General features: G+C 70.9%; 97 protein-coding genes (1 of these 97 running past the window's edge). 45 read left to right on the forward strand and 52 right to left on the reverse strand.

Annotated elements, in window-relative coordinates:
* Positions 1-1,017: 1,017 nt before the first annotated feature.
* The 3 genes from AP234_RS19160 to AP234_RS19170 are packed head-to-tail and all read left to right on the forward strand — an operon-like array spanning position 1,018 to position 3,847.
* Positions 1,018-2,949, forward strand: coding sequence for a DUF6571 family protein (locus tag AP234_RS19160; RefSeq protein ID WP_055481065.1), 1,932 nt, complete (start codon positions 1,018-1,020; stop codon positions 2,947-2,949).
* A gap of 5 nt (positions 2,950-2,954) precedes the next feature.
* Positions 2,955-3,536, forward strand: coding sequence for a hypothetical protein (locus AP234_RS19165; protein ID WP_152990508.1), 582 nt, complete (start codon positions 2,955-2,957; stop codon positions 3,534-3,536).
* An 8-nt stretch (positions 3,537-3,544) separates the two neighbouring features.
* Positions 3,545-3,847 (forward strand): hypothetical protein, encoded by a 303-nt coding sequence (locus AP234_RS19170; RefSeq protein WP_055481067.1) that lies wholly within the window; start codon positions 3,545-3,547, stop codon positions 3,845-3,847.
* Between the two features lie 368 nt (positions 3,848-4,215).
* On the opposite strand, the gene AP234_RS19175 is transcribed toward AP234_RS19170, so the two are convergent.
* Positions 4,216-5,388, reverse strand: coding sequence for an FAD-dependent monooxygenase (locus AP234_RS19175; protein ID WP_055481068.1), 1,173 nt, complete (start codon positions 5,386-5,388; stop codon positions 4,216-4,218).
* A gap of 92 nt (positions 5,389-5,480) precedes the next feature.
* On the opposite strand from AP234_RS19175, the gene AP234_RS19180 reads away from it, so the two are divergent.
* The 5 genes from AP234_RS19180 (at position 5,481) to AP234_RS19200 (ending at position 12,153) form a co-directional block, all read left to right on the forward strand.
* Entirely contained in the window at positions 5,481-6,146 is a 666-nt protein-coding gene (locus AP234_RS19180; protein WP_055481069.1) for a TetR/AcrR family transcriptional regulator, read from the forward strand.
* A gap of 95 nt (positions 6,147-6,241) precedes the next feature.
* A complete protein-coding gene (locus tag AP234_RS19185) occupies positions 6,242-6,913 on the forward strand; it encodes a DNA alkylation repair protein (protein WP_055481272.1) in 672 nt (223 codons plus the stop codon).
* Between the two features lie 125 nt (positions 6,914-7,038).
* Positions 7,039-8,055, forward strand: coding sequence for a class I SAM-dependent methyltransferase (locus AP234_RS35125; protein WP_055481070.1), 1,017 nt, complete (start codon positions 7,039-7,041; stop codon positions 8,053-8,055).
* Positions 8,056-8,149: 94 nt separating this feature from the next.
* On the forward strand, positions 8,150-11,278 hold the full coding sequence (locus AP234_RS19195) for an SNF2-related protein (RefSeq protein WP_055481071.1): 3,129 nt from the start codon (positions 8,150-8,152) through the stop codon (positions 11,276-11,278).
* The gene (locus AP234_RS19200) at positions 11,278-12,153 is read left to right on the forward strand and encodes an SWIM zinc finger family protein (protein WP_055481072.1); all 876 of its coding nucleotides are present in this window, start codon (positions 11,278-11,280) and stop codon (positions 12,151-12,153) included. Before AP234_RS19195 ends, AP234_RS19200 begins: the two co-directional genes overlap by 1 nt.
* 3 nt (positions 12,154-12,156) lie before the next feature.
* On the opposite strand, the gene AP234_RS19205 is transcribed toward AP234_RS19200, so the two are convergent.
* Both AP234_RS19205 and AP234_RS19210 read right to left on the reverse strand, forming a co-directional pair.
* The gene (locus AP234_RS19205) at positions 12,157-13,086 is read right to left on the reverse strand and encodes a diacylglycerol/lipid kinase family protein (RefSeq protein WP_055481273.1); all 930 of its coding nucleotides are present in this window, start codon (positions 13,084-13,086) and stop codon (positions 12,157-12,159) included.
* 46 nt (positions 13,087-13,132) lie between these two features.
* Positions 13,133-15,907, reverse strand: a complete 2,775-nt coding sequence (locus AP234_RS19210; protein ID WP_235558250.1) for an immune inhibitor A domain-containing protein — start codon at positions 15,905-15,907, stop codon at positions 13,133-13,135.
* A 184-nt stretch (positions 15,908-16,091) separates the two neighbouring features.
* Here AP234_RS19210 and AP234_RS19215 point away from each other — a divergent pair, with 184 nt between their 5' ends.
* Genes AP234_RS19215 through AP234_RS19225 form a run of 3 tightly spaced genes read left to right on the forward strand, consistent with a single transcriptional unit; the run spans position 16,092 to position 19,916 of the window.
* Complete coding sequence (locus AP234_RS19215) at positions 16,092-17,420, forward strand: FAD-linked oxidase C-terminal domain-containing protein (protein ID WP_055481074.1); 1,329 nt, start codon at positions 16,092-16,094, stop codon at positions 17,418-17,420.
* Positions 17,421-17,478: 58 nt separating this feature from the next.
* The gene (locus AP234_RS19220; protein ID WP_235558251.1) at positions 17,479-19,128 is read left to right on the forward strand and encodes a serine/threonine-protein kinase; all 1,650 of its coding nucleotides are present in this window, start codon (positions 17,479-17,481) and stop codon (positions 19,126-19,128) included.
* A gap of 26 nt (positions 19,129-19,154) precedes the next feature.
* Positions 19,155-19,916 (forward strand): enoyl-CoA hydratase family protein, encoded by a 762-nt coding sequence (locus AP234_RS19225; protein WP_055481274.1) that lies wholly within the window; start codon positions 19,155-19,157, stop codon positions 19,914-19,916.
* 26 nt (positions 19,917-19,942) lie between these two features.
* Here the strand turns inward: AP234_RS19225 and AP234_RS19230 are convergent, their stop codons facing one another.
* Complete coding sequence (locus AP234_RS19230) at positions 19,943-20,860, reverse strand: hypothetical protein (protein WP_055481076.1); 918 nt, start codon at positions 20,858-20,860, stop codon at positions 19,943-19,945.
* Positions 20,861-21,050: 190 nt separating this feature from the next.
* On the opposite strand from AP234_RS19230, the gene AP234_RS19235 reads away from it, so the two are divergent.
* Genes AP234_RS19235 through AP234_RS39235 form a run of 3 tightly spaced genes read left to right on the forward strand, consistent with a single transcriptional unit; the run spans position 21,051 to position 24,732 of the window.
* Positions 21,051-21,956 (forward strand): pseudouridine-5'-phosphate glycosidase, encoded by a 906-nt coding sequence (locus tag AP234_RS19235; RefSeq protein ID WP_055481077.1) that lies wholly within the window; start codon positions 21,051-21,053, stop codon positions 21,954-21,956.
* Between the two features lie 16 nt (positions 21,957-21,972).
* Positions 21,973-22,884: a PfkB family carbohydrate kinase gene (locus tag AP234_RS19240; RefSeq protein WP_063842999.1), complete on the forward strand. Its 912-nt coding sequence runs from the start codon at positions 21,973-21,975 to the stop codon at positions 22,882-22,884.
* 42 nt (positions 22,885-22,926) lie between these two features.
* The gene (locus AP234_RS39235; RefSeq protein WP_152990510.1) at positions 22,927-24,732 is read left to right on the forward strand and encodes a hypothetical protein; all 1,806 of its coding nucleotides are present in this window, start codon (positions 22,927-22,929) and stop codon (positions 24,730-24,732) included.
* Between the two features lie 263 nt (positions 24,733-24,995).
* On the opposite strand, the gene AP234_RS19250 is transcribed toward AP234_RS39235, so the two are convergent.
* The 5 genes from AP234_RS19250 to AP234_RS19270 all read right to left on the reverse strand — a co-directional run bounded on the left by AP234_RS19250 (position 24,996) and on the right by AP234_RS19270 (position 31,183).
* A complete protein-coding gene (locus tag AP234_RS19250; RefSeq protein ID WP_055481079.1) occupies positions 24,996-25,430 on the reverse strand; it encodes a GNAT family N-acetyltransferase in 435 nt (144 codons plus the stop codon).
* Positions 25,431-25,536: 106 nt separating this feature from the next.
* On the reverse strand, positions 25,537-26,682 hold the full coding sequence (locus AP234_RS19255) for an acyl-CoA dehydrogenase family protein (protein ID WP_055481080.1): 1,146 nt from the start codon (positions 26,680-26,682) through the stop codon (positions 25,537-25,539).
* Positions 26,683-26,685: 3 nt separating this feature from the next.
* Positions 26,686-27,594 carry a hydroxymethylglutaryl-CoA lyase gene (locus tag AP234_RS19260; RefSeq protein WP_055481081.1) on the reverse strand — a complete coding sequence of 303 codons (909 nt, stop codon included), beginning with the start codon at positions 27,592-27,594 and terminating at the stop codon, positions 26,686-26,688.
* Positions 27,591-29,597, reverse strand: coding sequence for a biotin carboxylase N-terminal domain-containing protein (locus AP234_RS19265; protein WP_055481082.1), 2,007 nt, complete (start codon positions 29,595-29,597; stop codon positions 27,591-27,593). Before AP234_RS19265 ends, AP234_RS19260 begins: the two co-directional genes overlap by 4 nt.
* A gap of 11 nt (positions 29,598-29,608) precedes the next feature.
* Positions 29,609-31,183, reverse strand: a complete 1,575-nt coding sequence (locus AP234_RS19270) for a carboxyl transferase domain-containing protein (protein WP_055481083.1) — start codon at positions 31,181-31,183, stop codon at positions 29,609-29,611.
* A 48-nt stretch (positions 31,184-31,231) separates the two neighbouring features.
* Between AP234_RS19270 and AP234_RS19275 the strand changes: the two genes are divergently transcribed.
* Both AP234_RS19275 and AP234_RS19280 read left to right on the forward strand, forming a co-directional pair.
* Complete coding sequence (locus tag AP234_RS19275; RefSeq protein ID WP_055481084.1) at positions 31,232-31,807, forward strand: SACE_7040 family transcriptional regulator; 576 nt, start codon at positions 31,232-31,234, stop codon at positions 31,805-31,807.
* Positions 31,808-32,146: 339 nt separating this feature from the next.
* Positions 32,147-33,196 (forward strand): endo-1,4-beta-xylanase, encoded by a 1,050-nt coding sequence (locus AP234_RS19280; RefSeq protein ID WP_055481085.1) that lies wholly within the window; start codon positions 32,147-32,149, stop codon positions 33,194-33,196.
* A gap of 96 nt (positions 33,197-33,292) precedes the next feature.
* Here AP234_RS19280 and AP234_RS19285 read toward each other — a convergent pair whose 3' ends face one another.
* The 3 genes from AP234_RS19285 to AP234_RS19295 all read right to left on the reverse strand — a co-directional run bounded on the left by AP234_RS19285 (position 33,293) and on the right by AP234_RS19295 (position 37,613).
* Positions 33,293-34,450, reverse strand: coding sequence for an FAD-dependent oxidoreductase (locus AP234_RS19285; RefSeq protein WP_055481086.1), 1,158 nt, complete (start codon positions 34,448-34,450; stop codon positions 33,293-33,295).
* Between the two features lie 63 nt (positions 34,451-34,513).
* Entirely contained in the window at positions 34,514-35,386 is an 873-nt protein-coding gene (gene sigJ, locus AP234_RS19290; RefSeq protein WP_055481275.1) for an RNA polymerase sigma factor SigJ, read from the reverse strand.
* Between the two features lie 16 nt (positions 35,387-35,402).
* Positions 35,403-37,613 carry a thiamine pyrophosphate-dependent enzyme gene (locus AP234_RS19295; RefSeq protein WP_055481087.1) on the reverse strand — a complete coding sequence of 737 codons (2,211 nt, stop codon included), beginning with the start codon at positions 37,611-37,613 and terminating at the stop codon, positions 35,403-35,405.
* Positions 37,614-37,767: 154 nt separating this feature from the next.
* On the opposite strand from AP234_RS19295, the gene AP234_RS19300 reads away from it, so the two are divergent.
* The 4 genes from AP234_RS19300 (at position 37,768) to AP234_RS19315 (ending at position 42,933) form a co-directional block, all read left to right on the forward strand.
* The gene (locus AP234_RS19300; protein ID WP_055481088.1) at positions 37,768-39,138 is read left to right on the forward strand and encodes a hypothetical protein; all 1,371 of its coding nucleotides are present in this window, start codon (positions 37,768-37,770) and stop codon (positions 39,136-39,138) included.
* Between the two features lie 70 nt (positions 39,139-39,208).
* Positions 39,209-39,931: a M50 family metallopeptidase gene (locus tag AP234_RS19305; protein ID WP_055481089.1), complete on the forward strand. Its 723-nt coding sequence runs from the start codon at positions 39,209-39,211 to the stop codon at positions 39,929-39,931.
* A gap of 38 nt (positions 39,932-39,969) precedes the next feature.
* Positions 39,970-41,460 carry a prolyl oligopeptidase family serine peptidase gene (locus tag AP234_RS19310; protein WP_055481090.1) on the forward strand — a complete coding sequence of 497 codons (1,491 nt, stop codon included), beginning with the start codon at positions 39,970-39,972 and terminating at the stop codon, positions 41,458-41,460.
* A gap of 87 nt (positions 41,461-41,547) precedes the next feature.
* Entirely contained in the window at positions 41,548-42,933 is a 1,386-nt protein-coding gene (locus AP234_RS19315) for an LCP family protein (protein ID WP_063843001.1), read from the forward strand.
* On the opposite strand, the gene AP234_RS19320 is transcribed toward AP234_RS19315, so the two are convergent.
* Entirely contained in the window at positions 42,930-44,303 is a 1,374-nt protein-coding gene (locus AP234_RS19320; protein ID WP_235558252.1) for an MFS transporter, read from the reverse strand. The two genes, AP234_RS19315 and AP234_RS19320, sit on opposite strands and share 4 nt — an antisense overlap.
* 86 nt (positions 44,304-44,389) lie before the next feature.
* Between AP234_RS19320 and soxR the strand changes: the two genes are divergently transcribed.
* Entirely contained in the window at positions 44,390-44,848 is a 459-nt protein-coding gene (soxR, locus tag AP234_RS19325) for a redox-sensitive transcriptional activator SoxR (protein ID WP_055481091.1), read from the forward strand.
* Positions 44,849-44,851: 3 nt separating this feature from the next.
* Here the strand turns inward: soxR and AP234_RS19330 are convergent, their stop codons facing one another.
* Complete coding sequence (locus tag AP234_RS19330; protein ID WP_055481092.1) at positions 44,852-45,763, reverse strand: NADP-dependent oxidoreductase; 912 nt, start codon at positions 45,761-45,763, stop codon at positions 44,852-44,854.
* Between the two features lie 339 nt (positions 45,764-46,102).
* Positions 46,103-47,092 carry an enolase C-terminal domain-like protein gene (locus AP234_RS19335; protein WP_055481093.1) on the reverse strand — a complete coding sequence of 330 codons (990 nt, stop codon included), beginning with the start codon at positions 47,090-47,092 and terminating at the stop codon, positions 46,103-46,105.
* Between the two features lie 248 nt (positions 47,093-47,340).
* Here AP234_RS19335 and AP234_RS19340 point away from each other — a divergent pair, with 248 nt between their 5' ends.
* The 5 genes from AP234_RS19340 to AP234_RS19360 are packed head-to-tail and all read left to right on the forward strand — an operon-like array spanning position 47,341 to position 52,734.
* On the forward strand, positions 47,341-48,561 hold the full coding sequence (locus AP234_RS19340) for a branched-chain amino acid ABC transporter substrate-binding protein (protein WP_055481094.1): 1,221 nt from the start codon (positions 47,341-47,343) through the stop codon (positions 48,559-48,561).
* Positions 48,562-48,597: 36 nt separating this feature from the next.
* Entirely contained in the window at positions 48,598-49,524 is a 927-nt protein-coding gene (locus AP234_RS19345; RefSeq protein ID WP_235558253.1) for a branched-chain amino acid ABC transporter permease, read from the forward strand.
* Positions 49,521-51,221, forward strand: coding sequence for a branched-chain amino acid ABC transporter permease (locus AP234_RS19350; protein ID WP_055481095.1), 1,701 nt, complete (start codon positions 49,521-49,523; stop codon positions 51,219-51,221). The genes AP234_RS19345 and AP234_RS19350 overlap by 4 nt, the downstream gene beginning before the upstream one ends.
* Positions 51,218-52,021, forward strand: coding sequence for an ABC transporter ATP-binding protein (locus AP234_RS19355; protein ID WP_055481096.1), 804 nt, complete (start codon positions 51,218-51,220; stop codon positions 52,019-52,021). The genes AP234_RS19350 and AP234_RS19355 overlap by 4 nt, the downstream gene beginning before the upstream one ends.
* Entirely contained in the window at positions 52,018-52,734 is a 717-nt protein-coding gene (locus AP234_RS19360) for an ABC transporter ATP-binding protein (RefSeq protein WP_055481097.1), read from the forward strand. The genes AP234_RS19355 and AP234_RS19360 overlap by 4 nt, the downstream gene beginning before the upstream one ends.
* 160 nt (positions 52,735-52,894) lie before the next feature.
* Here AP234_RS19360 and AP234_RS19365 read toward each other — a convergent pair whose 3' ends face one another.
* Positions 52,895-53,350 carry a VOC family protein gene (locus AP234_RS19365; RefSeq protein WP_055481098.1) on the reverse strand — a complete coding sequence of 152 codons (456 nt, stop codon included), beginning with the start codon at positions 53,348-53,350 and terminating at the stop codon, positions 52,895-52,897.
* 191 nt (positions 53,351-53,541) lie between these two features.
* Here AP234_RS19365 and AP234_RS19370 point away from each other — a divergent pair, with 191 nt between their 5' ends.
* The gene (locus tag AP234_RS19370; protein WP_055481099.1) at positions 53,542-55,047 is read left to right on the forward strand and encodes an aldehyde dehydrogenase family protein; all 1,506 of its coding nucleotides are present in this window, start codon (positions 53,542-53,544) and stop codon (positions 55,045-55,047) included.
* 141 nt (positions 55,048-55,188) lie between these two features.
* Here AP234_RS19370 and AP234_RS19375 read toward each other — a convergent pair whose 3' ends face one another.
* Both AP234_RS19375 and AP234_RS19380 read right to left on the reverse strand, forming a co-directional pair.
* The gene (locus AP234_RS19375; protein ID WP_055481100.1) at positions 55,189-58,095 is read right to left on the reverse strand and encodes an AAA family ATPase; all 2,907 of its coding nucleotides are present in this window, start codon (positions 58,093-58,095) and stop codon (positions 55,189-55,191) included.
* Between the two features lie 13 nt (positions 58,096-58,108).
* Positions 58,109-58,804: a hypothetical protein gene (locus tag AP234_RS19380; RefSeq protein WP_152990511.1), complete on the reverse strand. Its 696-nt coding sequence runs from the start codon at positions 58,802-58,804 to the stop codon at positions 58,109-58,111.
* 227 nt (positions 58,805-59,031) lie between these two features.
* On the opposite strand from AP234_RS19380, the gene AP234_RS19385 reads away from it, so the two are divergent.
* From AP234_RS19385 to AP234_RS19395, 3 genes are all read left to right on the forward strand, one after another.
* Entirely contained in the window at positions 59,032-59,319 is a 288-nt protein-coding gene (locus AP234_RS19385) for a carboxymuconolactone decarboxylase family protein (protein WP_055481102.1), read from the forward strand.
* 146 nt (positions 59,320-59,465) lie between these two features.
* Complete coding sequence (locus AP234_RS19390; protein WP_055481103.1) at positions 59,466-60,614, forward strand: glycosyltransferase family 4 protein; 1,149 nt, start codon at positions 59,466-59,468, stop codon at positions 60,612-60,614.
* An 11-nt stretch (positions 60,615-60,625) separates the two neighbouring features.
* Positions 60,626-61,291 carry a hypothetical protein gene (locus AP234_RS19395; RefSeq protein WP_055481104.1) on the forward strand — a complete coding sequence of 222 codons (666 nt, stop codon included), beginning with the start codon at positions 60,626-60,628 and terminating at the stop codon, positions 61,289-61,291.
* A 233-nt stretch (positions 61,292-61,524) separates the two neighbouring features.
* On the opposite strand, the gene rfbB is transcribed toward AP234_RS19395, so the two are convergent.
* The 3 genes from rfbB to AP234_RS19410 form a co-directional block, all read right to left on the reverse strand.
* Positions 61,525-62,490 (reverse strand): dTDP-glucose 4,6-dehydratase, encoded by a 966-nt coding sequence (gene rfbB, locus AP234_RS19400; RefSeq protein ID WP_055481105.1) that lies wholly within the window; start codon positions 62,488-62,490, stop codon positions 61,525-61,527.
* Positions 62,487-63,554 carry a glucose-1-phosphate thymidylyltransferase gene (locus AP234_RS19405; protein ID WP_055481106.1) on the reverse strand — a complete coding sequence of 356 codons (1,068 nt, stop codon included), beginning with the start codon at positions 63,552-63,554 and terminating at the stop codon, positions 62,487-62,489. The genes rfbB and AP234_RS19405 overlap by 4 nt, the downstream gene beginning before the upstream one ends.
* 116 nt (positions 63,555-63,670) lie before the next feature.
* Complete coding sequence (locus AP234_RS19410) at positions 63,671-64,177, reverse strand: GtrA family protein (RefSeq protein WP_083502245.1); 507 nt, start codon at positions 64,175-64,177, stop codon at positions 63,671-63,673.
* A 43-nt stretch (positions 64,178-64,220) separates the two neighbouring features.
* Between AP234_RS19410 and AP234_RS19415 the strand changes: the two genes are divergently transcribed.
* Positions 64,221-65,195: a glycosyltransferase family 2 protein gene (locus AP234_RS19415; protein ID WP_055481108.1), complete on the forward strand. Its 975-nt coding sequence runs from the start codon at positions 64,221-64,223 to the stop codon at positions 65,193-65,195.
* On the opposite strand, the gene AP234_RS37340 is transcribed toward AP234_RS19415, so the two are convergent.
* The 3 genes from AP234_RS37340 to AP234_RS19430 form a co-directional block, all read right to left on the reverse strand.
* A complete protein-coding gene (locus AP234_RS37340) occupies positions 65,158-65,931 on the reverse strand; it encodes a GNAT family N-acetyltransferase (RefSeq protein ID WP_055481109.1) in 774 nt (257 codons plus the stop codon). The two genes, AP234_RS19415 and AP234_RS37340, sit on opposite strands and share 38 nt — an antisense overlap.
* Positions 65,931-67,085, reverse strand: a complete 1,155-nt coding sequence (gene rffA / locus AP234_RS19425) for a dTDP-4-amino-4,6-dideoxygalactose transaminase (RefSeq protein WP_235558254.1) — start codon at positions 67,083-67,085, stop codon at positions 65,931-65,933. The genes AP234_RS37340 and rffA overlap by 1 nt, the downstream gene beginning before the upstream one ends.
* Before the next feature lie 91 nt (positions 67,086-67,176).
* Positions 67,177-69,258 (reverse strand): DUF4082 domain-containing protein, encoded by a 2,082-nt coding sequence (locus tag AP234_RS19430; protein ID WP_055481110.1) that lies wholly within the window; start codon positions 69,256-69,258, stop codon positions 67,177-67,179.
* A gap of 556 nt (positions 69,259-69,814) precedes the next feature.
* Between AP234_RS19430 and AP234_RS19440 the strand changes: the two genes are divergently transcribed.
* Positions 69,815-73,108 (forward strand): N,N-dimethylformamidase beta subunit family domain-containing protein, encoded by a 3,294-nt coding sequence (locus AP234_RS19440; protein ID WP_235558255.1) that lies wholly within the window; start codon positions 69,815-69,817, stop codon positions 73,106-73,108.
* On the opposite strand, the gene AP234_RS19445 is transcribed toward AP234_RS19440, so the two are convergent.
* The 7 genes from AP234_RS19445 to AP234_RS19475 all read right to left on the reverse strand — a co-directional run bounded on the left by AP234_RS19445 (position 73,083) and on the right by AP234_RS19475 (position 83,682).
* Entirely contained in the window at positions 73,083-74,216 is a 1,134-nt protein-coding gene (locus tag AP234_RS19445; protein WP_055481113.1) for a glycosyltransferase family 4 protein, read from the reverse strand. The genes AP234_RS19440 and AP234_RS19445 overlap by 26 nt on opposite strands.
* Entirely contained in the window at positions 74,213-76,657 is a 2,445-nt protein-coding gene (locus AP234_RS19450; RefSeq protein ID WP_152990512.1) for a hypothetical protein, read from the reverse strand. Before AP234_RS19450 ends, AP234_RS19445 begins: the two co-directional genes overlap by 4 nt.
* A gap of 26 nt (positions 76,658-76,683) precedes the next feature.
* Positions 76,684-78,033, reverse strand: a complete 1,350-nt coding sequence (locus tag AP234_RS19455) for a polysaccharide biosynthesis C-terminal domain-containing protein (RefSeq protein WP_055481115.1) — start codon at positions 78,031-78,033, stop codon at positions 76,684-76,686.
* A 9-nt stretch (positions 78,034-78,042) separates the two neighbouring features.
* On the reverse strand, positions 78,043-79,311 hold the full coding sequence (locus tag AP234_RS19460; protein WP_235558256.1) for a hypothetical protein: 1,269 nt from the start codon (positions 79,309-79,311) through the stop codon (positions 78,043-78,045).
* A 5-nt stretch (positions 79,312-79,316) separates the two neighbouring features.
* Complete coding sequence (locus tag AP234_RS19465) at positions 79,317-80,420, reverse strand: glycosyltransferase (RefSeq protein ID WP_160330471.1); 1,104 nt, start codon at positions 80,418-80,420, stop codon at positions 79,317-79,319.
* Between the two features lie 37 nt (positions 80,421-80,457).
* Positions 80,458-81,243, reverse strand: a complete 786-nt coding sequence (locus tag AP234_RS19470; RefSeq protein ID WP_152990514.1) for a class I SAM-dependent methyltransferase — start codon at positions 81,241-81,243, stop codon at positions 80,458-80,460.
* Between the two features lie 78 nt (positions 81,244-81,321).
* The gene (locus AP234_RS19475) at positions 81,322-83,682 is read right to left on the reverse strand and encodes a hypothetical protein (protein ID WP_152990515.1); all 2,361 of its coding nucleotides are present in this window, start codon (positions 83,680-83,682) and stop codon (positions 81,322-81,324) included.
* A gap of 339 nt (positions 83,683-84,021) precedes the next feature.
* Between AP234_RS19475 and AP234_RS19480 the strand changes: the two genes are divergently transcribed.
* Genes AP234_RS19480 through AP234_RS36405 form a run of 5 tightly spaced genes read left to right on the forward strand, consistent with a single transcriptional unit; the run spans position 84,022 to position 89,691 of the window.
* Positions 84,022-85,221, forward strand: a complete 1,200-nt coding sequence (locus tag AP234_RS19480; protein ID WP_235558257.1) for a glycosyltransferase — start codon at positions 84,022-84,024, stop codon at positions 85,219-85,221.
* Entirely contained in the window at positions 85,218-86,237 is a 1,020-nt protein-coding gene (locus tag AP234_RS19485) for an NAD-dependent epimerase/dehydratase family protein (RefSeq protein ID WP_083502248.1), read from the forward strand. Before AP234_RS19480 ends, AP234_RS19485 begins: the two co-directional genes overlap by 4 nt.
* Before the next feature lie 48 nt (positions 86,238-86,285).
* On the forward strand, positions 86,286-87,272 hold the full coding sequence (locus AP234_RS19490) for an NAD-dependent epimerase/dehydratase family protein (RefSeq protein ID WP_083502249.1): 987 nt from the start codon (positions 86,286-86,288) through the stop codon (positions 87,270-87,272).
* On the forward strand, positions 87,272-88,300 hold the full coding sequence (locus AP234_RS19495) for a glycosyltransferase family 4 protein (RefSeq protein WP_055481120.1): 1,029 nt from the start codon (positions 87,272-87,274) through the stop codon (positions 88,298-88,300). Before AP234_RS19490 ends, AP234_RS19495 begins: the two co-directional genes overlap by 1 nt.
* A gap of 5 nt (positions 88,301-88,305) precedes the next feature.
* Positions 88,306-89,691: a polysaccharide biosynthesis tyrosine autokinase gene (locus AP234_RS36405; RefSeq protein WP_055481121.1), complete on the forward strand. Its 1,386-nt coding sequence runs from the start codon at positions 88,306-88,308 to the stop codon at positions 89,689-89,691.
* On the opposite strand, the gene AP234_RS19505 is transcribed toward AP234_RS36405, so the two are convergent.
* The 4 genes from AP234_RS19505 to AP234_RS19520 form a co-directional block, all read right to left on the reverse strand.
* The gene (locus AP234_RS19505) at positions 89,669-90,271 is read right to left on the reverse strand and encodes a low molecular weight phosphatase family protein (RefSeq protein WP_055481122.1); all 603 of its coding nucleotides are present in this window, start codon (positions 90,269-90,271) and stop codon (positions 89,669-89,671) included. The two genes, AP234_RS36405 and AP234_RS19505, sit on opposite strands and share 23 nt — an antisense overlap.
* Positions 90,272-90,323: 52 nt before the next feature.
* Positions 90,324-92,105 (reverse strand): DUF4012 domain-containing protein, encoded by a 1,782-nt coding sequence (locus tag AP234_RS19510; RefSeq protein WP_152990517.1) that lies wholly within the window; start codon positions 92,103-92,105, stop codon positions 90,324-90,326.
* A complete protein-coding gene (locus tag AP234_RS19515) occupies positions 92,095-92,949 on the reverse strand; it encodes a hypothetical protein (RefSeq protein ID WP_055481124.1) in 855 nt (284 codons plus the stop codon). Before AP234_RS19515 ends, AP234_RS19510 begins: the two co-directional genes overlap by 11 nt.
* Positions 92,950-93,267: 318 nt before the next feature.
* Positions 93,268-94,332, reverse strand: coding sequence for a hypothetical protein (locus AP234_RS19520; protein WP_055481125.1), 1,065 nt, complete (start codon positions 94,330-94,332; stop codon positions 93,268-93,270).
* Between the two features lie 306 nt (positions 94,333-94,638).
* On the opposite strand from AP234_RS19520, the gene AP234_RS19525 reads away from it, so the two are divergent.
* Entirely contained in the window at positions 94,639-95,286 is a 648-nt protein-coding gene (locus AP234_RS19525) for a class E sortase (protein ID WP_055481126.1), read from the forward strand.
* A 9-nt stretch (positions 95,287-95,295) separates the two neighbouring features.
* The gene (locus AP234_RS37680; RefSeq protein ID WP_162842208.1) at positions 95,296-95,442 is read left to right on the forward strand and encodes a hypothetical protein; all 147 of its coding nucleotides are present in this window, start codon (positions 95,296-95,298) and stop codon (positions 95,440-95,442) included.
* A gap of 60 nt (positions 95,443-95,502) precedes the next feature.
* Here AP234_RS37680 and AP234_RS19530 read toward each other — a convergent pair whose 3' ends face one another.
* Positions 95,503-96,723: an ABC transporter ATP-binding protein gene (locus AP234_RS19530; protein WP_055481127.1), complete on the reverse strand. Its 1,221-nt coding sequence runs from the start codon at positions 96,721-96,723 to the stop codon at positions 95,503-95,505.
* A 115-nt stretch (positions 96,724-96,838) separates the two neighbouring features.
* Here AP234_RS19530 and AP234_RS19535 point away from each other — a divergent pair, with 115 nt between their 5' ends.
* The gene (locus AP234_RS19535) at positions 96,839-97,843 is read left to right on the forward strand and encodes a LacI family DNA-binding transcriptional regulator (RefSeq protein ID WP_055481128.1); all 1,005 of its coding nucleotides are present in this window, start codon (positions 96,839-96,841) and stop codon (positions 97,841-97,843) included.
* A 171-nt stretch (positions 97,844-98,014) separates the two neighbouring features.
* Here AP234_RS19535 and AP234_RS19540 read toward each other — a convergent pair whose 3' ends face one another.
* Positions 98,015-98,503, reverse strand: a complete 489-nt coding sequence (locus tag AP234_RS19540; RefSeq protein WP_055481129.1) for a glutathione peroxidase — start codon at positions 98,501-98,503, stop codon at positions 98,015-98,017.
* A 271-nt stretch (positions 98,504-98,774) separates the two neighbouring features.
* Here AP234_RS19540 and AP234_RS39590 point away from each other — a divergent pair, with 271 nt between their 5' ends.
* Positions 98,775-99,296: a transglycosylase SLT domain-containing protein gene (locus tag AP234_RS39590; RefSeq protein ID WP_431998830.1), complete on the forward strand. Its 522-nt coding sequence runs from the start codon at positions 98,775-98,777 to the stop codon at positions 99,294-99,296.
* Positions 99,297-99,313: 17 nt separating this feature from the next.
* On the opposite strand, the gene AP234_RS19550 is transcribed toward AP234_RS39590, so the two are convergent.
* Positions 99,314-100,009, reverse strand: coding sequence for a TetR/AcrR family transcriptional regulator C-terminal domain-containing protein (locus AP234_RS19550; protein ID WP_235558258.1), 696 nt, complete (start codon positions 100,007-100,009; stop codon positions 99,314-99,316).
* Between the two features lie 40 nt (positions 100,010-100,049).
* Here AP234_RS19550 and AP234_RS19555 point away from each other — a divergent pair, with 40 nt between their 5' ends.
* A complete protein-coding gene (locus tag AP234_RS19555) occupies positions 100,050-101,165 on the forward strand; it encodes a ferritin-like domain-containing protein (RefSeq protein WP_055481130.1) in 1,116 nt (371 codons plus the stop codon).
* Between the two features lie 297 nt (positions 101,166-101,462).
* On the opposite strand, the gene AP234_RS19560 is transcribed toward AP234_RS19555, so the two are convergent.
* From AP234_RS19560 to AP234_RS19570, 3 genes are read right to left on the reverse strand one after another with little or no spacing between them, the layout of a single operon-like run.
* Positions 101,463-101,783 (reverse strand): DUF202 domain-containing protein, encoded by a 321-nt coding sequence (locus AP234_RS19560; RefSeq protein ID WP_055481131.1) that lies wholly within the window; start codon positions 101,781-101,783, stop codon positions 101,463-101,465.
* A 7-nt stretch (positions 101,784-101,790) separates the two neighbouring features.
* Positions 101,791-102,126, reverse strand: a complete 336-nt coding sequence (locus AP234_RS19565) for a DUF202 domain-containing protein (RefSeq protein WP_055481132.1) — start codon at positions 102,124-102,126, stop codon at positions 101,791-101,793.
* A gap of 45 nt (positions 102,127-102,171) precedes the next feature.
* Positions 102,172-103,044 (reverse strand): hypothetical protein, encoded by an 873-nt coding sequence (locus AP234_RS19570; protein ID WP_055481133.1) that lies wholly within the window; start codon positions 103,042-103,044, stop codon positions 102,172-102,174.
* A 124-nt stretch (positions 103,045-103,168) separates the two neighbouring features.
* On the opposite strand from AP234_RS19570, the gene AP234_RS19575 reads away from it, so the two are divergent.
* Positions 103,169-105,247, forward strand: coding sequence for an ATP-dependent DNA helicase (locus AP234_RS19575; RefSeq protein WP_083502251.1), 2,079 nt, complete (start codon positions 103,169-103,171; stop codon positions 105,245-105,247).
* Here the strand turns inward: AP234_RS19575 and AP234_RS19580 are convergent.
* From AP234_RS19580 to AP234_RS19615, 8 genes are all read right to left on the reverse strand, one after another.
* Positions 105,225-106,055, reverse strand: coding sequence for an MOSC domain-containing protein (locus tag AP234_RS19580; protein WP_055481135.1), 831 nt, complete (start codon positions 106,053-106,055; stop codon positions 105,225-105,227). The two genes, AP234_RS19575 and AP234_RS19580, sit on opposite strands and share 23 nt — an antisense overlap.
* A gap of 134 nt (positions 106,056-106,189) precedes the next feature.
* On the reverse strand, positions 106,190-106,966 hold the full coding sequence (locus tag AP234_RS19585) for an SGNH/GDSL hydrolase family protein (RefSeq protein ID WP_083502252.1): 777 nt from the start codon (positions 106,964-106,966) through the stop codon (positions 106,190-106,192).
* Between the two features lie 33 nt (positions 106,967-106,999).
* Positions 107,000-107,434: a type II 3-dehydroquinate dehydratase gene (aroQ, locus tag AP234_RS19590; RefSeq protein WP_055481137.1), complete on the reverse strand. Its 435-nt coding sequence runs from the start codon at positions 107,432-107,434 to the stop codon at positions 107,000-107,002.
* A gap of 60 nt (positions 107,435-107,494) precedes the next feature.
* Positions 107,495-108,571: a 3-dehydroquinate synthase gene (gene aroB, locus AP234_RS19595; protein ID WP_055481138.1), complete on the reverse strand. Its 1,077-nt coding sequence runs from the start codon at positions 108,569-108,571 to the stop codon at positions 107,495-107,497.
* On the reverse strand, positions 108,568-109,107 hold the full coding sequence (locus tag AP234_RS19600) for a shikimate kinase (RefSeq protein WP_431998867.1): 540 nt from the start codon (positions 109,105-109,107) through the stop codon (positions 108,568-108,570). The genes aroB and AP234_RS19600 overlap by 4 nt, the downstream gene beginning before the upstream one ends.
* 11 nt (positions 109,108-109,118) lie before the next feature.
* Entirely contained in the window at positions 109,119-110,297 is a 1,179-nt protein-coding gene (gene aroC, locus AP234_RS19605; RefSeq protein ID WP_063843002.1) for a chorismate synthase, read from the reverse strand.
* 48 nt (positions 110,298-110,345) lie between these two features.
* On the reverse strand, positions 110,346-111,011 hold the full coding sequence (locus AP234_RS19610) for a prepilin peptidase (protein WP_055481140.1): 666 nt from the start codon (positions 111,009-111,011) through the stop codon (positions 110,346-110,348).
* A 10-nt stretch (positions 111,012-111,021) separates the two neighbouring features.
* Positions 111,022-111,600 (reverse strand): SseB family protein, encoded by a 579-nt coding sequence (locus tag AP234_RS19615; RefSeq protein ID WP_055481141.1) that lies wholly within the window; start codon positions 111,598-111,600, stop codon positions 111,022-111,024.
* Positions 111,601-111,722: 122 nt separating this feature from the next.
* Here AP234_RS19615 and AP234_RS19620 point away from each other — a divergent pair, with 122 nt between their 5' ends.
* Positions 111,723-112,613, forward strand: coding sequence for an NAD(P)-dependent oxidoreductase (locus AP234_RS19620; protein WP_235558259.1), 891 nt, complete (start codon positions 111,723-111,725; stop codon positions 112,611-112,613).
* A gap of 137 nt (positions 112,614-112,750) precedes the next feature.
* On the forward strand, positions 112,751-113,197 hold the full coding sequence (locus tag AP234_RS19625; protein WP_055481142.1) for an ATP-binding protein: 447 nt from the start codon (positions 112,751-112,753) through the stop codon (positions 113,195-113,197).
* Here the strand turns inward: AP234_RS19625 and AP234_RS19630 are convergent.
* The 3 genes from AP234_RS19630 to AP234_RS19640 all read right to left on the reverse strand — a co-directional run.
* Positions 113,166-114,053 carry an AraC family transcriptional regulator gene (locus AP234_RS19630; protein WP_083502269.1) on the reverse strand — a complete coding sequence of 296 codons (888 nt, stop codon included), beginning with the start codon at positions 114,051-114,053 and terminating at the stop codon, positions 113,166-113,168. The genes AP234_RS19625 and AP234_RS19630 overlap by 32 nt on opposite strands.
* Before the next feature lie 119 nt (positions 114,054-114,172).
* Positions 114,173-115,279, reverse strand: coding sequence for a ring-opening amidohydrolase (locus AP234_RS19635; RefSeq protein ID WP_055481143.1), 1,107 nt, complete (start codon positions 115,277-115,279; stop codon positions 114,173-114,175).
* Positions 115,280-115,343 carry the final stretch of a carbamate kinase gene (locus AP234_RS19640; RefSeq protein WP_235558260.1) on the reverse strand. Its footprint extends 920 nt past the window's final position, so 64 of the gene's 984 nt are visible here — the last part of the coding sequence; its start codon lies beyond the right edge, outside the window; it ends in the stop codon at positions 115,280-115,282.

Here is a 115,343-nt window from a genome sequence, read left to right on the forward strand (position 1 = left end):
GGCGATCCAGCGCCGGCATTGCCGATCGACGACCGGCGACGAGGCCCGCGACCCGATCGACGCCCGGCCGACCCCCGCGAAGCGAGACCGACACCGGCTGGGCCGTACTCGGAGCGGACCTTATCGTTGAACAGATCAGCCTGCGCCGGGTCGTCCTCGCCGAGAGACTCGCAGAGGTGCAGAGGTGCAGAGGTGCAGAGGTGCAGAGGTGCCGTACCGGGTGTTACTCGACACACGGGGTCGTCGTGTCGCCGCCCGAGCCCTGTCCGCGATGTCCGCACAGGCCGTCGAAACACTCATCCGGCCGCACCGCACCGCCTAGCCTCACCTCGCCCTTCACGAGGTCTTCCTGAAGACCTCCGGGACGGCCCGCCTTGAGGTCTTCCGTACGGCCGCCGGCTTGCAGGCCCCTGCCGTGGTGCTGACGCTCGAACGGGCCGTGAACCGGCCGGACAGCCGATTCCACGAGCACCCGCGCCGGTCGGCGAGCTGAGAGTACGGCACAGGCCGGGGCCGCACCGACGATCGCGTCAGTGGCGAGCAAGCATGGCCAGCCGCATGTGTCGTCAACTCCGTTGGAGCAGCAGGTCGGGAAGATTCTTCCCCGGTGACCGGCTGAGCCGGACACTATGAAAGAGTCGGCGGCGGCTGATCCGGTCATACCGGATCTGACGGATATGTTTACGAGACGAGGCGATCGTAAATAATCTTGCCGCCGGAGTTGTCGCGTTCAACCGACATCGTGGGAGCCCGGCCCATATGACCGATCTGACGCCTACGCCTCAGCCGTCACCCACCCCTCAGCCGTCACCCACCCCTCAGCCGGTGCCGACGTCTCCGCCACCGTCATCCGGGTCGATTCAGAACGGCCGGTCCACCCCGGACGACGTCCCTTCGCCGAGCCCTCAGCCCTCGGTCACTCCGCCGCCCTCACCCCAGCCGTCGACGTCAGATTCGCGGCCTTCCCCGACGCCCTCCCCACTCCCCCAAGCCACCCCGACCGCCCCGGATCGAGGGGTGGGCGGCGGCTTCTCCGGGATCGATCCCGCCGCGATGGACGACTTCGAGCGAGGCCTCGGCCAGGCGCAGGACGCACTCGGCCGCAACGAGCCACAGCTCCGCCGCATCCTGCAGCGGCTCGACCTGGACACCTCACGCCTGGGCGCCCTGCGCGAGGTCCAGAGCTGGATCGGCACCATCCGCCCCGACCTGCGGCGCCGCAGCGAGACGATCCGCTCCGAGCACACCGAGTGGGCGGCATCCTCCGGAGTGCCCAGCGGACTGACCGCCTTCGACGAGGAGCTGTACGGCAAGGCCGCCCACGATCCCGACGTCTACGCGGCGGTCAGCAAGCTGACCGCCGCGGTCGAGAACGGCGACGTCGACGAGAAGACCGTGGCCGCGCTGGAGAAGCGGGCAGGGGACTCGACATTCGCCGTGGCGCTGATGAACGCGCTGGGCGCGGCGGGATTCCGCAATCTGATGACCAAGACGGTGAATCGTCAGCAGGATGAGAACGTGGCACGGCTGCAGACCGCGCTCGGCAAGACCCTTGGCACGGCGAGCTCCAGGCTGAGCACGTCCTGGCGTGACGAGCTCACCGACGACCTCGGCCACTCCACCGTCGAGTGGCGTTCGGGCTATGGGCTGGCACTGGCGCTCAAGCACGGCACCTTCGACTCCGCCTTCCTGCTGGCGGTCGCCAAGAAGATCGACACATGGAAGTGGACGGCGTACAACGGGCCGACCACCGGCATGCATCTCATGGAGGCGCTCAGCCGAAATCCCGCGGCGGCTCAGGACTTCTTCGCGAGCGATCCCAACATGATGAAGCGCTACCTGACCTGGCAGACCATGCCCGACGGCGGTGCGGCGCTGGGCACGGCGCTGGAGGCCGCCATGCTCACCTTCCGCGACCATGACGGCTCACCGCAGCAGCCATCCCGCGGCTACCTGTCCGCCAAACTGGCCTCGGAGTTCATCCACCTGGAGGCCCAACGCATCTCCGAGGGATCTCCTCCCGATTCACGCGTGCCGCCCACCACCACCGGCCACATCCTCGCCGGCTACATCGCCGACGTGAACCGCATCGCCACGGATGCCGGCAACACCAAGGTTCCCGATGTGACAGACGTCGACAATCCCAACCTCTCTGGTCAGGACCCTTGGGGGCCACAGTTCAAGAGGGAAGAACTACATGAGGTGATGAAAGAGACATTCGAGGATTCCAAGGCGTTCACCGCCGTCATGGGAGCCCAGACGGCATTCGCCGGGCGTCTCCTTGACCATGGTGCTGCGCAGATGGCCACCGGACAAGGTGACAGGGCACTCGTGGCCAATGCGGGATGGATCGGTGCAGGGTTCGGTTTCATAGCCGACGCGGCGGGACTCGCCAAAATCGAGCAGGGCAAGGAACTCGACGAAGCACAGCAGCGGAACATGAAGATTCTGACCGCGACGCTGAACACCGGGCTCGCCATCCCTCAGACAGGAACTTGGCCGATCACTGCAGGCATCATCGGCGCCTGGACCGGCCTGATCGAGGACAGTGTAAAAGGAGACGCAGAAGACAAGGCCCGCGCCGAAGCCAACAACGCCGTGCTTCAATCCCGAGACCTCATTCACGATCTCACCGCTCAGGCCATGCTCAAGCACGGTCTGTTCGGCTCGAGCGCCCCGCCTGCCCCAACCCACCCCTGGGCCTCGCTTCAGGATTTGAAGAAGGGCGACGATCCCCGCGACAACCCCAGAAATTTCCTCAATGACGATGGCCGGACACTTATGACCAGGGACGAGATGATCGACGAAACGACCTCAGGCAACCAAGAAAAGCGACTCGATGCCTACAAACGATGGCTTCATGGCGGGCTGGCAGGGGAGCGCTGGGATCGTCTCCGAGATCGGCTGGATCACGGGTTCTCCGACGGTTTCGTCCATTACGCATCATGACCAGGATGCGAGCCGCCACGATGACGGCGCTGTTGTGCGTGCTGGCTTTGCCTAGCGGCTGCCGACAAGAAGACCCCCAGGTCGACCTTACGCCGCTCCCGACGGTGGCGGCCCCGCCCTACATCTGCGAATACATTCCCCTGAAGGCTGTCGAGCTGATGACCGGGGTGCGTGATCCACTGGTTCGCGGCGATTTTGACCTCACGACGGCCGGAGGGCTCGGAGATGGACGCTGCGCGGCCTATCAACGGGACGGCGAGCGACTGAGAGTGCTGCATATCGTCCTGATCCCGGGCGGAACCCAAGAGCGGGTCGAAAAGCAAATCAAGGACGGCGCACTCCCTCTGCCCGAGGTTGTTCCTGGATCCGTTGGCTACTACTTCAAGGATCGAGACAGTGAGCGCAGCGCCGCGTACGCGAAGCTCGTCCGTGGCGAAGCGGAACTCATCATCGAGTTGGAAACCGGCGTCGAGGGGCGGGACAACGCGGCCGATGTGGCGGCGTTGATGAAGCTGATCGCGCCGAGGCTGATCACCGATGCAAGCGCTCCCGAAGCGACCGCGTCCCCCTCTCCTGAGAAGGACTGATTCACAGCATGGCCATGTTGGTGCCCAATCCGCTTCATCAGGCGCTGGGAGACGCCCTGCGTACGGCTGAGCCGCTGTTGCAGGAGATGACGAACGGCATCGACACACCGTTCCGGACCTTCCACTCGGGCGGTGTGTGGACGGGGCCGGCCGCGCAGCGCTTCGACGCGGAGCTAGCCCACCATCGTGCCCGGGTCCGCGGCTGCGCCGACGCCATTGTGGCCGACCTACGCCAGGCGCTGGCCGCCACACCGCCCGAGGTGACGGATGAGCAGGCGAGGACGATCAGGGCCAGGTACGGCCTGGCCTGACCGGCGGCGATCCACGAGCCCGGCCGTGCGGGGCCACAGGTTGCCGGCCCGCTCCAGGACGCCGTCCAGCCGGCCGCCATATCCGCATGGGACGAGCCGGTCCGCACTCCCCTCGATGGCCGAGCGCTCACTTCCGACCGGGTTCTCCACCAATTCGGGGACCGTGCCCTCGTAGCCTTCGTCCCATCCGTTGATCGTCCAGAACAGGAGGGGCCGACTCCGCGGCGAGCAGGAAGACCGCCGTCACCGCCGCGATGGCGGCAGCCGTACGAGCGAGGAGGCCGCGCCGCACGAACTCACGCCGCGGGGCGCGTACGGCCAGCAGCACCAACAGCGGAGGCAGCAGGGAGTTGCCCCGGGCTGGACGGTCAGGCCGGCGAGCCGCCGGGATCGGCCGGACGAGGCCTGCTAAGAACACGCTTCAGACTCTCGGCCGCGGCCAGGGCGGGCCACAGACGGGTGGCCAGGTTCCGCATCTGGATGCCGCGACGCGTGGCCGGGACCAGGAGCGCCGAGGCCTGACCGATGTTCCGCTGTTTCGGATCCACCAGACGCCGGTGTGCGGCCTCGTATCGGCGGAAGGCCGCCCGGGGGTCACCGGGACTCGCGGCGAGTTCCCCGGCGAGGGTGAACGCCCCCACCATGGCGAGGGTGGAGCCGTCGCCGAACAGCGACACACAGGAGGCGGCGTCGCCGAGAAGTGCGATCCGGCCCTTCCACCAACGGGGCAGGCGCACCTGGCTCACCGAGTCGAAGTAGAGGTCCTCGGCGACGCGCACCCGCTCGAGCAGTTCGGGCGCCCGCCAGGCCACATTCGCGAACGCGCGGGTCAGCATGCGCCTGTGCTGCTCGGTGTCGCGGTGGTCGAAGCCGGGCTCGGCCGGGCTCCGGTAGAGGAAGAACGCACCGCCGGTGGTGGTGCTGACGGCCACCGCCCTGCCCGGCGTGTTGTGCATGAGGATGTCCCGTCCCGATCCCGCACCGTCGCCGAGCGGCGTCGTCGCGACGTAGAGGCCCATGTGCCGGACGAACTCGTTCTCGGGGCCGAACGCCAGCCGGCGCGTCATCGAGTGCAGGCCGTCGGCCCCGATCACGAGGTCGAATCGGCGGGGCCCGCCGTGGTCGAAGGTGACATCGACCCCGTGCTCATCCTGGTCGAGGGTGGCGATGGAGTCGTCGAAGACGAATTCGGCGTGGTCGCGGCTCGCCTCGTACAGGATCGACGCGAGGTCGCCGCGTGGTAACTCGACCTCGTCCGGCCGTTGAAAAGCGCGCATGTCGACCCGGCCGACGCGCCTGCCCGCCGCGTCGACGAAGCTGACTCCCGTCGTGCCGGTGGCGGCCGCGCGCAGCCGGGGCAGGACGCCCATCCGTTTCGCGACGTCCACGGCGCGTCCTCTGACGTCCACCGGGTTCCCGCTGGAGCGCAGCGTTCCCGCGCGTTCGACGACGGTGACGTTGAAGCCGTGCCGGGCCAGCCAGTAGGCCAGGACCGGCCCGGCGACGCCCGCTCCGGAGACCAGCACCGTTCGCTCACTCATGACAACCTCGCTAACCGGACGTTTTTCCTCCGCCTATGCCACGGTATCCTAACCGGAGGGAAAACGTCCATTTCTCAACCGAGGCGGGTGGCGTGGAGAAGGCGAAGCGGCAGGGGACGACGAGGTTGCGCGCCGACGCCCGCCGCAATCGGGACCTGATCGTCGCTGCCGCCCGACGGCTGCTGGTGGAGCAGGGCGTCGACGTGCCGCTGGAGGAGGTGGCACGGCGGGCGGGGGTCGGCATCGGCACGCTCTACCGCCGTTTCCCCGACCGAGACGCACTGCTGCGGGCCGTCGGGGAGGACACCCTGCGCCGGCTGGTGGATCTGGCGGAGACCGCCTGGCGCGAGGAACCGGACGCCTGGCACGCGCTGTGCCGCTTCCTTCGCGGCTGCGCGGAACTGCACATGGGCGTGCTGTCGGCGAAGCTGGAGCCGCACCTGCACCAGCGCTTGCGCGCCGGCCACGACCTGCACGAGATGCGGCAGCAGGTGACCGACGCCGTCCTTCGGATGACCGAGCGGGCACAGGCGGACGGCGCGCTGCGCCGCGACATCGGCCCCGGCGACATCGCTCTGCTGATGACCACGCACGTCTACTCGCCGCCGGGCACGCCCGGCGAACCGGCCATGGCCCGGGTGATGGAGATCATGCTGGCCGGCCTGCGCGCCGGTTCCGGACCCGCGCTTCCGGGAACTCCGCGAACCGACGACGACCTGCGCCGATACATCGCCGTGGAGCAGCCGCCGACCGATTGACCCCGCCGCCGCCCGATACATTGAACCCGGCCATCGAGGTCGACACCATGGCGCACTCGGAAAGCGGTGACCGGACCGCCGCGGAGGAGGTTCAGATGATCGAGACGACGGTGACCGAGGTGATGGCCGAGCTGGCCGCGCTCGAGGACCCGAAGATCCGCGAGGTGAACAGGAGACACGGCGACGACCACGGCGTGAACCTCACCAGGTTGCGCGCGCTCGCGAAGCGGCTGAAGACGCAGCAGGACCTCGCGCGCCGACTCTGGGAGACGGGTGACCCGGCGGCGAGGCTGCTGGCGATCCTGATCTGCCGCCCGAAGGCGTTCGAGCGCGACGAACTGGACGTCATGTTGCGTTCGGCGGGCACCCCCAAGGTGCACGACTGGCTCGTGAACTACGTGGTGAAGAAGAGCCCGCACTCCGAAGAGCTGCGCCTGGCCTGGTACGCCGATCCGGATCCGGTGGTCGCGAGCGCCGGCTGGGCGCTGACCACAGAACGCGTGGCCAAGAAGCCCGAGGGACTCGACCTCGCGGGACTGCTCAACGTCATCGAGGCGGAGATGAAAGACGCCCCCGATCGCCTGCAGTGGGCGATGAACCACTGCCTGGCTCAGATCGGCATCGAGCACGCCGAGCACCGCGCCCGCGCCATCGACATCGGTGAGCGCCTGGAGGTGCTCAAGGACTACCCGACTCCGCCGAACTGCACATCTCCGTTCGCGCCCATCTGGATCACGGAGATGGTGCGTCGGCAGCACGACAAGTAGGGGAAAAGGCCCTCACCTCCTGAGACGCTCAGACGAGAATTCGATATCCAATAGAAATAACCATGCTCTTATGAAAGTTTTTATTTTATGATATAATGCCGCAATCGTGTATTAGTTTCCTCATTGTGAATAGCAATGGAGGACCGAGCCAGACCGCGCTCACGGCCGCGGCGGCACGCGCAGCACACCTGATCGTCGACAGCGAGCCTCTGATCTTCCGCGACACCTTGGCGTACGCCCTGCTCGGAGAGCAGGCCGAGGAACTCGTCGGCTTCCACCGGACCTATGGGGACCACCTCGTCCTCGCCCAGGCGCGCACCACGGTGGTCACCCGCGGTCACTACACGGAGGCCCGCCTCGACGAGGCGATCCACGCCGGCGTCCGGCAATACGTGATCCTCGGCGCCGGGCTGGACTCCTTCGCCTACCGGACCCACCAAGCCGCCCGGCCCGCCGAAACCCCCCAGACCACCCGGACCACCCAGACCACCCGGACCACCCAGACCACCCGGACCACCCAGACCACCCGGAGCATCCAGACCGCCCAGACCGCCCAGACCATGCGGCCCGGTGCGGCACCGCCGGCCGACGGGGTCAGGGTCTTCGAGGTCGACCACCCGGCGACGCAGCGGTGGAAACGCCGGGCCCTCGCCGATGCGGGGATCGAGGCGCCGCCCGCCCTCACCTTCGTCCCCTCCGATCTGGAGGCCGGACCACCACTGGAGCACCTGGCCGGGCACGGCCTCGACCTCGTACGGCCCGCGCTGGTCGGCTGGCTCGGTGTGACCATGTATCTGACCCGCGACGCCGTCGGACGGACCCTTTCGATGCTGGCCGGCCTGGCGCCCGGCAGTGAGATCATCGTCGAGCACATGCTCCCCGAGGGACTGCGGGACGACCACGGGCAGGCCTACGCCGATCAGGTCATGCCCTTCGCCGCCGAGCACGGCGAACCATGGCTGACCCTGCTGTCGCCCGATGAGATGTCGGCCATGCTGCGGGAGCGCGGCTTCGAGGTGATCGAGCACGTCCGGCAGCGTGAGATGGTCCCATCGGCCATGTGGGACCGTACCGACGCGCTGCACGCCGCCGACCTCGCGGTCCTCACCCGCGCCCGTCTCGTGCAGCAGATCGTTTCGTGAAACAGGCCGTTCCCGCGGCCCCGCCCCGGTGATCCCATCGGAATCGGGGGGCGGATTCGCTGCTAGCGTTCCGGGGGTGACGGGAGGAAGCGGCATGCTCGTGATCCACGCGGCCTGGGACGACGGGAGGCTCGTCCTCTGGGCCGAGGAGACGACGGACGCGGGGCCGAGCGCCTCCCGGGCCGAGATCCGTCCCCACCCCTTCGCCGCTTCCGCCGCCGCCCTCGCCGCGGAGCTGCCCCGCTGGGGGGATGCCGCGGCCGAGGCGGCGGGCAAGGCCGCGTCGGGCGAGACCGTGCTGCTGCTGCCGAGCTCGGCGCGTCGTCCGCTCCCCTCTCCGGAGACCGGCCTTCAGGCCGCCGCACGCCAGGCCAAGATCAGCATGTGGCGGGTGCCCGCTCTGCTGGTCGAGCCGGGGCCCGCGCTGCGCATGCTGACCGCGGCTCTGGAGCCGCCGCCGACGGCCGGGCCGTCCCTGCGCTATCTCGCGGCCGTCGCCGCGCACGCCCGTGAGATCGTACGGCGCGGGCGGGTGCTGCCCCAGCTCGTCGCGGAGGACGGCGGCTACGCGGCACGCTGGCGGCCGGTCCTGACGGGTCCGCACGCCGCGCGTTTCCGGGAGCTGGCCGCCGCGATGCCGCCGGTGTGCCGGGCCGTACGGGAGGAACTGCCCTCGGCCCACGTGCTGAACGAGGCGCTCGCCTGCCTGACCGACGCGGTCGTACGGCAGGCCCTGCCCGAGCGCCTGCTGCGGGGGCATCGCCCCGGGCAGCGCAGCCCGCTGGCCGACCGGTGGACGGTGGCGCTCACCGGGGAGGCCGCGGCCCTTCCCGGCGTACGTGAGGCGGAGGCGGGCGAGCTCGCCCGGCCGCTCCAAGACTGGTTCCGGGCCGCCCACCAGCTCGACGGCCCGGTCAGCGTGTGCTTCCGCCTGGTCGAACCCGAAACCGCCCTGGTCGAACCCGAAACCGCCCTGGTCGAACCCGAAACCGCCCTGGTCGAACGCGAGCCGGAAACCGCCGGGCCGGAGCCCGCAGCGGACACCGGTAAGCGGGAGCCCGAACAGGACACCGGTGGGTGGGCCGTCGAGTTCGCCCTCCGGTCGGCCGAGGACCCGAGCCTCTATCTGCCCGCTCCCCTCGTCTGGGCGGGCGAGACAGCGCCCGGATTGCCCGGGCGCCTCGACGAGACGCTGCTCGCGGGCCTCGGCCGGGCGACCCGCCTCTACCCGAAGATCGACGACGCGCTCCGGGAGGCCCGGCCGGCCCGGATCGAGCTGGGTGTGGAGGAGGCCTTCTACTTCCTCCGGCACGCCGCGCCGCTCCTGCAGGCGGCCGGGTTCGGCGTGCAACTGCCCGCCTGGGCGGGCCGCACCAGGCTCGGGCTGAAGCTCACCGCGCGTTCCCGCTCCGGGCCGGGAGCCGACCGTGCCGCCGTGGACGGGGGGTTCGGGCTGGCGCAGCTCGTGGACTTCCGCGCCGAGCTGGCCGTCGGCGACGAGACGATCAGCGAGTCCGAGCTGGCCGAGCTGGCCAGGCTCAAGGTGCCGCTGATCCGGCTGCGCGGACAGTGGGTCGAGCTGGACGTCCGGCAGCTGAACGCCGCGCTGGAGGCCGTGGCGCGCCACGGGTCGGGTGAGACGACGGCGGGTGAGATCCTCCAGGAGGTCGTCAACGGCGGGGACGACGGTCTTCCGCTGGTCGAGGTGGACGCCGACGGGCTGCTCGGCGATCTGCTGTCCGGCGAGGCCGACCGCCGCCTGGAACCGGTCGCGACTCCGGCCGCCTTCCACGGCACGCTCCGGCCGTACCAGGAGCGCGGCCTGGCCTGGCTCGACTTCATGTCCCGCATCGGACTCGGCGCGATCCTCGCGGACGATATGGGACTCGGGAAAACGATCCAAATCCTGTCGATGCTGCTGAACGAGCGTGAGCAGGAAAACCAGCAGAGGGCGACGCTGCTGGTCTGCCCGATGTCGCTGCTGACCAACTGGCAGAAGGAAGCGGCGAGGTTCGCCCCGTCGCTCGACGTCTACCTGCATCACGGCGCGGGCCGGCTGCGCGGCGAGGAACTGGCCGAGCGGGTCGGCCGGGCCGACCTCGTCCTCACCACGTACGGCACGGCCCTGCGCGACCGCGACGTCCTCGCCGCCTTCGAGTGGGAGCGGGTCGTCTGCGACGAGGCTCAGGCGATCAAGAACAGCGCGGCCAGGCAGGCCCAGGCCGTACGATCGCTCCCGGCGCGCACCAGGCTGGCGCTGACCGGCACCCCGGTGGAGAACCACCTGGCCGAGCTCTGGTCGATCATGGAGTTCTGCAACCCCGGCCTGCTCGGCCCGGCCGTGACGTTCCGGAAGCGCTACCAGGAGCCGATCGAGCGGGACGGCGACGAGGCGGCGACAGCCGCGCTCAAGCGGGCCACCGGGCCCTTCGTGCTGCGCCGGCTCAAGACCGACAAGACGATCATCTCCGATCTGCCGGAGAAGATGGAGATGAAGGTCTGGTGCACGCTCACACCGGAGCAGGCCGGCCTCTACCAGGCGATCGTCGAGGACATGATGGACCGGATCGCCGGAAGCGAGGGCATCGAACGGCACGGCAACGTGCTCGCCGCGATGACCAAGCTCAAGCAGGTGTGCAACCATCCCGCCCACCTGCTCAAGGACGGCTCCCGGCTGCCGGACCGCTCGGGGAAGCTGGCCCGTCTGGAGGAATTGGCCGAGGAGATCGTTGGCGAGGGCGACAAGGCGCTGGTCTTCACGCAGTACGCCGAGTTCGGCTCGATGCTTCAGCCGTACCTGGCGGCGCACCTCGACCATCCGGTGCTGTGGCTGCACGGCGGGCTGCCGAAGAAGCGGCGCGACGCGCTGGTGGAGCGGTTCCAGCACGACGACGAACCGATGATCTTCCTGCTGTCGCTGAAGGCCGCGGGCACCGGACTGAACCTGACGGCGGCCAACCACGTGATCCATTTCGACCGGTGGTGGAACCCGGCCGTGGAGAACCAGGCGACCGACCGGGCGTTCCGCATCGGCCAGCGCCGCAACGTACAGGTCAGGAAGTTCATCTGCGCCGGGACCCTGGAGGAGCGGATCGACGAGATGATCGAGCGCAAGCTGGCGCTGGCCGAGAGCGTGGTCGGCACGGGCGAGGACTGGATCGCTTCGCTGTCCACCGACGGCCTGCGTGAACTGTTCCGGCTCGATCCCGAGGCGGTCGCGTGATGGCGCGGCGGGAGTCCGGATGGTTCGAGCGATCCCGGCCGATCCGGGTCGAGGGCGGCATCCGGGTGCGGGGCAAACGCGGCTCGATCGGCGAGCAGTGGTGGTCGCGCAGGTTCGTCGACATCCTGGAGCGCGTCTGCGACCCCGGCCGGCTGGGCCGCGGCCGCTCGTACGCCCGCTCCGGGCAGGTCCTCGGCCTCGAGATCGGGCCGGGTCTGGTCGAGGCCCGGGTGCAGGGGTCGCGGCCGACGCCGTACCGGATGACGATCGGCATCTCCGCCTATGACCGGGAGCAGTGGCGCGAGCTGGTCGGCGCGCTGGCCGCGCAGGCACTCCACCGGGCCAAGCTGCTCGCCGGTGAGATGCCGCCCGAGATCGAGGACGTGTTCGACGGGTGCGGGCTGCCGCTCTTCCCCGATGAGCGGGGGCTGGAGATGGACTGCTCCTGCCCGGACTGGGGCTTCCCGTGCAAGCACCTGTCGGCCGTGCTGTACGTCCTGGCGGAGGCGTTCGACGACGATCCGTTCCTGGTGCTGGCCTGGCGGGGCATGGCCAGGGACGCGCTGCTCGACGCGCTGCGCCACATCGGGGGCAGAACCGGAGGCGACGACGGCGGCCCGACGCCGGGGCTTCTCGACGTGGCCGACGTCCCGTTCGCGGAGCGGATCGACGACTTCTACGAATCCGGCGTGTCACCGGCCCGGCTGTTCCCGGCCCCGGACGCGTCGGCCGGTTCCGGTTCCCCACCCGATCTGCTGCTGCGCGCGCTCGACCCGCCGCCGGTGAAGGCGCGGCACATTCCGCTCCTCGACCTGCTGCGGCCCGCCTACCGCGCCTTCGCCACCGGCGCCGACGACGAAGGCGACGGCGGGTAGCGATCAGGTGTCGACGAAGTCCGCCGGGACCATCACGCGGACTCCGTTGGGGATCGTCCTGACGACCAGCGGGGTGCGCAGCCGCACCTCGCCGTCGATGTCGGCGGCCATCGGCGGGTCGGTCTCCACCAGCATCTCGCCACCGGTGACGAAGGGACCGCCGGCGAGGCTGCGCCATCTGCCGGTGGTGGCTCTGACGAGGGTCTCGACGACCAGCCGCAGCCGCTTGCCCGAGCCGAGCTGGTAGGCGACGAGCCTGCGGTCGTCGATGCCGGCGTCCTTGGCGATCTGCCAGCCCCCGTGATAGCGGCCGTTGGCGATGTTGAGCTGGTGGGTGAGCAGTTCGTGGCGCACGCCGTCGACCGTGACGAACGCCCGGAACGGCCGGTGGCCGGGCAGGATCCGCATCGCGGTCAGCGGATAGGCGGCGCGGCCGAGGACGCGCTTGAGCAGCGGCCGGACGGTGCCGGCCACCTCGACGGAGACCCCGAAGCTGGTCAGGTTGGCGAACGGCCGGTCGCCGCACATGCCGAGGTCGATGTCGGCGACCTTCCCCTCGGACAGCACGGCTATCGCGCCGGGCAGGTCCAGCGGCAGCCCGAGGCTGCGGGCGAAGTTGTTGGTGGTGCCGAGCGGCAGCACGCCGAGTGCGACGTCCCGGCCGGCGATGTGCTTGATCGAGCTGCTCAGCGTGCCGTCACCGCCGCCGACGATCAGCAGATCCGGCTCGTCGGCGAGGGCGCGGGTGATGGTCTCGCGCAGCCGTGCCGGGTCGGTCACCGCGTGCACGCCGGTGAGCAGGAAGCCCCTGGCCTGGAGCAGGCGCAGCACCTCGGGGTAGTGGCGACGGCCCCGCCGCGACCTGGTGTTGACGACGACGGCGGCCATCCGCTTGTCGTGGATGGCCGCCGTGTGCTCCGCCTTCGTCCGCATGATCACATGCTAGGCGTTGCGTTAACCTGTCATTGCCTGTCGGACATCACTTCTTTGCCGGTGTGACGTAGACGAGCGCGCCCAGGTTGCCCGGGAGCGGGCTGACGAGCTGGATTTTCACCCCGAGCTGCTTGCCCTCGTCGCCGGGGTTGCCGGTGCCGAGGATGGGGCCGCCGATGTCCGTGCCGTACAGCTCGGTGGCGGGGGAACCGTCGGGGTGGACGATCCGGGTGGTGTAGGCCTCGTTGTTCCTGGACGGAACCACGACCGAGGCGTCACGGTGCCGGAAGTACAGCGCGCCGTCCCGGATCTCCAGGCCGGGGTACCAGCCCTTGGCGTCGGTGAAGGTCTTCACCGCCGGGAGCTTGGCGAACGAGGTGCAGTACTCCACGAACGGCTCGCCCTCGATGCACTCCTTGAACGGATAGGTGCCGAAGAAGTTGAACGCCGCGTTGGACGACTGCGGGCGGGAGGGCAGGTTCTTCAGGACGCTCCCGTCCTTCTCCGCCGCCTCGCCGGTACGGCGCAGCGGTTCGAAGTGCGAGTCCACGAGGAGGAGCTGGCCCTTCGGGCCGACCGACGGCAGGTCGAACGCCGCGTCCGACACGTTGTTGTTCGTGCGGGCCGCGTCGCGGTACCAGACGAGCAGGCCGGGCGCGTTGTACTTGACCTTCTCCACCTTCCAGGCGCCGTCGCGCTGGTAGGTCGTGTCGTAGGCGTACTGCAGGCCCTTGTCGAACCCGTCGAGGTTGCGCCATTCGGCCAGGTAGTACTGCGCCGCGTTCAGTTCACCGGAGTGGATCACCCAGCCGGCGCCGGTGGTGTCGGTGAAGGTGCCCTTCGTGGCGGTCCAGCCGTTCTCGCCGTTCTCGACGTCGTCGCTCCAGACGGCCGTGCCGCCCGAGGTGACCGAGAAGTCGTCGTTGAACCAGCCGCGCTCCATGGCCGCCGCGTCCGTGGCGTACCGGAGGCGCACCTGCACGGTCTGGCCGGCGAACGGCGCGAGGTCGGCGTACAGCTTCACCCAGCCGCCGCTCTCCCCGGTGATGCCGTACTTCTTGTTGCCGTAGTCCTTCAGGCGGTTGTTGGGGTCGGTGTAGTCGTCGCCGGTGCTGGCGAGCGCGCCGCCCTCGAAGTAGACCTTCTGCTCGGTCCAGGTGGCGCCGCCGTCGGCGGAGACCTCGAAGAAGCCGAAGTCCCAGTCCTGCTCGATGGTCCAGTCGCTCCACCACTCGAACTTCGCGTCCGAGCCGGCCGGGACCTCGACCGACCTGGTCAGCTTGGAGTCGCCCCAGGCCTGGTCATTGCCGGACCACCACAGGTTGTCGCCGCTGTGCGGGGTGGACAGCACCACGTGCTTGTCCGGCAGGTTGATCCGCACGCCGTCCTCGGTGCCCTTGGGCGTACGCGAGGTCTGGCCGACGGCCAGCAGCTTCTTGTGGTCACCCGGGTCGAGGATCTTGGGGTTGGCCCAGCCGAGCACCCACTTGTCCCACAGGCCCATGTGGGTCGGCATGGACTGGAAGATCGGCCCGGAGTGGGAGCCGCTGGACATGAGGTCCCAGAAGTCCACGTCCGAGTCGCCGTTGCCGCTGGTGTCGTACAGGTCCGGCAGGCCGAGGTCGTGGCCGTACTCGTGGGCGAAGACGCCGACGCCGGAGTTCTCCGGCTGCACGATGTAGTTGGAGATCTTCACGTTCGTGCCGGGCACGGTGTAACCGCCCGCCACGTCGCTGGAGTGCGCCCAGATGGCGAAGGTCCCCTCCGCGCCGCCGCCGCCGGACTTGTCCTCACCGGCGTGGATCAGCACGAGGTGGTCGATGACGCCGTCGGGCTCGTCGAAGTTACCGTCGCCGTCGTAGTCCGAGACGTCTTCCCGGTCGTAGTCGGCCCACGGGAACGACGGGTCCTGGGCCGCGAGGGTGTCGACCGCGTCGATGGCGAGCTGGGCGGGACCGCGCGGGTTGTCGGGGTGGCCGGCCATGTCCTGCGGGAAGGTGCCGCACTTGCCCGCGCCGTACCATGCCTCGGAGTGCGGGACCTTGATCCAGCCAACCGCCTCACCGGTGACGGTGTAGGCCCCCTTCGACATCTCCTCGTACATGTTCTTCATCGTGTACCCGGAGATGTCGATGCCCTTCTTGCCGTCCCGGGGGTCGGTCAGGTCCGTGCGGACCCGCTTGGTGATCCCCTTCGAGCTGTAGAGCATGTCGTTGTAGAACGCCGTGTTGAAGTCCGGCACCCACATCGAGTTGTTGTCCTTGCCCCCGCCGGCCGCGAGCGCCGGGTCGGGGATGCGGTTGTGCAGCGGCCCGTTCAGCTTCGTGCCGGGCGGCTCGGTGACGCAGTCGTTGACGTCGTTGATCGTCTTGGGGTGCGACCAGCCGGAGAAGTCGTCATTGGCCTGGTCGTTGAACTCGACGAGCAGCGTGAGGAGTTTGGCCTGCTTGGTGGTCTTCGACTTCTTGTAGATGAAGTCCCACGGGTTCTTCCCGGTCTTGATGGCCTGCCGCTCGTGCTTGGCGAGCACCCGCGCCGCGACGGGGTTGCCCATGGCGAACTTGCGGTCGATCGAGTGCGCCAGGGCCAACGTACGCCTGGCGCCCTTGTCCGGGACCCGTTCGTCGATGAGCGTCGTGTCGCTCTGGATGCGGGGTGGGGCGTAGTTGATGTAGTGGTCCTTCGCCGAGGGCTGATAGCCGGCGGTGGGGGTGACCGTGTCGGTGGCCGCCTGGGTGGCCGTGCTGACGGCGGCCAGGCCAGCGGCCGCCAAGCTCAGCGCGGGCACCATCACGGCGAGACGCCGGAGTGTATTGGACAACGAGATCCCTTCCCGTCCGGGGTTCCCGGACGCCCATGCTCGGCGCGCCGGGATGAGCGCGCATGCGGGACCTTAAGCGAAAAGGTAAAGAGAACCAATATCGGTTGTAAAACCGTGATCTACTAAAAAGTTATGTAAAGCTCCGGTTACCACCGGTGCCGGGAGTATGGCGTAAAGTCCAGGCGTGCAAGACCTTATCGCCGCACTTCCGGACGGGCGGGTCCTCACCGACCCCGACGTCACCGAGTCGTACGCCAGAGACCGGACCTTCGTGCCGCCGGGCAGACCACTCGGCGTCGTTCTCGCCGAGTCACGGGACGACGTGGTCACGACGATGCGCTGGGCGACCGAGCACCGGGTGCCCGTCGTGCCGCGGGGGGCGGGCACCGGCCTGGCCGGCGGGGCCACCGCGACCGACGGCTGCCTGATCCTCTCGCTCGCCAGGATGACGCGGATCCGCGAGCTGTCGCCGCAGGACGAGATCGCGGTGGCGGAACCCGGCGTCATCACCGCCGACCTGGACCGGGCGGCCCGCGAGCACGGGCTGATGTACGCCCCCGACCCCTCGTCGTACGAGATCTCCACGATCGGCGGCAACCTCGCGACCAACGCGGGCGGACTGCGCTGCGTGAAGTACGGCGTGACCCGCGACTCCACGCTGGGGCTCGAGGTCGTGCTGGCGGACGGGCGGATCATCGAAACCGGCCGCCGGACCATGAAGGGCGTGACCGGTTATGACCTGACCGGTCTGTTCGTCGGTTCGGAGGGCACGCTCGGCGTGATCACGGCGGCGACGCTGCGGCTGCGGCGGGCGCCCGCAGAACTGGCCACGGTCGCGGCCGAGTTCACCTCGCTGCGCGACGCCGCCGCGGCCGTTGCCGCGATCATCGCGGCGGGCTGCAACCCCTCCCTGCTCGAGCTGATGGACCGCACCACGCTCGAGGCCATCGACGAGTGGAAGAACATCGGGCTGGAGCCGGCCACCCGCGCGATGCTGATCGCCCAGTGCGAGGGCTCGCCGGACCGGATGGCCGAGCTGTGCGGGGCGGCGTCGTTCGTCGCCGTGTCGTCGAGCCCGGAGGAGGCCGCCGAGCTCATCGGCCTGCGGCGGCTCGCCTACCAGGCGAAGGAGCGGCTCGGCCAGTGCCTGGTCGAGGACGTGTGCGTGCCCAGGTCGGCGCTGCCCGACATGATCTCCACGATCGAGGACGTGGCGGCACGGCACGGCGTCAGGATCGCCACTGTGGCGCACGCGGGCGACGGCAACGCACACCCGGTGTTCATCTTCGAGCGCGGCCTGGCCGAGCCGCCGCCGGAGATCTGGGACGCGGCCGACGAGGTGTTTCGGGCGGCCCTCGCGCTCGGCGGCACGCTGACCGGTGAGCACGGCGTCGGGGTGATCAAGCGGCGCTGGCTCGGCCTGGAGACGGGACCGGTGGTGACCGAGATCCACCAGGGCATCAAGCAGGTATTCGACCCGCTGAACATCTTGAATCCCGGCAAAGCGATCTAACGCTGCTAACGTTCCGCCAAGTCACACTATTTGATGCTAAACGGGGGCAATGGTGGCGTTGGCAGCAGGTGATCCGAGCCGGCTCGGGCCGTACGAGCTGATCGACCGGATCGGGGAGGGCGGTCAGGGCGTCGTCTTCCTGGGCCGCGGCCCGACCGGCGAACCCGTCGCGGTCAAGCTGCTGCACCAGCGATTCGTCGCCGATCCCGAGGCCAGGGAGCGGTTCCTGCGGGAGGTGGCGCTGGCGCGACGCGTCGCCCGGTTCTGCACGGCGCCGGTGCTGTACGCCGACCTCGCGGGCGACCGGCCGTACATCGTCAGCGAGTTCGTCTCCGGGCCGTCGCTGCGCGAGCTGGTGGACCGTGAGGGACCACGCCGGGGCGCCGCCCTCGAACGCCTCGCCATCAGCATGGCCACCGCCCTCGTCGCCATCCACCGGGCCGGGATCACCCATCGCGACTTCAAACCGGCGAACGTGCTGATGGGCTCTGAGGGCCCCGTCGTGATCGACTTCGGGGTGGCCAGGGCGCTGGACTCCCCCCAGGCGACGGCCACCGGCACCACGATCGGCACGCCGTCCTACCTGGCGCCGGAACTGCTCAGCGGGGGAACGGCCACACCCGCTGCCGACATCTTCGCCTGGGGCGTCACGATGGTGTTCGCCGCGACGGGGCGGCCCGCCTTCGGCGCGGACACGATCCCCTCGGTGATCACCCGCATTCTGACCGCCGAGCCCGACCTCGGCCTGCTGACCGGGCCGCTCAGGGATCTCGTCGCGGCGTGCCTGGCGAAGGATCCCGCGCTGCGCCCCTCGGCCGAGGAGATCGTCGCCCGGCTCACCGGCGGGCCGGCCACGCCCGTGCCCGTGACCGTGGCGCCGCAGGCGGAAGACGGGCATCCGGGGAGGCCGCGCAGGCCGCGCGTACCGCTGCTGCCCCTGACCCTGGCGGCCGCGATGGCGGTGGCGGCGGCGGGAACGGCGACCGCGATATCGCTGAGCGGGAGCGAGAGCCGGGGTGGTCAGGCGGCGGCCACGCCCACCGTCGGCGACGAGACGCCCGGCGGCGAGACCGATCTCGCGCCGGTGCCGGACCGGCCGCGTCGCCCCTCCCCCACCCCGTCGGTCAGGAAACGGCCCACCCCCACCCCCGGCGCGCGTGCCGTCGTCGTCCCGACGAGGCGGCCCGGCCCCACGACCGGTGCGTCGCGGGCCCCCTCGGGCAGGCCGTCGCCGAAGCCGTCGGCGAAGCCCTCATCCCTCCCGTCGCGGTTATCCCCGTCGAGCCGGCCGGACCCGTCGTCGCCGGCGCCATCGCCGAAGCCCTCACCCAAACCGTCGCCCAAACCCTCACCGAAGCCGACGTCCCCGCCCCCGTCCAAGCCCAATCCGTACACCGCTGCGGGGGTCTGCGGAGCCGGCTTCAAGGTGATCAATTCGCACTCGTACGGCGGCGCGGCGACGACGTACCTTCTCTACGACGCGGCCACCGGCCGGAACTGCGTGATCACGCTGTCGAAGTACGAGATCCCCGGAAAGATCAAGATGAGCGCGGTGCTGCAGGTGCAGGGCGGGGCGTCGGCCGCCGACTCCGGCTCCTACACCGTCTACGCCGGGCCGCTCAGGCTGGCCGCGGCGCGCAAGTGCGTCATCTGGGGAGGCGGGTACGGTTCCGCCACGTGGCGCAGCGGGTGGTCCCACTGCGGCTGACCGCCGATCGATCGACAGGAGGTTCCATGGAGCCATTGGTCCGCCACGAGCGGGCGGGCGGCGTGACGACGATCACGCTCGACTCACCGCACAACCGCAACGCCCTGTCGTCCCGGCTGCTCGGCGAACTGGACGACGCGCTGCGCCTGGCGCTGGCCGAGCCGTCGGTCCGGGTGATCGTGCTGACCGGTTCCGGGCCGGTCTTCTGCGCCGGGGCCGACCTGAAGGAGCAGCGGAGCGGGGGCGCGCCGGTCACCGCGTCGTTCCCCGACGTCCTGCGGCTGATCTGGGAGAGTCCCAAACCGGTCGTGTGCCGGCTGAACGGCACGGCCCGGGCGGGCGGCCTCGGCCTGGTGGCGGCCTGCGACTTCGCCATCGCACCCGACTCCGCGTCGTTCGCCTTCACCGAGGTGCGGCTCGGGGTGGCCCCCGCGATGATCGCGGTGACCTGCCTGCGGCGGCTCGACCAGCGGGCGGCGGCGGAGTACTTCCTGACCGGCGAGGTCTTCGACGCCCGCCGGGCGGTGGAGATCGGGCTGCTGACCCGTGCCGTGCCTGCCGACGACCTCGACGCCGAGGTGGCACGCTACACGGACATGCTTCTGCGCGGCGGGCCCGAGGCGCTGGCCGCGACCAAACGGCTCGTGCGCGAGGTGCCGCTGCTGTCGTTCGACGAGGGCCTGCGCCGGATGGCCGACCTGTCGGCGGAACGCTTCACATCGGCGGAGGGCCAGGAGGGCATCCGGGCCTTCCGCGAGAAGCGGCCGCCCTCCTGGATGCCCTCCTGAGCGATCCGCCGAGATGCTCGGCCGGGTCACCGGCCCCCATGTACCGGTCCGTCTCCGTACAACGCCGGTAGGTCGACCAGCAGCAGGTCACGGCGTCGAGCCGCGGCCCGCTGCACGTCGGGAGGGAAACCGTGGAGGGAGCACAGCACCAGGGCGGCGTCTTCGATGTGGTGACCCAGGCCCGCCAGCAGGTCGCGGATGCGCTGGAGACGGTCCACGTCCCGCATGCCGCGCGGCTGAATCGTCGCCTTCGCCTCGCCGATGAGGGCGATCCGGGCGTGTGCCGACTGGGGGCGCTCGCCCGGCGCGAGCGCGAGCACATCCACCTCATGCTTGGTCTTCGCCGAGGGATCGGGCACCTCCGTGGAGCCCACCACTCCGGCTCGGATAGTGGTCTCGTCGGGGGCGAAAGCTCGGGTCCACCGACGGGCCAGCTCCTCGAAGTGCGGTCCCAGGATCTTGGAGTGGAAGGTAGGGCGGGACTCCTGCCATGCCTGCCGGGCACGACCGTGCTCGACCATGTCCACGAGCGGCAGGGTGATCAGCTGGTTGAAACGGATCACCGGGTCGGCGACGGTGATCACGGGGCTGCGAGTCTTGAGGAGATCCTGCTCTCTGCGCACGTAGCCCGCGGACTCGAGCACCTCCAACGGGGCGATCACCGTCGAGCGCTGACGTTCCAGCAGGCCACCGATTTTCGCGGGAGTGGAGGCACCCTGTGCGACCGCGGACAGCAAATCGTAGTAGAGGGTGCGATGGGTGATCCGCGGATCCTCACGCAGCAGGATTTCCGCCTCGACCCGCGAGTAAAGGGCGCGACCGGGGTCGAGGAGCGTGCGCTGAACCCAGTCGTCGAACTCCACCATGCTCTGTGGACTACCGCCCGGCGCCAGCGGCCGGTAGCCGGGAGCGCCGCCGACACAGGCGTCCACCAGCAGCGCCACCTCCGGGTCGTCATCCGGGAGTCCGGGACGTAGAGCGCCGTGTTCCCTCCCGTCGTGTCACCGACCGGCGGCGCCGTGTCCGGGCCGCCGGGACGAGTGTCCCAGCGCCTCAAGCACCCCAAAAGACACTATGACCGGCATAATGTCCCGAAGCGGGACAAATCCCGTTAACGGAAGAGGCAGGAGAACCATGCGGGTATCCGACGAGGTCGCCGAGGCGCTGGCCGGAGGCAGGCCGGTCGTGGCACTGGAGTCCACCATCATCTCCCACGGGCTGCCGCAGCCCAGAAACCTCCAGGTGGCCCTGGAGCTGGAGGAGATCGTCCGGGCGGCGGGAGCCGTACCGGCCACGATGGCGGTGCTGGACGGCGTCCCGCAGGTGGGCCTCGACAAGACCGGCCTGGAGCGGATCGCCACCGAGCCGGACCTACGCAAGCTCGGCTTCCGCGATCTCGCTCCGGCGGCGGCGCTCGGCCTCAGCGGCGCGACCACGGTCTCGGGGACCTCGTTCCTGGCCGCCAGGGCAGGCATCCGGGTGTTCGCCACCGGGGGGCTCGGCGGCGTGCACCGGGGCTGGACGACCGTGCAGGACGAGTCCGCCGACCTCGACATGCTGAGCCGTACCAGAATCACCGTCGTCTGCGCGGGGGTGAAGTCGATCCTCGACGTGCCCGCCACGCTCCAGCGTCTGGAGACCCGGCAGGTGACCGTCGTCGGCTACCGCACCGACCACTTCCCCGGCTTCTACCTGCACAGCTCCGGAGAGCCCGTCGACTGGCGCATCGAGACGCCCGCCGAAGCTGCCGGCATCATGCGGGCCCAGGACGCCCTCGGCGGCCCGAAGACCGCGCTGATCGTGGCCAACCCCGTCCCGGTCGAGCTGCAACTCGACCCGGCCCTGCACGACCGGGTGCTGGCCGAGGCCCTGCGCGCGGCCGACGAGCAGGGCTGCACCGGCCAGGCGATCACGCCGTTCCTGCTGGAGTACCTCGTCGAGGGCACCGGCGGCGCCTCGCTGGAGGCCAACCTGGCCGCCGTACGGGGAAACACCCGCCTCGCCGCCGAGATCGCGGCATCCTGGACCGGGGGGATCTGATGGACGGCGTGGTCTGATGGGCGGCCTGCTGGTGATCGGCGACGTCGTCACCGACGTCGTGGCGCTGCACTCGCAGCCGATCGCCACCGGCACCGACACACCCGCCGACATCACGCTGCGCCCGGGCGGCTCGGGGGCCAACACCGCGGCCTGGGCCGCCCATCTCGGCGTGGACACCCGCTTCCTCGGCCGGGCCGGCCGCGACACCGGTGAGTGGCACACCACCGAACTGGCGCGGACCGGCGTGCGGCCGCACGTGCGGATCGACCCCGAGCGGCCGACCGCGGTCGTGATCTCGATGGTCGACGACACCGGTGAGCGGTCCATGCTCACCAACCGCGGGGCCGGCGGCCGCATCGGCGTGGCCGACTGGACGTCCTCACTGCTCGACGGCGTAGGGCACCTACACGTGTCGGGATACACGCTGTTCGCCGAGCCGGGGCTGGAGCTGGCGCGGCTGGCGATGCGGGAGGCCGCCGAGCGCGGCGCGACCATCAGCGTCGACCCCGCCTCCGCCGGGTTCCTGCGCGACTTCGGTCCCGGCCGGTTCCTCCGGGAGACCTCCCTCGCCGGGCTCGTGATCCCCAACCAGGAGGAGGCGCTGCTGCTCGCCGGGGAGCCGCACGCCGAGGCCGCCGCCGAGGCACTCAGCGTGACGTACGGCCTCGCGGTCGTGAAGCTGGGCGCCGAGGGGGCGCTGCTCGCCCGGGACGGGCGGGTGGTCGCGCGGGCTCGGGCGGCCATCGACGATGTGATCGACTCCACCGGTGCGGGGGACGCGTTCGCGGCCGGCCTGCTCGCCGGGCTGCTGTCCGGACTGGCTCTCGAAGACGCCCTCAGAAAGGGCTGCGCGGCGGGATCGGCGGCCGTCGGACAGGTCGGCGGGCGGCCGGTGGCCGACAGGTCGCCGCGAACTTTATCCTATTGACACCAATTGCTCGTCAGCGGCGTAAGCTGCACCATTAGCAACATGCGTCACTCGCGGGAGGGTGCGGTCAATCCGATGGACGCCGAGTCAAGGATCTGCCTGAGCGACATGGTCCCCGCCCTGCGCTGGAGCCGTCCGCAGCAGGTGGCCGAAATGCTGGCCGACCCGCGTCTGCCCGGGGGCTGGTGGGCCTCCGTCACGCTCAGACAGGCCATGGAGGCGACCGGAGTCGACTGGCTCTGCGAACGGCTCGCACGGCTGGCGGTGGGCCGCTGGGACCATCTCCCGCTCACCGATCTGCTCCCCGCGCTTCAGGTGCACGCCGTCGACCCCGCCATGCCCAGCTGGCCGGAACCGGTCCGCTCTCTCGTCAACGGTCTGGGCGGCTGGTACCGCCTGCGCCGCCTCACGCCCTGCGACCTACAGGCCCCCGCCGCTCCCGCCGCCCCCGAGGTCATTCTCACCACCGTCTTCCGGGAGGTCTTCGGCCATCTGGCCCTCCCGGCGGGGCCCGCAGCCCGGGCTGCGGCCGTACCGGCCCCGCCACAGCAGGTCCCGGCGCAGCAGGCGCAGACGGCTCCGGCACCGCCGCCCCCGGCACAGGCGGCTCCGGCACCGGCTCCGACACAGCAGGCGCCGCCGCCGACGGGGCCGATACGGCACACCGGGCCGATCCCGACGGCACGGCACACCGGGCCGATGCCCGCCGTGCGGCAGACCGGGCCGATGCCGGCCGTGCCGACGCAGGCGGCGGCACCGGCCCCGGCCCCCGCGGCCGAGCCTCCCCCGCCGCCGGGCGAGCACCCGATGGTCGTGCTCGTGGACGGGCTGTTCCGCGGCTGGGACCCGCTGACCAGGGCCGTCGCGGCCCAGCGGCTGTTCGCGGCAGAACCGGTCGGCCTGCGCGAGCTCGCCCACAACCTGAACGTCGACCGCGACGCCCTGTCCCACGCGCAGCGGGCCGCCGAGGAGCGCGTCCTCCACTGGCTGCGCTCCCCCGACTCCGCGCCGCTCACCGGTCACCTGTTCGGGCTGACCGAGTGGCTCGGCGCTGCGGCCACCCAGGATCAGCTCATCTCCGCCGACCCCTCCCATCCGGTCGAGGTGCCGGCTCTCGGCGTGCCGCTGTGGCGGGTGCTCGTCACGCTGATGCCCGACCGCCGCCTCCAGGACGGCTGGCTCGTCGTCGGCGACCTGATCGGGCTCCGGGAGAAGACGCGCCAGTTGCTGGCCGGCAAACCGGCCGACGCCGACGTCATCGAACTGCTCGGCCGGCTCGGCATCCGGGCGCACTCGGCGCGCGCCTGGCTGGAGTCGATGCCGCGGCCCGAGGCGCCCACCGCCGAGCCGGACAAGCCCACACCGCTGCCCAGGCGCACGCCGGGGGCGAACGGCCACCATCACCACCGGGGCGGGGTGCCGATACCGTCACAGGCGAACAACGGGCCCGACGCGGCGACCGCGCTGGCCGCGCTCAACGCGCTCACCGGCGGGGCGCCGCGCCAGCAGCCGCGGCCGCATCTCGTGCCCAATCCCCGTCCGGCGTCCAGCCCCGCCTCCGACCCCCGGCGCTGGCAGCGGATCGACGTCACCAGCGGGCACCTGCGGGGCGAGCCGGTGGCCGTCCCCGAGGGGTACGCCGCCCAGCTCGGCATGCGTCCCGGCACGCTGCTGTCGGTCACCGGCCCCGGGGACAACGCGGTCGTGCTCGTCTGGCGTGACCGGCAGCCGGTCTTCGACTCCCTCCAGCCCGTCCTGATGCGGCTGAACGCCCAGCCGGGCGACTCGGTCTACGTCACCGTGGACGGCTACCGCCTCGACGCCCAGCTCACCTCCGTCCCCTCGTGATCTTGCGAATGCTCGCAGACGGGCCGCCTGACCTGGCCATTCACCTGCCGTGATCTTGCAGAACCTTGCAGCCATGTCCATTGACCTGCGGTTTCACCATTCGTGATCTTGCAGTGTCGAGTGCAAGATCACGAATGGTGAGACCGCAGACAGATTGGACAATGTGCGAGATTCTGCAAGATCGCGTACGACAAGCCGCAGGTGGAGCGACCCCCGTGCGAGTATTCGCAAGATCACGGGGGGAGTTCTGGAAAGGATGGGGGTCAGTTGCACATCTTGCGGTAGTAGGTGCCGGCGACCTCGTACCCCAGGGCGCCGTAGAACTCGGCCGCCCGGCGGGTGGCCATCGCCACGTAGCCGGCTCCACGCGAGCGCGCCCACGTCTCGAACTCCTCGAGCAGCCTGCGGCCGATGCCGTGGCGCCGGTACTTGTTCTCGATCATCGCCTCCTCCACCCAGGCGACCGGGCCGTTGGCGAACAACGTGAGATGCGAGAAACCGAGCAGGTAGCCACGCACCGCTCCGTCGAGCGTGGCTACGATCAGCAGCGTGTCCTCGTTCTCGAGGAGCTGCGGGAAGGCCGCGTCGAACGACGCACGCTCCGGACGGAACGTCAGGGCGAACTCCCGCGCCAGCGCGAAAATCTGGTCCGCATCGGACTTCTCGGCCTTACGGAACATCAGCTGACCAGACGTCATGGGAAGACTCTAGGTTTCGCCGGGCGGACACGTCCATTCGCCGCAAGTCACGGTGAGACGGATCACTTCCGAAAAGACCCGACCGTCACCTCCCCAAAAGACCGGCTCACGCGTCCATGCCGAGTTCCCGGGCGATGAGCATGCGCTGCACCTCGCTCGTGCCCTCGCCGATCTCCAGGATCTTGGCGTCCCGGTAGAACCTGCCGACGGGGAACTCGTTCATGAACCCGTAGCCGCCGAAGATCTGGGTGGCGTCGCGGGCGTTGTCCATCGCCGCGTTCGACGAGACGAGCTTGGCGATGGCGGCCTCCTTCTTGAACGGCAGGCCGGCCAGCATTCGCTCGGCCGCGTGGTAGTAGGCGAGCCGCGCCGTGTGCGCCCTGGCCTCCATGTCGGCGATCTTGAACTGGATGGCCTGGAAACCGCCGATCGTCCGGCCGAAGGCCGTACGCTCACGCGCGTAGCGCAGCGACTCGTCGATGCACCCCTGGGCCAGGCCCACCGACAGGGCGGCGATGGCGACGCGCCCCTCGTCGAGGGTACGCAGGAACTGCGAGTAGCCCCGGCCGCGCTCGCCGAGAAGGTTCTCCTCCGGCACGCGGCAGTCGGTGAACGACAGCTCACGGGTGTCGGAGGCCGACCAGCCCACCTTGGAGTACTTCTTCGACACCGTGAGGCCCGGCGTGTCCGAGGGGACGATGATCGTGGAGATCTCCGGTCGCCGGCCCTCGCCGGCGGTGATCGCGGCGACCGCGACGAAGGCGGTGATGTCGGTCCCCGAGTTCGTGATGAACGCCTTGGACCCGTTGATCACCCATTGGCCGTCGTCGAGGACGGCCGTCGTCCGCATGCCGCCGGGCACGTCGGTCCCGCCCCCCGGCTCGGTCAGGCCGAAGGCCCCGAGCCGCTCCCCCGACGCCAGCTTCGGCAGCCACCGTTCCTTCTGCTCGGCCGTGCCGTACCGCAGGAGGGGCATCGCGCCCAGCGAGACCGCCGCCTCCAGCGTGATGGCGACGGAGGAGTCGACCCGGGCCAGCTCCTCCAGTGCGAGGCACAGGGCGAAGTAGTCGCCGCCCATGCCGCCGTACTCCTCCGGGACGGGCAGGCCGAACAGCCCCATCGCGCCCATCTTCCGGACGATCTCGTAGGGGAACTCGCCCCGCTCGTAGTAGTCCCCGATCACGGGGGCGACCACCTCGCGGGCGAACTCCTCGACCGACTTGCGCAGCTCGATGTGCTCGTCCTTGAGCATCTTCTACAACTCCTTAGCGAGAGCCTGGACGACCCGGGACGGGCTCGGACGGCCGAGGATGTCGGCGAGCCACAGGCTGGTGACCGCCAGTGATCTGACGTCGACACCGGTCTCCACGCCGAGACCGTCGAGCATCCACACCAGGTCCTCGGTCGCCAGGTTGCCGGTGGCGCTCTTCGCGTACGGGCAGCCGCCGATGCCGCCGGTGGAGGCGTCGACGACGGTGATCCCCCGGCGCAGGGCCGCGAGGGTGTTGGCGAGGGCCTGGCCGTAGGTGTCGTGGAAGTGGACGGCCAGCCGGTCGAGCCCGACGCCGGCGTCCTCGAAGGCGTCCAGCAGGGCGTCCACGTGACCGGGTGTGCCCACCCCGATCGTGTCGCCCAGCGACAGCTCGTAGCAGCCCAGGTCGAGCAGCCGTCGGCCCACCCGGGCCACCTGCTCCGGCGCGACCGGGCCCTCCCACGGGTCGGCGAAGCACATCGAGACGTACGCCCTGACCCGCAGGCCGGCCGCCAGCGCCCGCTCGACGACCGGGGCGAACATCTCGAACTGGGACTCCAGAGTCCGGTTCAGGTTCCGCTGCGCGAACGTCTCGGTGGCGCTGCCGAAGATCGCGATGTCCGTGACCCCCCCGTGTTTGAGAGCACAGTCCAGGGCGCGGTCGAGCCCCCGCTCGTTGGGGACCAGCACCGGATAGCGGACACCGGGCGCGCGCGGCAGGTCGGCCAGCAGTTCGGCGGCGTCCGCGAGCTGGGGCACCCATTTCGGGTGCACGAAGCTCGTCGCCTCGATCGTGGTCAGGCCCGCCTCGGCCAGCCGCCGGACGAACTCCCGCTTGACCTCGACCGGCACCGTCACGGACTCGTTCTGCAGGCCGTCGCGCGGGCCCACCTCGTAGATCGTCACTTTCATGCCGTCACCGCCGTCACCCTCGCCAAGATCGCGTCGAGCTCCACGGACTGGCCGGGTCTGGCCCGCAGCTCGGCGAGCACGCCGTCGACCGGAGCGGTCAGCGTGTGCTCCATCTTCATCGCCTCCACGATCAGCAGCGGCTGGCCCGCGGTCACCCGGTCGCCCTCCGCCGCCTTCACCACCAGGACGGTCCCGGGCATCGGGCTGCGCACCACCCCGTCGCCCGCGTGACCGGCCGCCTCGCTGTCCCGGCCGGGCTCGGCCCGGGTGATCCGCCAGGTGTGGCCGCCCTCCTCGTGCCACAGCGCGCCGAGCCAGAGCGCGTCGCGGTCCCTCGCCACGGCGTAGCGCCGGGTGACCCCGCCGACCGTGACCGCCGCCTCGCTCCCGTACGGCCCAGGGTGTGCGTACGGCACCAGCCGCGCCCGGCCGAGTGAACGACCGTTAACTTCGATCTCCGCGTCGTCCACGGGGCCGCGCACCCGCACCGGCACGCCGAGCCGGTGGAGGGTCCACGCCCGCTCCCCGATGCGCCAGCCGTCCGCGACGTCCCACGGATCGCCCGGCGACTCGCCGGAGGGTTCGCCCGCCTCCGATTGGAAGACCAGCGCGGCCGCCGCGAGAACCTCCTCGGCCACGGCCACCGGCTCACCCGTCAGGTCTTCCGCGGCGTGCCGTTCCGCCATGTGGCTCTCGACGAGGCCGGTGTCGAGCCGCCCGGCGGCCACCCGGGGGTCGCCCAGCAGATCGCGCAGGAACGCGACGTTCGTGGTCACGCCCAGGATCACGGTCGAGCCGAGTGCCCGGTCGAGAGCGGTGAGTGCGCCCGCACGGTCGGGCGCCCAGGCCGCGACCTTGGCCAGCATCGGGTCGTAGTCGCTGCCCACGACCATGCCCTCGGCCAGCCCGCTGTCCACCCTGACGCCCGCCCCGGCCGGTTCGCGCAGGGCCAGGATCCGCCCGCCCGTGGGCAGGAAGTCCCTGGCCGGGTCCTCCGCGTAGAGGCGGGCCTCGACGGCGTGGCCGCGCAGCCGCACCTCGTCCTGCCCGAACGGCAGCGGCTCGCCGGCGGCGATGCGCAGCTGCAGCTCGACGAGGTCGAGCCCGGTCACCATCTCGGTCACCGGGTGCTCCACCTGGAGCCGGGTGTTCATCTCCATGAAGGAGAACTCGATCGGCCCCTCGCGACCGGAGACGATGAACTCCACCGTTCCCGCGCCGACATAGCCCACGGCCCGGGCCGCCTCGACCGCCGCCGCGCCCATCCGCCGCCGCGTCGGCTCGTCCAGCAGCGGCGAGGGCGCCTCCTCGATGATCTTCTGGTGGCGGCGCTGCAGGCTGCACTCGCGCTCCCCCAGATGCACCGCGTTCCCGTGGCCGTCGGCGAGGACCTGGATCTCGATGTGCCGGGGGCGCTCCACCAGCCGCTCGATCAGCAGCGTGCCGTCGCCGAAAGCGGCCAGCGCCGTACGGCGGGCCGACTCCAGCGCGGCGGGCAGTTCGCCGGCCGACCACACCGGCAGCATGCCCTTGCCGCCGCCCCCGGCCGATGGCTTGACCAGCACAGGGAAGCCGATCCGGGTCGCCGCCTCGACGAGGTCGTCGCCCGGTTCCGCCCCGCCGGGCACCACGGGCACCCCGGCCCGGGAGACCGTCTCCTTGGCCCGGATCTTGTCGCCCATGGCCTCGATCGCCTCGGCCGGCGGCCCGACGAACACCAGGCCGGCGGCGGCGCATCGGCGGGCGAACTCCGCGTTCTCGGCGAGGAATCCGTACCCGGGATGGACCGCCTCGGCGCCGGCGGCCCGGGCTGCCCCGATGACGGCGTCGATGTCAAGGTAGCCGCGCTCCAGCCGTACGGCGAGGTCGGCCTCGCGCACATGGCGGGCGTCGCGGTCGGCGTCGCTGTGGACGGCGACCGAGCGGACGCCCATGGCCCGCAGCGTCCGGATGATCCGGACCGCGATCTCGCCGCGGTTGGCGATGAGTACGCTCGCGAACATCACTGACTCACTCACATCCGGAAGACGCCGTAGCCGACGGGTTCGAGCGGGGCGTTGGCGGCGGCGCCGAGGGCCAGGCCGAGCACGGTCCTGGTGTCCGCCGGATCGATCACCCCGTCGTCCCACAGCCGGGCCGTCGAGTAGTAGGGACTGCCCTGGTGCTCGTACTGCGCGCGGATCTCGTCGGCGTCCGCGTCGCCCACCATGGTCAGCACGGTCGCGGCCTGCTCCCCGCCCATCACCGAGATCCGGGCGTTCGGCCACATCCAGAGGAAACGCGGCGAGTAGGCCCGGCCGGCCATGGCGTAGTTTCCCGCGCCGAACGACCCGCCGATGATCACGGTGAACTTGGGCACCCGGGCGCAGGAGACCGCGGTGACCATCTTCGCGCCGTGTTTGGCGATGCCGCCGTGCTCGTACGCCTTGCCGACCATGAAGCCGCTGATGTTCTGGAGGAAGACCAGCGGGATGCCGCGCCGGTCGCACAGCTCGATGAAGTGGGCGCCCTTCAGCGCCGACTCGGCGAACAGGATGCCGTTGTTCGCGATGATCCCCACCGGGTGGCCGTGGATGTGGGCGTATCCGGTGACGAGAGTCGGGCCGTACTCGGCCTTGAACTCGAGGAAGCGGCTGCCGTCGACGATGCGGGCGATCACCTCGCGCACGTCGTACGGCGTCCGCGTGTCGGTGGGGATGATTCCGTACAGCTCACGCGGATCGCAGGCGGGCGGCTCGGCGCGGGCGACCTCCCACGGGCGGGGCGGTCGCGGGCCGAGCGTCGCCACGATGTCCCGGACGATCCGCAGCGCGTCGGCGTCGTCGGCGGCGAGGTGGTCGGTGACGCCGCTGATGCGGGAGTGGACCTCGCCGCCGCCCAGTTCCTCGGCCGTGACCTCCTCGCCGGTGGCGGCCTTCACGAGCGGCGGGCCGCCCAGGAAGATCGTGCCCTGGCCGCGGACGATCACGGCCTCATCGCTCATCGCCGGGACGTACGCGCCGCCGGCGGTGCACGAGCCGAGCACGGCCGCGATCTGCGGGATGCCCCGGGCCGACATCGTGGCCTGGTTGTAGAAGATCCGCCCGAAATGCTCCCGGTCGGGAAAGACCTCGTCCTGCTTGGGGAGGAACGCCCCGCCGGAGTCGACCAGGTAGACGCACGGGAGGTTGTTGTGCAGCGCGACCTCCTGGGCGCGCAGGTGCTTCTTGACGGTGATCGGATAGTACGTCCCGCCCTTGACCGTGGCGTCGTTGGCGACGATCACGCATTCGCGGCCCAAGATCCGGCCGATGCCGGTGATGATCCCGGCGGCCGGGGCCTGGTCGTCGTAGAGGCCGGTCGCGGCGAGCGGCGACAGCTCCAGGAAGCGACCGCCCGGGTCGAGCAGGGTGTCCACCCGGTCCCGGGGCAGCAGCTTGCCGCGTCCGACGTGCCGCTCGCGGGCCCGCTCCGAGCCGCCGCGCGCGGCGGCCGCCAGCCGCTCACGCAGCTCCGCCGCGAGGCGCTCGTTGGCCTCGGCGTTCCGCTTGTACGGCTCGCCGCCGGGATCGCACCGGCTCTCCAGGGCCGGCCATCCGCTCGTGCTCATGCCCGGATGTTAACCATCATTAACTTGCTTCGTCTACCATGGGGGCCCATGGCCACCCCTACCCGCAATCGCCGCGCCGAGATCCTGTCGGCCGCCGCGGAGCTGTTCGCCGCACGCGGCTTCCACGGGGTCCGGATCGAGGAGATCGGCTCGGCCGTGGGGGTCTCCGGTCCCGCCCTCTACCGGCATTTCAGCGGCAAGGAGGCCCTGCTCGCCGAGATGCTGCTCGACATCAGCGGGCGGCTGCACGAGCAGGGGGCCAGGCTGGCGACCACGGCCGACCGGCCGGATGCCGCGCTCGACGCGCTGCTGCGCGGGCACATCGAGTTCGCGTTGGGCGAGCCCGCGCTCATCCGCGTGCACGAGCGCGAGCTCGACAACGTGCCCGACCCGGCCCGCCGGGCGATCCGGCGGCTGCAGCGGCTCTACGTCGAGGAATGGGTGACCGTACTGACCGAGTTGCGCCCCGCCTGCGCCCCGGCGCGGCTGCGCGCCGCCACCCACGCTGTCTTCGGGCTGCTCAACTCCACCCCGCACAGCGCCGGGGAGCTCCCGCCCGAGGCCATGGCCGAGCTCCTGCACCGGATGGCCCGCACCGCCCTCATGTCCCTGGAAGAGGCGTGATCGTCATCCTCCTACCGCATCCAGGCGCAGGGCAGGTCGGGATGCGTGCGAATGGAGAGCTCGGCCACTGAGCGGTCGGCGTCCTCGTCCTCGAGTCGGCCTCCTCGTCCTCGAGTCGGCCTCCTCGTCTTCGAGTCGGCCTCCTCGTCTTCGAGTCTGAGGTCGCCATTAGGACAAATGGGACCGAAAGATTTCGAAAGATTGACGTGCAAGTAGGTTCAGCCTACGGTTTGATCTCACGAAACATCTCGGGTGTAGCCAGAAACTTTCAGTAAGCCTCTTGTCGTGGTCGTCATCGGGGGACGGCAAGATCGTTACCGGACATCCAAGTGAGGAAGCATGAAACGTCTCCTGGCAGGGCTGGCCGCCGTCGCGTTCGTACTGGTCACTCCGATTCCGGCGAGCGCCGGCGTCGGCAAGTCACCGGACGATCTGCGCGACCTGGCGCACAAGCTCGGAATTCGGATCGGTACGGCCGTCGACCCTGCCGCGTTCAGAACCGAAACCGACTATCGCCGGATGATCAACCGCGAGTTCACCAATCTCACCGGCGAGAACGCGATGAAGTGGGAGTCGGTCGAGCCCGAGCGCGGCGAATACAACTGGACGGACGCCGACCTGCTGGTACGGAACGCCATGAAGTGGGGGCAGAAGGTGCGCGGGCACACCCTCGTCTGGCACAACCAGCTCCCCACCTGGCTCACCGAGGGCGTCGAGGACGGCAGCATCGACGCCAAGGAACTGCGCAAGATCCTCCGCGACCACATCAAGACCGAGGTCGGCCGATACCGCGGCAAGATCCGCGCCTGGGACGTGGTCAACGAGGTGGTGGACGACAACGGCAAGCTGCGCGACAGCATCTGGCTCAAGCATCTCGGCCCCGGCTATATCGCCGACGCCTTCCGCTGGGCGCACCAGGCCGACCCCTCCGCCAAGCTCTACATCAACGACTACAACCTGGAGTGGGACACCAAGAAGATCGACACCACGCTGAAGATCGTCAAGGATCTCCAGCGCAAGGGCGTGCGGATCGACGGCATCGGCTTCCAGGGGCACCTGGGCATCCAGTACGACTACCCGGGTGACTTCCCCAACATCATGCGCAAGTTCACCGACCTCGGCCTCGAGGCCGCGATCACCGAGGCGGACGTGCGCATGGTTCTGCCGGTGACGCCGAAGAAGCTCGCCACCCAGGCCGACTACTACAAGCGGATGCTGTCCACCTGCGCCGCCAACAAGCGCTGCGTCGAGTTCACCGTCTGGGGCTTCACCGACCGCCACTCCTGGGTGCCCGGCTGGTTCGAGGGTGAGGGCGCCGCCTGCATCACGGACGACAAACTGGCTCCCAAGCCCGCCTACAAGGCACTCCTCACCGTCGGCAGGCGCTGACGCCGACACAAGCCCCGGCCGGGCACGCAACACCCCCTCCGGCGGGCCCGGCCGGGCTCTGCCTCGGCAGTCCGCCTGCGGCTCCCGGCCGGGAGATCAGGGCTGCCGGTGCGCGGCAGGCGCCGGAATCGCCGCCGTGTGCCGGCTCTTCAGCCACATGTAGCTCCCGGGCCTGCGCCGCTCGAGGCGGAGCGACGCGACCGTGAAACGGCAGATCAGCTCCTTGACCCAGGCCGCGGCCCGGCCGGTGACGATCCGGTCGCCGGGCGTGTCGTCGGCCCGCACCAACTGGATCAGGCCGTCGCGGCGGCCGAGGCTCACGCACTGGATGACGTACCGGAACCGGAACGGCCGAGGCGTACGGCCCCAGGCCCGCGCGTTGATCGCATCGGCGGCGTGCGCCCCGATCGGCATCCCGGTCGCGCACGACATCCGCAGCGTGCCCACGCCCGGCACCTCGACGGCCGCCGCGTCGCCCACGGCGTACACCTCGGGATGGGACGTCGAGCGCAGGGTGTCGTCGACGAGGACCCGCCCCCGCTCGTCCACGGCCAGACCGGACTCGGCGGCCAGCGACGGCACGCAGAACGAGGCGGCCCACACGACCACGTCGGCCGGGATGTCCGCCGCGTCGGTGCGCACCCGCCCCTCGTCGACGCCCGCGACCTGGGTGTGCGCGTGGACCCGCACACCGAGCCGGCCGAGCACCCCGGCGAGGTGCGCCCGCCCCTTCTCCGACAGCCCCGGGGCCGGATCACCGCCGGTGACCAGCGCCACCCGCCAGGCGGGATAGGCCTCCGCCAGCTCGGTGGCGAGCTCGACACCGGTCAGTCCCCCGCCGACCACCACGAGATCCCCGGCGCCGTCGTCGCCGAGCCGCTTCCTGAGCTCCACCGCCCGTTCGGCCGTGTAGGCGTGCCGCCTCACCCCGGGTACGTCGGTGTCGGTGCGGCTGCCCAGCGCGTAGACGAGCGTGTCATAGCCGATCTCCCGCCCGTCGTGCGTCCGCACTCGCTTCCCGTCGAGGTCGAGGCCGGTCACCCGGGCGGTCACCGTCGTGATGCCCGTGCCGCGGGTCAGCTCGGCCAGCGGAACGGTCACGCTCGGCCGGCCCGCCGCCAGTTCGTGCAGCCGGATCCGCTGGGTGAAGTGATCCTCGGCGCTGACGATCGTGACCCGGTGGCGCCGGTCCACCCGCAGCGCGGTGGTCATGCCCGCGTAACCCGCACCGATGACGACGATGTGCTGAGCCATGTGTGCCTCCTTGGTTCTGCAAGGAGGACCCGGCAGCGGCGGCCGATGTGACTATGAGGCGTGTCACACCCGAAGATGGCGCAGCTTGTCCGGGTTGAGGACGACGTCCACCTCGGTGATACGGCCGTCGGCGACCGTGAATGCGGCGACACTGTTCACCGCACCCGACGGCTCGACGAGCACCAGGCCGGCCCGGCCGTTGACCGTGCGGACCTGTACGGACATCCCCGTGCCCGCGTACCAGCGGGAGACCAGACCGAGCACGAGCCTCGACACCTTCTCGGCGCCGGTGACGGGGAGACGGGCGGCGGAGACGACGCCGCCGCCGTCGGCGCGCCAGACGACATCGGGGTCGAGCACCGCGACCAGGGCGGGCAGGTCGCCGGAGGTCGCGGCCGCGATGAACGCCTCGACCGCCTTCCGGTGGGCCGACGGGTCGGCGGACCGCCGGGGGGCGTAGTCGTTGACCCGGCGGCGGGCGCGCGAGGCGAGCTGCCGCACGGCCTCGGGGGTGCGGCCGATGATGGCGGCGATCTCGTCGAACGGCACGGCGAAGACGTCGTGGAGGACGAACGAGGTCCGCTCCGCCGGGGTCAGCCGTTCCATGACGGCGAGCAGCGCCATGCCGACCGACTCGTCCATGATGACGCGGTCTTCCGGCCCGTCCTGAGCGAGCACCGGTTCCGGAAGCCACTCACCGACGTAGGTCTCCCGGCGCGACCGCGCCGAGGTCAGCAGGTCGAAGCAGATCCGGCTGACGATGGTGGTCAGATAACCGCGCCGGTCGGCCACCGACCCGTGGTCGCTGTCCCGCCACCTCAGCCAGGCCTCCTGGACGGCGTCGTCGGCGTCGCCGACCGTGCCGAGGATGCGGTAGGCGACGCTCCACAGGTGCCCCCGGTGCTCCTCGAAGCCCTCCTGCCACGTCCCGGTCACGCCCACAGCACCCGTTCTATCTCTTGAGGAGCTCGCGTGCGGCCCGCTCGATGTCGGCCTCGGACATCAGCACGGTCTGCGCCGCCGGGCCGAGCGGGACGAAGCTGTCGCGGGAGGTGACCCGGGCGATCGGGCCGGTGAAGCCGCTGTCGAGCAGCGCCGCCATCACGCTCTCCGAGACGCCGCCGGTGCGGCGGGTCTCGTCGGCGATCAGCACCCGGCCGGTGAGCTCCGCGGCGCGCAGGAGGTCCGCCACCGGCAGCGGCGCGAGCCAGCGCAGGTCGAGCACGCGACAGCCGATCTCCTCGGCGGTGAGCTTCACCGCGGCACGCAGGCTCATCCTGACCCCGTTGCCGAAGGTGACGATGGTCAGGTCCCGGCCCTCACCGTACGAACGGGCCCGGCCGACGGGCACGTGCGTCTCCGCCCAGCGGGCGGGCGGCGCGTACGGCGCGAGCCAGCCGCCGTCGCCCTTCTCGAACAGGTCGCGGGTGTGATAGAGGGCGATCGGCTCCAGGAAGACGCACACGCTCCCGTCGACGCGGGCCGCGGCGAGGCAGGTCCGCAGCATCGCGGCGGCGTCGTCCGGCCGGGACGGTGACGCGAGAATAATGCCAGGAATATCCCGCAATGCGGCAATTGAGGAATCATTGTGGAAATGTCCCCCAAAGCCCTTTTGATACGCATATGACGCCACGCGCAGGACGAGCGGATTGCGATACGCGCCCTGCGAGAAGAACTGCATCGTGGCCGCCTCGCCGCGAATCTGGTCGAGCGCGTTGTGCAGATAGGCCAGGTACTGCATCTCGGGCACCGGCAGCAGCCCGGACACCCCTGCGCCCAGCGCGAGGCCGAGGATGGCCTGCTCGTCGAGCAGGGTGTCGAAGACGCGCTCCGCGCCGAACCTGCGCAGCAGCCCCCGCGTCACGCCGTACACCCCGCCCTTGCGCGCCACGTCCTCCCCGAACACGACGATCTCCGGGTCGAGCGCCATCGCGTCGGCCAGCGCCCGGTTGACGGCCTGGGCGAAGGTCAGCTTGCCCTCCAGCTCCGGCAGCGTGTCGAACGCCCGCTCCCGCTCCGGAGCGACCCGAGCCACCGCGGCGGCGACCACGCCGGGACGGCGCGGCGCGATCGGCGCCATCACCTCCTCCGCCGACCTCAGCCGCGGCCGGCGGGTGCACTCCATCGCGAGCTTGAGCACGTGGTCGCGCTCGGCCTCGTAGCGGGTGAGCAGTTCGTCCGGCAGCGCGAGACCGGCCTCGACGAGCAGCCGTGCCGTACCGACGAGGGGATCGCGCTCCAGGTCCTGGGCGATCTCCCTGCGGGTCCGGTAGGCGATCTCCACGTCGGATCCGGCGTGTCCCATCAGGCGCACGGTGCGCAGGTGCAGGAACGCCGGGCTTCTGGTGGACCTGACGTGGTCGACGGCCCGGCGCGCCACATCGTAGGCATCGGCGAGATCGCAGCCGTCGGCGGTGAAGTGCTCCAGCAGCGGGTGCCCGGCCTGCTCCACCCACCCCGGCGGGGTCTTCACGCTGATCCCGATGCCGTTGTCCTCGCAGACGAACAGAACGGGCATCTGCAGCCCGCGGAACCGGCCGTAGGCCGCGGTGTTCAGCCCGGTGAGCGCGGAGGCGTGGTTGACCGAGGCGTCGCCGAAGCCGCACACGGCCATCGCGTCGGCCGGCCACCTGGACGGCACGCCGAGCACACGGGCCCGCTCGATGGCGAAGGCCACACCGACGGCCCTGGGCAGATGGCTGGCGATCGTGGAGGTCTGCGGGATCACCGCGAGGTCGGGGTGGCCGAACACCTTGTGCCGCCCGCCGGCGATCGGCTCCTCGGCCGAGGCGGTCAGCCCGAGGAGCACGTCGCGCAGACCTTCCTCGGCCAGCCGTCCCGCCTGGGCCGACCGGGTCAGGTAGAAGGCCCCCGAGCGGTAGTGCAGCAGCGCGGGATCCGACACGCGTGTCGCGGCGGCGACCGCGGCGTTGCCCTCGTGGCCGGCCGATCCGATCGTGTAGAAACCCTCGTCCTGTTCACGCAGCACGCGGGCGGCGACGTCGAGGAGACGACTGGCGAGCTGGACCGCGAAGATCTCCCGGCACATCACCCCGGTCAGCGTCGTGCCCGGCCGTACCGGAAGTGCCGGGTCTTTCGGCGGCCCCGGCGTCAGCGCCCCGACGGCCTCGGCGAAGTGCGTCTCCACAGCGTCCCGCGTCACAAGCCCGATTATGTCGCAGGACTCCGACCATCGTCCGTGGAGCGATTCTTTTGACACGGATTGATGACGATAAGTCGCCCCGTTGAACCTTCCCCGTTATCCGGACGTCTCCTGATTGGCCAGCACCAAGCACCCTCACAAGGAAGGCCGGCAAATGTTCAAACGCATTCATGCCGTGGTCGCGGCGGCGGCCATGGCCGGTGCGATGCTCATCGCGCCGCCCGCCGCCGCGACCACGGCGCCCCCCGCGCCGGACGGCCTGGCGGTGTCGCCCAACCCCGTGATCGTCAGCACCGACGCGGGCACGGCTGCGACGTTCACCTTCACGACCGCCGCCGGCACGAGCGGCTCGGCCAGGCTCGTCGACGCGGGCGGCGACACCGTCAACTTCGGCTCCATCAGCGTCACCGGCGCGGGCGTCTACACGGCGAAGCGCACGTTCACGCCCGCCGACAGGCCCGGCACGTGGAAGCTCGTGGCGACGGCGATCAAGGACGGCGAGTCGGTTGAGGCCGACCTGTCGTTCCAGGTCCAGGTCAAGGTCCAGCGGGCGACGAGCCTGGACTTCGACGCCTCACCCGACGTGGTCGGACGGGGTGACAGGGTCCACCTTCGCGGCACGCTGAAGTACCGGCAGGGCCCGGCGTGGAAGGGCTACGGCGGCCAGCAGGTGGACCTCGCCTTCAAGCCGTTCGGCGGCGGCTCCTATGGCAAGGTCGGCACGGTCACGACCGACTCCAGCGGCCGGTTCTGGATCACCGAGCGGGCCTGGCGGTCCGGCTGGTGGCGGGCCGAGTTCGCGGGGACCTCCGACGCCGATGCCGCGGTCAGCGACAGCGACCGCGTCGACGTCAGAACCTCGGTGCGCGACAGCCGCATCACCGGGTTCGACGCCTCCCCCGAGCCCGTCGTGGACGGCGGGACCCTCCGCCTGCGCGGCACGCTGCAGGTCGGCGACCGGTGGAACCGGGACGGCCACCGCGGTCAGCTCGTGAAGATCATGTTCAGGCCCGACCGCGGCTACGGCTGGCGGTACGTCACCTCCGACCGGACCGACCACCGCGGCCGGTTCCAGGCCGACGTGACCGCCACCGCCTCGGGCTGGTGGCGGGCCGAGTACGCCGGCGCCAAGGGCGTGCGGGGATCGGTGAGCCAGGCCGACCACGTGCGCGTGCGGGCGTCCGAGCCGCCGGTCGTGGTGATTCCGCGGTCGGCCACCCGCATCGTCAAGTTCAACGCGGGTCCCGAACCCGTCAAGCGCGGCCGGACCATGTACTTCCGGGGCACGCTCCAGATCTGGGAGCGCGGCTGGGTGGGCTTCGGCCACCAGAAGGTCACCGTGCAGTTCAAGAAGGCGGGCAGCCACCACTGGAAGTCGGTGAAGAGCACCCGGACCAACGGTTCCGGCAAGTTCTACACCAAGACGAAGGCGTCGCTGGCCGGCACCTGGCGGGTCGTCTTCTCCGGCAACGACGAGGCCAAGCGCTCGTACTCCCACCGCGACTACGTGTGGGTCAGGCGCTGACCCACACCCGCACTCCGACGGGCGTCCGCCATCACCGGCGGGCGCCCGTCGCCTTTCGCGAAGCCGTACGATGCAGGGCGGAGGTGTCCCCCTGAACCTGCACGAACTGACCTCGATCCAGCCCCCGCCCCCACTGTGGCTGGTCGTGCTCTCCGGGTTCGCCGCTTTCGCGCTCGTGGCGTACGGCCCGGCCTGGCACGCCTCCCGCGGGCTGATCACGATCGCGCACGAGGGGGGCCACGCGCTGGCGGCCGTGCTGACCCGGCGCAGGCTGAAGGGCATCCGGCTCCACTCCGACACCTCGGGCCTGACGCTGACCAGGGGCAGACCGACCGGACCCGGCATGATCATCACGGCGGCGGCCGGCTACATCGCGCCGTCGCTGATCGGGCTGGGCGCCGCCTGGCTGCTGGCCGACGGGCACGTCACGCTCCTGTTGTGGGCCGTGATCGCGCTGCTGGCCTGCATGCTGCTGATGATCAGAAACGTCTTCGGCGCCGTGTCGCTGCTCGTCGTCGGCGGCGCTATCTTCGCGCTGACCTGGTTCGCCCCGCCGGAGGTGCGGGCCGTCTGCGCGCACATCGGGGTGTGGTTCCTGCTGCTCGGCGGGGTGCGCCCGATCCTGGAGCTGCGATCCAAGCGCAGCCGCGGCCGCGCCCCGGACTCCGACGCCGACCAGCTCGCCCGGCTCACCCGCGTCCCCGGCGCCTTCTGGGTCGTGCTCTTCCTGCTCGTCTCCGTGGCCGCCCTCGGCGCCGGCGGCTACCTCCTCGTCGATCGAGTAATGACTTAATCTGGATTCGGTATCGAAGTCGTACCGGGAGATGGGGTATGAGCGTCGGCCGGGGGACGATCGGGATGATCGCCGGCAGTTTGATGGTGGTTTTGGCCACGCTCGGCTACGTGCTCTCGCCTCCGACGTTCGACCCCGCGCCGCTGGCGGCCTCGGAGAGCTTCCACTCCCTGCCGCCGCAGCCCGCGAGCGAGACCCGCCCGGTCGCCGCGAACGCGCCGATCCGCACCGAGACGATCACGGTGCCGGCCCGCCACGAGACGCTGAAGGCCGTCATCAGATATCCGCTGACGCCGGGCAGGCATCCCGCCATGGTGTTCGTGCAGGGCTCGGGGTCGGGCAACGGATCCGAGTTCGACCAGCAGGCCGAGTGGCTGGCCAGGGCGGGCATCGTCACGCTCGCCTATGACAAGCGCACGGTCGGCTACTCCTTTCCCACCCGCGACTTCTCCCTGCTCGCCGACGACGCCCTGCGCATGCTGCGGGTGCTGCGGCAGCGGGCCGACGTCGACCCGGCCAGGGCGGGGTTATGGGGCGTGAGCGAGGGCGGCTGGGTCGCGCCGATCGCCGCCGGCACCGGTGAGGCGGCCTTCGTGGTGCTGGTGTCCTCACCGAACGTGTCGCCGATGCGGCAGGTCGCCTGGGCGCTGAACGAGCAGCTGCTGCGCCTGCACGCCCCGCCGGGCGTGCGCGACCTGCTCACCCGCGCGATGGGCGGGGTGGGCTTCGAGTTCCTCCGCCACGACGGGGTCCCCGCGCTGCGCGGGATCAAGCAGCCGGTCCTGGCCCTGTACGGCACCGACGACCCGTCGATCCCGTTCGTGGAGAGCACGGAAACGCTGGTCAACGCGCTACGCGACGGCGGCAACCCCGACTACACGATCCGCTTCCTCGCCGGTGCCGATCACGCGATGCGGATCGGCGGCGGGCCGTACGCGCCCGCTTACCTGCCGACGCTCGCCAACTGGATCAAGGACCTGCCGCGTACGGCCACGCCGGCCGCGGCGATCGCCGGGGCGACCCCGGTGCAGCGGTACGAGGCCAGCGATGTGCCGGCCGCGCCATGGTACGGCCACACCTCGATCCTGTGGCTGACGCTCTGCCTGGCCGCCGTCGGCTACGTCGCCGCCCCGGTCACCGAGATGGTCGTCCGGCTGCGGGGTCGCGACCCACGTCTCCAGACGGACCTGGAGATGTGGCCGGCCATCCGGCGACGGCTGCGCCGGATGGCCTGGGTCGGCCTGGGTGAGCTGGCCGCGGTCATCGCCTTCATCACGCTGATCGTGCTGTTCTCGGTCAACCAGGCCGGCGCGTGGCCCGCCGTGCAGGCAGGATGGCTGGTCGTACGGCTGCTCGCCGTGGTGATGCTGATGCAGGAGGTGACGGCGGCGGTGGCCGTCATGACCGCGCTGCGCGCCGGGTGGGAGCCCACGCGCTGGCAGCGCAGCGTGCTCGCGGGCGTCCTCGGCGGCACCGGGCTGCTGCTTCTCACGGCCGCCTACTTCGGGCTGTTCGCCATTCCCTGGTGACGGTCAAATGGCGGTACCGACTCTCCCAGCCGGCTCACGAGCCCGGTTTTCGCGCGGCGTGGCCGCTTCAATTGAGGCGTGTCGGCGATGCGGGAAGCGACTGAGGAGCGGAGAGCGCCAGAGGAGACGGGGCGGGGCGCCGCGCTGATCGGCTGGGTGGCGCTGTCGGCCGTGCTGCCGGGCGTCGCGCACCTGCGGGCCGGTTGGCGGCGCACCGGAACAATGCTGCTCGTCTGCCACCTGTCGGCCGTCACCACCGTGATCCTGGTGGCCGCCGGGGCGGACGCCGGGCTGGCCGGGCGGGCGCTCAACTGGCTCAGCCAGATCGCCGCGGTCGCCGGGGCCGCCGCCGTCGCGTGGTTCTGCCTGGTCCTCCACTCGTACTTCGTGCTGCGGCCGAGGCGGCTGCCGTACTCGGGACAGGTCGCCACCGGGCTGATCGCCGGGGTGCTCGCGGTGGCCTCGGCGGCGCCGTTCGCGCTCGCCGCCCGATATCTGACCGTCTCCCGGCAGACTCTCGACTCGGTCTTCGGCACGCCGGTCACCGGCCCGCGGAGCGGCGATCCATGGGTGGGCCGCGAGCGGATCAACGTGCTCCTGCTCGGCGGCGACTGGGGCCGCGACCGCATCGGCGTGCGGACCGACAGCATCAACGTGGCGAGCGTGGACGTCCGCACCGGCGAGACGGTGCTGCTGGGCCTGCCGAGGAACCTGGAGCACGTCCGCTTTCCCCCGGGCAGCCCCATGGAGCGCCGCTTCCCCTACGGTTTCGAGCTGCCCGAGTCGAAGCCGGGCTGGCGCGAGGACCTGCTGTTCTCGGTGTGGCAGTACGCCGACGATCACCCCGAGCTGTTCGGCGGACGCCGCGGCATGGGCGCCGAGACGCTGAAGCAGACCGTGGCGTACACGCTCGGCATCCCGATCGACTGGTACGCGCTGGTCAACATCTGGGGCTTCGCGAAGATCATCGACGCGCTCGGCGGCCTCGTCCTCACCATCGACCACGACATCGTGTTCGGCCGGTACGACGAGGGCCTGCTCCCGGCGGGCACCCGGCGGCTCAGCGGCGCCGAGGCGCTGTGGTACGCCCGGTCCCGCACCTTCAGCGACGACTTCGTCCGCATGCGCAGACAGCGCTGCGTGTTCAACGCGCTGCTCGCCCAGGCCGACCCGGCGGCCGTGCTGCGCCGCTTCACCGAGATCGCCGCGATCGCCCGCGGGATCATCCGTACGGACATCCCCCGGCCCATGCTGGAGCACCTGGTGCCGCTCGCGTGGAAGGTGAAGCGGGCCGAGGTGAGGAGCCTGCAGTTCATGCCGCCGATGATCAGTACGGTCCATCCCGACTGGGGCCGCATCCGCGAGCTCACCGCTAAGGCGATCGAGCCGCGTCCCTCCCCCAAGCGGCGTGCGCGGGCCTCGGCGGCGCCGTCCGCCACCGCCCCGATCTCCGACGGCTGCGGCGCTGCCTAGACGGCGTGGAGCGCGCGCCGGCCGGTCAGCGACGCGAGCAGCGCGGTGAGCCCGATCAGCGTGTAGGCGGTGAGGTAGCCGCCCGTGCCGGCGATCGACGTGAGGACGACCCCGGTGAACGCGAGGAACGCCGCGGCCGCGATGCTTTCACCGGCCTGGAGCGAGGAGCTGTAGTAGCCGTGGAGATCCGGTGGCGCGAGGGCGAGCGTGGCCGAAGTGATCACCGGGTAGGCGAGGCCCATGCCGGCCCCCATGACGACGCCGCTCACGGCGACGGCTCCGATCGGCACGAGGCCCCCGATCATGAATGCCGCGCCGATCGGGCCGACGAGCACGAGTCCGGCCGCCCAGCGCAGCAGGACCGCCGACCCGGCACGCTCCGCGAACCGCCCCTGGAGCCAGGCGCCCGCCGCCCAGCCGAGAGCGCCGACCGCGACGACGAGACCGGCGAGGGCCGGCCGCAGGCCGCGCTCCTGCTGGAGGTAGAGCGGAAGATATACGTCGGTGGCGGCGACGGCGGCCCCCAGCATGGCGCGCAGCGCGATCAATCGCGGCGCCCCGGGGCGGCCGCGCAGCGTTCCCCCGGGCAGAAGCCGGGCTCCCGCCACGATCAGGGCGACGACGCCGATGCCGAGCCAGCCGTAGAGCTGCGGCACGGGTCGCTGACCCCCCACGTGGACGGCGAGCAGCGCGGCCGCCGTGGCGACGGCCCACCACCCGCGCCGGCCGAAGACGGGCACGCGCCGGGTGTCCGCCCGGGTGCTGTGACGCCGGGTCGCGACCACCAGGATGGCGAGCGCGGCCCCGGCGCCGAGACCCACCACGGCGAACAGCACGCGCCAGTGCGCCACCTCGACGAAGGCGCCCGCGACCAGGGGGCCGACCATCGACGGCAGGATCCAGGCGGCGGTGAGCAGGCCGAACATGCGCGCGTGCGCGGCCTGGGGAATGGCCTTCGCGACGATGACGTAGAGCAGCACCGAGTCGATGCCGCCGCCGAGTCCCTGAAGCAGCCGCCCGACGACGAAGGCGGCCATGTCCGGCGCCCCCGCGCAGACGGCGAGGCCGGTGACGAAGAGACCGCCGCCGATCGCGAGCGGCGACGTGATGCCGCTGCGGTCGGCCCAGTCGCCGCCGACGATCATTCCGATCAGGGCCGTGGTCAGGGTCGCGGCGAACGCGAGCGAGTACCATGCCCGCGCGCCGAGGTCGTCGACGATCACCGGGAGCACCGTGGAGATCGACACGGACTCGAACGCGATGAAGGTCATCAGCACGAGGATGCCGGCGATGACCGGCCAGGTGCGTGCCGTCCAGAGCCGTGACCGTGTCGCCGCCCCGTCGGCGGCGACGATTGATGATGTGCTCACTGCTGCCTGTCATTCTGTGCGCGAGGTGGTGTGGCTAGACTCGACACATCAAGTCGGCTTGATGTCGGAGTCGTTTGGAGATCCGGATGCCCCAGCTTGAACCGGGTGTGATCTGGCTGAAGCCGGGACAGATCGCCGAGCGGGCCGGTGTCGCCGTCTCCACGCTGCATTACTACGAAAGCGTGGGGCTCATCCGGAGTCGCCGCACGAGCGGGAACCGGCGCGAGTACACCCGTGACACGCTGCGGCTGATCGCGTTCATCCGTGCCGCGCAGCGGGTGGGCGTCTCGCTGGAGAAGATCAGGGAAGCGCTTGACCAGCTGCCCCGGGAGCGCGTGCCCACGAAACGCGACTGGGCCCGGCTGGCACGCCAGTGGCATGACGATCTGACCACCAGGATCGAAGAGCTCACCGCGCTGCGGGACCGCTTCTCCGACTGCATCGGCTGCGGCTGCCTGTCGCTGCGGTCCTGCCCCTACTCCAACCCCGAAGACGTGCTCGGCAGGGAAGGCACCGGGGCGCGGCGCCTTCCCCGGCGGCCATGACGATCAGGACATGGTGATCACGATCTTGCCGCGCCCGTGCCCCGTACCGAGCTCGCGATGGGCGTCGGCGGCGCGGTCCAGGGGGTACGTCGAGCGGATCAGCGAGGTGATCTCGCCCTTGGCGTACAGCTCGACCAGGTGACCCAGGCGTTCCGCGGAGCGGGTGCCGGAGAGGGTGGCGACCCCGACCTTCGGGCCTTCCTCGTGCTCATAGATCGTGCGGGTCCGGGTGAGGTCCCTGGCCAGCTCCAGCGTGGCCGCCAGCGCCTCACGCCCGGCGCCGTCGAGGACGACGTCGACGCCGTCGGGCGCCAGAGCGCGCACCTGCCCGACGAGGTCCGACCGGTAGTCGACGGGTTCCGCGCCGAGCAGGCACAGGTAGTCGTGGTGATCTGAGCGCGCTGTGCCGATCACTCGCGCACCGCGCAACCGGGCCAGTTGTACGGCGAAGCCGCCGACGGCCCCGGCGGCGGCGTGGATCAGCACCACGTCTCCCGGCCCGGGCCGTACCTCCTCCCAGGCGATCTCCGCGGTCTGCGCCCCCGCGGTGAACCCACCGGCGACCTCCCACGACATCGAGGACGGCTTGCCGACGATCTGGTCGGCGCCGACCACCACGAACTCGGCGTAGCAGCCGAGCAAAGTGAAACCGAGCACCTCGTCACCGGGCCGCCAGCCGGTCACGCCGTCCCCGACGGTGTCGATCACTCCGGCGAACTCGTTGCCCGGGATGGGCGGCAGCTCACCGGTCGCGTACGGCGGTCGCCACCCAGCGCGGACGGCAAGGTCGAACGGCTGGACCCCCGCCGCGCGCACCCGTACCCGTACCTGACCCGCGCCGGGCACGGGGTCGGGAACCTCACGCGTCTGGAGTACCTCCGGTCCACCGGGCTTCGTGACATAGGCGACCTTCATGGATCTTCCTCTCATCGTTGGGAAGTCCACCGTCCTACATCAAGTCAACTTGACGTCAAGCCACCCCCTCCCCCACGCCGTGATCTTGCGAATACTCGCAGGAAGAGCCGTGAGCAGGGATTTCATGTTCGTGATCTTGCATTTCCTCGCAGACACATGCCCTGAGCAGCGGAAATATCGTTGATGATCTTGCACTTGCGATTACAAGATCACGAAATACATAGGTGCGGCCCAGACGGCCCGCGTGCGAGAAACTGCAAGATCACGAGATGGATCAACGCAGGTCAGGAGGGTGATCTGCGAGAAAACGCAAGATCACGGGAGGGATGCGGGGCGGGTTCAGACTCGGAAGGACTCGCGGGCGAGGCGCCGTACCCGCGACTCGTCCACGGTGTGGCCGAGGCCCGGCTGGGTGAGCGGCACGGCGACGACGCCACCCGACGCGTCGACGGGCGGGAGGACGACCTGGGCGCTTCGCGGCGGCTCGGCCACGTCGCTCGGCATCGAGCAGCCCGGCAGGCTCGCCACCGCCACGGTGGCGGCACGGGCCAGCCCCGCGCCGTGCCCACCGGCGCAGATGATGTCCCATCCGGCGGCGACCGCGTGATCGTGCACGAGCCGTACGGCACCGAGCGAGCCGATCAGCGCCGGGCGCAGCAGCAGCGCGCGACCTGCCTTCAGGCCCACCGCCTCGTCCAGCTCTGCCGCCGAGCCGACCTCGACCGCCACCGCCGCGGCCACCCGGTCCTGCAGGTCGGCGCTGGTCAGCAGGTCCTTGAACGGGCGTTCGATGGCGACGACGCCGTAGGCGTCCAGCGCCTCGAGCTGGCCCGTCCCGGTGTAGGCGCCGTGCCCGTCGACGGCGATGGCCAGGCCCGGATAGGCGGCGCGGACCGCCCGGAGCGGCTCGACGTCCCAGCCCGGGTAGACGTCGAGCGTCACATGCCCGTAACCCGCGCAGACGTGCCGGTTCACCCGGGCGATCATGCTTTCCAGCGAGCGGTCGGCCGCCAGCCGCACGGTGCCGATCAGGGAGGTGCGGCTTCCGCCGAGGGCGTGCGCGAGCGGGACGCCGTTCATCCGGCCCCACAGGTCCCAGACCGCCATGTCCCCGGCCGACCCGCCGGGGATCTCCCCCAGCTCCGCCGGGTGCTCCCAGTCGACGCCGACGAGGGCGGGAAGCGACCGCTCCACCCCGGGAGCCGTCCCAAGGGCCTCGCCCCAGCCGGTCGCGCCGCCGTAGTCCGTGATTTTGACCAGCGTGGTCTCCGGACGCCTGCCGTACGGCAGGGTCATCCTGAAGACCTCCAGCTCTCGGACGCGCGGCACCTGACCCCCCTTCGGATAGACCCTACGCCCAAGGGACGGGTGTCTCGGTCACGGCGACCACCGGATCGGCCATGCGGGAAAGGGACCTGCAGCCGCCGCCGCGGCGACACGACTTCCGGTCATGACAAGAAATAACGCAAGAGTAACGGTTTGGAACGACCCGGCTAGGCCGGCTCGCATCGCGAGTACCGTCCTCACATCGTCTCGCGATCTCCCCTTCCCCTCATGAATAACTTGCGGAGGAAACCGTGCGTCAGCGTGCATTTCTCAGGAGCGGCGCTCTGCTGGTCGTCGGGGCCCTGGCGCTGGCGGCGTGCGGGACGCGGGCGAACGAGTCCGACGGCGGCGCCGCCGACGGGCAGAAGGTCGTGAAGATCGGAGTGATCGCGCCGCTGACCGGCAACCTGTCGGCGATCGGGCTGGGCATCCGCAACTCGGTCGATCTGGCGATCCGCCAGGCGAACGAGCAGAACGCGCTCCCCGGCTGGAAGATCGAACTGCGGGCGGAGGACGACCAGGCCACTCCGCAGGTGGGCCAGCAGGCGGCGAGCACGCTGGCGGACGACCCGGCGATCGCCGGAGTGGTGGGGACGTACAACTCGAGCGTGGCCCAGAACGTGATGCCGGTGCTCGACAAGGCGAGCATCGTCCAGGTGTCGCCCGGCAACACCGGCCCGGCGCTGACCATGGGCGAGGACCTGGACAACCCGAAGCGGCCCTACCACAACTACTTCCGCACCTGCACCACCGACGCGATCCAGGGGCCGTTCGGCGCGCGTTACGTCTACAACACGCTCGGCATCAAGAAGATCGCGACGATCAACGACAAGAAGACGTACGGCGTGGGCCTGGTGGCGCAGTTCACCAAGGAGTTCAAGGCTCTCGGCGGCGAGGTGGTCTCCGAGCAGACGATCAACCCGGATGACACCGACTACTCGTCGGTGATCGCCAAGGTGGCGGCGGCCAAGCCCGACCTCCTCTACTACGGCGGGGAGTACCCCCAGGGCGGCCCGCTGAGCCGGCAGATGAAGGCGCGCGGGCTGAAGATCCCGCTGATGGGCGGCGACGGCATCGTCGACCCCAAGTACATCGAGCTCGGCGGCGACACCTCGGTCGGCGACTTCGGCACCAGCGTGGGTGCGCCGGTGGAGGCGCTGGACTCGGCGAAGGCGTTCGTCGAGGCCTACCAGAAGGCCGGGTTCAGCGAGTCCTACTCGGCGTACGGCGCCTACGCCTTCGACGCCGCGAACGCGATCATCAACGGGCTGAAGGTGTCGCTCAAGGACGCGACGGAGATCACCACGGACGTGCGCGAGGCGACGATCCAGGCGGTGCAGAACACGTCGTTCGAGGGAACCTCGGGGCACGTGGCGTTCGACCAGTTCGGCGACAACACCACGAAGATCCTCACGGTCTACAAGGTCGAGGGCGGCGAGTGGACGGCGGCCCACACCGACTCCTTCAAGTAGTCCGTCAGGTGTGGTGACGGGTCCGCGGAGGTTCGGGTGCTCACCCAGTTCGTGCAGCAGTTGGCCAACGGGGTCGTGCTGGGCGCCATGTACGCCCTGATCGCGTTGGGCTACACGATGGTGTACGGCATCATCCAGTTGATCAACTTCGCACACGGCGAGATCTTCATGATCGGCGCGTTCGGAGCGTTCACGGTCTACCGGTACGTCCTGCCGGACGGGACGAGCCTGTGGGTCGCGCTGCCGTTGATGCTGCTCGGCGGGGTGCTCGCCGCCGTGCTCGTGGCCGTGGCGATGGAGCGGTTCGCCTATCGCCCGTTACGCAACGCGCCGCGGCTGGCGCCTCTGATCACGGCGATCGGCGTGTCGATCGCGCTGCAGGAGGCGGTGCGGCTCTACTACCCCGACGCCCGGTCGAAGCTGGCGTTCCCGCAGTTGATCAGCGGGTCGCCAATTCCGATCGGATTCGGCGCGAGCGTGGACCGGGCCTCGGTCGTGGTGGTGCTCGTGTCGGTGCTCTGCATGGTGGCGTTGACGCTGTTCGTACGGCGGAGCCGCATGGGGCGGGCGATGCAGGCGACCGCGCAGGACCCGGACACCGCCCGGCTGATGGGGATCGACATCGACCGGGTGATCGTGGTGTCGTTCGTGCTGGGGGCGGCACTGGCGGCGGTGGCCGGGATGGCGCAGGGGCTGTACCTGGGGCAGATCGACTTCCGGATGGGGTTCATCGCCGGGTTGAAGGCGTTCACCGCGGCGGTGCTGGGCGGGATCGGCAACATCCAGGGCGCGGTGGTCGGCGGGTTCGCGCTCGGCCTGGTCGAGGTGATGGCGGTGCAGTACATCCCCGGCCAGTTCGGCGGCGGGGCGTGGAAGGACGTGTGGGCGTTCGCACTGCTGATCTTGGTGCTGGTCTTCCGGCCGCAGGGGCTGCTGGGTGAGCGAGTGGCGGACCGGGCATGAGCGGCGGAGCGAACACCCCACTGCGGCGGCTGGTCGAGAAGGGCCGGGCGTCGACGGCCACGGCCCGTACGGCGACGCTGCTCGGCGCGGCGTCGAGCCTCGCTTCGACGTTCCTGGCCTGGTCGTACGGCAGCGCGTTCCCCGGAGACCTGACGATCTACGGTTACCCCGGCGGCGCCCAGGTGCACGTGCTGGTGCTGGCGGCGGTCGCGATCGCGCTGCTGCTGATCGAGGTCAGCCCTCTGCGCCGGGTGGTGACGCCGGGCGGGGTGGGCGGCACGGTCCGCGTCCTGGCCTCGGGCGTGTTCCTGATCACGGCGTTCACGGTGCTCGCGATCGGCGTCGAGCTGGGCGGGCTGATCAACGTGGAGTGGGGCGGCTGGGTGGCCCTGGTGGCCGCCGCGGTGTTCGCCGTGGCCGCCCGGCTGCTGCCCGCCGATCGGCCGGCGGTGTGGTCGTACCGCCTGCCGGACTGGGTGGAGTTCCTGGTCATCGCCGTGGTGCTGGGCCTGGCGCTGGCCGCGTTCGTGCAGGCGCTGGCGATCCCCGAGTGGGAGATCTTCCTGTGTTACCTGGTCGCCCTTGGCGCTGCCCTGGCGGCGGCCTGGCGGCTGGGGCTGGCCGCGTGGATCTCCGCGGTGGGCGCGCGGCACCGGGGAGTGACGGTGACCGCCGCGTTCGTCGTCGCCGCGGCGTTCCCGTTCACCCAGGGCTCGGACAACCACTGGCTGAACGTGATGGTCAACGTGGGGATCTTCGCCACCACGGCGATCGGACTGAACATCGTGGTCGGCCTGGCCGGGCTGCTGGACCTGGGATATGTCGCCTTCCTCGGCGTGGGCGCGTACGTGGGGGCGCTGCTGTCCGGGGCCGCGGCGAGCTCCATCGGCTGGAATCCACCGTTCGCGGTCACCGTGGTGATCGGCGCGGTGGTCACCGCGATCGTCGGGGTGATCATCGGGACGCCGACGCTGCGGGTGCGCGGCGACTATCTGGCGATCGTGACGCTGGGCTTCGGTGAGATCTTCCGGATCACCGTGAACAACCTCGACGGCAGCACCGGCCCGCAGGTGACGAACGGGCCGAACGGCATCCCGGGGATCCCGGACCTGGTGTTCCTCGGGGTGGACTTCGGCCAGTCGCACACGATCTTCGGCATGAACCTGGGATATTTCGCGAACTACTTCTTCCTGGAACTGGTGCTGATCGCGTTCGTGATCCTGGTGTTCTCGCGGATGAACAACTCCCGGCTCGGCCGGGCCTGGCTGGCGATCCGCGAGGACGAGGTGGCCGCGCAGGCGGCGGGGATCAACACGTTCCGGTTGAAGCTGCTGGCCTTCGCTCTCGGTGCGACGCTCGCCGGGATGGCGGGCACCATCCAGGCACACGCCATCTCCTCCATCACCCCCGACTCCTATCAGTTCCTCAACTCGGCGTTCCTGGTCGCCGCGGTGGTGCTCGGCGGGATGGGCACGGTCACCGGCGCGATGCTCGGGTCGGTGGTGCTGTTGCTGCTGCCGGAGAAGTTCCGGTTCTTCCAGGACAACAAGCTGCTGATCTTCGGCCTGACGTTGGTGCTGATGATGCGGTTCCGGCCGGAGGGAATGATCGCGAACAAGCGCCGGCAGGCGGAGTTCCACGAGGAGGAGATCTCCGAGCGGCTCGGCCGGGAGGCCCAGGCGGAGGGAGCGCGATGAAGTCGGCCGGCGAGGACACGCAGCGTGGTCCGGTGCTGGAGGCGTCCGGGGTGACGATGCGCTTCGGCGGGCTGACCGCGGTCGACGGCGTCGACTTCGCGGTGGGCGAGAGGGAGATCGTCGGGCTGATCGGCCCGAACGGGGCGGGCAAGACCACGTTCTTCAACTGCCTGACCGGCATGTACGTGCCCACGGCCGGCCGGGTGACCTACCGCGGCACTCCGCTTTCCGGCAAACCCCACCTGGTCACCAAGACCGGCATCGCCCGCACCTTCCAGAACATCCGGTTGTTCCCGAACATGACGGCGCTGGAGAACGTGAAGGTCGGCCGGCACTGCCGTACCACCGTCGGCGCGCTCTCCGCGCTGGTGCGCGGCCCGAAGTATCGGCGGGAGGAACGGGAGACCGAGGCCAGGGCCCGGGAGCTGCTCGACTTCGTCGGCCTGGCCGACACCTCCGACGGCCTGGCCCGCAACCTGTCCTACGGCGACCAGCGGCGGCTGGAGATCGCCCGGGCACTGGCCAGCGACCCCGGCCTGCTGCTGCTGGACGAGCCGACCGCAGGAATGAACCCGCAGGAGACCCAGCAGACCAAGGACCTGGTGTTCAAGATCCGGGAACGCGGCCTGGCCGTGGTGGTGATCGAACACGACATGCGGTTCATCTTCACCCTCTGCGACCGGGTCGCCGTGCTCGTCCAGGGACGCAAGCTCACCGAGGGCAGCCCGGGCGAGGTGCAGCGCGACGAGCGGGTGATCGCCGCCTACATCGGCACGCCGGCGGGATCGGAGCAGTCATGACCGCGATGCTCGAGGTGGACGACCTGCGGGTCGCCTACGGCAACATCCTGGCCGTCAAGGGGATCAGCTTCCGGGTCGAGCAGGGGCAGGTCGTCACGCTGATCGGCGGGAACGGCGCCGGCAAGACCACCACGCTGCGCACCCTGTCCGGGCTGCTCCACCCCGTCGGCGGCCAGATCAGGTTCAAGGGCCGGCGGATCGACGGCATGGCCGCGCACAAGATCGTCGAGTTGGGGATCGCGCACTCGCCGGAGGGCCGGCACATCTTCCCCCGCATGACGATCGAGGAGAACCTGCTGCTCGGCGCCTACCTGCGCCGTGACGGCGCGGCGATCGAGCAGGACGTGCGGCGGGCCTATGAGCTGTTCCCGGTGCTCGGCGAGCGTCGCAGGCAGGCGGCAGGGACGCTCTCGGGCGGCGAGCAGCAGATGCTCGCGATGGGTCGAGCCATGATGAGCCGGCCCGAGCTGCTCATGCTCGACGAGCCGTCCATGGGCCTGTCCCCCATCATGATGCAGAAGATCATGGAGACCGTCGCCGCGCTCAAGGAGTCCGGCACCACGATCCTGCTGGTCGAGCAGAACGCCCAGGCCGCGCTCAACCTCGCCGACCGCGGCTACGTGCTGGAGACCGGCCGCATCGTGCTCGAAGACCACGGGCAGGCCCTGCTCGGCAACGACCAGGTACGCAAGGCCTACCTCGGCGAAGACTAGAGCATCGGTCAGGCATCGTCACCGCTGCCGCGGCGTCGGTCACTGCGCCGGGAGGAAGCTCCGGTCCGCTGCGAAGCCCGCTGGCCGCGGGCTTCCCGTGCGGTCCTCGCTCCCTCCCGCTCCGCTCCCTGCCCCCGGATGGCGGCTACTGACCGACTCTCTAGACGACGCAGAACTCGTTGCCCTCCGGATCCTGCAGCACCACGGCGTAGTACTCCATGCCCGGATCGTCCATGATCCGCAGTACGGTGGCACCGGCCCTGGTCAGCCGTTCCACGGTAGCGGTGACCCGCTGCGTGCGTACCGCCAACGGGACGTCGCGCCCACCGCCCACCTTCAGATCGAGGTGCACCCGATTCTTGGCGACCTTGGGTTCTGGAACCTGCTGGAACCACACCCGCGGCCCCTGCCCGGCAGGGTCCACGATCGACTCCGGGCTGTCTCCGGCACCGGCCGGCAGCTCTTCTTCCGGCACCCCCATGTCCGCCCAATAATCCCGCCACGTGGCGTGTCCCCCCGGAGGAGGCTCAGGCACGTACCCCAGGGCCTCGCACCAGAACGCCACCAGTCTCCGCGGATCGGCGCAGTCGATCGTCAGTTGCAGGGTCATCTCCATGCCAGGAGCCTGCCAGATGGGTCTGACATATCTCGGTCGTAGCCGCTGCCCCCTCCCACTGGAAGAATCCCCTGGTCGACCCCATGCTCCAGTGGCGTCGACGACGACACCGCGGAGGCGTGTAGGCAGGAGGCCCGCTGGAGAATACGGTGTAGTCGAGGCTGAAGACACCAAAAAATCCGGAGGTCGGTGTGACCCGCCAGATCGTTTCCGTCATCGGGGACAGTGAGGCCGTTTCCGGCACGGCCTACGAGTCGATCAACCCGGCCCGGCCCGACGAGATCGTCGCGACCGTCATGCTGGCCGATGCCGACACATTCGCCGGCGCGTGCCGTACGGCGGCGGCCGCCCAGCGGGAGTGGGCGCACGTCCCGGCGCCGGTACGGGGGCGGGTGATCGCGTCGATCGGCCGCCTGGTCGAGGCCAACACCGAGGCGCTGGCCAGGCTGGTCACCGAGGAGATCGGCAAGCCGTACGCCGAGGCGCTGGGCGAGGTGCGGGAGATCGTCGACACCTGCGACTTCTTCCTGGGCGAGGGCCGCCGCCTCTACGGGCAGACGGTGCCGTCGGAGATGCCGGACAAGAGCCTGTTCACGTTCCGGGTGCCGGTCGGGGTGGCCGCGATCGTGACGGCGGGCAACTTCCCGGTGGCCGTCCCCTCGTGGTATCTGGTGCCCGCCCTGCTCTGCGGCAACGCGGTGGTGTGGAAGCCCGCCGAGTACGCCGCGGCCTCAGCCCACGCGCTCTACCGGCTGTTCGCGGCGGCCGGGCTGCCCTCCGGCGTGCTGAACATCGTCTTCGCCTCCGGCGCCGACACCTACGCGGGCCTGGACGCTGCGCTGGCCGAGGGCACCGTCCAGAAGGTCGGCTTCACCGGGTCCAGCGAGGTGGGCCGGAAGATCGGCGAGCTGTGCGGGCGGCACCTGCAGTCGCCGTGCCTGGAGCTCGGGGGCAAGAACCCCATGGTCGTCATGCCCGACGCCGATCTCGACCTCGCCGTCGAGGGCGCCCTGTTCTCCGGTTTCGGCACGGCCGGGCAGCGGTGCACCTCGCTCGGCACGGTCATCGTGCACGAGGACGTCCACGACGAGTTCCTCGGCCGGTTCGCCGAGGCCGTACGGAACGCGAAGATCGGCGACCCGACCGGCGACGTGCTGTACGGCCCGCTGCTGGACCACAGGTTCGCCGAGCGATACGAGGAGTACCTCACCTGGGTCCGGCCGCACCACACCGTGCTGCCCGAGCCGACCGGCCGGATGGACGGCACGGGCCTGTACTACCACCCGGTCATCGTGGACGGGGTCCGCCCCGACGACCGGCTGTTCCTGGAGGAGACCTTCGGGCCGATCGTGGGGGTGACCACGTTCGGCACGCTGGACGAGGCGATCGAGCTGGCCAACCGGCCCGGGTACGGACTGTCGTCGTCGATCTACACCACCGATCCGAAAGCGGCGTTCCGGTTCCGGTCCGGCATCTCGGCGGGCATGGTCAGCGTGAACAACTCGACGTCCGGCGCCGAGGCCCACCTGCCGTTCGGCGGGAACGGCAGGTCGGGCAACGGGAGCAGGCAGAGCGGGATGTGGGTCCTCGACCAGTTCACCCGGTGGCAGGCGATGAACTGGGACTACTCGGGCCGCCTGCAGAAGGCCCAGATGGACGTGGCGGAGATCACGCCCGATCTGGGCTTCCGGCTCTGACCGGCGAGTCATCGGCTCTCGATTCACTGGTCTTCGCGTGATCGAGGGAGCGGAGCGGGAGGGAGCGAGGACCGCACGCGGAAGCCCACGCCAGCGGGCTTCGCAGCGGACCCAAGCTTCCTCCCAGCGCGGCGACCGGCCTCATACGGATGTGCCGGGGCCGGGGCCGCGGCGGCCGTCGTAGCCGAGCAGCCGCATCGCGACCTCGGGATCCATGGCGGCGGCGAGCAACTGGGCACGCTCGGCGGCCCGGTCTCTGGCCGCCTCGGCCTGCCTGCGGGCCCTCCGCTGCGTGCGCGCCACCACGACGGCCGCGGTCAGACCGGTGATCAACGCGATGAGCGTGACGGCCAGCGCGAGCACGAGCCCGCTCGGCATGCCCTTCGGCGGCTCTGCGAGCACCATGCCGAGCGGGACGAACAGCAGCACGGCCGTGACGGCGCCGGCGATCGCCCAGAACGTGCCGCCGGACGACCTCCCCGCGGCGGTGGCGTGCCGCACCGGCGGTGACCCGCCGCTGCGGGCCGCGAAGCCGTCGTGCCGGACGAAGGCGGGGGCGACCAGCGCGGGCGGCGGCGCGCTCGGCGCCGGCGGCACGCCCGCCGGGCGGGGCCTGGTGGCCGGCGATCGGGACGGCGTGGCCTGCGGTCGAGGCGGCATGACCGGTGGTCGGGGCGGTGTGACCGGTGGTCGGGGCGTGGTCGACGGCGCCGATCCGGTCGGGCGTATGGGGGCGAGTTCCCGCCGCGGCGGGACGGGCAGCTCCACCGAGACGGTGCTGTGCACGCGGTGCGCCTGCGCGGCGGCCTCGTGGTAGGTCTCGATCTCCGCGTAGAACTCGTCGGAGCCGTAGACGCCGCCGTCGACGAGCGGTCCCCCGGCGCACTCGATGACCGCGACCACGTCGTCGCCGCTCAGCGTCCTGTGCTGCTCCAGTGCGTGGGCGACCGAGAGCACCTCGCGGCGGTTGTCGCGCAGCAGTTCCGTGGTCTTCTCCAGCAGGCGGGCGAGGTTGAACTCGATCCGCTCCGGAAGCAGGTCGGGCAGCATCTCATCGCGTACGGCCCCGGGCCGACCCTGGGCCGCCCTGCCCTCACGCAGTCCCAGCTCCTGCAGCGCCGGAAGCGAGGCCACACCGATGCCCATGCCCCAGTGCGCCTCCATGAGCCCGGTCAGCATGGTGGCCGACTGCAGGTCGCCCGACACCCCGGAAGAGTTGTCCTCACCGAAGAACATCCGCTCCCCGGCCAGGGAGGCGAGGGAGACCATGATGTCCGCCTCGTACTCCGATCGCCACCGGGTGAACTGGTCCTCGGGCTTGATGCCGGCGACCATGCCGAGGTAGTCGGCGCCCTTCTCGATCGTCGCGATGTCGATCTCCAGGTGGTGCCGCGTGCGGTAGGCGACCACCGCATGGCATGCCTCGTGCACCGCCACCGCGTGGCGCTCGCGTTCGATGTACTCGACGTCCTCGGGCGGGCCGAGCTGCTTGAGCCGCTTGGCCCGCATGACGTCGGACCAGGTGATGACCTCGCGGCCGTCCCGGATCGCGGTGATCAGCGACTCGTTGACGAGGTCCTTGATCGTGGCCCCGGTGGCGTACGGAGTGATCGTGGCGAGCTTGTCGATCTGCTCGGCGGTCAGCTCGTGCCGCACCTTGCCGAAGTAGCCCTGGTAGGTGCGGATCCGGCCCGCCTTCGAGGGGTAGCCGACCTTGTAGATGCGGTCGATCCGGCCCGGCCGCAGCAGCGCCTCGTCGAGCGCCTCGGGCAGGTTGGTCGCCATCATGATCAGGATGCGGTACTTCGGCGGCGGCTTGGGCCGCATGCCGAGCAGTCGCCGCACGTAGCGGTTGACGAAGCCGCGTGGCTTCTTCAGACCGGAGATCTCGGTGAGCAGCGCCTCGAGCGTGCCCATTCCGCCACCGCCGCCCATGCCGCCGCCGTACACCAGGCGGTCGGCGATCAGCCGGCGGGTGTCCTCGCCGAGGTAGGCGAAACCGTTGCAGCCGGCCCGCTGGAACGGCGCGGCTTGAAAGGGGGCGGACAGGGGGGCGGTCGTGGCGCGGCCCCAGCCGCCGACGCCGCCGGGCCCGCCCTGGGCCAGCGCCCCGCGGTTGCCGAGCGAGTCGGCCTCGTCGAAGAAGACGATCACACCGCCGTAGCGGAGGGCCAGCTTGCGCAGCTTGCGGAACAGCGACTTGACCTTGAGCACGCCCACGCCGAAGAACATGTTGATGAACGCGCCGGGATCCACGAAGACGTACGGCTTGCCGGTGGATCCGGCCACCGCCTCGGCGAGCAGGGTCTTGCCGGTGCCCGGCGGCCCCCACAGCAGGATGCCGCTCGGCACGTAACCGCCCCTGGCCTCGATCTCGTCGGGCTTCTCCAGGAAGACGATGTTCTCCTTGACCCGTTCGACGACGTGGTCCTGGCCCCACACATCGGAGAAGCGGGTCTTGATGTCGTCGGGGTAGTAGACGTCGACGCCGCCGCGTGACAGGAACCAGAAGATCGCCACGAACTGACCGACCGCGAGCAGCATGAGCAGCACGACCTGCAGCACCGTGGGCAGGAAGCCCCAGACCGTGGCGGGCACGCCGTACAACGCCTCGATCGGTGAGACGTGCCGCACCTCGCCGAGCACGAACGCGACGACCATGATCCAGACGGCCCACTTGACCGCGCGGGCGATGCGGTAGCGGTTCCAGTCGTTGAACCTGCGCCGTGTCCAGCGGTTCCAGCCGCCGAAGACCCGGTGCGTCCAGAACCGGTGATAGGCGGCGGAACGCTCACTGACCAGGAAGTGCACCTGCCTGGCGACCTCCAGCCCGGCGAGCCACAGAATCCATGCGGAGCCCGTGACCGTCCGCACCAGGGCGTCGCGGGCCGACATGAGCCCGGGGAAGGCGACCATGTCGCTCCACATCAGCACGCCGAAGGCGACGGCGAGCAGGATCAGGAACTTCCCCCTGTCCCACGGCGCGAGTCGCTTCCTGGTCCCCGGATCTCGGTCGACGGGACCGGAGCCCGGTGCGCGAAGGCTCATACAAGGGACTCCTTCATGGGTTGAGGATGCGCTTGACCTTGAAGGACTCGGCGATCAGGCCGATCTCCGCGGCATGCTCCCGATGGCACTCGGGCGAGCAGCCGATGACCAGGGAGGAGATCCGCGACCCGTCCGCCGACAGGTAGGCGGTCTCGTCGTACGTCTGGACGGGCCCGCTGCCGTGCCGCAGGTTGAAGACGCTGCGCACGCCGCGTACCCCGTCCACCACCGGCAGCACCCGGTCCGTCAGCAGCTTGAAGTCCTTGTACGGATAAATCCCGCTCTCGTCGAGTCGGCGCCGCATGTCGTCGTCGAGCGCGACGGGAAAGCCGAGGGAGTTGCGCAGCATGTTCAGCGAGGCCCGGTTCCGCTGTTCCGCGTTGAGCTTCTGCACCTTGACGAGCACGAACGGCCGGTCGTCAGCCCCGGCCGGGCCGGTGACCAGGTGATCGATCGACGGGCGCTCGTCGGCGTCGAAGGCCACGATCCAGACCGTCCGCCTGAGGGCCGATCGGTCCTCGCGGTCGTCCTCTCCGAACACCGCCTTCTCGATCGCCTTCTGGTCGACCTGCCGCCATCCGGCGGGCACCTTGAAGTAGGTCGCCCCGTCATCGTCGCGTATGTAGGTGTACTCGGGACCGGCGCAACCGGACAGCAGCGATGCGGCGAGGGCCGCCCCCATCAGCGTCCGACCACTCAGCGGATGCACGAGGTGTTCATGCCCGCTTTTCCGACTCTCCGTCACTGGCACGTTCCACGACGCCCGAAGGAATTTGACCAAATCTTGTCCGAATCTTGATTGGCCTCGTGACGTCGACACCGGGGAATGCCGAGGTTATCAGGACCTGACCTGCGGGGGGTGTAACGCCTGACGACCTCGGACACGACATCTTCAATGTTGTCAGGGAATCCTTGGCCGGTAGGGGAGCTGAGCGAATGGACGGGGCGGCACTTGAGCGCTTGTTCTCCGAGGTGTGGTCCGGAGAGACGCTCACCGATCGGGACCGACGTCTGCTGCTGCTCGGCCTCCTCGTGGGCGACGGCATGCACGACATGATCGAGACCCAGCTCGACGCGGCCCTGCGCACCGGTGCGCTGACCCCGGAGGAACTGCGCGAGGTGGTCTCCTTCCTCACCCACTACGCGGGCTGGACGCGCGCGTCGCTCCTCGGCACCCGGGCAGAGGAGCTGATCGCCAGGTTCCTGGGCACGCCCGATCCCTGATCTCGCCCGAGCCTCGTACGCCCCCGGTGCGTGAAGGCAAGGCACGGATAGAGATCTGGAAAACCTTCCACGAAACGGCGCGACGGTGGGCGCGACGGAATAGGGCGACGGGTTAGCTTCTCCGACGTGATCAGGGAGGAGCCCGCATGAAACCGGACAACCGGATTCGTGTCATGGAAGTCATCACCCGGATGAACGTCGGCGGCCCCGCTACCGAGGTGGCGGGGCTATGCGAGCGGCTCGACTCCGACGCGTTCGACCACCGCCTCTACACCGGCTACGTGGACGGCGGCGAGGGCGACCACCTGCATCTGCGCGACGCGATCATCCCGGTCCACCGCATCCCGGGCCTCGGCCGATCGATCAGGCCGGCCGACTACCGCGCCCTCCGCCGGCTGGTCGCCGCCATGCGCGAGTTCCGGCCGAACATCGTCCACACCCGGACCACCAAGGCCGGGGCGCTGGGACGGCTCGCCGTACGACTGTCCGGTGTCGATGCGGCGCGCATCCACGTGTTCCACACCCCGCTCCCCCGCGGTCGCCCGTCACCGCTCAGATGGTCTCTGCGCGTCCGGCTGCGGCGGTACGTCGCGGTGGGCTGCGACCGGCTGGTCACCGGCGGGGCGAAGGTCAGGGACGACCTGGTGAGCTCCGGCGTCGGCAGCCACGAGCAGTACGTCGTGATCCCGCCGGGTGTCCAGCTCGGCCCGGTTCCCGACCGCATGACGGCCCGGCTCGCCCTCGGGATCCCGGCCGACGTGCCGGTCGTCGCCTACGTCGGGCGCCTTTCCAGGGTCAAGCGGCCGGACCGGTTCGTCGAGGTGGCACACGAGGTCCTGGAGCACATGCCCGACTGCCGCTTCCTCATCTGCGGCGGCGGTGAGCTCAAGGAGGAGGTGGAGCGGGCGATCCGCCCGATCTGGGACTCCTTCCGACTGCTGGGCTGGCGCCGTGACGTGGAGACCGTCTACGCGGCGGCCGACGTGCTGCTGCTGACCTCCGACAACGAGGGCACGCCGCTGGCACTGGTCGAGGCGGGGATGGCCGGGGTCCCCGTCGTGTCCACCCGGACGGGCGGAGTCGAGGAGGTCGTGCGGGACCGGCGGACCGGGCTGCTGGCCGGTCCCGACGTCGCCGACCTGGCCGACCACACCGTCCGGCTGCTGAAGGATCCCGGCCTCGCCAAGTGGATGGGCGACGCGGCCCGCCGCTGGACGACACGGGCGTTCGGGGTCGACCGGCTCGTCGCCGACATCGAGGCGCTCTACCGGTCGCTCTGCGGCGCGCCGAGATGAGCCGCCCGCCGATGAGGGGCATCGCGATCGCCGCGATCACGACGGCGCCGGTGGCCGCCACGGGTTTCGCCGACTGGCGGATCTCCACGATCCTGCTGGCCGCGTGGGCGGTCGCCGTACTCGGCGTGGTCGAGGAGATCTCTCCGCTTCCCGCGATAACGCGGCTGAGCGTGCAGTCGCTGGCCGCCGGCGGGATCGTGCTCTGCGGCCTGCAGATCACGCTGACCGGTGATCTGGTGGACGGTCCGGTCACGGTGATGTGGACGGTGGCCGCGACGAACGGCTTCGCCCTGCTCGACCGGTTCGACCGGGCCGCGACGGGGGCCGCCGTGGCGGCGGCCGCCTGCCTCGCCGGCGCGGCGCTCGCCTCGGCCGAGCCGGCCCATGCCGTACTGCCCGGTGCGCTGCTCGCCGGGCTGGCCTGCGCCTGCCTCGGTGGCGGGGGGAGGCGGCTGGGCCCATCGGCCTCGCTGTTCGCCGGGTTCGTCCTCGCCGCCGCGGCGACCGTCCTGGTCTGCGGGCGGGGCATCGGCGCGATCACCGCCGGGTTGGCGCTGCCCACCTCGATCACCGTGGCGGTCGCCGCATGGGCGGCGCGTCGTCACGCCGCCCATCGTCAGGCGACCTCGGCAACCCCTCCCCGTGATCTTGCGTTTTCTCGCAGGTCATACTTCTGACCTGCGCAAATCGACTCCGTGATCTTGCGGTTTCTCACAGGCGAGCCGACCGACCTGCGCCTACGTGTTGCGTGATCTTGCAGTCGCGAGCGCAAGATCACGAAATGCGTTTTCACTGCACAGAGGACGTGACTGCGAGAAACTGCAAGATCACGAACGGGAAATCCCTGCTCCTGGCCCGACGTGCGAGGATTCGCAAGATCACGGGGTATTCGCCGTTGAAGAGGGGTGGATCAGGAGCGGAAGCGCCACCAGTGCTCGTGGTCTCGGTACCACCGGATGGCCTCGGCGAGGCCCTCGTCGAAGTCGACCACGGGCTCGTAGCCGATCGAACGGATCTTGGTGGAGTCGACCGAGTAGCGCAGATCGTGCCCCGGCCGGTCGCGTACGTGCTCGACCATCTCCCACCCGACGCCGAAGGCCGCGAGCAGCCGCTCGGTGAGCTCGAGGTTGGTCAGCTCGACCCCGCCCCCGATGTTGTAGATCTCACCGGCCGAGCCCTTGTCCACGACGAGCTGGATGCCCCGGCAGTGGTCGGCCACGTGGAGCCATTCCCGCACGTTGCGGCCGTCGCCGTACAACGGGACGGGCCTGCCGTCGATGAGACGGGTGACGAACAGCGGGATGACCTTCTCCGGGTGCTGGTAGGGACCGTAGTTGTTGGAGCACCTGGTCACCCGTACGTCCAGGCCGTAGGTGCGGTGGTAGGCGCGGCAGAGCAGGTCGGCGCCGGCCTTCGCGGCCGAGTAGGGCGAGTTGGGCAGCGGCGGCTCCTCCTCGGTCCATGATCCCGTCTCGATCGATCCGTACACCTCGTCGGTGGAGATCTGGACGAACGTGCGGACGCCCGCCTCAAGGGCCGCCTGCAGCAGCCGCTGGGTGCCCTGGACGTTGGTCGTCACGAAGTCGCCCGCGCTGGTGATCGAGCGGTCGACGTGGGTCTCTGCGGCGAAGTTCACGATCAGGTCGTGCCCGGGGACGACGTCTCTGAGCCGGTTCATGTCGCTGATGTCGGCGCGTACGAAGGCGAGCCTGGGGTTGGTCTCGACCGGGGCCAGGTTGGCCAGCGTTCCCGCGTAGGTGAGCTTGTCCAGCACGGTCACGTGGGCGTTCTCGTAACCCGGGTAGGCCCCGGACAGCAGCGACCGCACGTAGTGGGAGCCGATGAACCCGGCGCCGCCGGTGACCAGGATCTTCATGCGCGCACCTGAACCCTGCTGTGGTCGCCGACCATGAGCTGATGGGTGTTGGGCACTCCGGCCGCCCGGGTGACCTCGACGTTGCGGCCGATCAGGGAGTGGGTCAGCCCGCTGACGCCCCTGATCGCCGAGTCGCCGAGCACGATGCTGTAGTCGACCTCGGCGTCCTCCAGCACGCAGCCCTCCCCGATCGAGGTGTAGGGGCCGACGTACGAGCGAATGATCTTCGTGTCCGCGCCGATCACGGCCGGCCCCCGGATGACCGAGCCCTCGACGACGGCGCCGGGGGCGATGACGACGCGGCCGGTCACCTCCGACAGGCCGTCCACGGTCCCCCCGGTGTCGGGCTCGATCGCCTCCAGCACGATGCGGTTGCACTCCAGCATGTCCTGCAGCCGGCCGGTGTCGCGCCAGTAGCCGGTGACGAGGTGGGAGCGGACGCGGTGGCCGGTGTCGATCAGCCACTTGACCGCGTCGGTGATCTCCAGCTCCCCGCGTGCCGACGGCTCGATCGCGCGTACGGCCTCGTGGATCGCGGGCGAGAACGTGTAGACGCCGACGATCGCGAGGTCGCTGCGCGGGTGCTCGGGCTTCTCCTCCAGGCTGACGATCTCCCCGTCCGGGCCGAGCTCGGCCACGCCGTAGAACTGGGGCTCGGCCACGCGGGTGAGCAGGATGCGCGCGTCGCAGCGGTCCGCGCGGAAGGCGTCGACCAGACCGGTGATGCCGTCGACGAGGAAGTTGTCGCCCAGGTACATCACGAACGGATCGTCGGCCAGGAACTCCCGGGCGATGAGGACGCAGTGCGCCAGCCCGAGCGGGGCCTCCTGCTCGATGTAGGTGACGTCGAGGCCGAAGGCGGAGCCGTCGCCGACGGCCTCCCTGACCTCCCGCCCGGTGTCGCCGACGATGATCCCCACGCTGGTGATGCCGGCGTCTCTGATGGCCTCCAGCCCGTAGAAGAGCACCGGTTTGTTGGCGACCGGAACCAGTTGTTTCGCCGACGTGTGGGTGAGCGGGCGCAACCTCGTCCCCTTGCCACCCGCCAGAACCAGTGCCTTCACGCGTGCCGAGTCCTTTCCTGGATTTTGCCGCCCGAGCAGAGAACACGCCGAGCGGCCGGATCTCCGTTTGAAATTATCGGTCGCGGAATCGCCGGGTTCCGCCGCACCGGCCGCTTTTACCGAACGACGTCGCATACCTTGCCGGATTCAGACGCCCGGTCCCGGAACGTCCACGACCGGTTAATCGCATAGCTCAGCGGCGGGCTCAGCAGGATTATCAGCGCCTGTGCGATGAGGACCGGAATCCCGGCGAGCTCCACCAGCACGGGCAGGCCGACGACGGAAGCGCCGAGGAAGCTCAGCCCGACGACGTAGAAGCGCAGGTAGCCGGTGATCCAGCCACCCCGGGCCTGGAACACGACCAGCCGGTAGACCGGGTAGACGATCACCACGGTGATCAGGTGCCCGACCACGACGAGGAAAAGATAGGGCACCGCTCCCCCGGCCACCAGCAATCCCAGGCAAAGAAGCGCGTAATACACACCGGCGGTCATGGCGCCGGCCAGTAGATATGTGCTGCGCTGGCCCCGCAGAAGCGACACGAGAAGGCGCGGGAGAGCCGGGAGCGAGTCCCACCGCGCCGCCGTAGATTTCCTGTGATCTCGGCTCTTCAATTCGAGCATGTCGCGCAGTGTAATAGGTGCTGAGAATGAACCGGGGGAATCAATGTCGGTGTCGGTGGTGATCCCGTGTTATCGCTCGGCGCGGACCCTTCCGCAGTTGGTCGCCAGGCTGCTGCCGGTGCTGCGTGACGTCTCCCCGCCGCACGAGGTGATCCTCGTCGTCGACGGAAGCCCGGACGACACCTGGACGGTGGCCGCCGATCTGGCGCACCGGTTCCAGAACGTGCGCGCCGTCCGCCTGTCGCGCAACTACGGGCAGCACAACGCCCTGGTCGCGGGCATCAGGGAGGCCCGGTTCGATGTCGTCGTCACGATGGACGACGACCTCCAGCACCCGCCTGAGCAGATCCCCCACCTGCTGGCCGCGCTACGGGGCGAACAGCTCGACCTCGTGTACGGCATGCCGTACCAGGAGGAGCACGGCTTCCTGCGCAGCCTCGCCTCCCGCACGGTGAAGGCGGGGATGTCGGCCGCCCTCGGCATCCGTACGGCCCGGGAGATCAGCGCGTTCCGCGCCTTCCGCACCCGGCTGCGCGACGCGTTCGAGGGGCTGTCCGGGCCGCACGCCTCGGTGGACGTGGCACTCTCGTGGGCCACCACCCGGGTGGGGTCGGTGCACGTGCACATGAGCGAGCGCGAAGACGGCAGGTCCAACTACACGCCCAGGATGCTGGTGCGGCATGCCGTGAACATGCTGCTCGGCTACAGCGCCGCCCCCCTGCGTGCGGCCAGCTATCTGGGCTTCCTCGCGGGGATCGTCGGCCTGGTGCTCGGCGCCGTCGTGCTGTGGCGGTTCATCGCCGGGGACACCACGGTGGCCGGCTTCACCACGATCGCCTCGATGGTCGCGCTGTTCTCGTCGGCGCAGCTGATGTCCATCGGCGTGCTGGGCGAGTACGTCGGCCGCATCCACGGCAGCGGGATGGGCCGCCCGACCTACGTGGTGAGCGAACGGACGGACGCGAACCGCGAGCCGGTGGTCATCTCGGGAGTGGGCTTCGGATCAGATGGACGGTGAGCGCCGTGTGCACCGGTTCGAATCCGTACCTGGCCCAGGCCCGCTGCACCCCGGTGTTGTGCCCCTGGGTGGAGATGACCACCTCGGCCGCGCCGCGTGACACGGTGCGTTCCTCGACCGCCCTGAGCAGGTGGGCGTAGACGCCGCGGCCCCTGGCGGCGGCCACCACCCCGGCGAGCAGGATCTCCGTACGCGCCGGGTCCTCGGCCAGCGTGGCCAGCGCGAGCGGGCCGGCCGGGCCGCGGAGGGTGAGGCACTCCCCCGCGGCGGTCGACCCCAGTGCCCACTCCTCGTAACCGGCCAGTGCGGCGGCCGGATCGAAGAGGGGATCGGCCAGGTAGTGGTTGCCGTACGCGGCGAAGACGTCGCGGACGAGCGCCCGGACCTCGGCGGGGTCCGCCCCGCCGCCCACCGTCAGGTCGGCCGTCGGCCGGGGCGCCCGGCCCTCCCCCGCGCGCAACCGCCAGTAGGCGAGCGAGTCGGCCAGCACGGCGGTGCGGCCGAGCGTGGTCAGCTCGGCGAACCAGCCGACGTACGCGGCGGGGTAACGCAGCACGACGACGTCGGCCGCGGACTCAGCGACGGCGGCGCGTACGTCACGCAGCGGCGTCGTGGACTCCGCCGACACGGTGATACGCGCCACGGTGCGGCCGAACCTCGCGGACTCCAGTGGCGAAGCGACGGCCCGGACGCGCTCCGGCGCCTCCGGCGCCTCGATCACCTCCTGCCAGCCCATCAGCGCACCTCGTAGGTGAGCGCGGCGTCGATCACCCGGGTCACCTCGTCGCCGTCGAGGCCGGCGGACAGCGGCAGCCGTACGAGCCGGTCGGCGACGTTCTCGGTGACGGCGCAGCCGCCGGGGGCGGTGCGCCCGTACCGCAGTCCCGCCGGGGCGCTGTGGAGTGGCTGGTAGTGGAACACCGCCTGCACGCCCGCCGCCGCGAGGTGGGCGATGAACCGCTGACGATGGTGCAGGTCGGGCATGAGCAGGTAGTAGAGGTGCGCCGGGTGCGCGCAGCCGTCGGGAACCGTCGGCCGCAGGACGCCGTTGGCCGCCGCCCAGTCGGCCAGTCCCTCGTGGTAGGCCTGCCAGACCGCGTGGCGCCGCGCCTGGATCCGGTCGAACGACTCCAGCTGGGCGGTGAGCATGGCCGCGAGAACGTCCGAGGGCAGGTAGCTCGACCCGATGTCGATCCACTGGTATTTGGCGATCTGGCCGCGGAAGAAGCGGCTGCGGTCGGTGCCCTTCTCCCGGATGATCTCGGCACGGACGGCCGTCTCCGGGTCGTTCAGCAGCAGCGCGCCGCCCTCGCCGCACTGCACGTTCTTGGTCGCGTGGAAGCTTTGCGCCGCCATGCGGCCGTACGACCCGAGGGGGCGGCCTCGGTAGAACCCGCCCAGTCCGTGGGCGTTGTCCTCGATCAGGGCCAGGCCGTACCGCTCGCAGATCTCACCGATCGTCTCCATCTCGCAGGCGATCCCGCCGTAGTGGACGACGACGGCCGCCCGGGTGCGTTCGGTGATCGCGGCCTCGATCAGCCGCTCGTCGATGTTGAGGGTGTCCGGCCGGCAGTCGGCGAACACCGGCACCGCTCCCCTGAGGGCGTACGCGTTGGCCGTCGAGCAGAAGGTGAACGACGGCATGATCACCTCGTCGCCGGGCCGGAGGTCGAGCAGGATCGCCGACATCTCCAGCGCGTGGGTGCACGACGTGGTCAGCAGCGCGTCCCCCGCCCCCGTCAGCTCCTTGAGCAGTGCGGTGGCGCGTCGCGTGAACGGCCCGTCGCCGCAGGTGGAGCCGTGCCGTACGGCCTCGGCGAGGTAGCCGAGCTCGTTGTCGCAGACGTGGGTCCGGTTGAAGGGGACGGTCCTCAGGCTGGTTGTGCTCACCGCCGTAGTGAACAACGCCCCGGCGGGGGCGGGCGTGCCCGACCACCCGCCGTGGGCATGTCATTGCGCAAGCCTTACCGGCGCTCGCGCGTCAACTGCCGAACTCCAGCACCGGCGACACCCAGTAGTTCGAGGCGCGGTGCGTGTTGGTGGGGAAACCGTTGGTCGGGCCGTAGGTGTACACGCCGTTGCCCCCTGACGCGGCGCTGGCGAGCCCGATGAGCGGGCCGTTCACATACTGCGAGGTGAAATAGTCGCGATCGACCGAGTAGAACCCCGACGTCGTGTGATACGACGCGACGTACGTCGTGCCGGCCGAGACGGCCACCGGCTCCGGGAAGCTCATCGTCTGCCAGCCGGACGGGGTCTCGTCGGTGAACGTCACGGTCGCCAGTTGGCCGCCGTCGGCGGTCCATATGCTCCCGATGTGCGTGCCGGTGTTCTGCGGACCCTTGTAGAACCGGATCCCGGTGACCAGGCCGTCCTGCGTGGTCCTGAACTTCACCCCGAGGATCACGGCCTGCGAGTCGGGCTGGGTCACCGTCGCGGGGGTCACGGTGTCGGGCCAGAGGGTGGCCGCGGGGTTGAACATGACGTCGACCCAGTAGTTCGAGGCCCGGAAGGAACTGGTGGGGAAGGTGTCGGTGGCGCTGTAGGCGTACACGCCGTTGCCGCCGGAAGCGCCGTCGGCGAGCCCGGCGAGCGGTCCGTTCACGTGCTGCGCGGTGAAGTAGTCCCGGTCGACCGAGTAGAACCCCGACGTCGTGTGATACGACGCGACGTACGTCGTGCCGGCCGAGACGGCCACCGGGTCCGAGAAGCTCATCGCCTGCCAGCCGGACGCGGTCTCGCCGGTGAACGTCACGCTCGCGAGCCGCTGACCGTCGATGGTCCATAAACTCCCGGTGTGCGTGCCGGTGTTCTGCGGACCCTTGTAGAACCGGATCCCGGTGATCATGCCGTCCTGGGTGGAGCGGAACTTGACCCCGACCACGACGGCGTTCGGGTCGTTCTGCGAGGCGACCGCGGGGGTCACGCTGTCGCTCCACAGGCCGGTGGTGGTCACGGTCTGCGCGACCGGCTGCGACGTGCTGGGCGCGAAGTAGACGGGCGCCTCGTTGTCGAACGTGACGCCGCCGAGATAGACGGCGGTGATCTGATGCTGTCCGGCGGCGAGCCGGGACGTGGTGAACTTGGCGGGCTGGCCGTCGCTCATCCGGACCTTGCCGAGGACGACGCCGTTCTCCTTGAAGGCCACTTCGCCGGAGGGAGGGATCGAGCCCGACTGCGCCTGCACGATCGCGGTGAAGGTGACCACCTTTCCGGTGTGCGAGGGGTTGGGGGAACTGGTCAGGGTCGTGGTCGTGGGCCGGTCGTTCGGCAGCATGATGAGTGTGGCGGGGATCTGCGAGGTGCCCTGCAGAGCGACGGTGCCGCCGAGCGAGAAGAGCCTGCCGTAGACGTTCGCGCCGGGGCCCACCGAGATGTTGCCGTTGGCGAGGACGTTTCCGCGGAAGGTGGCCCACATGGCCATCGACGCGGTGCCGCTGAGCTGCCAGTAGACGTTGTCCTCCTGGGCACCGTTGACCAGGGCGATGTTGCTGATCCTGGCGGCGTCGAGGCTGGTGGCGCGGAGCACGAAGATCGCGTCGGGGTCGGTCTGGGCGTCGAGGGTGAGCGTACCGTCGAGGGAGAATGCGGCGGTGGCCGTCTCGTAGACGCCGGGGCCCAGGGTCGTCCCACCGAGGTTGGGGCCGATGGTGGCGGTGCGGGGCATCCCGGCGATGGTGTCGCGCACCGCGACCGCGTCGGCCATGGCGCTCGCCGCGGCCGAGTCGCCCTTGTGGATGGTCCCGGTGACGCTGCCGGGCGGGAAGCCGCTGACCGAGTTGCCGGGGCTCACGCCGAGGTCGCCGAAGACCTGGGTGAGGTCCGTGTTGGTGACCGAGATCGAGGCCAGGACCGGGTAGGAGGCGGAGCTGCCGAGGTCGGGTGAGGCGACGGCCGCGACCTCCCGCGGCGCCGTGACGAGGGCGCCGGCGGTGAGCGCGGCGAGCAGGGCCGCGGCGAGCCGACGACGACGGGTGCGGCGGGAAGGACCGCGACGGCGCCCATCCGATCGGGTCGCGGCGGGCTCCCGCCCGCGTTTCTCTGTGGCGGCTGGGTGTCTCATTTCCGACCTGCCTCGCGTCGTGCCGCGGACGCACGTGTTCGCCCGCGTCCTGATGGGTTCTGTATGCGAACCAGCTCTCGGTGCTCTCGTGCCATGGGGCGCGACCGGTCGCGGGCTGCCGGGCCGGTGGAGTCGGCGGGACACCAGGGGCGAGAGTTGTCACCTGGAAACGATGACGCGGGAAAGGGCGGGCGGGGCCGCGGATTGCCGCGCCTGTACTGATGATCTATGGAGTGAGCTGGGATGATCTACGTGATTGACTCACCCGGCCTGAATGCTACTCCCGGACATTCATGATTTCCACCCTTTGTTTCCCTCTCCCTTAATTCCACCCATCCTCGATCACAACAACCACCAAATGCCCTTATTTCCGGATAAATGGATGTCTGAGAAACGCGAAGGAGATTCCGTATTACGGGGAACACGCCGTTTCCCGTCATGGCGCCGGGCCGGGTCCGGCGATCGTTATCCTGCGCTGACCTCCCCCGGTTCGTGGCGTTCCACTGCGTCCCATCAGAGGTGCACCATGCCAGGCGAATGGAAAGGAGCCGCCGAGTTGAGGCGGAGGACCCCGGCCACGCGCATCTTCGGCGCCGCCTTCGCCGCGGTGGCCGTACTGCTCATGGCCGCGTGGGCACCACCCCCCGGCGACGTCCACGCATCCCCGATCGCCTCGCCGAGCGCATCCCCGATCATTTCGCCGAGCGCATCCCCAAGCGCCTCTCCGAGCGTCCCTCCCGGCGCCTCGCCGGAGGCCTCGCCGGAAAGCACACCGGAAGGCTCGACAGCCGGCGCCGCCGACCCGGCGCCCTCTCCGGGTGGCTCGCCGGAACCGTCCGGCGCGCACACCGCGCCCGGTCCTAAGCCCGCTCATGAGCCCGCCCCCTCGACGGGCCCTGCTCGCGGTGACCGGCTCCGCGGTGCTCATCGACTCCGCGGCGCTCATCGACTCCGTGGTGCCGGGCTCCGCGCCGCGGCCTGCCCGCCCACCTCGGTCATCTGCCTGGAGAACAGCCTGCCCGGCACCCCGCCGTCGGAGTGGAACGTGCCGGGGGCGGGGGACGACGCCATCAACGGCTTCCCCACCCTGATGAGCGTCAACGCCGGGCAGACCCAGCAGTTCAAGGTGAACGCGCCGAAGATCACCTCATATCGCATCGACATCTACCGCGTCGGCTACTACCAGGGCATGGGCGCCCGGAAGGTCGCCACGGTGACTCCGTCCGTGCCGCTTCCGCAGACGCAGCTTGGCTGTCTCACCGACACGACGACGGGCCTGATCGACTGCGGCAACTGGAGCGTCTCCGCGTCGTGGGCCGTGCCCGCCGACGCCGTCTCCGGCGTCTACCTGGCGAACTTCGTCAGGACCGACGGCACCAGCGGGGTCAGTCAGAACATCTTCGTCGTACGGAACGACTCCCGGAACGCGGACATCCTCGTCCAGACCTCCGACACGACGTGGCAGGCGTACAACGACTACGGCGGCAACAGCCTCTACAAGGGCAACCCGGCCGGCCGGGCGTACAAGGTCAGCTACAACCGTCCGCTGCTCACCCGGGCCTCCCGGCCGGAGACGAACTTCTTCGACTCCGAATACCCGTTCGTCAGATGGCTCGAGGCGAACGGCTACGACGTGGCCTACACCAGCGGCGTCGACACGGCGTCGCGTCCCTCCGCCATGCTCAACCACAAGATCTTCATCTCGTCCGGGCACGACGAGTACTGGTCGAACGAGACGCGCACCAACGTGACCAACGCCAGGGACAGCGGCGTCGGCATCGCGTTCTTCTCCGGCAACGAGTCGTTCTGGAAGACCCGGTGGGAGAACAGCATCGACGGTTCCGGCACCCCGTTCCGTACGATCGTCTGCTACAAGGAGACGCTCGCCAACGCGAAGATCGACCCCAGCACGCAGTGGACCGGCACCTGGCGGGACCCCCGTTTCTCGCCGCCCTCGGACGGCGGCCGGCCGGAGAACACCGTCACCGGAACGCTCTTCCGGATCAACGGGGTCTCCTCGGACGCGATGACGGTCCCGGCCGACTACGCGAAGATGCGGCTGTGGCGCAACACGTCGGTGGCGAACCTCCAGCCCGGGCAGATCGCCGTCTTCCCGACCGGCACGCTGGGCTATGAGTGGGACGAGGCGCCCGACAACGGTGTCGCCCCGCCGGGAGCGGTGCTGCTCTCGGAGACGAAGGTGACCACCTCCAGCAAGTTCCTGCTCAACTACGGCAGCTCGTACGGCGGCGGAACGGCCGCGCACCACCTGTCGCTCTACCGCAGCACGAGCGGCTCGGTCGTGTTCGGCGCGGGGACCACCCAGTGGGCCTGGGGGCTGGACGCCGTACACGACAACCCCGGCACCCCCACCGACATCCGGATGCAGCAGGCGACGGTCAACCTCTTCGCCGACATGGCCAACGTTCAGCCGGCCACCTTGCAGTCGGGCCTGGTCCCGGCGACGCAGTCGACCGACACCGCGCCCCCGACCTCGACGATCGTCATCCCGTCGACCGGCGCCCCCATCCCCGGCGGGACGACCGTGACGATCAGCGGAACGGCCGCGGACAACGGAGGCGGTGTGGTGGCCGGCGTCGAGGTCTCCACCGACGGCGGCACGACCTGGCGCCGGGCCACCGGCCGGACCACCTGGTTCTACCGCTGGACGACGCCCAAATCGCAGACGGTCACGATCCAGGCGCGGGCGATCGACGACATCGGCAACGTCCAGACCACCCCGGCCACGCGGACGGTGAACGTCAACGCGGGCTGCCCGTGCTCGCTCTGGGCTCCGGACAGCACACCCGCCCAGGCCAACTGGAACGACACCAGGCCCGTGGAGCTCGGCGTCAGGTTCCGCTTCACCTCGCCGGGCTACGTCTCGGGGGTCAGGTTCTACAAGGGCTCGCAGAACACGGGAACCCACGTCGGCAGCCTGTGGACCGCCACCGGGCAGCTCCTGGCCCAGGCGACCTTCACCGACGAGACCACGAGCGGCTGGCAGCAGGTGAACTTCTCCGACCCCGTGCTCGTGTCCGAGAACATCGACTACGTCGTCTCCTACCACACGTCCGGCTTCTACTCGGTGACCAGGCCCTACTTCACCGCGCAGTACTCCAACGGGCTCATCACCGCCCCGGCGAACGGCGACGGCGGGGGCAACGGCCTGTACGCCTACAGCGCGGCGGCCACGTTCCCGTCCTCCACCTACCAGACCACCAACTACTACGTCGACGTGGTCTTCGCACCGGCCACCACCCTGTGGGACGACACCGCGACGCCGCTGATCGCGTCCCAGCCCGACAACAAGTCGGTCGTCGTCGGGGTCAAGTTCCAATCGACGGAATCCGGCAAGATCCGGGGGATCAGGTTCTACAAGGGCCCGCAGAACACGGGAACCCACGTCGGCAGCCTGTGGACCGCCACCGGGCAGCTCCTGGCGAGCGTGACCTTCACCGGCGAGACCGCGAGCGGCTGGCAGCAGGCGACGTTCTCACCGCCGATCTCGATCAACGCCGACACCACGTACGTCGCGTCGTACCTCACCACGTCGGGGTACTACTCGCTGGACCCGTACTACTTCGTCAACCCCTACATCCGCGACCCGCTGTCCGCGCCGGCCGACGGCACGGCGGGAGGCAACGGCGTCTACCGCTACAGCGCCACGAACGCCTTCCCGACCAACACGTACCACTCCTCCAACTACTGGGTGGACGTGCTGTTCGATCCCGATCCGCAGCAGACGACCGCCCGGCGGGCGCTGCGCGGCGCGCGACCGTCACGAGGTGGCCACGCCCCGGCGGGGGCGCGGCCGACCCACGTCAGATCCGTCCGGCCTCGTGGGTGACCCGGCGCCGTCGTGACGGCGTGCCGCACCTGATGGCCTCGTACCGATCCTCGATCCGGGCGGCCACCCGGGGCCAGTCGAGGTCGGCGACCGCCCGCCGCCCACGCTCGGCCATCCGCGCCCGTACGGCCCCGTCCTCGGCGAGCACCCGCAGGTGCGCCGCGAGGTCGCCGGCCGAGCCGCTGCGGAAGACGCGACAGGCGGCCGGGTCGGCGACCACCGGGTCGAGGGTGGCCTCCGAGGACAGGACGACCGGGGTGCCCAGGGCCAGGGCCTCCAGCGCCGCCGTGGGAATCCCCTCCCCGATGGAGGGGAGCCTGCGTGAGGCGAGCACGAAGATCTCCGCCCTGGCCATCAGCGCGTAGACCTCATCACCCGGCAGATGTCCGGCGAGCTCGACGCCCGGCCCCGCCGCCGCGAGCCGCTCCAGCCGCGCACGCTCCGGGCCCTCTCCCGCGATGACGAGACGCGCCCCGGGGCGTACGGCGCGCAGCCGGTGGAACGCCTCGATCGTGAGGGCGTGGTTCTTCACCGGCAGGAGGTTGCCCACGCTGACGATCAGTCCGGGTTCCCTGGCCGTACGCGCCCTGACGGCGTCCAGACGCGGCAGATCGAGTCCGCCGGACATCGTCCGTACGGCCGCGGGCGAGACCCCGGCCCGGCACAGCTCCGCCGCCGGACGCGCGCCGATGGCGACGAACCCGTCCACCCGCCGGAAGGCCAACGGCATGATCGGACGGTGCCGCATGGCCAGCGCGCCGTGCACGGTGAGCAGCAGCGGAATCCGCAGCCGCGCTGCGGCCGGGCCGAGGAACAGCGCCTCGCGGTGGTCGCCGTGCAGGTTGACCACGTCCAGCGGCCCCAGGCCCGACAGCGCGCGGGCGCACTCCAGCGCGAACGCGACCGGGTCGGAGCGGCCGGCCAGCGCGCGGCCGACCCGGGTCGGCCGCAGGGCGACGGCGGCCGCACCCGGCGGGATCGCGCCGCGTCGCCGGGCGACGAGCACCTCGTGTCCACGGCGCAGCTCCTCCCGGGCGAGGCGCGCGATATAGCGCTCCTTGCCGCCCGGCTCCGGGGCCAGCCGATATCCGATGTGCAGAATCCTCACGTCGCCCTCTCCGGAATCGATGTCACGCCAGGCGCTCGACGGCCCAGGTGGTAGACGGCACAGTCACCCGAGCGGAAGCGGAGCTCGGCCACGGCGCCGAGCCCGGGCCGCCGGGACGCGTACCGCTCGTCCGCCAGCAGCCACCGCACGCCGTACCGGTCGCGCAGCAGTCCCGTCGTGGTCCGGGACGGTGCGGTGAAGGCGGCGTCGTTCGCCCGCAGCCGCTCCCCGTCCCAGAACGGCAGGAGCTCGGGCAGCTCACCGGGCCGCCACCGGCTCATGTTGGTGCCGGTGTAGGTCCATCCCTCGACCAGCACCCGCCGCTCGGCCAGCGCGGACACCCAGAACTGCCGGCTGTCGCAGGGATGACCGTGGCCCCAGCGGCAGTGGACGTTCGTCGCCACCAGGTCGCCGGGAGACGAGTGGGCGCGCAGCCAGCGTGCCGCGGTCATGAAGCCGTCCGGCACGGCCCCCGGCTCCACCGGGGCCACCTCGGCGGACGTCGCGCCCGGCGGGGTCCGGTCCAGCGTCGACAGCACCCGGGCCGACCACGCGGCGGGCCAGCCGGCGGCGGCGAACGCGACGAGGACCACCGCCCAGGCGCGTACGCCCCGCCTGGTCAGCACCACGACGACCGCCGCAGCGCCCGCGGCTGCGGCCAGCACGGCGTACGGAAGATAGAGCAGGCCCTCCGGGCCGCCGGAAGGCAGCGGCGTACGCACACCGCACAGCGCCCACACGAGGCAGGCGCCGCCCACCCCGGCGACCACGGCGTACCCGACGGTCCGCGGGGTCACCGCCGCCCGGCGCACCACGGTCACGAGCCCGTACGCCGCGACCATCATCAGGTACGGATATCCGGCGCCGAAGAAGTAGAGCTGGCCGAGATGGGGGTGGCCGAAGACCAGCGCGGCCCCGACGCAGGCGACGCCCATGCCGAGCAGCAGCGTCACGGCGGGCCGCAGGAGCAGCCGGGGCCGGGCCAGCAGCCCGAGGGCGCCGCACCAGGTGACCGCGAGGCACAGCAGGTAGACCACGGTGATCCCGAGGAGCGAGCCGACGGGCACGGCGGCGCCCGGCCGGCCGGTCAGCTCCCCCCAGGCGCGCTCCAGCAGCGAGAGAGGAGCGACGATCATGGCCTGCCGCGCGCCGCCGAACAGCACGAACTGCGCGTACGCCCAGCAGATCGCGGTCACTCCGAGCATGGCGAGCACCGGTCCCCGCGGGCGGCGCGTGACCAGCCGGACCCCCGCCACGAGGGCCAGGCCGAAGGCGAACGGAGGAAGGTGGGTCGCCTTCGCCCCCATCACGGCGAGGACGAACACGCAGAACACAAGCATGCGAAGCGGGTCACGCCGACGGGCCGCCAACAGGTCGATCGCCAGCAGCACGACCGGCGCGAACAGCAGGGCCCCGAAGGTCTGGCTCGGCCCCGTCCAGGACTGGAACCCCCGCCAGGTCAGGGTCCCCACGTTCACCCCGTGGTAGAGGTTCGGCGCCGTCATGAGCACGGTGCCGGCCAGCGCCACCAGGCTGCCCGCGTACGAACCGGTGACGCGCCTGCCGACCATGCCGAGCAGCACCGTGATGGCGGCCATCATGGGCGGCATGCCGAGCCGGAACAGCAGCACGACCGGGTCGATTCCGGTGACCCAGCCGGCCGCCGCGAGATGGGCGTACACGAACCAGTGGTAGAAGAGCGGCTCCCCGGCCACGGCCGGCACGGTCGGCGGCATGTGGGCGCGCAGCTCACCGACCAGGGCCAGGTGGTAGGGCATGTCGATGTAGGAGGTGGCCATCGCGGGCCAGGCGATCGCGTTCTTCCCCAGGAAGGTCAGCACGCCGAGCGCCAGCAGATAGAACATGACGAGGGCGAGCGCCCACGACCACCACAGCGGAGCCGGCCGGCGCTGCGGGCGCCTCCAGTGCCGCCGCAGCCGTGGCACGCCGAGGAACAGCGCGTACGTCGCGGCCGGCCAGGCCAGCACGGACAGCGGGTGACCGGCCGCGCGGGCCGCGATGTAGACGAGGACCTCCACGGCGTAGCCCAGCGCCAGCCCCAGCGCGATCTCTTCTGCGGCCGTGCGGCGCGCGGGCCACAGCGCCCTGACCAGCAGCACCCCGGGCAGGGCCAGGCACAGCAGCAGATAGGCGGTGAAGGCGAGCAGGTCGCGCGGCGCGACGTCGTAGCGGAGCAGCACGGCGACCGCGGCCGCGCCCATCAGGACGGCGGGCAGCAGGGATGATCCCAGCAGGCGGCCCGCGATCCGCCGGCGGCTCCCCGGCCGGACCGCCCGACCGGTGACAGTGGAACTCCCCGGCGCCGTCGCACACGTGTCCGGCCGCGGATAGGAGGAGGTGCGCATGAGCGCAAGCCTGATCGCGCCGTGGCCCGGGAGCACGCCCGACGCGGTCCGGCCGCCCTTTTCTTGCCAAGTCATCGACCGGCCGATTCCCGCCGCCCGGATCACCGCCGGGCCGACCCGGTCAGGACGCCCGCCTCCCCACGGGCCGGGCGGCGCCGTGACCGCAGCGCGGAGATCGCCCACCGGACGTCCCGTGCCCGGGGCAGCAGGTCCGCGAGGCCGAGGCGGGCCGTACGCGCGAACCATGCGAGCTCCACCAGGGCCAGCGCGCTGTAGCCGACGGTGGAGGCGAGCGCGGCGCCGAGCGCTCCCCAGTGCGGGATGAGCACGGCGTTCAGCGCGAGGTTCGCCGCGAGGGCGGCGGCGGCCGCGGCGGTCATCGTCATCGGCCGGCCCAGCCGCACCAGATACTGCTCCACCGGCCGCTGCAGCGACCACGGGATCATGCCCGGTGCGAGGGCCAGCAGCGGGGCGACGCTGCCGGCGAAGGCTGGGCCGTACACCAGCGGGATCACCAGGGGCGCGGCGAGCGCCAGCACGCCCACGACGGCGCAGACGAGTAGCAGGGTGAGGCGGATCACCCGCGCGGTGACGGCCCGGGCGTCCGACTCGTCCCGCACCGCCTGCCGGGAGACCACGATCTGGGCCAGCGCGTCGGTCGGCACCCTCGACAGCGCCAGGAACGACGTCGCGACCGTGTAGAGGCCCGCCTCCGCCGGTCCGACGAGGGCGTTCAGGAGCAGGACGTCCGCGGTCAGCAGCAGCTGGACCGCGACCGTGCCCAGGTGATAGCGGCCCGACAGCGTCAGCTGCCGGCGGGCGAGCGTCACCTCACCCGGAGCGGGCAGGCCGAGGGGACGGAAGAACAGCACGAAGGGCAGGATCGTGGAGACCGCCCAGCAGGCGACCACGACCGGCACCGTGGCCGCCCCCGTCACGGCCAGCACGAGGATCGGGACGTACAGCACGACGGCCGGCAGGACCGTGGCCAGGTTGGCCAGCCCGACCCGTGACTGCAGCAGGGCGATCCCCCTGAGGTTGACCGCCGCCACGCCGAACGGCACGGCGAGCAGCGCCATGACCATGAGGCGGGGGTCGGCGGCCACGTGCAGGACGCTCACCAGGCAGAAGGCCACCGCGGCCGAGACGGCCCCGAGGAGCAGCCCGAGGATCGCGGCGTTGCCGACGAGCGGCCGGTGGCGGGTCAGCACCGGCCACAGCGCGAGCTGCGACCTGCCCACGGAAAGGTGCCCCACCACCAGCGCCGTCCCGGCCGTGACGGTGACCGTGGCGTACACGCCCCGGCCCTCGGGCTGCAGGCAGCGGCTGAGGAACACTCCGGCCACCGCGGCCAGGGCCAGCGGGACGGCCTGGCTGGCCATGGTCCGCAGCAGCTTTCCCACGCTTCCGGCGCCGCGCGGCACGCCGCGCCGTTCGTCTCCCTCCGGCATCGGCCCGTCTCATTCCCGTACGGACGGTCCGGCGGGGACGGTCGCGGGCGGCGCGGCCGGCCGCGGCTCCACGGCGGTCTCTCCGTCACGCCGGGTCCTCGTCCACGCCACCGCCGAGAGCAGACTCGTGACCATCACGATCGGTATGCGCTGCCGGAAGATGAGCCCGATGTTGGACATCGTCGTCGCGTAGGCGATGGACCCCGGGACGACGAACAGCAGGAGGATCAGGAACATCCGGCGATCGTCGCGCCAGAGCCGGCGTGCGCCCAGGAACGCGTGGTAGAGCAGCCAGTACCAGAGCAGGGTGTCCAGCTTGCCGAGTTGCAGGGTGGCGCTTCCGCCCGTCCACGGGAACGGGGACAGCAGCGTGTAGGCCAGTTTCGGCCCCAGGGCGCCCCACGCGTTCCCGCCGTCGTCGAAGACCACGCCGGAGCCCCCCTCCGCGTTGGCGAGCCGTACGTGCTCCGACTGCCCGCGGTCGAGTTGCTCCTGCACCGCGCCGAGCGGCCCGTCGACGCCCTGGTCCATGCCCTGCAGGAGCACGAGGGCCGGGATCACCAGCGCGGCGAACACGACCAGGGCGCGACCGGACAGCGCGCGCTTGATCCGGGCGACGCCGACCAGCAGCGGCAGCGCGCACATGACCACCATGTACGGCCTGACGTTGAACAGCGCCCACAGCATCGGCCCGAGGAGGAGCACCTTGCGCGGGTCGAAGCGCTGCATGTTCGACGCGGCCAGGCCCAGGCAGGCGACCACGAGGAACGCGTTGAACCCGTCCTTGAACGTGTCCGAGGTGTGCAGCACGGACCCGGGCAGGAACGCCGCGACGACCAGCAGCCGGAACGCCGCCCGCTCGTCGGCGCCGACGATCCGGGCGAACCGGTAGAGGACGATGCAGACCCCGCAGGCGACCAGCGCCACGACGGCGGTGCAGGCGAGCGTGGCCCGCCCCCCGCACAGGTACATGACGAGCGCGAAGACGTGGCACGGCACCGTCACGCCGGAGAGCGAGGCGAGCTCGTCGGACGTGACGAAGCGCACTCCGGTGTGCCGCCACAGCTCGACGATCTCCATGGCCCTGGCCTCGTAGGTGAGGTTGTCGCCGCCGTAGGCGAACCCGCCGGAGCGCATGATCAGGACGTGGACGGCCAGCCGGAGCACGAAGGCGGCGAACAGCACGGGCAGCGCGCGCCGTGCGACGCGCGGTTCGAGGGTCATGTGCGCCATCACGACGAGCAGCGCCGAGACGGCGATGACGATGATGTACTCCACCGGCGTCACCCGGGATTCCCGGCGCTCGCCTCGGCGTACAGCGCGTCGAACCACCGCGCGGCCCGCCCGATGTCGACCGTGTCGGCGCTGTCTCCCGCGCCCGCGCGCAGCCGGGCCAGCGTGCCGGGCCGCATCGCGTGCAGGATGCCCTCGGCCAGGGACTCGGCGCTGCCCGGCACGGTGAGGACGCCGTTGCGTCCGCTCTCGATCAGGTCGGGCACGCCGCCCACGGCGGTGGAGACCACGGGCACCCCCGCGGCCAGCGCCTCCATGACGACGACCGGCAGCCCTTCGTAGGAGGAGCTGAGTACGAGCAGGTCGGCGGCGGCGATCAGCCGGGCGGCGTCGGGCACGTGGCCGACGATCCGGACCGCGGCCTCCAGTCCGAGCCCGGCGATTCGGCGGGCCGTCGGTTCCGTCTCCGGGCCCGACCCGGCGAGCAGGAAGACGGCACGCGGCTCGGCCGCCACGACCCCGGCCGCGGCCTCGACCAGCAGCCCGTGATTCTTCTGCGGACGGAAGTTCGCGACGTTCACGATGAGGAACGCGTCGTCCGGGACGCCCCACTCACGCCGGGTCTGCGCGGCCAGCGCGGCCCGCTGCCGCTGCTCCGCCACGCGCACACCGTGCACGCACACGTCCGGGGCGCGGCCGCGCCTGCCGGTACGCGCCCGGGCGACCTGGGGCGAGACCGCCACGGTGCGGCTGTCCAGCCATCCGGTCAGCCGGTCCAGCAGCATGGTCAGCGGGCGGTAGCGCACGTTGTGCACCGTCGAGACCAGGACCGGCCGGGGACGCCACAGCCGGGACACCGGCCGCAGCAGTGCGCCGGGCAGCGGCGAGTGCAGGTTGACGACGTCCGGCCGTACGCGCCTGACCTCGCCGAGCAGGCGGGCGAGCCGCAGCGGACGGGGGCAGGAGGTGAGGTCGACGACCTCGATCCCCGCCGATCGGAGCCGCCCGGTCAGCTCGTCGGTGGACGCGCTCAGGCACACCACGGTGTAGCGGTTCGCCCGGTCGGGGGCGGCCAGCAGCCGTTCGACGAGGAGCACCTCGGCGCCGCCGACGTCGAGCGTCTTGATCACTTCACAGACATGGATACCGCGCATCGCGCTCGATTCCCTCGGAAGGCGTCGCATCGGTCCACTAGCGGCACTCGACGGCCGGCAACCCCGGGCCCGTGACGCCGATGTACTTTCCCTCGTACGCGAAGACGCGGAAATGCGCCTGCCGCTCGGCGTGCTCCCGGAAGACCAGGTTGTCCTGGATGTCGTCCATGACGATGACGTGCCTGGCGGTCAGATGGGGCCGCACCCGCCGGAGGAAGAACTCCCGCCCGTCTCTGGTCTTGTCGGAGTCGTAGTGGACGAGGTCGACCATCGTGTCCGGGCGCAGGAACTCCTCGAGATTGCGCCGGTCACCCCTGATCCGCAGCGACCACCCGCTCTTCAGGTGGTCCGGCACGATATAGCCGATGTAGCGTTCCGGGTCGGGGAGCCGGAAGAACGGGAAATCGCTGGACATCAGCCGGCCCGTTCCGTTGGCCCGCATCGCGGCGAGCACCGCGGCGGAGGACCAGCCCGCCGCCACCCCCGTCTCCAGGGCGAGGGAGGGCCGGACGACCCTGGTCAGCAGGTAGAGCAGTTCGACGCCGCCGCCCCCGCCCAGGTCCACACCGGCCTCGGCGAGCGCCGCCAGGCGCGGGCGGGCCGACTCCGCGAGGGATCCGGCGAACCGGGCGCCCTCCCGCCACAGCACCGGATCGACTCCGTTCCCCCAGGCGTCCATGTCCTCGGCGTGTTTCTCGGCCCAGGCGCGGGCCGCGCTCCTTTCCCGGTCGTGTCCGCACGTCACCCGGGACCATATTTTCCGCGTCATCACCGGGAGATAGGCGGGACGGACGGCATTTCGAGCGACGACGCGAATATCCATGGTCGAATGTTATGTGCGGGATTCATTCACGATGCGGAGCGCAACTCAATATCTCGGAAAACAGCACGGCATGGAAATTCATGTAATTCGGTAGATCGCGTAGTCGCCGGAGCGGTACACCGGATTCGCCCATTCCCCGGCCCGCGGCCGCACCATTCCCGGCCGTTGCTCGAACACCAGCCACCGCACCCCGTAGCGGGCGTGCAGCAGCCGGATCGCCGCGGAGGCCGGGTCACGGAAGGCGGCGTCGTTGAGCCGTAGCCGTTCCGCGTCCCAGAACGGAAGCGTCTCGGTGCGCTGTCCCGGCCGCCAGCGGTCGTTGTTCGACGGGGTGTACGTCCAGCCCTCGACGAGCACCCGCCGCTCGGCGAGCGCGGCCAGCCACATGTGCAGGTGCTGGCAGGGATTCTCGTACCCCCACAGGCAGTGGGCGTTGGTCGCGACGACGTCGCCGGGGTCGGAGTGCGCGCGCAGCCACCGCGCCGCGCTCATCGCTCCGGCGGGCACGGCCGAGACCGGCACCGGGCTCCCGTCCGGGGCGGCGCCGCCCCCGGCGCCGCCGGAGGGGAGCACCCGCGCGGCCCAGGCGGAGGGCAGGCCCAGGGCGGTGACCATGAAGACCAGGAAAGCCCACAGACGGATCCGGCGCCATCCCCTTGCGGCGAGGACGACGGCGACCACGGCCACGGTCGCCCAAAGGGCGACGTACGGCAGGTAGAGCAGCGTGTCGGGAAGGCCGGGGGCCAGCGGGACCGTGACCCCGCACAGGTGCCGCACCAGCAGTTCGGCCAGCACCCCGGTCCCGATCGCCACGGCGGCCGTCCGGTAGGTCAACCGCGCCCGCCGGCGTACGACGGACAGCCCATGGACCGCGAGGATCACCAGGTAGGGGTAGCCCCCCGCCAGGAAGTAGATCTGGCTCATCTGGGAGTGTCCGAACACCAGCACGGCCCCGAGTCCCGCCAGGCCCATGCCGAGCATGAGCGGCACCGCCGGCCGTGCGAGCGACCGGGACCGGCCCACCAGCCCGAGGACGCCCGCCCAGATCGCCGTCCAGCACAGCAGGTACAGGACGGCCACCCCGAGCGAGGCGGAGATCCCGGCGTGCGCCTCCTCCTGGCCGGTCAGCTCGTGCCAGGTGAACCGCATGAGCGACAGCGGGTCCACGATGATCGCGTTGCGCGCGCCGCCGAACAGCACGAACTGCGCGTACAGCAGGCATGCCCCGGTCACGGCCGCGACGCCGACCAAGGCCGGGGAGAGCCGCCGGCGCCGGACGATCTCGGCCGCGCCGACCGCCGCCAGCCCGGCGGCGAGCAGCGGCAGCTGGGTGGCCTTGGCTCCCATGACCCCCACGAGGAAGACGCCGAGCAGCGACCAGTGCCGGGCGGCGGCGGTGCGGCGCTCCAGCAGCTCGATCACCAGCAGCACGACGGGCACGAGCAGGAGCGCGCCGAACGTCTGGGACGGGCTCGTCCACGACTGGATCCGCCAGGTGAACACACCGGTGTTCGGCCCGAGGTAAGGCTGCGGGGTCGCCATGAAGAACGTGCCGGCGAGGGCGGCCAGCGCCCCCGCCCGAGACCTGACGACGCGCCTGGCCACCATGGCCAGCAGGACGGCGAGCGCGGCCAGCACGGGCAGCATGCCGAGGCGGAACAGCAGCACCAGCGGCTCGATCCCGGTGATCCAGCTCGCGGCCGCGTAGTGCGCGTACACGAACCAGTGGTAGAGCAGCGGCTCGCCCGCGACGAGGGGGACCGTGGGCGGCACGTGGTTCTTCAGCTCGCCGATGAGGGCCAGGTGGAACGGCAGGTCCACGTTCGCCGTCGCCATCAGCGGCCAGGTGAGGGCGGTGTGCCGGAAGAACGTGGCCGCGCTCCAGGCGACCAGGCTCGCGACGATCAGCGCCAGCGCCCAGGACCACCACAGCGGCGCGGGCGTCCGCGACTCCCGCGCACCGCGTCCGCGCAGCCGGGGGAACGCGGCGACGGCAGCGTACGTCGCGGCCGGCCAGGCCAGCACGAGCAGCGGCGCCCCGGCGGCCCGGGCCGCGATGTAGCCGAGGACCTCCAGCACGTAGCCCAGCGCGACGCCCAGCGCGATCTCCTCGGCCAGCGTGCGCCGCCCCCGATAGAGGGCGCGGACCAGCAGCGTCCCCGGCAGGGCCACGCAGGCGACGGCATAGGCGCAGAAGAGGAGCAGGTCCCGGACGGAGACCCCGAAGTACAGCAGGACCGCGGCCGTGAACGCGGTCACCGTCGCCGCGGGCAGCCACGCCGACAGCCGGCCCGGACGGGACAAACGGTCGTACGCGCGAGGCCGCGGCCACCCCTCCGGCCCCGTCCCGGCCTGTCGCGTGCCGCCCTGGTCGGTCCTGCCCTGGTCAGTCCTGCCCTGCACTGTTCCGCACAGCGTGCCGGGCGATGTCTCGGCCATGGGGGCAAGCCTCGCGACCGCGCACGGAACGTTCCGGCTGCGACGCAGCGGCCCGGCGGAGTCCTTGCCACTCCTTTGTACGCCGGGGGCGCCCGGGACCGGCCGGAAAAGGCGGCGCCCACGGCCGATCGGCCCCTTTCCGATTCCCTCCGTCGCTTTACCTTTTTGCCGGAGGCGTACCGATCGGCCCGGATCATGCGTCGGTAGGGAATATGAAAAGGCTTCGTCGCCGCCGTGACGGTGGCAGCGAAAATCTCAAATCGCGGGTTAGCTTCTCCAACGTGAACAGGCCCATCACCGAGGAGCTCGTAAGTGAGACCGGACGGCCGTATTCGGGTCATGGAGATAATCGCGCGGATGAACGTCGGCGGCCCCGCGACGCAGATCATGGGACTGCTGGACGGACTGGACCGCGATGAGTTCGACCACCGTCTCTACGCCGGGGACGTCGACGAGGCGGAGGGAGACCATCTCCGGCTCCGGGGCGCCGCTCCGCCGGTTCACCGCGTCCCCGGCCTCGGCCGTTCCGTCAGGCCCGCCGACGACGCCCGCGCACTGCTGCGGCTGATCGGCGCCATGCGCGAGTTCCGGCCGCACATCGTGCACACCAGGACGGCCAAGGCCGGCGCGCTCGGCCGGACCGCCGCCCGTCTCGCCGGCGTCGGCTCCGCCCGGGTGCACGTGTTCCACGGACACCTGCTGCACGGCTACTTCTCGCCGCTCAAGCGCCGCCTGTACGTACGGACGGAGCGGCTCCTCGCCGCCATGTCCGACCGGCTGGTGACCGTCGGCACCGGGGTGCGCGACGACCTGCTCGCCGCCGGCATCGGCAGGCCGGAGCAGTACGTCGTGATCCCGCCCGGCGTCCGGATCGGCCCCGTGCCCGATCGGGAGACGGCCCGGCGCGCTCTTGGCCTCCCCCCGGAGGCGCCGGTCGTCGCCTTCGTCGGCCGGCTCACCCGGGTCAAGCGGCCCGACCGGTTCCTCGCCGTGGCGAGCGCGGTGCTCGACAGCGTGCCCGACTGCCGGTTCCTCATCTGCGGGGACGGCGAGCTGCGCGAGGAGGTGGAGCGCGGCGTCGGCGACGCCGGAGACTCCTACCGGCTGCTGGGCTGGCGGAAGGACGTCGAAACCGTCTACGCCGCCGCCGACGTGGCGCTGCTGACCTCCGACAACGAGGGCACGCCGCTGACGCTCGTGGAGGCCGGGATGGCGGGCACACCCGCGGTGGCGCCCCGGGTGGGCAGCGTCGGCGAGGTGGTCAGGGACGGGCGGACCGGACTGCTGGCCGCTCCCGACGCCGCGGAGCTCACCGCACACGTCCTGCGGCTGCTCGGCGATCGGCCGCTCGCCCGTCGCATGGGCGAGTCGGCCCGCCGGTGGACGACGGCGGCGTTCGGGGTGGAGCGGCTGGTCGCAGACACGGAGAACCTCTACCGGTCGCTGCACCGGCATTCAACACACGGGCCTTCATCGTACGGGGGTTCATGTCACCGCGGCCTGCGGCCGCGCCCGGAACGGGAGGAGAGCATCCGATGAAAGTCCTGGTGACGGGGGGTGCCGGGTTCATCGGCGGGAACGTGTGCCGCGCGCTGCTCGCACGGCCCGAGATCGAGCACGTCACCGTGCTGGACGATCTGTCCACCGGGGATCCGGCGAACCTCGCGGGTCTTCCCGTGGACCTGGTCGTGGGCACCATCCTCGACCCCGACCTGCTCGCCCGCCTGGTGACGGGCGTCAGCGCGGTGATCCACCTCGCGGCGCGGCCCTCGGTGCCCCGGTCCCTGGCCGACCCGCTGGCCTCGCACACGGTGAACGCCACCGGCACCCTGCACGTCCTCGAGGCGTGCCGGGCCACCCGGCCACAGGTGATCATGGCCTCGTCGTCGTCCGTCTACGGCGACAGCCCCGCCGAGCACAAGCACGAGGAACTGCCCACCCGGCCGCTCAGCCCGTACGGCGCGAGCAAGCTCGCCGGCGAGGCCTACACGCTGGCCTACTCGAAGAGCTTCGGCCTGCCGATCCTGCCGTTCCGTTTCTTCAACGTCTACGGCCCGCTGCAGCCGGCCGGTCACGCGTACGCCGCCGTCGTCCCGGCCTTCGTCTCCGCCGCGCTGCGCGGCCGGCCGGTGCCGATCCACGGCGACGGGCACCAGGCCCGCGACTTCACCTATGTGGGGTCGGTGACCGAGGTGCTCACCGACGCCGTGCTCCGCCGGGTGACGAGCGCCGCGCCGGTGAACCTCGCATTCGGCAACCGGATCTCCCTGCTGTCGCTGAAGGACACCCTCGCCGGTGTCCTCGGCCGTCCCGTCGAGGCGGCCTTCCTGCCGGCCAGGGCGGGCGACATCCGCGAGTCACGTGCCTCCTCGCGCCTGCTCCTCGACCTGTTCCCCGGCGTCCGTCCCGTGCCGCTGGAAGACGGGCTCCGCGCGACCGTCGCCTGGTTCGAGCAGACCACCGGGCTCGAGAAGGCCGCCGGACCGGTCACGCCCGAGCCGGTCCCGCCCGAGCCTGCGCTCACGCGGCCCCGCGTGGCCGCCCCGCATGTCTGACCCCGTTGATCCGCCGGCCCGGCCGGCCTCGATTCCTTGGAGAAGTCGGTGACTAACTCGCCACGGCGCACCTACCTGATCACAGGTGGCAGCGGCTTCATCGGATCCCATCTCGCCGACGCGCTGCTCGCGCGGGGCGACTCCGTCGTCGTCCTGGACAACCTGTCGACCGGGCGGCTGGCCAACCTCAGCCGGCACCCCCGCCTGCGGTTCGTGCACGGCTCGGTGCTCGACGAGCTGATGGTGGACGAGCTCGTCCACCAGTGCGACGCCGTCGTCCACCTCGCCGCCGCCGTCGGTGTGAAGCTGATCGTCGAGCAGCCGCTGCGCTCCCTGACGACGAACATCCGCGGCTCGGAGATCGTGATCGGGGCGGCCCACCGCTACCGGCGCAAGATCCTCATCGCGAGCACGAGTGAGATCTACGGGAAGAACTCCGGCGGGCCGCTCACCGAGACGTCCGACCGGATCCTGGGCAGCCCCGGCGTCGTCCGGTGGGCGTACAGCACGGCCAAGGCCGTCGACGAGATCCTGGCCAACGCCTACCACAGGGAGCGCGGCCTGCCCGCGATCATCGTCAGGTTGTTCAACACCGTGGGCCCCCGGCAGAGCCCGGCCTACGGCATGGTCATTCCGCGGCTCGTCAGGCAGGCGATCAGCGGGCTCCCGCTCACCGTCTTCGGCGACGGCACCCAGACCCGCTGCTTCGCCCACGTGCTGGACGTCGTGGCGGCCCTGGTCCGGCTGCTCGACCACGACGACGCCGTAGGCCAGACGTTCAACGTCGGCTGCAGCGACGAGGTGAGCATCCTGGAGCTGGCCAAACTGATCACGGAGCTGACCGGGAGCACGTCCGGGATCGAGCTGATCCCGTATGCCGAGGCGTACGGGACGGGGTTCGAGGACATGGAGCGCCGGGTGCCCGACATCGCCAAGATCCGCGAGCTCACCGGATGGTCGCCGGTGCGAACGCTCGACGACATCCTGGCGGAGACGATCGCCGAGGCCCGGGCCGAACTGGCGAACTCCCGGTGATGAACGGTTCCATCCTCCTCACCGCCACCGCCAGCGGCTTTCTCGTCGCCGCGGCCGCGACCCACGTGCTGCGCCGGGTCGCGCTGCACTGGGGACTCACCGACCGGCCCGGGGGACACAAGGCGCACCGGCGGCCCACTCCCTATCTGGGCGGTGTGGCCATCATGCTGGGCGCCGTCCTCCCCCCGGCCGCGCTCGCCGGTCTCGCCGACGCGCATGCCGCCGCGATCGTCATCGGCGCGCTGGCCGTGACCCTGCTCGGGCTGATCGACGACCTGCGGCCGCTCCGCCCGCTGACCCGGCTCGCCGTCGAGACGCCGGCGGCCGTCGGAGTGGTGCTGAGCGGGGTCCAGGTCACGCTCACCGGCGGCTGGCCGGACATCCCCATCACCGTGCTGTGGATCGTCGTCGTCACCAACTCCTTCAACCTTCTCGACAACATGGACGGGGCGCTCGGCGCCGTGACGGTGGTCAGCGCCACGCTCCTGGCGGCCGCGGCCTTCGTGTCCGCCCAGCCGGTGATCGGACTGCTCCTGGCCACCCTGCCCCTCGCCGCCCTGGGCTTCCTGCCGTACAACTGGGCGCCCGCGAAGATCTTCATGGGGGACGCGGGCTCGCTGTTCATCGGGTTCGTCCTCGCCTGTTCCGCGGCCCTGCTGGCCACGGGCGGGAACGCCGGCACCACGGTCGCGGGCCTGCTCCTGCCGACCTTCGTCGCCACCGTCGACACCGGGATCGTGCTGCTGTCGCGCAAGAGGGCGGGACGCCCGATCCTGCGCGGCGGGACCGACCATCTCTCCCACCGCCTGCGCAAGCTCGGCCTCAGCACGAGGCTCACGGCACTGGCACTCGCCGCCCTCGCGGCCGCCGCCGGGATGCTGCACCTCGTGATGACGCTGGGCTGGATCTCGCCGCTCGGCGCGTCGCTCATCGGGCTGGGGGCCGCCTGCGTCCTCATCGGCCTGCCGCAACGCGTCCGGGTCTACCCGTCGGCTCGGCCGCAGAGAACTCCTACCGGAAAGCGGTAAAGATCGTGGAACTGCTCTATTACGCGCAACTCGTCCGCAGGAACTGGCTGCTGCTCCTGCTCGCGCTGGGCGTCGGGGTGGGGAGCGCCCTCGTCGTGACCGCGAACACCCCGCCCAAGTACGTCGCGACGATCACGATGCTGGTCTCCGCCAACGACAGGGAGGACAGCGTCGCCGCCGCCCTCCAGGCGGGGGCGCTGTCCCAGCAGCGGGTGCAGTCGTACGCCGCCCTGCTGACCAGCCGCCGGGTCATCGGCCAGATCGCGCACGGCGCGGACATCCCGACCCTTCAGGCGAACGTCATGGCCGAGACCATTCCCAACACCACGCTCCTGCGCACCACCGTCACCGACACCGACGCGCGCCGGGCCGCCGGCCGGGCCAACGCGCTGGGCGCCACGTTCGCCAAACTGATCGACCAGATCGAGCGGCCCTCCCCCGGCGCCCGCCCGACGGTCCGGGTCACCGTGGTCGACCGGGCGGAGACACCGCGTGAGCAGGTCTCGCCCCGGCCGCTGCTCAACGTGGCGCTCGGCGCCCTGCTCGCGCTGTTCGCCGCCATCGTCGGACTCGTGCTGCGCGATCGCCTGGACACGACCGTCAAGACGTCGGAGGCCCTGCAGCAGCTCACCAAGAGCTCGATCCTCGGGATCATCGGCTTCGAGCGGGACGCGCGGCAGCATCCGCTGATCGTCCGCGGCGACAGCCGGTCGTCGCGATCGGAGTCCTTCCGGTCCCTGCGGACGAATCTTCAGTTCATCGGGGTGGACAGGCAGCCGAAGTCGCTCGTCGTGACCAGCTGTCTGCCGAGCGAGGGCAAGTCCTCCACCTCCGCCAACCTGGCGATCGCGCTGGCGCAGGCGGACTGGCGGGTGCTCCTGGTCGACGCCGATCTGCGCCGCTCCCGCATCGCCGACTACCTCGGCATCGAGGGCGGGGTCGGCCTCACCGACGTCCTGATCGGCCGGGCCAGGCTGGAGGAGGTCATCCAGACGTGGGGCCGGCCGGGCCTGTCGGTGCTGCCGAGCGGACAGGTCCCGCCCAACCCCAGCGAACTGCTCGGCTCGCAGGGAATGCGCTCGGTGCTCGACCGCCTGACGCGCGACTACGACATCGTGATCTTCGACGCGCCGCCGCTGCTGCCCGTCACCGACGCGGCCGCGCTCGGCGCGATCTGCGACGGCGCGCTGCTCGTCGTGCGGTACGGCAAGACACGGCGCGAGCAGGTGACGCGCGCCCAGGAGCTGCTGATGTCGGCCGGTGTCCGCCTCATCGGGAGCGTCCTGAACTTCGCCCCGGCCAGGCACGGCGCCTACTACGGCTACGGGTACGGCTACGGCCCCGAGGAGGAGCCCGCCGCAGAGACGGTCAGGGCGCCGGCGAGCGTATGATCGGCGCGTTCGCGACCGGCGCGGCCGTGAGCAGCCCGAGCGGCGCGGCGAGCGACTCCGCGATTCGCCGCGCCGCCATCCGGTAGGCCCGGCGGGACCGGCCGTAGGGGTCGGCGATGTCGGGCCGCTCCGATCGGACCAGTCCGCGCAGCGACCTCGCCTCGGCGACCAGGGCGGCGGCCCGCCGCACGGGGTCGGGGTGGCACACGACGTTCTCGGCGGGGACGGCCCGGGCCAGCGCGCCGAACTCAGCGATCGTGAACGTACGCGCCGCCGCGGGCGGATGCAGCGCCACCACCTCGGCACGGTGCTCGGACGCGGCCGCGAGCACCAGATCGGCGGTGACCACCAGTTCGGCGGTGAGCGGACGCGAGACGAAGCCTTCGGCCTCTCCGCCGAGCCGGGCCAACTCGCGCCGCGCCCGCTCGGCCATCGGCCGTCCCCGGACCGCATGGGTGCCCGCGCTGGTCGCGACGAGCGGGGAGCCCGGCCCGAGCGCGGACCTGGCCAGCCGCTCGGCCAGCGCCGACCTGCAGATGTTGCCGGTGCACACGAACAGAATGTGAAAGCCGCCGTCCATGGGCGCCAAGGTAGGCGGCTCTGGACGGGCCGCCCCCATGGCACGCCGTCCTTTACGGTGAGGAGGCGCAGTTCTGGCCTTCCTGCCGGATCACGGTCTGCTGGGGCCGGACGAGCGGCTGCACCGGGACGACCGGCGACGCCGCCGAGTAGGGCTCGACCAGGTCGAACTCGAGCGTCCTCGCCTGCCGCGGGGCGAACTCCAGCACCGTCGAGTAGACGGGATGCGACAGCTCCGTTTCGGCGTAGTAGCCGACGGGACGACCGTCGAGGCGTGCCGCGGTCGCCCTGGTGCCGATTCCCGCGTAAAGGGACACCCACAACCGGTTGGAACCGGGCCTGTGCCGACTCCGCGGCGCGTCGAGCCGGCCGGTGACGTAGGTGGGCAGTCGCCCGGGCGGCACGTCGTTGACGAGCCGGATCCGCACCGTGCTGGTGCGTCGGCCGTCACCCCGGCAGGGGCCGAGCGTGTAGGTCAAGGAACGCTTGAGGTAGTAGTCGAGCTTGGTCCCGCCCGAGTTGTTGATCACCAGGGCGGCGAAGGGGCCGGGCCGCCGTGGCAGTGTTCCGCCGAGCGGGGTGGCGGCGAGGCGCCGTTCCTCGTCGTCCCTTCTGCTCCAGACCTGGATCCTCCGCTCGTCCACCAGCCGCGACAGCACGGGCAGCACCCGCGCGGGATCGGCGGCGGCCTTGGCGTCGACCAGCGCCTCGCTGACGGCGGCGGCGATTTCGATGAGGTACCTCTTGCGCTCCGCCGGATTCGGATATCGGGCGTACGACGTGCGCTCGGTGAGATCGACGACGTTGGCCGCCGTCACCGTCTCGCCTCCGGGCAGCCTGACCGGTCCGATCAACTGCAGCAGGTGGGCGAGGCCGACCGGGTCGGTGGCGATGGCGCCGTCCAGCGATCGACCGGTCTTCCGCTCCCACAGGCCGGTCCAGGTGGCCGCGGCGTACGGAAAATGCGGCGAAAGGTTGGAGACGGAGAGCAGGGAGGTCGCGCCCCGGCCGTAGCGCGAGGTGAAGGCCGGCCCGAAGTCGGCGACGGGGGTCGAGCTGGACGCGAGCCCGTTGTTGGCCGACAGCCGCTCGATGCCGAGCCTGCCGTGATCGGCCGTCAGGATGCCGAACGCGCCGACCAGTCCCCCGGTGCCGCGTGCCTCGGCGTTGGTCTGGAATGCCAGGAAGTATCGGCGCGGGCCGTCGCGGCCCAGCATCGGAGGCAGAAGCGTGGCGGCGTCCGCGCCCGCGCGCACCCAGCCGCTCAGCCGGTCGACCTCACGCAGCATCGTGCCGCGCGCCCGGTCCAGGTCGGGCACACCGGTGTGCTCGGGCGTTCCGGCCACCAGCGTCCGCACAGCGGCGATCCGCGTGACGGCACGGTCCAGGGCCGGCGCCACGGCGTCGAGGCCGGCCAGGATCGGCCGCAGGTCGCCCACGCCGGTGGAACGCGTCCCGGCCTCGATCAGCGGGGTGCCGGCGCGTTGGATTTCGGACAGCACATCGGTGAGCTGCGCGGCGGCCGCTGCCAGCCCGCGGGTGGTCGTGGCTCCCTCGCCCACGACCGGAACATGGGTGAACAGCCGCCACTCCGGGCGGTCGGTGAGCCGCCGAGCCTCTTCCGCGTGTCGCCGGGCGTCCGCGAGCACCCCCGCCACGGCCGGGGCGGACTCGAGGTCCGCCGTGCGGAGCCGGAGCAGGGCGTCCCGGGCCGCCTCGAGATGCTCTCGCGTGCTGAACGCGAGATGCGCCGACCAGCCCCCGGCCAGCATGAGGCCGAGGGCTAGCGACGGCAGGCCGATGACTACGACCCGGCGACTCCTCCTACTGCGCACCGGAAGAGCGGCGGCGCCGTACGGAGGCCAGCATGCAGCCGACGGCCGCGGTCAGCAGGCCCAGCCCGGCGGCGGCGATCCCCATCGGTGCGCCGGTGAACGGCAGCCGGCCCGCGCTGACCGGCGCCATCCCGCCGACCGGCCCGCCGGCCTGCGGAGGCATGGCCCCCATCGGAGCGCCCATCGGAGCGCCCATCGGGCCGTCCATCGGCATGTCCTCCGGCCCGGCGGCCTCCTCCTCGGCGAACTCGTCCGGCGCCTCTTCCTCGCCTTCCGACTCCTCGGACTCCTCCGGCTCGGCCTCGTCGTCGGCGGTCATGTCATCCCACGGTCCCGCCGCCTGGGCGTCCGCCAGACCCGCCTGGACCGGGCCCGCCTCTGTGACGCCCGGCTGGCCCTGGACCGGTCCCATGGGAGCGGCCCCGTCCTGTCCCACGGGCGCGATGATGGGGGTGGTCTGGCTGGTGGTCCCCTGCGGGGCCGTGTTGCCGCCCGTTCCCGGGCCCATGCCCATCCCCGGCCACATGTTCGGCATGAACTGCCCGAAACCGCCCTGGGGAAACCACATCGGATTGCCCACGTTGACCGCGTTGCCTGGGTTACCCAGAACGGCCGGAGTCGTCTGGTTGGCCGGGATCTGGTCGACCACGACCGGATTGGTCTGCGCCTGCTCGACCCGCGTCGGGTCGGACTGGAACTGGGTGGCCGGCGCGACGACCTGCTCGGCCGGCTCCACGAAGGCCCCGATGGGCGCGGCGGGGACCGGCGGGTAGGCCCCGTTCTCCCGTACCAGCACGCCCGACGGCGACGAGCCGGTCGCCGCCGCCGCGATTCCCCCCGTCATCAATGTGAGTCCGCCGGCGGCCGTGACCGCCAGCAGAATGGGTATCGTATTCTTCCTTGCCACTTGGACCCCCGATAACCGTCGTTCAGGTCATAGGGCAGTTCGCCCGAAATGTCGGCGACCTGTTCACCCCTCGACAGTTATATGCGTCCGGCCCATGAGCGGCCCCGACCCGCCGCACGATGCTTACCGAGAGATCGGTGAGCGTTCCCGGTTAATTGACGATCGGACCCCGCCGGTTCCCACCCCGGCCCCCGGTCGGCGATCCGCCGAGGGCCGGGACGGGGACCCGTTTCACGTCCTGTTCAACGGCCTATTTCACGGCCTGCCGGCCTGCTTCGCGGCGGAACGGCGGCGCCGTACGGAGACCATGGTCGCGCCGAAACCGGCGGCGAGCAGGCCCGCTCCGGCGAGCGCGATCCCCGCAGGAGCACCCGTGAACGGCAACACTCCGGAGACACGACCGAACGGCCCGACGTCCCCCGGGTCGGCGGCCTGCGGCGGTGTGGAGATCTCCTCGGGAGTGTTCTCCTCGTCCGGTGTCCGCGCTCCCGGGTCGACGGGACCGCCGGGGGCCGTCTGCTGTCCCGGCCCGCCCGGCGCCCCACCCGGCTGTCCGGGCTGTCCTGGCTGTTGCTGTCCCGGCTGTCCGGGAGCGTTGCCGACCGGCATTCCGCCGCCGGTGCCCGGGAGCGCGACGACGGGAGCGGCCTGGCCGGAGCCTTGCGGCGCCGTTCCCCCGACCGGCCCGGCTCCCCCGACCGGCGCGGTTCCGACGACCGGCCCCGTACCTCCGGCCGGCCCCCTTCCGCCGAGCGACGCCGTGCCCCCGAGCGACGCCGCCGCTTCGATGGGCGACCGGGGCCCGCCGAGCGGAACGACCCGCGTGGAACCGTCCTCCTGCGGCGTCTCGCTGTCGGCGCGCGCGGGGATGTCCGCTTCGCCCGGGGCGACCCGCGCTGCCCTGCCCGTCTCCGCGGTCGGCTCCGCTGGGGCGATCTCGTTGATCCCGCTGGTCGCGGTCGCGTTCGTGCCGTCGCCCCTGTCGTCGCAGCGGTCGGCCGCCGCGCGTGCCGCCCGGGCGCCGGAGTCGCTGCCGCAGTCGGCGGCCCGCTTCACCCGGTTCTCCTGGTTCTCCCGGCAGGCGGGGCGTTGCGGACAGACGCGGTCGAGGCGTTCGGCCCCGCAGGCCACGCGCTTGTGCCGAGGCGTGAACACCCCGAGCGAGGCGGCGAGGATCGGCCGGGCGGAGCCCGGGTTCTCCCGTACCGCGGCCTTCGGCGGCGGACAGGTCTCCGCCGCCGCACTGGCGCTGCTCCCCAGCGCCAGACCGCCTGCGGCCGTCAGCGCGAGAAGAATAGGTCCCGCATGCTTTCGTGTCACCTGGACTCCCAGTAACTGTTGTTCAGGTCTGTACGGCATTTGCTCTGGTTCGGCGCCGTGTTTGCCAGCCAACAGTTATATTGGGTCCGGGCCGTGACGTGTCCCTTGGATACGCGTTGCTTACCGAATCATCGGCTACCGTTCCCGGTTCGTTGACGTTCGGCCCTCGTTTCGGCCATCTCGACGAGCCGAAGGAATGCGGCCGATCTCGGCGGCGCCAAAGAATTCGCCAATTCCCGTCGAACCTCCGCCGTCTTTCACGCGGCACGGCGATACTCGATCTGTGCTCACCGACCTGACTTCGCCATGAGAACCCTGCGAGCCATCGGCGAGCTCGGCGTCGCCGTCGGGCTGGTCCTGCTGCTGTTCTACGCGTACCTGCTCTGGGGCACCGACTCCTATACCGAAGGGCAGCAGCGCGCGCTGCAGCGTCAGCTCGACCAGGTGTTCGGCCAGGAGCTCGGCCACGGGTCCGCACACGGAAAGACCGGAAAACAGCCGATAGGAAAGATCAGACTCGGACATGCCCTGGCGCTGCTGCGCATCCCACGGCTGGGTGCCGATTACAAATACGCCATAGTGGAGGGCGTCGGCCCGGAGGAGTTGCGCAAGGGGCCCGGACATTATCCAGGAACGGCACTGCCCGGACAGATAGGCAATTTCGTGATATCCGGACATAGGACCACGTACGCCGCGCCGTTCAAGAAAATCGATGAGCTACGGCGGGGCGACGAAATCGTGGTGGACGCGGCGGAAGCGCGCTATACCTACCGTGTCGACCGCAAGGAAATCGTCGACCCGACCGATCTGGCCGTCATCGACCCCGTGCCCCGGCATCCCTCCCGGCGGCCGTCGAAGGCGGTGATCACGATGACCACCTGTCATCCGGAGTATTCCGCCCGGCAGCGTCTGATCGTGTACGGAGTGCTCGCGAAACGCGAGGAGCGTACGTAGGGAGTCGGCATGTACGGATTCATCTGGCGCAGGCTGCCCGGCGGCACCGCGGCCAGGGTGGTCGCATCGCTGCTGCTGATCGGCTCCGTGGCGGCGCTGCTGTGGTACGTCGTGTTCCCCTGGTTGACGCCGCTGCTGCCGCTCGACGCGATCTGAGAAACCGCCGACCCGGCCCGAAACCGGACCGGGTCGGCGTGCGGGGGTCGGCGTGAAGGGTCAGCGGCCGACGTTGGCCTCGTGGCCGATCGCCAGGCCGGAGTCGACGTCGAAAAAGTGCAGGTTGTGCGTGTCGACGACCAGCTCGATCTCCTGGCCGGGCCGGACGTGGCTGCGGGCGTTGACGCGCGCGGTCCACAGCGACTTGTTGCCGCTCAGCGGCAGCGTGGTCTCCTCCTCGTCGCCGTCGTGCTGGGCGGCCATGGTGTCCTTGTGCTCGACCGGCGGAGCGTCGATCGTGAACAGCACGTTGATCTCCGAACCCAGCTCCTCGGTGACGTTGGCACGCACCGGGACGCGCACCCAGCCGCCGATGCTGCCGTTGGCCGCCCCGGAGTCCTCGAAGTCCGACGGACGGATGCCGAGGATGATCTTCTTGCCGAGGTAGCGGTCGAGGCCCGGCTTCTCGGCGAACGTCGAGTCGGGGACGGGCAGCCGGTAGCCGGCGAAGACGACCGCGGTCCCGCCGTTGTCGCGGACCAGGTCGGCGTAGGCGAAGTTCATGGCCGGGGAGCCCATGAAGCCCGCGACGAACAGGTTGACCGGGTTGTCGAACAGGTTCTGCGGGGTGTCGACCTGCTGCAGCACGCCGTCGCGCAGGACGCAGACGCGGTCGCCGAGGGTCATGGCCTCGACCTGGTCGTGGGTCACGTAGACGGTGGTGACGCCCAGGCTCTCGTGGAGCTGGTTGAGGGAGGCACGCATGGAGACGCGGAGCTTGGCGTCCAGGTTGGACAGCGGCTCGTCCATGAGGAAGGCCTGCGGCTCGCGGACGATGGCGCGACCCATCGCGACACGCTGGCGCTGACCACCGGACAGCGCGGCCGGCTTGCGCTTGAGGTACTGCTCCAGGCCGAGCATCTTGGCGGCCTCGCCGACCCGCTTCTGGATCTCCGGCTTGGACATCTTGCGCAGCTTGAGGCCGAAGGCGAGGTTCTCCTCGACCGTCATGTGGGGGTAGAGCGCGTAGTTCTGGAAGACCATCGCGATGTCGCGGTCCTTCGGCGGCAGGTGGTTGACCACCCGGTCACCGATCACGATCTCGCCGCCGCTGATGTCCTCAAGACCGGCGATCATACGCAGCGCGGTGGACTTGCCACACCCGGAGGGGCCGACCAGCACCATGAATTCGCCGTCCCGGATCTCGAGGTTGAGGCCGTTGACGGCCTTCACCCCACCCGCGTAGATCTTGTCGACGCTGTTCAGAACGATTGATGCCATACCGGTCCCCTCGATACGGGTGATGTGGATACGTTTTCACAACTGTCCCGCGAAACCCCGACCAGTGTCAAGATATCGATTGATTTGGTCATGAAACTATGATGGAATCGTTTCCATGAACGGTCCAATGCAGCGCCGTACGACGATCAAGGATGTGGCGGAGGCGGCGGGTGTCGGCGTCGCGACGGTGTCCCGCGTCCTGTCGGGCGGCTCGGCGAGCGCACAGACGCGCGAGCGTGTGCTGGCCGCCGCCGCTCGGCTCGACTACCACCCCAGCGCGCTCGGGCGGAACCTGCGACGGCAGCGGACGGGCGGCATCGGCCTGCTGATCCCGGACATCACCGACGCCTTCTACGCCAGGCTCACCGACGGCGTGCTGTCATGCGCCCGCTCCTACGGCGAGCCGGTCACGGTGGGCGTCACCGGCGACGACCCCGAGCGGGAGGCCGAGCTGATCGGCGCGCTGATCGAGCAGAGCATGGACCGGGTGATCGCCGTTCCGTCGCGTGACGAGGAGACGGCCGGAGAGATCTGGGCGCCGGCGCTGCGTGCCAGGCTGAACGTCGTCTTCGTCGACCGCCGGGGCCGGCCCGACGTGCCCAGCGTCGTCGCCGACGACGCGGCGGGGGTGCTGACCGCGATGGAGTACCTCATCGGCCTCGGCCACAAGAAGATCGCGTTCCTGACGCGGCACGGGCAGTCGCAGCGGGTGACCGCCTTCACCGAGGCGCTGGCCTCACTCGGCGTCCCGGCCGACCGTGGCCTCGTCGTGCACGCGCGGGCCAGCCGCGACTCGGCGTACGCCGCGGCCGCCGGGCTGCTGCAGAACCGTCCCGACGTCACCGCGCTCCTGGCCGGGGGCAACGTCCTCGGGGAGGCGGCCGTGCTGGCCGCGCGCGAGCTCGACGTGCGGATCCCCAAGGACGTGTCGCTGATCATGTTCGACGACGTGCCGTGGGCGGAGCTGTGCTCTCCCCCGCTGACCGTGGTCGCCCGGCCGGCGCAGGACCTCGGCTACCGCGCTGCCGAGCTCGCGCTGCGGCAGGGGCGTCGCCCTCGTACGGTCGCCCTGCCCACAGAACTGGTCGTACGGGCCAGCTGCGGCCCCCGGTTGCGTTGAGCACCGCCCAGACCGGGCCCGACGCTCCCGGACCGGTCGAACGGACACCGTTGAGGAAGCCCTCGAGCGGCGAGGTCGCTTGCGCCGGGAGGAGGCTCCGGTCCGCTGCCGGCCCAGCCGAGCGGGGCCCGGACATACGGTCCTCGCCCCCTGCCCCCGACTGACGACCCCTTAGGCGAGGACCTTCTCGATCGCCTCGACGATCTCCGGGGCCTCCGGCTCGACACGCGGGCGGAACCGCGCGGCGACCTCGCCGTCCGCCGTGACGAGGAACTTCTCGAAGTTCCACTGGATGTCGCCGGCCTCGCCCGAGGCGTCGGGGACCTCCGTGAGCGCGGTGTAGAGCGGGTGCCTGCCCGGACCGTTGACCTCCGTCTTCTCCAGCAGCGGAAAGTCGACGCCGTAGGTCGTGGAGCAGAACTCCTTGATCTCTTCGGCGGAGCCGGGCTCCTGGCCCATGAACTGGTTGCAGGGCACGCCGACCACCGTGAGGCCGCGCTGCTCGTACGTCTGCCGCAGCCGGACAAGACCGGCGTACTGGGGCGTCAGCCCGCACCGCGACGCCACGTTGACCACCAGGGCGGCGCGGCCGCCGAGCAGGTCTCCGAGCGTGGTCGGCTCGCCGTCCAATGTGTTCACGGGGATATCGAGGATGCTCATGCCGTGACTCTAACCGCGCCCCGCACGAGGGTCTGCGGAGGGGGCGAGATCGGCAAAGAATCGCCAGCGGCGGCCCGGTGCCGTGGGCCCTGGGGCGCCCACCCGTATTTCAATCCGGGCTGAGGACCCGTCGCGGCGCCCACCGGAAACACAGATCCGGTGCGGCCGAGCGGACGGCCGTGCCCACGCCATGGGTGCGGCACCGTACGGCGGGCACGGCGCCCGTCGCCGCCGCCCGCCCTCCGTGCGCGACCTGACGACAAGGAGCGATTTGGACAGCAGTGAGAACGCGCACAGGGGCGGAAACGCACAACGTGCCGCGGTGACCGCCGTGATCGCCTTCGCCGTCGCCGGCTTCGTGAACTGCTCGCCCGCCTGGGCGAAGAAGCCGGTCCCCCCGGAGACCCACCCGCCCTCGGCGGCCAGGGTGGGAGTGTGGCGGACCCAGGCCAAGGCGGACACCCGCAAGGCCCGCAGGCAGGCCCCCGCCAAGGAGCGCAGCAAGGCCTACGCCTTCCGGCTCGTGACCCGGCGCTCCTGGCCGGGTACCGAGTTCCAGTGTCTGGACAGTCTGTGGACCAGGGAGAGCAACTGGAACCACCGGGCGCAGAACTCGCGCTCAGGCGCCTACGGAATCCCCCAGGCGCTGCCCGGCCGGAAGATGCGCTCAGCCGCGCACGACTGGCGGGACAACCCGCAGACACAGATCAAATGGGGGCTGCGTTACATCGAGGACAGGTACGGCTCGCCATGCGGAGCCTGGGGCCACTTCCGGTCCCACAACTGGTACTGAGATCCCCCGACCGGGGACTAACGCCGATGCGGCCCTTCGCGCCCGGCGGCCTGCTCCGCCCGTACGGCCATCGCCTGGACGAGCAACTCCAGGCCGAAGTCGAACTCCTCTTCGTGATCGCAGGCCATCAGATCCGGTGCGAACTCGCCGACCAGCGGGAACAGAGCCGGGTCCACCTCCGCCACGGCGACGTCGGGCCGCACCGGCGCGAACGTCGGGGTCACCCCCACCTCGCGCAGCAGGGAGCCGACGATGTAGGCGATGAACACGCGCAGCATCCGCACCGCCTGCCTGCCGTCGAAGCCGGCGTCGCGCAGGGTGGCCAGGGCGCGTTCGACCGGCAGCAACCCGGCCGTCGATCTGAGCTGGCGGCTCACCACGACCATGGTGCAGCGGGGAAAGTCGTGGGCGATCTGCCGGAACGCCCTGGCCTGCATCCGGACCCGGTCCGTCCAGTGCGCCGAAGGGTCGTCGGTGAACTCGATCCGCGACAGCACGGTCTCGGCCACCGCGTCGAGCAGCGCCGACTTGTTCGGGACATGGTTGTACAGGGACATCACCCCGACGCCCAGCTCCGCGGCGATCCGGCGCATGGACACCGCGTCGGCGCCCTCGCGTTCGATGAGGGAGATGGCGGCGGCGACGATCCTGTCCCGGCTGAGCATGACCAGGTCCTCCCGCGCCCGTTGACGTACGTACAGCGTACGTGACACGCTCAAAAGTACACGTACGGTGTACGTCTAGGAGGCTCCCGTGTCGACCCACGAGCTCTACACGATCCCCGCCGAGCTCTCCACCTGGGATGTGGAGATGTCCGGCGCGGCCCGCTTCACCTGGGAGTACGACGAGGGCCGTGATCGCATGCTCGCCCTCTACCAGAAGGGCAAGGACAAGCAGTGGGACTCGGTCAAACGGATCGACTGGGACCTCGAGGTCGATCCGTACGACATCCTCGGCTTCCCCGACCAGACGATAGCGATCTACGGCACCCCGCTGTGGGAGCGGATGGACGAGAAGCAGCGCCGTGAGGTGCGCAGGCACACCGCGGTCTGGCAGTTCTCCCAGTTCCTGCACGGCGAGCAGGGAGCGATGATCTGCTCGGCCCGCATCGTCGAGTCGGCGCCCGACCTGGACTCGAAGTTCTACGCGGCCACCCAGACGATGGACGAGGCGCGGCACGCCGAGACGTACGCGCGGTTCCTGCAGGAGAAGGTCGGGCTCGCCTATCCGATCAACAAGCACCTGAAGGCGCTGCTGGACAGCACGCTCAGCGACTCCCGGTGGGACATGCCCTACCTCGGCATGCAGGTGCTGATCGAGGGGCTGGCGCTGGCGGCCTTCGGCGTGATGCGCGACATCACGACCAAGCCGCTGCCCAAGCAGATCCTGGCGTACGTGATGCAGGACGAGGCGCGGCACGTCGCCTTCGGCCGGATGGCCCTGCGCGACTACTACCGGAGCCTGTCGGAGGCCGAACTGCGCGAGCGTGAGGACTTCGTCATCGAGGGCTGCTACCTCATGCGCGACCGCCTGCGCGGCAAGGAGACCTGGGAGACCCTCGGCCTGTCCAGGCAGGAGGTCGCCGAGGCCATGGGGTACGTCGACCAGTCAGAGTATCTCCGTCTGTTCCGGTCGCTGCTGTTCAGCCGCATCGTGCCGTGCGTGAAGGACATCGGGCTGTGGAGCCCCCGGCTGCAGCAGGCCTACGCCGACATGGGGGTGCTGGACATGGCCGGGCAGAGCCTCGACGCGCTGATGAGACAGGACGAGGAGATCGCGGAGAAGCTGGACGCCGAACGCTTCGCCGCCGAGGAGGCCGAGCGGCATGCCGAGGTCGCCGAGACCATCGCAGCGGCCGAGGACGGCTAGCCGTTCTCGTGCCCCACGATCCGATCACCCCCCTCCAATCCCGTGATCTTGCGAATGCTCGCATACAGGTGCCACACGCCGGCACTTCACGTGGATTGATCTTGCACTTTCTCGCAGACCTACCCTGTGAACAGCGAAAACACCATTCGTGATCTTTCACCCAACACTGCAAGATCAGCCAACGCGTAGATGCAGGTCAGCCGACTCGCCTGCGAGAAACTGCAAGATCAGCGCATTGATCTATGCAGGTCAGGCTACCGCTTTGCACGAATTCGCAAGATCACGGGGAGGTACGGCTCAGGCCGCCACGGCGATCACCAGGGCCAGCGCGCCGGCCACCAGCGCCAGCGTGCCGAGCCAGGCCAGCCGGGCGTCCGCTGTGACGTCGAGGGGGTGACCGTCGCGCAGCGCCCGCTCCACGCGGCGGAACCGGACGCCCGTGCGGAGCAGCAGCACCGCGCCGATGAGCGCCGCCAGCGCGAAGGGCGCCGCGATCCAGGCGGGAGCGCCGTGGCTCAGCGCCACCCCCGCCGAACCCAGCGCACCGGCGGCCAGCAGCGCGGCCGTACGGACCCAGGCCAGCCGGGTGCGCTCACTCTGCAGGCCCTTGTCGACCACCGGCGAGTCACCTGTTCAGAAAGACGAACACGAGCGCAAGCACCGCCACTGCCGCCACGCCGTACCCCAGGAGGGGGGCGAGCGCGGGCGGCGGGAGCGGCTCGTCACGGCGCAGTGCCACCTGGATGCGCCGCCACCGGGGATAGGCGGAGCCGGCGGCGACGGCCGCCAGCAGCACCAGCACGACGGCCAGCGGAATGCGTACCCAGGAGCCGAAGACGTTCTCCGGCGCCACCGCCAGGCCGATGCCTCCCGCGCACAGTGCGAGGGAGGTGCTCAGCCAGGTGAGAAACGTGCGTTCGTTGGCCAGTGTGAAGCGGGGATCGGGCTCGTTCCCTTCCATGGGACTCAGGCTAGTTCCGCCGCATTCCCCCTGGATTTAGCGGGGTTAGCGCCCCCAGTCGTCCTCGTGCGGCCGGCCGTGCTGTGGCTGGGCGTTTCGCTGCTGCTCGTCCGGGCGCAGGCGCTCGCCGGTGGTGTACATCGGATCCGGGACGTACGGCCGGACCGCGCCGAGGCCGAGAGGGTCGTTGGGATCCACGTCGGGCTCGGGAGCGGGGGCGGCGACCAGGCGATCCTGGGTGGCCGCCCCTCGGGCGACGAGCACGTCGTTGGACGCGGGCGGGGGAATCGGCGGCCGCGCGTACTGACCAGTGCCCGGATAGTCCGGATAGTCCTGGTACGGCGCGGCGTCCTGGTAGGCGGTGTGGTCTTGGTAAGGCTGGTCGTGGTACGCGGCCTGCCCCTGGTAGGCCGCTTGATCGTGATGACCGGGCTGGTCCTGGTACGCCGCGTGATCCTGGTAGCCCTGATCCTGATAGGCGACCTGGTCCTGGTAACCCGGGTCCTGGTAACCCGGGTCCTGATAGCCCTGGTCGGGGTAACCCTGGTCCTGGTACGCCGCGTGATCCTGGTAGCCCTGATCCTGATAGGCGACCTGATCCTGGTAACCCTCGTGTGGCGGCGCGTACCCCTCGGACCCCGGAGTCTGTGGGATCTGGGGGCCGGGGAACGGACCCGTCACGGGGTCGTCGGCGTCCTCGCCCTCGTGGCCGCCGACCTCGGCGAGCCCTTCGTCGAGGGTGTCGATCAGACGGTCCACGTCGGCCATCGGCATCCGGAAACTCGCGGTGCACATCTCGCCTCGCCAGAGGCTCAGCACCAGCGTGCCCTCGTGCCAGGTGACCCGGAGCACGCGGTCCTGACCTCGGGCGTCGAAGAACACCTCACCGAACGATGGCAGCGGGACAACTTCTGACATGGCAGACATAGTGCCTTTACCTGGCCTTATCCGTCCACTCGACCTCTATAGATCACCACTGATCTCGTAAGCGTGCGAATTCAGTGTGCCATGCCGACCGAGGGCGGGTTTCTGGAACGTCAGGATGCGCCCACTCGGTCACGGAGCGATTGTCGGCGACAGGAGGTACGGTTCTCCCGTGCCCAAAGAGCTTCCACCCGTCGAAGAGCTGCTCACCGCCGTGGTGACCGCGCTCGGGGGGACCGAGCGCCCCGGGCAGGTCAAGATGGCCCAGGCCGTACGGCAGGCCGTCGAGGACGGCGAGCACCTCGCGGTGCAGGCGGGCACCGGCACCGGCAAGTCCCTGGCCTACCTGGTGCCCGCGATCAGGCATGCCGCCGAGACGGGCGACGCGGTCGTGGTCTCGACCGCGACGATCGCGCTGCAGCGCCAACTGGTGGACCGTGACCTGCCCAGGCTCGCCGACGCGCTCGCGGACCGCCTGCCACACCGTCCGGAGTTCGCCATCCTGAAGGGCCGCCGCAACTACCTGTGCCGGCACAAGATGAGCGCCGACGTCCCGGACGACGAGGACGACCAGCTCTTCGACCCGCGCGAGGTCAGCGCGACCGGACGGATGGTGCAGCGCATCCTGGAGTGGGCGAACGAGACCGAGACCGGCGACCGCGACGAGCTGGTGCCCGGGGTGAGCGACCAGGCGTGGCGGCAGTTCTCGGTGAGCGCCAGGGAGTGTCTGGGCGCCCAGCGCTGCCCCAGCGGCGCCGACTGCTTCGCCGAGCTGGCGCGCGAGCGCGCGGGTGAGGCCGACGTCGTGGTGACCAACCACGCGCTGCTGGCCATCGACGCCATGGAGGACTTCTCGGTCCTGCCCGACCACGACGTGGTGGTCGTGGACGAGGCGCACGAGCTCGTCGACCGGGTCACCTCGGTGGTCACCGGCGAGCTGTCGGAGAACGGTGTGGCCCTGGCCGCCCGCCGGGTGGGCAGGCTCATCGAGCAGGGGCTGGCCGACCGCCTCCAGGAGGCGGGAGAGGACCTGCGCGCCCTGCTCGCCGTGGCCCCGCCGGGCCGGATCGACGACCTGCCCCGGTCGCTCGGCGCGACCCTCGCGCTGGTGCGCGACGCGGCGGCCGCGTGCCGTACGGCCCTCGGCTCACGAGGGAAGGAAGACCAGGAGGCGGCGGCGCGCAAGGCGGCGTCCGGCATGCTCGACGAGATCCACGACACGGCGCAGCGGATGCTCGACGCGTTCGGGCCGCCGTCCCGGGACGACGCGGGAGACGACTCCGGCGGCGACCCCGGGGACCGCGCTCCCGAGGTCGACCGGGCCGAGGTCGTCTGGCTCGATCCCGCCCACGAGCACGGGCGCGGCCGCATCCCGCCGACCCTGCGCGTGGCGCCGCTGTCGGTCGGCGGCATGCTGCGCGACAAGCTGTTCGGCGAGCGTACGGTGATCTTGACAAGTGCCACGCTCGCGCTCGGCGGCACGTTCGACGGGCTGGCCCGCCAGTGGGGTCTCGGCGCCGACGACTGGACCGGGCTCGACGTCGGCTCGCCGTTCGATCACCCGCACCGGGGCATCCTCTACGTCGCCAAGCACCTTCCGCAGCCGGGTCGCGACGGGCTCCCTGAGGCGTACCTCACTGAGATCACCGAGCTGATCGAGGCGGCGGGGGGACGCACGCTCGGGCTGTTCTCCTCCATGCGGGCCGCCAAGGCCGCCACCGAGGCCCTGCGCGAGCGCCTGGAGGTGCCGCTGCTGTGCCAGGGGGACGACTCCACGTCACAGCTGGTGAAGCAGTTCTCCGCCGATCCCGCGACCTGCCTGTTCGGCACGCTGTCGCTGTGGCAGGGCGTCGACGTGCCGGGTCCGTCGCTCTCGCTCGTCGTCATCGACCGGATCCCGTTCCCGCGGCCCGACGACCCGCTGACCTCCGCGCGGCAGCGGCACGTCGCCGCGAAGGGCGGCAACGGCTTCATGACCGTCGCGGCCACCCATGCCGCGCTGCTCCTGGCTCAGGGGGCCGGCCGGTTGCTCCGGTCGATGGACGACCGGGGGGTCGTCGCCGTGCTCGACCCCAGGCTGGCGACCGCGCGGTACAGCGGGTTCCTGCTGAACTCGCTGCCGCCGTTCTGGCGTACCACCGACCCGGTCAAGGTCCGCGAGGCCCTGCGCCGCCTCAGCTCCGGCGCAGGGGCGTGACGGGGTCGCCGAGGGAGATCGTGCCGGTGGCGCGGGGCACGAGGCGGACGCCGAACCAGGTCTTGCCGTCCCATCTGCGGTGTCGCGCCAGCGTGCGGAGCGGCTCCTTGCCCTTCACGGCGGTGGCGGGGTCGATCGTGGTGACGGCGCAGCGGTCGCAGAGCTCCGACACGCGAAAGTCGATCTCGCCGATGCGCACCTCCGTCCAGCGGTCCTCCTCGTACGGCTCGGCGCCGTCCACCATCACGCTGGGGCGGAACCGAGCCATGTCGAGCGGCTGAGGTGCCTCCTCGCCCCGCTCTGCGGCGCTCTCCGCGATCCACTGATCGAGCTGTTTCAGCGACGAGAGGGAGGTGAGCAGCAGCGGCGCGCTGGAGGCGAAGGTGAGCGTGTCACCGGGCAGGCCACCGTGGCGGGGGCTGATCGACCGGCGGCGCGGGTCGTCCAGCCAGACGAGACGCGCGGGCCGGCCCAGCAGCCGGGTGAACCAGTCATGGGCCTCCGGGGCCGCGAGCATCGCGCGATCGAGACCTCTGAAGCCGACGGGAACCGGCTCTCCCAAGGTCGCGGGCGGGACGGTCAGATCCGGCATTCCCGGTGCCGTGAGCGCCAGACCGCCGTCGTCGAGGTTGCCGGGCACCACGGTGAGTCTTCTCGGAAACTCCCCGAGCCACAGGTCTTCGCCGTCCTCGTCGACCACGGCCCAGCGGCGATCCCCCGCGAACCCCCAGGGCTCGAGCATCGCACTGTCTCGCGGTATCCCAGAAGCTGACTTCAGCGGATATATACGGATCCCGGCGATATGCACGATCGCATTTTAAGTCGCCGCTGCAAGATCACGGAAGGGATTTCCGCTGGCCGGGGCGCACGAGTGCACGAAACTGCAAGATCACGAAAGGGGTTTGGGCAGGTCGGAGGGCATCCGTGCGAGCAACTGCAAGATCACGCGGGGGGTGGGGGGAGGGGGGTGAGATCCGGGCGCTTGGGGTCGAGGCCGTCGCCGGAGGACCGGCCGCGGATCCGGCGGCCGATCCACGGGCCGAGGTGCTCCCTGAGCCAGCGCGCGTCCTCCCGGCGCTTTGCCCGGGGGTCCACCTGCTCGCGCGGGGGCCAGGTCTTGCGCCAGTCGTCGGCGATCGGCACGCCCAGCACGTCGAGCACCTTCGCCGCGACCAGCCGGTGCCCCTCGGCGTTCATGTGCAGCCGGTCCTCGCTCCACGCCCGCCAGTCCCGCAGCCCCTGCATCGACCACTGGTCGACCAGGCGGCAGCCGTACAGGTCGGAGATCGAGCGGACGTGCAGATAGAAGACGGCGAACTTGCCGCGTGCCCGGCGCATGATCGGCGTGTCGCGCGGATCGACCCCGGTGAACAGCACCACGTCGGCACCGGTGGCGCGCAGGTCGCGTACGGCGGCGGCCAGCTTCTTGGCCATCCGGTCGGGATCGCTGCCCGGCCGGAGCAGGTCGTTGCCGCCCGCGCACAGGCTGACCAGATCGGGCGCCAACCGGACGGCCCTGGGCACCTGATCCTCGACGATCTGGTCGAGCAGTTTGCCGCGGACCGCCAGGTTGGCGTACCGGAAGCCCGGCTCGATCCGGGCGAGCCGCTCGGCCACCCGATCGGCCCATCCCCGAAACCCCGACGTCCCGTTGAGACCGGGGTCGTTCAGCCCCTCGGTGAAGCTGTCGCCGACCGCGACGTACGACCTGTAACCCATTGACTCCGCCCTGACCATCGCCTCGCCGTTACGTTACTCCTCGGCATCGGCGATGGCGTGCAGCGCCAGCACGTAGGAGCGCATGCCGAATCCGGCGATCGTTCCGGTCGCCACCGCCGCCACGACCGAGGTGTGGCGGAACTCCTCACGGGCGTTCGGGTTGGAGATGTGCACCTCGACCAGCGGCGCCGTACGCTGCGCGATCGCGTCGCGCAGGGCGTAGGAGTAGTGCGTGAACGCGGCCGGGTTGAGCACGACGGGCGTACGGCTGTCGGCGGCCTCGTGGATCCACGACACCATCTCGGCCTCGTCGTCGGTCTGCCGCACCTCCACGGAAAGGCCCAGCTCGCGGCCGGTCTCGCGGCACAGGGCCACCAGGTCATCGAAGGTCTGCGCGCCGTACACATCGGGCTCCCTGCTGCCGAGCCGCCCCAGGTTGGGGCCGTTCAGCACGAGCACCTGCCTCACCCTGCCACCTCTCTCACCGCGCCGCCTTCCTCACCGGGCCACCTCAACGAGAGATCCTTCTCAACGGGCGACCTCACCGTAGGCGGCCTCCAGCAGTTCCTCCGCCGGGTCCTCCAGCCGGGAGACCTGGGCGATCCCGTCGAGCACGACGAACCGCAGCTTCGCACCGCGCGCCTTCTTGTCCACCCGCATGTGATCGCGCAGGTGCGGCCAGGCGTCCCTCCGGTACGACGTGGGCAGCCCCACCGACTCCAGGATCGAGCGGGTGCGGTCGACCACGTTCTGGCCGATCCGCCCGTCCAGCCGGGACAGCTCCGCGGCGTAGACGAGGCCGATGGCGACGGCCTCGCCGTGCCGGATGCGGTAGTCCTCCACCCGTTCGATGGCGTGGGCCAGCGTGTGCCCGTAGTTGAGGATCTCGCGCAGTCCGCTCTCGCGCAGGTCGGCTCCGACGACGTCGGCCTTGACCTGGATCTTCCGTTCGATGAGCTGCCGGGTGTGCTCGCCCTCCGGGGTGCAGGCGCCCGCCGGATCGGCCTCGATCAGCGTGAGGATCGTCGGATCGGCGATGAACCCACCCTTGATGATCTCGGCGAGGCCGGCGACGTAGTCGGGGCGCGGCACGCTCACCAGCGTGGCCAGATCGCACAGGACGCCCGCCGGCGGATGGAAGACCCCGACGAGGTTCTTGCCCTCGGGGGTGTTGATCCCGGTCTTGCCGCCGACCGCGGCGTCGACCATGGCCAGCAGCGTGGTCGGGACCAGCGCCACCCGCACGCCGCGCAGCCAGGTCGCGGCCACGAACCCGGCGAGGTCGGTGGTCGCTCCCCCGCCGACGCCGACGATCGCGTCCGACCTGGTCACGCCGTACCGTCCGAGCGCCGACCACAGCTCGGCCGCGACGCCGACGCTCTTGGCCTCCTCGCCGTCCGGCACGGGCAGCGGGACCACCTCGAATCCGGCCGCCTCCAGCGCGCCGCAGACCGGGCGGGCGATCTCCGGCAGCCCGGCGGGGTGGATCACCGCCACGGTCCGCACCCCGCCGCCCAGCAGGCCCGGCAGCTCACCCAGCACGCCGGTGCCGACCACGACGTCGTAGGGGCTGTCGCCCCGCACCGTGATGCGCGTCGTGCTCACAGCTCCCCCGTTCCTTCCGCCGCCTTCTCGGCGGTGATCTCGGCGGCGATCTGCGCGGCGACGTCCTCGGGATCGCGGTCGTCGGTGGCGACCGTGATCGTGGCGAGGCGCTCGTAGATCGGGCGGCGCTCCTCCATCAGCTTCCTGAGCCGGCTGCGCGGGTTGAGCACCAGCAGCGGCCGGGCCGTGGCGAGACCCACCCGCTTGACCGCCTGGTCGAGCCCCACCCGCAGATAGACGACCCGGCGACCGGCGAGCAACTCCTGGGTCGGCTCGTGCAGGATCGCACCGCCGCCCAGGGACAGCACCCCCTCGTGGCCGGCCACGGCGTCCCGTACGGCCGCGGCCTCCAGTTCGCGGAACCGGGCCTCGCCGTCCTCGACGAAGATGTCGCTCACCGGCTTGCCGGCGACGGCCTCGACATCGCTGTCGGTGTCGCGGAACGGCACGCCGAGATGGTCGGCCAGCAGCCGCCCGACCGTGGATTTCCCCGAGCCCGGCGGGCCGATGAGGACCACGAGTGAATTCATGATCAGACCTTATTGTGTTATTTGATCACAAGGGATGACAGGTAGCCCGCGAGGTTGCGTGCGACCTCCTCGACGGAGTCGCCGCCGAACTTCTCGGCCACCGCGTCGGCCAGCACCAGCGCCACCATCGCCTCGGCGACGATCGCGGCGGCCGGCACCGCGCACACGTCGGATCGCTCGTGGTGCGCCTTGGCCGGCTCCCCGGTCAGCACATCGACCGTGGCCAGCGCGCGGGGCACGGTGGAGATCGGCTTCATCGCCGCGCTGACCCGCAGCGGCTCGCCGTTGGTCATGCCGCCCTCGATCCCACCGGCCCGGTTGGTGATCCGGCGCACGCCCTCCGGGGTGTTCTCGATCTCGTCGTGGGCGCGCGAGCCAGGGCGGCGCGCGGTCTCGAAGCCGTCGCCGACGGCCACACCCTTGATCGCCTGGATGCCCATCAGCGCGGCGGCCAGACGCGCGTCGAGCCGCCGGTCCCAGTGGGTGTAGCTGCCCAGACCCGGCGGCAGGCCGTAGGCGACGACCTCGACCACACCGCCCAGCGTGTCGCCGTCCTTGTGCGCCTTGTCGATCTCGGCGACCATCGCCGCGCTCGCGTCCGGGTCCACGCAGCGCACCGGGTCGGCGTCGACCGCCGCCATGTCGCCGGGACCGGGAAGCACGTCACGAGGGGCGCTCGCCGCGCCGATGGACACGACATGGCTGACGATGTCGACACCGACGGCCTGTTTGAGGAAGGCCCGCGCGACCTGGCCGAGTGCCACCCTGGCCGCGGTCTCCCGGGCGCTGGCCCGATCGAGCACCGGCCTGGCGTCGTCGAAGCCGTACTTCTGCATGCCGGCCAGGTCGGCGTGGCCGGGGCGGGGCCGTGACCTGGGCGCGTTGCGCGCGAGCCCCTCCAGGGCGGCCGGGTCCACGGGGTCGGCCGCCATTACGAGCTCCCACTTCGGCCACTCGGTGTTGCCGATGCGGATGGCGACCGGAGAGCCGAGGGTGCGGCCGTGCCGCACGCCGCCGCAGATGGTCACCGCGTCCTGCTCGAACTTCATCCGCGCGCCCCGGCCGTAGCCGAGCCGCCGCCGCCTCAGTGCCTCGTCGATCTGGGCGGTGGTCACCTCCACGCCAGCGGGCAGGCCTTCCAGGATCGCGACGAGTTCGGGGCCGTGGGACTCCCCGGCGGTCAACCAACGCAACATGATGACAAGTCTTCCATGAGCACCCGACTGCACCGTCACCAGACACAGTCATTCCAGGGGCAGGGCCGCCGCCGCGAGCGCGGCGACGAGCATGAACGGCCCGAACGGAAACTCGCTCTTGCGCGTCGCCCTCCTGGCGACCAGCAGGGCCACCGCGTAGAGCGCGCCGAGCAGGAAGCCCCCCATCACCGCCGCGACCGTCGTCCGCACCCCGATCGCACCGGTCAGCAGGCCGATCAGCCCGGCCAGCTTGACATCGCCGAGACCGATGCCGGTGGGATGGACGAACCACATCACCGCGTAGAGAGAGGCGAAAGCGGCCGCGGTCGCGAGCGCGCCGGACAACCGGCCGGACGGCGCGAGCAGGGCCAGCAGCACCGGATAGGACGGCAACGTGATCACGTCGGGCAGCCGGAGGGTCCGCCAGTCGATCAGGGCGAGCGCGACACCGGCCACGATCGCGTACGACCAGGCCGCCGTGACCCAGCCGCCGGCGCCGGTGATCCGCCAGACCACCAGGGCGGCCGCCAGCGCCGTCGCCGCCTCCGCGATGTAGGGCGAGCGGGGCACGGGCGGGGTCCGCGCCGCCACGCCGATGGCGTCCCGTACCTCCCCGGGGTGTCCGACCGGGCCGAACCCACCGGCGAAGACCCGGACGTACGCCCCGGCGACCAGCCCCAACGCCGAGACGCCCGCGACGATGAGGGGAGTCACGCCGCCGACACTAGCGGCGGCTCCGCCTCCCCCACCACCGTCTCTTGGAACGTTCGACCGCGTCTCCCGCCTGGATCCTGGCGACGGTCGCGCCCGGCACGGCTTCGGCGATGCGGTCCAGCGCCGTGGGGTCGCGCCTGGCCTCCTCGACCAGCGAGAGCGCCCGCAGCATGCCGCCCTCGATCACGAACGGGACCGGGCCGGCGACGTCGACGACCACCGCCGCGGCCTGCTCGTGCCGGGCGGCCTGGCACACCTGCGGGGCCGTCGCCTGCACGGGCCGGGCGTCCGGACGCCATTTCTTCATCGGATCGACCCCGGTGAAGGCCAGCACCGCCTCCCTGCCGTCCTTGCCGACCAGCTTGGGGAGCGCCATCTCGCTCTCCTTCTCCTGGCGCAGGCCGTGTTCCCCCACCTCCGACTCGGTCAGCAGCGCCACCACGGGCACCAGCAGCCTGGCCTCGGCGAGGGCGGCCAGCACGTCGGCGGCCGTCGCCGTACCGGCCTGGAGCCCGGCCAGGGCCGAGGCGACCGCCTCGTCGGTGCCGCCGTCGTCGTCGGGGCGCAAAGGTTGCGGAATTACTGGCACGCTTCCCCATCCTAGGCCGCTGGCTCTCCCCCTCTCCTCGCCCCCGCCCGTGCACGAACGTTCAAGACAGGGGCGGTCCGCCGCGCGTAGAACGACGCCGACGACAGCGGCTTGTGTTGGAGGTGAACGGCGCTGTGGACATGGTGGGGTTCATCGGGCTGGGGGTGATGGGCCGGCCGATGGCCCTGAACCTGGCCCGGGCGGGCGTCCGGCTGGTCGTGTGGAACCGTACGGCGTCGCGCTGCGACCCGGTGGTCGCCGCGGGAGCGCGGCGTGCCGCCGGCCCGGGCGAGGTGTTCGAGCGCGCCGGCGTGGTGTTGCTGATGCTCGCCGACGAGGCGGCGATCGACGCCGTGCTGGGCCGCGGGTCGCCGGAGTTCGCCTCGCGGGTGCACGGCCGTACGGTCGTGCAGATGGGCACGATCGACGCGTCGTACTCCCTCGACCTGGCCGAGGAGGTCGCGGCGGCCGGCGGCGACTACGTCGAGGCGCCGGTGTCGGGCTCGCGCGGCCCGGCCGAGGCCGGTGAACTGGTCGCGATGCTGGCCGGTCCCGAGCCCGCGGTCGAGCGGGTCCGTCCGCTGCTCGCGCCGATGTGCGCCGGGGCGTTCTTCTGCGGAGCCACGCCCTCGGCGCTGGTCATGAAGTTCGCGGTCAACCTGTTCTTGATCACCATGGTGACCGGGCTCGCCGAGGCGTTCCACTTCGCCGAGGAGAGCGGTCTGGACGCGGCGCTGCTGGAACGGATCCTCGACGCGGGGCCGATGGCGTCGGCCGTCTCGCGGGGCAAGGCCGACAAGCTGGTCCGAGACGATTTCGAGGTGCAGGCCGCGATCGCCGACGTGTTGAAGAACAACCGTCTGATCGCGACCGCGGCGCGCGACCGGGGCGTCTCCTCCCCGTTGCTGGACGCCTGCCACGCCCTGTTCGGTGAGACGCTCGACCTCGGGCACGGCCAGGCGGACATGGCCGCGGTGATCCACGCGCTGCGGGCGCGCACCCGCACGGCGTGACCCCGTGCCGTTCGCTATCCGGATAACGAACCTCGTGGCACGGATAGCCGGTCAGGTCGCGGATGCCTAGTGTCCAATATGGGCGGTCGTGAACCGCCCGTTGGAGACCCGCCCGCGGCAGGGCCGAGGAGGCAGCGATGATGAACGCCCAGATCGGAGACCGCTCCGGCGTCACCGCGGCGTCGTCGCCCGACCGTGAGTACACGTCGCCGGTGCCGCGTGTGCTTCAGGCGGCCGCCGCGATGCGCCGCCGCGTGCAGAGTGTGCTGGCCGCCTGGGGAATTCCGAGGCCCGCGACGCAGGAGGCCCTGCTGGTGATCTCCGAGCTGGTCACCGACGGCATCCTGCACGGCCTGCCCCCGATCGAGCTGCGTCTTTCGCTGTGCCGCCATGGCGTGCGCACCGTCATGCGCGTCGAGGTCTCCAGCTCGGCGGCGACCCCGCCCCCGACGTGGCCGGTCACCGTACGGCGGCCGGAGGAGCACGGGTGCGGCAGCGCCGTCGTCAAGGCGCTGGCCACCCGGTGCGGCACCGACAGCCGGTCCGGCACGGTCACCCGGTGGGCCGACCTGCCGGCGTTCTGACCTCCCGGGAAACCCTGCCCGCGCCGACGGCGGCGGCCCAGACGGCGGGAGTCAGCCCGTAGGTCTGCCTGAACCTCCGGGTCAGGTGGGCCTGGTCGGCGAACCCGGCCATGACGGCGACCTCGGCCAGCGGCCGGCCGCCACGGATCAAGCGCCGGGCCGTGTCGAGCCGTCGTGCCGTGCGGAACCGGGTGGGGCTGGTGCCGAAGGCGGCACGGAACTGACGGGCGATCGCCCAGCGGTCGAGATCCGCCACGGCCTCGAGGTCCTCGGCTGCGTGACGCGTGGTGGGGTCGTCGGCCAGCAGGGCGCGGACGCGCCGCATGGCCGCCATGTCCAGCGCGACGGGGCGGGCCCGGGCGGGCGCCGCGTGGGTGCGCAGCATGTCCGCCATCGCCGTGGTCACCTCGGCCGCCTCGAGGTCGTCGAGCGGCTCGTCGATGCGCGCGAGGAAGCCGGCCAGGTGCGGCGGCATCGTACGGATCACCGGGTCGGCCACGAAGGGCAGCGGCCCGCCGCCGAGGGCGTCCCGCACCAGAGACGGATCGAGATAGATGATCCGGTATCCGAAGCCGTCATCGGTGCCGGCCGCGCCGTCGTGCAGTTCGTCGGGGTGCAGCACGTGCCATTCTCCGGGCAGGCAGTGGCGCTGCTCACCGCGGTAGCGGAACGTCTGGACGCCGGCCAGCGTGATGCCCACCGCGTAGGTGTCGTGCCGATGCGGCGAGTACGCCTCGCCCACGAGCGCGGCCTCCAGCCGCTCGATGCCCGGGGCGCCGCCGCCGAGCCGCAGGCGCTGCCCCTCCCCCGGCAGGTGCCGGCGCAGCAGTTCCAGTCCGCCCACTTCGCCCTGCATGTCCGGCACACTACTCCGACCGCACGACATGCGATCTCGGTACGGCGATGCCGCGCGGCGCGGAGCCGTACGAGCTCCGGGGTCGTGGCCGGTCCGGCGGCCACGACCCGGGAGCGGCGTCAGCCGAGGTCGGCGATGGCGATGACCGGGCCGCCGCCGGAGGGGCCCTGATGGACGGCCGCCACCGAGACGAACACCGCGGGGTCGCCGGTCACGCTCGCCACGACACCGCCGACGGTGGCCTTGATCTGCCGATGCCAGTGCACGTCGGAGTCGTCGAGCATGATGTTGCGCCGGCCGCGCACCCGCCCGGAGGGGTCCGCCTCGCACTTCAGGAACAGGTTGACCAGCCGGCCGCCGAGGTCGCTCGGGTGCGGACGCTCGGGCAGCTCGATGCCGGCGCTGCGGATGGCCTCCCAGAGGCCGTCGGTGTCGAGGGCGTCCTTCATGACCGAGTGCCCGGCGCGGTAGCGCCCGCCGATGCCGCGCACGTTGCCGACCACCACGATCTGCGCGCGGTCGAGCTCCACGCCGCTGGAGCACGAGGCGACCGACGAGTAGAGCGACAGGTCGCTGTGGATCTGCTCGGCCGTCGGCATCTCGATCTCCCCGAGCGCGACGGCGATGCCGAGGGCGGTGGTGGAGTTGGAGATGTCCATCGACTTGAGCGTGTCCTCGGTGACGACCGTCTGGCCGCGCTCCTTCGCGTCGGTGATCGTGGCGAGCGTGAGCAGCGGCGTCTTGGTCTGCACGTAGTGCACGTCGGCCGGGTCGTCGATCCCCGCGATCTTCATGGCCTCCCGCACCCCGGCGGCGACCTTCTCCACCATCGCGGGCCTGCCGATGTCCTCGGGCAGGAGGACCTCGCTCATCGCCACGCCGACGCTCAGGCGCGGCTCGTCGGTCCGTACGGCCTCGGCCGGGTCGACGGTCGCGAAGATCGTCGCGTGCGGGCTGAGCGCGCCGTCCGTGCCGCCGGACCAGACGAGCGGCACCTGGGCCACCTCTTCGGGGGTGCGGGTGCCCTTGGCGATGAGCACCTCGCGGAAGGCGCGGTCGGCCAGGATCCGGGTGTAGTCGTTGACGCCGCCGTTGCCCTCGGTCTTGCCGATCACCGCCAGCACGCGGTCGGCCTCGATCACCCCGTCGTCGATGAGCCGCGCGAGCCCCGAAGCGTCGGTGACGCTCTCGATGGCGACTTTCCGTACCTCGATCGGATCCGGCATCTATTCCTCCACCCCTCTGGATACCCTTGTCCCGATATTTCCTGATAGGGCCTCGCCGATGTGT

The organism is Sphaerimonospora mesophila (genome assembly GCF_001417795.1).
Taxonomy (GTDB): Bacteria; Actinomycetota; Actinomycetes; order Streptosporangiales; family Streptosporangiaceae; genus Sphaerimonospora; species Sphaerimonospora mesophila.

Bases quoted from the DNA above. Each gene is read 5' to 3' on its own strand.
- AP234_RS19165 (WP_152990508.1), top strand. From the start codon at position 2,955: ATGCGAGCCGCCACGATGACGGCGCTGTTGTGCGTGCTGGCTTTGCCT.
- AP234_RS19170 (WP_055481067.1), top strand. From the start codon at position 3,545: ATGGCCATGTTGGTGCCCAATCCGCTTCATCAGGCGCTGGGAGACGCC.
- AP234_RS19175 (WP_055481068.1), bottom strand. From the start codon at position 5,388: ATGAGTGAGCGAACGGTGCTGGTCTCCGGAGCGGGCGTCGCCGGGCCG.
- AP234_RS19185 (WP_055481272.1), top strand. From the start codon at position 6,242: ATGATCGAGACGACGGTGACCGAGGTGATGGCCGAGCTGGCCGCGCTC.
- AP234_RS19195 (WP_055481071.1), top strand. From the start codon at position 8,150: ATGCTCGTGATCCACGCGGCCTGGGACGACGGGAGGCTCGTCCTCTGG.
- AP234_RS19200 (WP_055481072.1), top strand. From the start codon at position 11,278: ATGGCGCGGCGGGAGTCCGGATGGTTCGAGCGATCCCGGCCGATCCGG.
- AP234_RS19205 (WP_055481273.1), bottom strand. From the start codon at position 13,086: ATGCGGACGAAGGCGGAGCACACGGCGGCCATCCACGACAAGCGGATG.
- AP234_RS19225 (WP_055481274.1), top strand. From the start codon at position 19,155: ATGGAGCCATTGGTCCGCCACGAGCGGGCGGGCGGCGTGACGACGATC.
- AP234_RS19235 (WP_055481077.1), top strand. From the start codon at position 21,051: ATGCGGGTATCCGACGAGGTCGCCGAGGCGCTGGCCGGAGGCAGGCCG.
- AP234_RS19240 (WP_063842999.1), top strand. From the start codon at position 21,973: ATGGGCGGCCTGCTGGTGATCGGCGACGTCGTCACCGACGTCGTGGCG.
- AP234_RS39235 (WP_152990510.1), top strand. From the start codon at position 22,927: ATGCGTCACTCGCGGGAGGGTGCGGTCAATCCGATGGACGCCGAGTCA.
- AP234_RS19250 (WP_055481079.1), bottom strand. From the start codon at position 25,430: ATGACGTCTGGTCAGCTGATGTTCCGTAAGGCCGAGAAGTCCGATGCG.
- AP234_RS19255 (WP_055481080.1), bottom strand. From the start codon at position 26,682: ATGCTCAAGGACGAGCACATCGAGCTGCGCAAGTCGGTCGAGGAGTTC.
- AP234_RS19260 (WP_055481081.1), bottom strand. From the start codon at position 27,594: ATGAAAGTGACGATCTACGAGGTGGGCCCGCGCGACGGCCTGCAGAAC.
- AP234_RS19265 (WP_055481082.1), bottom strand. From the start codon at position 29,597: ATGTTCGCGAGCGTACTCATCGCCAACCGCGGCGAGATCGCGGTCCGG.
- AP234_RS19270 (WP_055481083.1), bottom strand. From the start codon at position 31,183: ATGAGCACGAGCGGATGGCCGGCCCTGGAGAGCCGGTGCGATCCCGGC.
- AP234_RS19275 (WP_055481084.1), top strand. From the start codon at position 31,232: ATGGCCACCCCTACCCGCAATCGCCGCGCCGAGATCCTGTCGGCCGCC.
- AP234_RS19280 (WP_055481085.1), top strand. From the start codon at position 32,147: ATGAAACGTCTCCTGGCAGGGCTGGCCGCCGTCGCGTTCGTACTGGTC.
- AP234_RS19285 (WP_055481086.1), bottom strand. From the start codon at position 34,450: ATGGCTCAGCACATCGTCGTCATCGGTGCGGGTTACGCGGGCATGACC.
- AP234_RS19300 (WP_055481088.1), top strand. From the start codon at position 37,768: ATGTTCAAACGCATTCATGCCGTGGTCGCGGCGGCGGCCATGGCCGGT.
- AP234_RS19305 (WP_055481089.1), top strand. From the start codon at position 39,209: ATGCAGGGCGGAGGTGTCCCCCTGAACCTGCACGAACTGACCTCGATC.
- AP234_RS19310 (WP_055481090.1), top strand. From the start codon at position 39,970: ATGAGCGTCGGCCGGGGGACGATCGGGATGATCGCCGGCAGTTTGATG.
- AP234_RS19315 (WP_063843001.1), top strand. From the start codon at position 41,548: ATGCGGGAAGCGACTGAGGAGCGGAGAGCGCCAGAGGAGACGGGGCGG.
- soxR (WP_055481091.1), top strand. From the start codon at position 44,390: ATGCCCCAGCTTGAACCGGGTGTGATCTGGCTGAAGCCGGGACAGATC.
- AP234_RS19330 (WP_055481092.1), bottom strand. From the start codon at position 45,763: ATGAAGGTCGCCTATGTCACGAAGCCCGGTGGACCGGAGGTACTCCAG.
- AP234_RS19350 (WP_055481095.1), top strand. From the start codon at position 49,521: ATGAGCGGCGGAGCGAACACCCCACTGCGGCGGCTGGTCGAGAAGGGC.
- AP234_RS19355 (WP_055481096.1), top strand. From the start codon at position 51,218: ATGAAGTCGGCCGGCGAGGACACGCAGCGTGGTCCGGTGCTGGAGGCG.
- AP234_RS19360 (WP_055481097.1), top strand. From the start codon at position 52,018: ATGACCGCGATGCTCGAGGTGGACGACCTGCGGGTCGCCTACGGCAAC.
- AP234_RS19365 (WP_055481098.1), bottom strand. From the start codon at position 53,350: ATGGAGATGACCCTGCAACTGACGATCGACTGCGCCGATCCGCGGAGA.
- AP234_RS19375 (WP_055481100.1), bottom strand. From the start codon at position 58,095: ATGAGCCTTCGCGCACCGGGCTCCGGTCCCGTCGACCGAGATCCGGGG.
- AP234_RS19385 (WP_055481102.1), top strand. From the start codon at position 59,032: ATGGACGGGGCGGCACTTGAGCGCTTGTTCTCCGAGGTGTGGTCCGGA.
- AP234_RS19390 (WP_055481103.1), top strand. From the start codon at position 59,466: ATGAAACCGGACAACCGGATTCGTGTCATGGAAGTCATCACCCGGATG.
- AP234_RS19395 (WP_055481104.1), top strand. From the start codon at position 60,626: ATGAGGGGCATCGCGATCGCCGCGATCACGACGGCGCCGGTGGCCGCC.
- rfbB (WP_055481105.1), bottom strand. From the start codon at position 62,490: ATGAAGATCCTGGTCACCGGCGGCGCCGGGTTCATCGGCTCCCACTAC.
- AP234_RS19410 (WP_083502245.1), bottom strand. From the start codon at position 64,177: ATGCTCGAATTGAAGAGCCGAGATCACAGGAAATCTACGGCGGCGCGG.
- AP234_RS19415 (WP_055481108.1), top strand. From the start codon at position 64,221: ATGTCGGTGTCGGTGGTGATCCCGTGTTATCGCTCGGCGCGGACCCTT.
- AP234_RS37340 (WP_055481109.1), bottom strand. From the start codon at position 65,931: ATGGGCTGGCAGGAGGTGATCGAGGCGCCGGAGGCGCCGGAGCGCGTC.
- AP234_RS19430 (WP_055481110.1), bottom strand. From the start codon at position 69,258: ATGAGACACCCAGCCGCCACAGAGAAACGCGGGCGGGAGCCCGCCGCG.
- AP234_RS19450 (WP_152990512.1), bottom strand. From the start codon at position 76,657: ATGACTTGGCAAGAAAAGGGCGGCCGGACCGCGTCGGGCGTGCTCCCG.
- AP234_RS19455 (WP_055481115.1), bottom strand. From the start codon at position 78,033: ATGCCGGAGGGAGACGAACGGCGCGGCGTGCCGCGCGGCGCCGGAAGC.
- AP234_RS19465 (WP_160330471.1), bottom strand. From the start codon at position 80,420: ATGCGCGGTATCCATGTCTGTGAAGTGATCAAGACGCTCGACGTCGGC.
- AP234_RS19470 (WP_152990514.1), bottom strand. From the start codon at position 81,243: ATGGATATTCGCGTCGTCGCTCGAAATGCCGTCCGTCCCGCCTATCTC.
- AP234_RS19475 (WP_152990515.1), bottom strand. From the start codon at position 83,682: ATGGCCGAGACATCGCCCGGCACGCTGTGCGGAACAGTGCAGGGCAGG.
- AP234_RS19480 (WP_235558257.1), top strand. From the start codon at position 84,022: ATGGAGATAATCGCGCGGATGAACGTCGGCGGCCCCGCGACGCAGATC.
- AP234_RS19485 (WP_083502248.1), top strand. From the start codon at position 85,218: ATGAAAGTCCTGGTGACGGGGGGTGCCGGGTTCATCGGCGGGAACGTG.
- AP234_RS19495 (WP_055481120.1), top strand. From the start codon at position 87,272: ATGAACGGTTCCATCCTCCTCACCGCCACCGCCAGCGGCTTTCTCGTC.
- AP234_RS19505 (WP_055481122.1), bottom strand. From the start codon at position 90,271: ATGGACGGCGGCTTTCACATTCTGTTCGTGTGCACCGGCAACATCTGC.
- AP234_RS19515 (WP_055481124.1), bottom strand. From the start codon at position 92,949: ATGACGGGGGGAATCGCGGCGGCGGCGACCGGCTCGTCGCCGTCGGGC.
- AP234_RS19525 (WP_055481126.1), top strand. From the start codon at position 94,639: ATGAGAACCCTGCGAGCCATCGGCGAGCTCGGCGTCGCCGTCGGGCTG.
- AP234_RS37680 (WP_162842208.1), top strand. From the start codon at position 95,296: ATGTACGGATTCATCTGGCGCAGGCTGCCCGGCGGCACCGCGGCCAGG.
- AP234_RS19530 (WP_055481127.1), bottom strand. From the start codon at position 96,723: ATGGCATCAATCGTTCTGAACAGCGTCGACAAGATCTACGCGGGTGGG.
- AP234_RS19535 (WP_055481128.1), top strand. From the start codon at position 96,839: ATGAACGGTCCAATGCAGCGCCGTACGACGATCAAGGATGTGGCGGAG.
- AP234_RS19540 (WP_055481129.1), bottom strand. From the start codon at position 98,503: ATGAGCATCCTCGATATCCCCGTGAACACATTGGACGGCGAGCCGACC.
- AP234_RS19565 (WP_055481132.1), bottom strand. From the start codon at position 102,126: ATGGAAGGGAACGAGCCCGATCCCCGCTTCACACTGGCCAACGAACGC.
- AP234_RS19570 (WP_055481133.1), bottom strand. From the start codon at position 103,044: ATGTCAGAAGTTGTCCCGCTGCCATCGTTCGGTGAGGTGTTCTTCGAC.
- AP234_RS19575 (WP_083502251.1), top strand. From the start codon at position 103,169: ATGCGCCCACTCGGTCACGGAGCGATTGTCGGCGACAGGAGGTACGGT.
- AP234_RS19585 (WP_083502252.1), bottom strand. From the start codon at position 106,966: ATGGGTTACAGGTCGTACGTCGCGGTCGGCGACAGCTTCACCGAGGGG.
- aroC (WP_063843002.1), bottom strand. From the start codon at position 110,297: ATGTTGCGTTGGTTGACCGCCGGGGAGTCCCACGGCCCCGAACTCGTC.
- AP234_RS19625 (WP_055481142.1), top strand. From the start codon at position 112,751: ATGATGAACGCCCAGATCGGAGACCGCTCCGGCGTCACCGCGGCGTCG.
- AP234_RS19630 (WP_083502269.1), bottom strand. From the start codon at position 114,053: ATGCAGGGCGAAGTGGGCGGACTGGAACTGCTGCGCCGGCACCTGCCG.
- AP234_RS19635 (WP_055481143.1), bottom strand. From the start codon at position 115,279: ATGCCGGATCCGATCGAGGTACGGAAAGTCGCCATCGAGAGCGTCACC.